The organism is Pedobacter sp. GSP4, assembly GCF_051857575.1.
Taxonomy (GTDB): Bacteria; Bacteroidota; Bacteroidia; order Sphingobacteriales; family Sphingobacteriaceae; genus Pedobacter.
The window spans coordinates 173,014-277,686 of sequence record NZ_JBPZIR010000008.1 but is presented as its reverse complement, the minus strand read 5'-3'; the positions used below and the strand labels follow the sequence as shown (position 1 = coordinate 277,686).

114 protein-coding genes, 1 tRNA gene and 1 pseudogene are annotated in these 104,673 nt (G+C 38.8%); 56 read left to right on the top strand and 60 right to left on the bottom strand.

Annotated elements, in window-relative coordinates; genetic code table 11:
• Positions 1-292: 292 nt before the first annotated feature.
• Both ACS5PU_RS19670 and ACS5PU_RS19665 read left to right on the top strand, forming a co-directional pair.
• Positions 293-1,180 (top strand): flavin reductase family protein, encoded by an 888-nt coding sequence (locus ACS5PU_RS19670; RefSeq protein ID WP_439460869.1) that lies wholly within the window; start codon positions 293-295, stop codon positions 1,178-1,180.
• Between the two features lie 24 nt (positions 1,181-1,204).
• Positions 1,205-1,810, top strand: a complete 606-nt coding sequence (locus ACS5PU_RS19665; RefSeq protein WP_439460868.1) for a YdeI/OmpD-associated family protein — start codon at positions 1,205-1,207, stop codon at positions 1,808-1,810.
• Here ACS5PU_RS19665 and ACS5PU_RS19660 read toward each other — a convergent pair whose 3' ends face one another.
• The 11 genes from ACS5PU_RS19660 to ACS5PU_RS19610 form a co-directional block, all read right to left on the bottom strand.
• Positions 1,811-2,356 carry a C40 family peptidase gene (locus ACS5PU_RS19660; RefSeq protein WP_439460867.1) on the bottom strand — a complete coding sequence of 182 codons (546 nt, stop codon included), beginning with the start codon at positions 2,354-2,356 and terminating at the stop codon, positions 1,811-1,813.
• A gap of 215 nt (positions 2,357-2,571) precedes the next feature.
• Entirely contained in the window at positions 2,572-2,946 is a 375-nt protein-coding gene (locus ACS5PU_RS19655) for a DUF4870 domain-containing protein (RefSeq protein WP_439460866.1), read from the bottom strand.
• A gap of 42 nt (positions 2,947-2,988) precedes the next feature.
• The gene (locus ACS5PU_RS19650) at positions 2,989-3,690 is read right to left on the bottom strand and encodes an SDR family oxidoreductase (protein ID WP_439460865.1); all 702 of its coding nucleotides are present in this window, start codon (positions 3,688-3,690) and stop codon (positions 2,989-2,991) included.
• A gap of 172 nt (positions 3,691-3,862) precedes the next feature.
• Positions 3,863-5,644, bottom strand: a complete 1,782-nt coding sequence (locus ACS5PU_RS19645; RefSeq protein ID WP_439460864.1) for an aromatic amino acid hydroxylase — start codon at positions 5,642-5,644, stop codon at positions 3,863-3,865.
• Between the two features lie 467 nt (positions 5,645-6,111).
• The gene (locus ACS5PU_RS19640) at positions 6,112-6,627 is read right to left on the bottom strand and encodes a GtrA family protein (RefSeq protein WP_439460863.1); all 516 of its coding nucleotides are present in this window, start codon (positions 6,625-6,627) and stop codon (positions 6,112-6,114) included.
• Between the two features lie 106 nt (positions 6,628-6,733).
• On the bottom strand, positions 6,734-7,450 hold the full coding sequence (locus ACS5PU_RS19635; protein WP_439460862.1) for a CAP domain-containing protein: 717 nt from the start codon (positions 7,448-7,450) through the stop codon (positions 6,734-6,736).
• 127 nt (positions 7,451-7,577) lie between these two features.
• Positions 7,578-8,342, bottom strand: a complete 765-nt coding sequence (locus ACS5PU_RS19630) for an SDR family NAD(P)-dependent oxidoreductase (RefSeq protein ID WP_439460861.1) — start codon at positions 8,340-8,342, stop codon at positions 7,578-7,580.
• An 86-nt stretch (positions 8,343-8,428) separates the two neighbouring features.
• On the bottom strand, positions 8,429-8,833 hold the full coding sequence (locus ACS5PU_RS19625; protein WP_439460860.1) for a helix-turn-helix domain-containing protein: 405 nt from the start codon (positions 8,831-8,833) through the stop codon (positions 8,429-8,431).
• Between the two features lie 87 nt (positions 8,834-8,920).
• A complete protein-coding gene (locus tag ACS5PU_RS19620; RefSeq protein WP_439460859.1) occupies positions 8,921-9,766 on the bottom strand; it encodes a ThuA domain-containing protein in 846 nt (281 codons plus the stop codon).
• Between the two features lie 116 nt (positions 9,767-9,882).
• Complete coding sequence (locus tag ACS5PU_RS19615; protein WP_439460858.1) at positions 9,883-10,560, bottom strand: 2'-5' RNA ligase family protein; 678 nt, start codon at positions 10,558-10,560, stop codon at positions 9,883-9,885.
• Positions 10,561-10,631: 71 nt separating this feature from the next.
• On the bottom strand, positions 10,632-12,269 hold the full coding sequence (locus ACS5PU_RS19610; protein ID WP_439460857.1) for a glycine--tRNA ligase: 1,638 nt from the start codon (positions 12,267-12,269) through the stop codon (positions 10,632-10,634).
• Positions 12,270-12,427: 158 nt separating this feature from the next.
• Here ACS5PU_RS19610 and ACS5PU_RS19605 point away from each other — a divergent pair, with 158 nt between their 5' ends.
• The 12 genes from ACS5PU_RS19605 to ACS5PU_RS19550 all read left to right on the top strand — a co-directional run bounded on the left by ACS5PU_RS19605 (position 12,428) and on the right by ACS5PU_RS19550 (position 23,005).
• Positions 12,428-13,348 carry a glycerophosphodiester phosphodiesterase family protein gene (locus ACS5PU_RS19605; RefSeq protein ID WP_439460856.1) on the top strand — a complete coding sequence of 307 codons (921 nt, stop codon included), beginning with the start codon at positions 12,428-12,430 and terminating at the stop codon, positions 13,346-13,348.
• Positions 13,349-13,411: 63 nt separating this feature from the next.
• Entirely contained in the window at positions 13,412-14,119 is a 708-nt protein-coding gene (locus ACS5PU_RS19600) for an ATP-binding cassette domain-containing protein (protein ID WP_439460855.1), read from the top strand.
• A gap of 4 nt (positions 14,120-14,123) precedes the next feature.
• Positions 14,124-14,672, top strand: a complete 549-nt coding sequence (locus tag ACS5PU_RS19595) for a hypothetical protein (RefSeq protein ID WP_439460854.1) — start codon at positions 14,124-14,126, stop codon at positions 14,670-14,672.
• 234 nt (positions 14,673-14,906) lie between these two features.
• Positions 14,907-15,437: a DUF3575 domain-containing protein gene (locus ACS5PU_RS19590; protein ID WP_439460853.1), complete on the top strand. Its 531-nt coding sequence runs from the start codon at positions 14,907-14,909 to the stop codon at positions 15,435-15,437.
• A gap of 159 nt (positions 15,438-15,596) precedes the next feature.
• Positions 15,597-16,139, top strand: coding sequence for a hypothetical protein (locus tag ACS5PU_RS19585; RefSeq protein ID WP_439460852.1), 543 nt, complete (start codon positions 15,597-15,599; stop codon positions 16,137-16,139).
• Between the two features lie 195 nt (positions 16,140-16,334).
• Entirely contained in the window at positions 16,335-16,988 is a 654-nt protein-coding gene (locus tag ACS5PU_RS19580; RefSeq protein ID WP_439460851.1) for a porin family protein, read from the top strand.
• Positions 16,989-17,157: 169 nt separating this feature from the next.
• Entirely contained in the window at positions 17,158-17,883 is a 726-nt protein-coding gene (gene gldF / locus ACS5PU_RS19575; protein WP_439460850.1) for a gliding motility-associated ABC transporter permease subunit GldF, read from the top strand.
• On the top strand, positions 17,883-19,568 hold the full coding sequence (gene gldG, locus ACS5PU_RS19570; protein WP_439460849.1) for a gliding motility-associated ABC transporter substrate-binding protein GldG: 1,686 nt from the start codon (positions 17,883-17,885) through the stop codon (positions 19,566-19,568). The genes gldF and gldG overlap by 1 nt, the downstream gene beginning before the upstream one ends.
• 33 nt (positions 19,569-19,601) lie before the next feature.
• Positions 19,602-20,726: a DNA polymerase III subunit beta gene (gene dnaN / locus ACS5PU_RS19565; RefSeq protein ID WP_090988080.1), complete on the top strand. Its 1,125-nt coding sequence runs from the start codon at positions 19,602-19,604 to the stop codon at positions 20,724-20,726.
• Between the two features lie 84 nt (positions 20,727-20,810).
• Complete coding sequence (locus ACS5PU_RS19560; protein WP_439460848.1) at positions 20,811-21,488, top strand: DUF4397 domain-containing protein; 678 nt, start codon at positions 20,811-20,813, stop codon at positions 21,486-21,488.
• 78 nt (positions 21,489-21,566) lie between these two features.
• A complete protein-coding gene (locus ACS5PU_RS19555; RefSeq protein ID WP_439460847.1) occupies positions 21,567-22,262 on the top strand; it encodes a DUF4397 domain-containing protein in 696 nt (231 codons plus the stop codon).
• A gap of 65 nt (positions 22,263-22,327) precedes the next feature.
• Positions 22,328-23,005: a DedA family protein gene (locus ACS5PU_RS19550; protein WP_439460846.1), complete on the top strand. Its 678-nt coding sequence runs from the start codon at positions 22,328-22,330 to the stop codon at positions 23,003-23,005.
• Here the strand turns inward: ACS5PU_RS19550 and ACS5PU_RS19545 are convergent, their stop codons facing one another.
• The 5 genes from ACS5PU_RS19545 to ACS5PU_RS19525 form a co-directional block, all read right to left on the bottom strand.
• Positions 23,006-23,962, bottom strand: a complete 957-nt coding sequence (locus tag ACS5PU_RS19545) for a zinc dependent phospholipase C family protein (RefSeq protein ID WP_439460845.1) — start codon at positions 23,960-23,962, stop codon at positions 23,006-23,008.
• Positions 23,963-24,028: 66 nt separating this feature from the next.
• Positions 24,029-24,454, bottom strand: coding sequence for a VOC family protein (locus tag ACS5PU_RS19540; RefSeq protein ID WP_439460844.1), 426 nt, complete (start codon positions 24,452-24,454; stop codon positions 24,029-24,031).
• A 133-nt stretch (positions 24,455-24,587) separates the two neighbouring features.
• Positions 24,588-25,040 carry a DUF1569 domain-containing protein gene (locus ACS5PU_RS19535; RefSeq protein ID WP_439460843.1) on the bottom strand — a complete coding sequence of 151 codons (453 nt, stop codon included), beginning with the start codon at positions 25,038-25,040 and terminating at the stop codon, positions 24,588-24,590.
• A 115-nt stretch (positions 25,041-25,155) separates the two neighbouring features.
• Positions 25,156-25,731: a YdcF family protein gene (locus tag ACS5PU_RS19530; protein WP_439460842.1), complete on the bottom strand. Its 576-nt coding sequence runs from the start codon at positions 25,729-25,731 to the stop codon at positions 25,156-25,158.
• 9 nt (positions 25,732-25,740) lie between these two features.
• Positions 25,741-26,499: a M28 family peptidase gene (locus tag ACS5PU_RS19525; protein ID WP_439460841.1), complete on the bottom strand. Its 759-nt coding sequence runs from the start codon at positions 26,497-26,499 to the stop codon at positions 25,741-25,743.
• 159 nt (positions 26,500-26,658) lie between these two features.
• On the opposite strand from ACS5PU_RS19525, the gene ACS5PU_RS19520 reads away from it, so the two are divergent.
• Positions 26,659-27,096: a DUF4395 domain-containing protein gene (locus tag ACS5PU_RS19520; protein ID WP_439460840.1), complete on the top strand. Its 438-nt coding sequence runs from the start codon at positions 26,659-26,661 to the stop codon at positions 27,094-27,096.
• Positions 27,097-27,138: 42 nt separating this feature from the next.
• Here the strand turns inward: ACS5PU_RS19520 and ACS5PU_RS19515 are convergent, their stop codons facing one another.
• From ACS5PU_RS19515 to ACS5PU_RS19500, 4 genes are all read right to left on the bottom strand, one after another.
• The gene (locus ACS5PU_RS19515; RefSeq protein ID WP_439460839.1) at positions 27,139-27,420 is read right to left on the bottom strand and encodes a hypothetical protein; all 282 of its coding nucleotides are present in this window, start codon (positions 27,418-27,420) and stop codon (positions 27,139-27,141) included.
• A 184-nt stretch (positions 27,421-27,604) separates the two neighbouring features.
• A complete protein-coding gene (locus tag ACS5PU_RS19510; protein WP_439460838.1) occupies positions 27,605-28,120 on the bottom strand; it encodes a 2'-5' RNA ligase family protein in 516 nt (171 codons plus the stop codon).
• A 205-nt stretch (positions 28,121-28,325) separates the two neighbouring features.
• Positions 28,326-30,182: a Fe-S protein assembly chaperone HscA gene (gene hscA, locus ACS5PU_RS19505; protein ID WP_439460837.1), complete on the bottom strand. Its 1,857-nt coding sequence runs from the start codon at positions 30,180-30,182 to the stop codon at positions 28,326-28,328.
• Between the two features lie 212 nt (positions 30,183-30,394).
• Positions 30,395-31,621 carry a glycosyltransferase gene (locus ACS5PU_RS19500; protein ID WP_439460836.1) on the bottom strand — a complete coding sequence of 409 codons (1,227 nt, stop codon included), beginning with the start codon at positions 31,619-31,621 and terminating at the stop codon, positions 30,395-30,397.
• 95 nt (positions 31,622-31,716) lie between these two features.
• Here ACS5PU_RS19500 and ACS5PU_RS19495 point away from each other — a divergent pair, with 95 nt between their 5' ends.
• Positions 31,717-32,298: a tRNA-(ms[2]io[6]A)-hydroxylase gene (locus tag ACS5PU_RS19495; protein WP_439460835.1), complete on the top strand. Its 582-nt coding sequence runs from the start codon at positions 31,717-31,719 to the stop codon at positions 32,296-32,298.
• 55 nt (positions 32,299-32,353) lie between these two features.
• Here ACS5PU_RS19495 and ACS5PU_RS19490 read toward each other — a convergent pair whose 3' ends face one another.
• Genes ACS5PU_RS19490 through ACS5PU_RS19470 form a run of 5 tightly spaced genes read right to left on the bottom strand, consistent with a single transcriptional unit; the run spans position 32,354 to position 35,812 of the window.
• Positions 32,354-33,430, bottom strand: a complete 1,077-nt coding sequence (locus ACS5PU_RS19490; RefSeq protein WP_439460834.1) for a DUF3810 domain-containing protein — start codon at positions 33,428-33,430, stop codon at positions 32,354-32,356.
• Positions 33,431-33,435: 5 nt separating this feature from the next.
• On the bottom strand, positions 33,436-33,813 hold the full coding sequence (locus tag ACS5PU_RS19485) for a hypothetical protein (RefSeq protein WP_439460833.1): 378 nt from the start codon (positions 33,811-33,813) through the stop codon (positions 33,436-33,438).
• Positions 33,813-34,184 carry a type II toxin-antitoxin system VapC family toxin gene (locus tag ACS5PU_RS19480; protein ID WP_439460832.1) on the bottom strand — a complete coding sequence of 124 codons (372 nt, stop codon included), beginning with the start codon at positions 34,182-34,184 and terminating at the stop codon, positions 33,813-33,815. Before ACS5PU_RS19480 ends, ACS5PU_RS19485 begins: the two co-directional genes overlap by 1 nt.
• Before the next feature lie 2 nt (positions 34,185-34,186).
• Positions 34,187-34,444: a hypothetical protein gene (locus ACS5PU_RS19475; protein WP_439460831.1), complete on the bottom strand. Its 258-nt coding sequence runs from the start codon at positions 34,442-34,444 to the stop codon at positions 34,187-34,189.
• A 33-nt stretch (positions 34,445-34,477) separates the two neighbouring features.
• Positions 34,478-35,812 (bottom strand): dihydroorotase, encoded by a 1,335-nt coding sequence (locus ACS5PU_RS19470; protein ID WP_439460830.1) that lies wholly within the window; start codon positions 35,810-35,812, stop codon positions 34,478-34,480.
• A gap of 208 nt (positions 35,813-36,020) precedes the next feature.
• On the opposite strand from ACS5PU_RS19470, the gene ACS5PU_RS19465 reads away from it, so the two are divergent.
• From ACS5PU_RS19465 to ACS5PU_RS19450, 4 genes are all read left to right on the top strand, one after another.
• Positions 36,021-37,367 (top strand): DEAD/DEAH box helicase, encoded by a 1,347-nt coding sequence (locus tag ACS5PU_RS19465; protein WP_439460829.1) that lies wholly within the window; start codon positions 36,021-36,023, stop codon positions 37,365-37,367.
• A complete protein-coding gene (locus ACS5PU_RS19460) occupies positions 37,367-37,639 on the top strand; it encodes a hypothetical protein (protein ID WP_439460828.1) in 273 nt (90 codons plus the stop codon). Before ACS5PU_RS19465 ends, ACS5PU_RS19460 begins: the two co-directional genes overlap by 1 nt.
• Before the next feature lie 96 nt (positions 37,640-37,735).
• Positions 37,736-38,071, top strand: a complete 336-nt coding sequence (gene gldC / locus ACS5PU_RS19455) for a gliding motility protein GldC (RefSeq protein WP_439460827.1) — start codon at positions 37,736-37,738, stop codon at positions 38,069-38,071.
• A gap of 130 nt (positions 38,072-38,201) precedes the next feature.
• Complete coding sequence (locus tag ACS5PU_RS19450; RefSeq protein ID WP_439460826.1) at positions 38,202-38,600, top strand: hypothetical protein; 399 nt, start codon at positions 38,202-38,204, stop codon at positions 38,598-38,600.
• Here ACS5PU_RS19450 and ACS5PU_RS19445 read toward each other — a convergent pair.
• The 10 genes from ACS5PU_RS19445 to ACS5PU_RS19400 all read right to left on the bottom strand — a co-directional run bounded on the left by ACS5PU_RS19445 (position 38,597) and on the right by ACS5PU_RS19400 (position 46,389).
• On the bottom strand, positions 38,597-39,058 hold the full coding sequence (locus ACS5PU_RS19445; RefSeq protein ID WP_439460825.1) for a lipocalin family protein: 462 nt from the start codon (positions 39,056-39,058) through the stop codon (positions 38,597-38,599). The genes ACS5PU_RS19450 and ACS5PU_RS19445 overlap by 4 nt on opposite strands.
• Before the next feature lie 97 nt (positions 39,059-39,155).
• Positions 39,156-40,220 carry a hypothetical protein gene (locus tag ACS5PU_RS19440; RefSeq protein WP_439460824.1) on the bottom strand — a complete coding sequence of 355 codons (1,065 nt, stop codon included), beginning with the start codon at positions 40,218-40,220 and terminating at the stop codon, positions 39,156-39,158.
• Positions 40,207-41,862: an NAD(P)-binding protein gene (locus ACS5PU_RS19435; protein WP_439460823.1), complete on the bottom strand. Its 1,656-nt coding sequence runs from the start codon at positions 41,860-41,862 to the stop codon at positions 40,207-40,209. Before ACS5PU_RS19435 ends, ACS5PU_RS19440 begins: the two co-directional genes overlap by 14 nt.
• The gene (locus ACS5PU_RS19430; RefSeq protein ID WP_439460822.1) at positions 41,840-43,351 is read right to left on the bottom strand and encodes a polyamine aminopropyltransferase; all 1,512 of its coding nucleotides are present in this window, start codon (positions 43,349-43,351) and stop codon (positions 41,840-41,842) included. Before ACS5PU_RS19430 ends, ACS5PU_RS19435 begins: the two co-directional genes overlap by 23 nt.
• Position 43,352: 1 nt before the next feature.
• Entirely contained in the window at positions 43,353-43,577 is a 225-nt protein-coding gene (locus ACS5PU_RS19425) for a DUF350 domain-containing protein (RefSeq protein ID WP_439460821.1), read from the bottom strand.
• A gap of 8 nt (positions 43,578-43,585) precedes the next feature.
• Positions 43,586-43,759 carry a hypothetical protein gene (locus ACS5PU_RS19420; RefSeq protein WP_439460820.1) on the bottom strand — a complete coding sequence of 58 codons (174 nt, stop codon included), beginning with the start codon at positions 43,757-43,759 and terminating at the stop codon, positions 43,586-43,588.
• Positions 43,760-45,064: a DUF4178 domain-containing protein gene (locus tag ACS5PU_RS19415; RefSeq protein WP_439460819.1), complete on the bottom strand. Its 1,305-nt coding sequence runs from the start codon at positions 45,062-45,064 to the stop codon at positions 43,760-43,762.
• A complete protein-coding gene (locus ACS5PU_RS19410) occupies positions 45,064-45,417 on the bottom strand; it encodes an S-adenosylmethionine decarboxylase family protein (RefSeq protein ID WP_439460818.1) in 354 nt (117 codons plus the stop codon). Before ACS5PU_RS19410 ends, ACS5PU_RS19415 begins: the two co-directional genes overlap by 1 nt.
• Before the next feature lie 67 nt (positions 45,418-45,484).
• Positions 45,485-45,889, bottom strand: a complete 405-nt coding sequence (locus ACS5PU_RS19405) for a hypothetical protein (RefSeq protein WP_439460817.1) — start codon at positions 45,887-45,889, stop codon at positions 45,485-45,487.
• Positions 45,890-45,909: 20 nt separating this feature from the next.
• The gene (locus tag ACS5PU_RS19400; RefSeq protein ID WP_439460816.1) at positions 45,910-46,389 is read right to left on the bottom strand and encodes a methylated-DNA--[protein]-cysteine S-methyltransferase; all 480 of its coding nucleotides are present in this window, start codon (positions 46,387-46,389) and stop codon (positions 45,910-45,912) included.
• A gap of 389 nt (positions 46,390-46,778) precedes the next feature.
• On the opposite strand from ACS5PU_RS19400, the gene ACS5PU_RS19395 reads away from it, so the two are divergent.
• The 4 genes from ACS5PU_RS19395 to ACS5PU_RS19380 all read left to right on the top strand — a co-directional run bounded on the left by ACS5PU_RS19395 (position 46,779) and on the right by ACS5PU_RS19380 (position 50,586).
• Complete coding sequence (locus tag ACS5PU_RS19395; RefSeq protein ID WP_439460815.1) at positions 46,779-47,444, top strand: heme exporter protein CcmB; 666 nt, start codon at positions 46,779-46,781, stop codon at positions 47,442-47,444.
• Positions 47,445-47,629: 185 nt separating this feature from the next.
• Positions 47,630-48,292: a cytochrome c biogenesis protein CcsA gene (gene ccsA / locus ACS5PU_RS19390; protein WP_439460814.1), complete on the top strand. Its 663-nt coding sequence runs from the start codon at positions 47,630-47,632 to the stop codon at positions 48,290-48,292.
• Between the two features lies 1 nt (position 48,293).
• A complete protein-coding gene (locus ACS5PU_RS19385) occupies positions 48,294-48,512 on the top strand; it encodes a CcmD family protein (RefSeq protein ID WP_439460813.1) in 219 nt (72 codons plus the stop codon).
• Positions 48,513-49,164: 652 nt separating this feature from the next.
• Complete coding sequence (locus ACS5PU_RS19380) at positions 49,165-50,586, top strand: Glu/Leu/Phe/Val family dehydrogenase (RefSeq protein WP_439460812.1); 1,422 nt, start codon at positions 49,165-49,167, stop codon at positions 50,584-50,586.
• Between the two features lie 72 nt (positions 50,587-50,658).
• Here the strand turns inward: ACS5PU_RS19380 and ACS5PU_RS19375 are convergent, their stop codons facing one another.
• From ACS5PU_RS19375 to ACS5PU_RS19365, 3 genes are all read right to left on the bottom strand, one after another.
• Complete coding sequence (locus ACS5PU_RS19375) at positions 50,659-52,065, bottom strand: hypothetical protein (protein ID WP_439460811.1); 1,407 nt, start codon at positions 52,063-52,065, stop codon at positions 50,659-50,661.
• Between the two features lie 121 nt (positions 52,066-52,186).
• Entirely contained in the window at positions 52,187-54,208 is a 2,022-nt protein-coding gene (locus ACS5PU_RS19370) for a hypothetical protein (RefSeq protein WP_439460810.1), read from the bottom strand.
• Between the two features lie 85 nt (positions 54,209-54,293).
• Positions 54,294-54,974, bottom strand: a complete 681-nt coding sequence (locus tag ACS5PU_RS19365) for a hypothetical protein (protein ID WP_439460809.1) — start codon at positions 54,972-54,974, stop codon at positions 54,294-54,296.
• Between the two features lie 255 nt (positions 54,975-55,229).
• On the opposite strand from ACS5PU_RS19365, the gene ACS5PU_RS19360 reads away from it, so the two are divergent.
• The 10 genes from ACS5PU_RS19360 to ACS5PU_RS19315 all read left to right on the top strand — a co-directional run bounded on the left by ACS5PU_RS19360 (position 55,230) and on the right by ACS5PU_RS19315 (position 63,181).
• Positions 55,230-55,664: a cytochrome c maturation protein CcmE domain-containing protein gene (locus ACS5PU_RS19360; RefSeq protein WP_439460808.1), complete on the top strand. Its 435-nt coding sequence runs from the start codon at positions 55,230-55,232 to the stop codon at positions 55,662-55,664.
• A 5-nt stretch (positions 55,665-55,669) separates the two neighbouring features.
• A complete protein-coding gene (locus ACS5PU_RS19355; RefSeq protein WP_439460807.1) occupies positions 55,670-58,138 on the top strand; it encodes a heme lyase CcmF/NrfE family subunit in 2,469 nt (822 codons plus the stop codon).
• 3 nt (positions 58,139-58,141) lie between these two features.
• Positions 58,142-58,906: a Rossmann-like and DUF2520 domain-containing protein gene (locus ACS5PU_RS19350; RefSeq protein WP_439460806.1), complete on the top strand. Its 765-nt coding sequence runs from the start codon at positions 58,142-58,144 to the stop codon at positions 58,904-58,906.
• A 40-nt stretch (positions 58,907-58,946) separates the two neighbouring features.
• Positions 58,947-59,279: a 2Fe-2S iron-sulfur cluster-binding protein gene (locus ACS5PU_RS19345; RefSeq protein WP_439460805.1), complete on the top strand. Its 333-nt coding sequence runs from the start codon at positions 58,947-58,949 to the stop codon at positions 59,277-59,279.
• Between the two features lie 110 nt (positions 59,280-59,389).
• Complete coding sequence (gene iscX, locus ACS5PU_RS19340) at positions 59,390-59,632, top strand: Fe-S cluster assembly protein IscX (RefSeq protein WP_316803797.1); 243 nt, start codon at positions 59,390-59,392, stop codon at positions 59,630-59,632.
• 75 nt (positions 59,633-59,707) lie between these two features.
• Entirely contained in the window at positions 59,708-60,235 is a 528-nt protein-coding gene (locus ACS5PU_RS19335; RefSeq protein WP_439460804.1) for a KdsC family phosphatase, read from the top strand.
• A gap of 242 nt (positions 60,236-60,477) precedes the next feature.
• Positions 60,478-61,308, top strand: a complete 831-nt coding sequence (locus ACS5PU_RS19330; RefSeq protein WP_439460803.1) for a universal stress protein — start codon at positions 60,478-60,480, stop codon at positions 61,306-61,308.
• A gap of 101 nt (positions 61,309-61,409) precedes the next feature.
• Positions 61,410-61,805, top strand: coding sequence for a Spy/CpxP family protein refolding chaperone (locus ACS5PU_RS19325; RefSeq protein ID WP_439460802.1), 396 nt, complete (start codon positions 61,410-61,412; stop codon positions 61,803-61,805).
• A 70-nt stretch (positions 61,806-61,875) separates the two neighbouring features.
• The gene (locus tag ACS5PU_RS19320; protein WP_439460801.1) at positions 61,876-62,442 is read left to right on the top strand and encodes a Maf family protein; all 567 of its coding nucleotides are present in this window, start codon (positions 61,876-61,878) and stop codon (positions 62,440-62,442) included.
• Positions 62,443-62,494: 52 nt separating this feature from the next.
• Positions 62,495-63,181 (top strand): carboxypeptidase-like regulatory domain-containing protein, encoded by a 687-nt coding sequence (locus ACS5PU_RS19315; RefSeq protein WP_439460800.1) that lies wholly within the window; start codon positions 62,495-62,497, stop codon positions 63,179-63,181.
• A gap of 54 nt (positions 63,182-63,235) precedes the next feature.
• Here ACS5PU_RS19315 and ACS5PU_RS19310 read toward each other — a convergent pair whose 3' ends face one another.
• From ACS5PU_RS19310 to ACS5PU_RS19275, 8 genes are all read right to left on the bottom strand, one after another.
• Positions 63,236-64,144 carry a Ppx/GppA phosphatase family protein gene (locus ACS5PU_RS19310; RefSeq protein ID WP_439460799.1) on the bottom strand — a complete coding sequence of 303 codons (909 nt, stop codon included), beginning with the start codon at positions 64,142-64,144 and terminating at the stop codon, positions 63,236-63,238.
• A gap of 447 nt (positions 64,145-64,591) precedes the next feature.
• Positions 64,592-65,320: a DUF72 domain-containing protein gene (locus tag ACS5PU_RS19305; RefSeq protein WP_439460798.1), complete on the bottom strand. Its 729-nt coding sequence runs from the start codon at positions 65,318-65,320 to the stop codon at positions 64,592-64,594.
• 472 nt (positions 65,321-65,792) lie between these two features.
• On the bottom strand, positions 65,793-66,953 hold the full coding sequence (gene dnaJ, locus ACS5PU_RS19300; protein ID WP_439460797.1) for a molecular chaperone DnaJ: 1,161 nt from the start codon (positions 66,951-66,953) through the stop codon (positions 65,793-65,795).
• Between the two features lie 89 nt (positions 66,954-67,042).
• A complete protein-coding gene (locus tag ACS5PU_RS19295) occupies positions 67,043-67,624 on the bottom strand; it encodes a nucleotide exchange factor GrpE (protein WP_439460796.1) in 582 nt (193 codons plus the stop codon).
• A 128-nt stretch (positions 67,625-67,752) separates the two neighbouring features.
• On the bottom strand, positions 67,753-68,436 hold the full coding sequence (locus ACS5PU_RS19290; protein WP_439460795.1) for a cell division ATP-binding protein FtsE: 684 nt from the start codon (positions 68,434-68,436) through the stop codon (positions 67,753-67,755).
• 1 nt (position 68,437) lies between these two features.
• Positions 68,438-68,641, bottom strand: coding sequence for a hypothetical protein (locus ACS5PU_RS19285; RefSeq protein ID WP_057932355.1), 204 nt, complete (start codon positions 68,639-68,641; stop codon positions 68,438-68,440).
• A 51-nt stretch (positions 68,642-68,692) separates the two neighbouring features.
• Entirely contained in the window at positions 68,693-70,537 is a 1,845-nt protein-coding gene (locus ACS5PU_RS19280) for a gliding motility-associated C-terminal domain-containing protein (RefSeq protein ID WP_439460794.1), read from the bottom strand.
• A 107-nt stretch (positions 70,538-70,644) separates the two neighbouring features.
• On the bottom strand, positions 70,645-71,661 hold the full coding sequence (locus ACS5PU_RS19275) for an acyl-CoA reductase (protein ID WP_439460793.1): 1,017 nt from the start codon (positions 71,659-71,661) through the stop codon (positions 70,645-70,647).
• A 78-nt stretch (positions 71,662-71,739) separates the two neighbouring features.
• On the opposite strand from ACS5PU_RS19275, the gene ACS5PU_RS19270 reads away from it, so the two are divergent.
• Positions 71,740-72,090 carry a 4Fe-4S dicluster domain-containing protein gene (locus ACS5PU_RS19270; RefSeq protein WP_090882873.1) on the top strand — a complete coding sequence of 117 codons (351 nt, stop codon included), beginning with the start codon at positions 71,740-71,742 and terminating at the stop codon, positions 72,088-72,090.
• A gap of 486 nt (positions 72,091-72,576) precedes the next feature.
• Here ACS5PU_RS19270 and ACS5PU_RS19265 read toward each other — a convergent pair whose 3' ends face one another.
• Positions 72,577-73,029: a universal stress protein gene (locus ACS5PU_RS19265; RefSeq protein WP_439460792.1), complete on the bottom strand. Its 453-nt coding sequence runs from the start codon at positions 73,027-73,029 to the stop codon at positions 72,577-72,579.
• Between the two features lie 110 nt (positions 73,030-73,139).
• Between ACS5PU_RS19265 and ACS5PU_RS19260 the strand changes: the two genes are divergently transcribed.
• The 3 genes from ACS5PU_RS19260 to ACS5PU_RS19250 all read left to right on the top strand — a co-directional run bounded on the left by ACS5PU_RS19260 (position 73,140) and on the right by ACS5PU_RS19250 (position 75,458).
• A complete protein-coding gene (locus ACS5PU_RS19260; RefSeq protein WP_439460791.1) occupies positions 73,140-73,925 on the top strand; it encodes a C40 family peptidase in 786 nt (261 codons plus the stop codon).
• A gap of 192 nt (positions 73,926-74,117) precedes the next feature.
• A complete protein-coding gene (locus ACS5PU_RS19255) occupies positions 74,118-74,717 on the top strand; it encodes a hypothetical protein (protein WP_439460790.1) in 600 nt (199 codons plus the stop codon).
• Between the two features lie 18 nt (positions 74,718-74,735).
• On the top strand, positions 74,736-75,458 hold the full coding sequence (locus tag ACS5PU_RS19250) for a carboxypeptidase-like regulatory domain-containing protein (RefSeq protein WP_439460789.1): 723 nt from the start codon (positions 74,736-74,738) through the stop codon (positions 75,456-75,458).
• 7 nt (positions 75,459-75,465) lie between these two features.
• On the opposite strand, the gene ACS5PU_RS19245 is transcribed toward ACS5PU_RS19250, so the two are convergent.
• The 13 genes and pseudogenes from ACS5PU_RS19245 to hisG form a co-directional block, all read right to left on the bottom strand.
• The gene (locus ACS5PU_RS19245; RefSeq protein WP_439460788.1) at positions 75,466-76,362 is read right to left on the bottom strand and encodes a WD40 repeat domain-containing protein; all 897 of its coding nucleotides are present in this window, start codon (positions 76,360-76,362) and stop codon (positions 75,466-75,468) included.
• 73 nt (positions 76,363-76,435) lie between these two features.
• The gene (locus ACS5PU_RS19240; RefSeq protein WP_439460787.1) at positions 76,436-76,960 is read right to left on the bottom strand and encodes a hypothetical protein; all 525 of its coding nucleotides are present in this window, start codon (positions 76,958-76,960) and stop codon (positions 76,436-76,438) included.
• An 88-nt stretch (positions 76,961-77,048) separates the two neighbouring features.
• Positions 77,049-77,651 (bottom strand): bifunctional phosphoribosyl-AMP cyclohydrolase/phosphoribosyl-ATP diphosphatase HisIE, encoded by a 603-nt coding sequence (gene hisIE / locus ACS5PU_RS19235; RefSeq protein WP_439460786.1) that lies wholly within the window; start codon positions 77,649-77,651, stop codon positions 77,049-77,051.
• 16 nt (positions 77,652-77,667) lie between these two features.
• Positions 77,668-78,231, bottom strand: a complete 564-nt coding sequence (locus ACS5PU_RS19230) for a metallophosphoesterase family protein (RefSeq protein ID WP_439460785.1) — start codon at positions 78,229-78,231, stop codon at positions 77,668-77,670.
• Positions 78,232-78,292: 61 nt separating this feature from the next.
• Positions 78,293-79,090, bottom strand: a complete 798-nt coding sequence (gene hisF / locus ACS5PU_RS19225; protein ID WP_439460870.1) for an imidazole glycerol phosphate synthase subunit HisF — start codon at positions 79,088-79,090, stop codon at positions 78,293-78,295.
• A gap of 9 nt (positions 79,091-79,099) precedes the next feature.
• Positions 79,100-79,432 (bottom strand): annotated as a pseudogene (locus tag ACS5PU_RS19220) (endonuclease domain-containing protein); the annotation flags it as partial.
• Between the two features lie 112 nt (positions 79,433-79,544).
• The gene (hisA, locus tag ACS5PU_RS19215) at positions 79,545-80,294 is read right to left on the bottom strand and encodes a 1-(5-phosphoribosyl)-5-[(5-phosphoribosylamino)methylideneamino]imidazole-4-carboxamide isomerase (protein WP_439460784.1); all 750 of its coding nucleotides are present in this window, start codon (positions 80,292-80,294) and stop codon (positions 79,545-79,547) included.
• Between the two features lies 1 nt (position 80,295).
• On the bottom strand, positions 80,296-80,928 hold the full coding sequence (gene hisH / locus ACS5PU_RS19210; protein WP_439460783.1) for an imidazole glycerol phosphate synthase subunit HisH: 633 nt from the start codon (positions 80,926-80,928) through the stop codon (positions 80,296-80,298).
• Between the two features lie 35 nt (positions 80,929-80,963).
• Positions 80,964-81,503, bottom strand: a complete 540-nt coding sequence (locus ACS5PU_RS19205) for a hypothetical protein (protein ID WP_439460782.1) — start codon at positions 81,501-81,503, stop codon at positions 80,964-80,966.
• A gap of 196 nt (positions 81,504-81,699) precedes the next feature.
• Entirely contained in the window at positions 81,700-82,833 is a 1,134-nt protein-coding gene (hisB, locus tag ACS5PU_RS19200; RefSeq protein WP_439460781.1) for a bifunctional histidinol-phosphatase/imidazoleglycerol-phosphate dehydratase HisB, read from the bottom strand.
• Between the two features lies 1 nt (position 82,834).
• A complete protein-coding gene (hisC, locus tag ACS5PU_RS19195; protein WP_439460780.1) occupies positions 82,835-83,875 on the bottom strand; it encodes a histidinol-phosphate transaminase in 1,041 nt (346 codons plus the stop codon).
• A 120-nt stretch (positions 83,876-83,995) separates the two neighbouring features.
• Positions 83,996-85,279, bottom strand: a complete 1,284-nt coding sequence (gene hisD / locus ACS5PU_RS19190; protein ID WP_439460779.1) for a histidinol dehydrogenase — start codon at positions 85,277-85,279, stop codon at positions 83,996-83,998.
• Positions 85,280-85,328: 49 nt separating this feature from the next.
• Positions 85,329-86,180, bottom strand: coding sequence for an ATP phosphoribosyltransferase (gene hisG / locus ACS5PU_RS19185; RefSeq protein WP_439460778.1), 852 nt, complete (start codon positions 86,178-86,180; stop codon positions 85,329-85,331).
• 276 nt (positions 86,181-86,456) lie between these two features.
• Here hisG and ACS5PU_RS19180 point away from each other — a divergent pair, with 276 nt between their 5' ends.
• From ACS5PU_RS19180 to ACS5PU_RS19095, 18 genes are all read left to right on the top strand, one after another.
• Complete coding sequence (locus ACS5PU_RS19180; protein ID WP_439460777.1) at positions 86,457-88,019, top strand: L,D-transpeptidase family protein; 1,563 nt, start codon at positions 86,457-86,459, stop codon at positions 88,017-88,019.
• A gap of 20 nt (positions 88,020-88,039) precedes the next feature.
• Positions 88,040-88,444, top strand: coding sequence for a hypothetical protein (locus tag ACS5PU_RS19175; protein WP_439460776.1), 405 nt, complete (start codon positions 88,040-88,042; stop codon positions 88,442-88,444).
• Between the two features lie 370 nt (positions 88,445-88,814).
• Positions 88,815-89,069 (top strand): type II toxin-antitoxin system prevent-host-death family antitoxin, encoded by a 255-nt coding sequence (locus tag ACS5PU_RS19170; protein WP_439460775.1) that lies wholly within the window; start codon positions 88,815-88,817, stop codon positions 89,067-89,069.
• Positions 89,069-89,341: a Txe/YoeB family addiction module toxin gene (locus tag ACS5PU_RS19165; protein ID WP_439460774.1), complete on the top strand. Its 273-nt coding sequence runs from the start codon at positions 89,069-89,071 to the stop codon at positions 89,339-89,341. The genes ACS5PU_RS19170 and ACS5PU_RS19165 overlap by 1 nt, the downstream gene beginning before the upstream one ends.
• 163 nt (positions 89,342-89,504) lie before the next feature.
• Positions 89,505-91,544 carry a BatA domain-containing protein gene (locus ACS5PU_RS19160; protein WP_439460773.1) on the top strand — a complete coding sequence of 680 codons (2,040 nt, stop codon included), beginning with the start codon at positions 89,505-89,507 and terminating at the stop codon, positions 91,542-91,544.
• On the top strand, positions 91,541-92,797 hold the full coding sequence (locus ACS5PU_RS19155; RefSeq protein WP_439460772.1) for a dihydroorotase: 1,257 nt from the start codon (positions 91,541-91,543) through the stop codon (positions 92,795-92,797). The genes ACS5PU_RS19160 and ACS5PU_RS19155 overlap by 4 nt, the downstream gene beginning before the upstream one ends.
• Positions 92,798-92,995: 198 nt before the next feature.
• Positions 92,996-93,664 (top strand): hypothetical protein, encoded by a 669-nt coding sequence (locus ACS5PU_RS19150; RefSeq protein WP_439460771.1) that lies wholly within the window; start codon positions 92,996-92,998, stop codon positions 93,662-93,664.
• A 17-nt stretch (positions 93,665-93,681) separates the two neighbouring features.
• Complete coding sequence (locus ACS5PU_RS19145) at positions 93,682-94,251, top strand: DUF4199 domain-containing protein (protein ID WP_439460770.1); 570 nt, start codon at positions 93,682-93,684, stop codon at positions 94,249-94,251.
• Between the two features lie 119 nt (positions 94,252-94,370).
• Positions 94,371-95,321: a glycosyltransferase family 2 protein gene (locus ACS5PU_RS19140; protein ID WP_439460769.1), complete on the top strand. Its 951-nt coding sequence runs from the start codon at positions 94,371-94,373 to the stop codon at positions 95,319-95,321.
• A 74-nt stretch (positions 95,322-95,395) separates the two neighbouring features.
• The gene (locus ACS5PU_RS19135; protein WP_439460768.1) at positions 95,396-96,364 is read left to right on the top strand and encodes a glycosyltransferase; all 969 of its coding nucleotides are present in this window, start codon (positions 95,396-95,398) and stop codon (positions 96,362-96,364) included.
• Positions 96,361-97,149, top strand: coding sequence for a hypothetical protein (locus ACS5PU_RS19130; protein WP_439460767.1), 789 nt, complete (start codon positions 96,361-96,363; stop codon positions 97,147-97,149). The genes ACS5PU_RS19135 and ACS5PU_RS19130 overlap by 4 nt, the downstream gene beginning before the upstream one ends.
• Positions 97,150-97,191: 42 nt before the next feature.
• Entirely contained in the window at positions 97,192-98,739 is a 1,548-nt protein-coding gene (locus ACS5PU_RS19125) for a GH3 auxin-responsive promoter family protein (RefSeq protein ID WP_439460766.1), read from the top strand.
• A gap of 286 nt (positions 98,740-99,025) precedes the next feature.
• Positions 99,026-100,186 (top strand): 1-deoxy-D-xylulose-5-phosphate reductoisomerase, encoded by a 1,161-nt coding sequence (locus ACS5PU_RS19120; RefSeq protein ID WP_439460765.1) that lies wholly within the window; start codon positions 99,026-99,028, stop codon positions 100,184-100,186.
• Positions 100,187-100,214: 28 nt separating this feature from the next.
• The gene (rseP, locus tag ACS5PU_RS19115; protein WP_439460764.1) at positions 100,215-101,603 is read left to right on the top strand and encodes an RIP metalloprotease RseP; all 1,389 of its coding nucleotides are present in this window, start codon (positions 100,215-100,217) and stop codon (positions 101,601-101,603) included.
• Between the two features lie 76 nt (positions 101,604-101,679).
• Positions 101,680-102,213 carry a Fe-S protein assembly co-chaperone HscB gene (hscB, locus tag ACS5PU_RS19110; RefSeq protein WP_439460763.1) on the top strand — a complete coding sequence of 178 codons (534 nt, stop codon included), beginning with the start codon at positions 101,680-101,682 and terminating at the stop codon, positions 102,211-102,213.
• A gap of 234 nt (positions 102,214-102,447) precedes the next feature.
• Positions 102,448-102,744, top strand: coding sequence for a DUF3817 domain-containing protein (locus tag ACS5PU_RS19105; RefSeq protein ID WP_439460762.1), 297 nt, complete (start codon positions 102,448-102,450; stop codon positions 102,742-102,744).
• Between the two features lie 47 nt (positions 102,745-102,791).
• On the top strand, positions 102,792-103,961 hold the full coding sequence (locus ACS5PU_RS19100) for an aminotransferase class V-fold PLP-dependent enzyme (RefSeq protein WP_439460761.1): 1,170 nt from the start codon (positions 102,792-102,794) through the stop codon (positions 103,959-103,961).
• Between the two features lie 99 nt (positions 103,962-104,060).
• Positions 104,061-104,140, top strand: a tRNA-Leu gene (locus ACS5PU_RS19095).
• Positions 104,141-104,673 lie beyond the last annotated feature (533 nt).

Here is a 104,673-nt window from a genome sequence, read left to right as displayed (position 1 = left end):
ATTAACGCGGTCAGAAACAAAATAGCGCTCAGAGTTGCAGCAGTTATAAAAAACCAGGAGAGCTATAAAAACAATTATAATATAGCTGCTTAAAATTTGTTTTTATCATAACAATCATCTCGATCCGATAGCAATCGGATGAAGCGCAGCGGAACGGAGAGATCTACCTCGAGATAGATTTAGCTTCGCTGAGCCTTCGGGTTCTCGACTTCGTTGCACTTCGCTCGAAATGACGGTAACTCTTTATTGTAATCTCGGTTTTTAACCTTTTGTCAAAACTTAACGAATACCCGTGCTAACTTTAAAAACCTCCGATCTAAGCCCGGTAGAACTTCAAAATTACCTGCAATACGCCATTGCACCGCGGCCAATCTGCTTTGCCTCTACCATTGATGCCGAAGGGAATATTAATTTAAGCCCTTTCAGTTTCTTTAATATGTTTAGTACCAATCCTCCGATCTGTGTTTTCTCTCCGGCCAGAAGAGTACGCGATAATACCACTAAACATACGCTAGAAAACGTTCTGGAAGTTAAAGAATGCGTAATCAACATTGTGAATTACGATATGGTGCAGCAGATGAGTTTGGCCAGCACCGAATACGCAAAGGGTATAAATGAATTTGATAAAGCTGGGTTTACCATGCTAAAATCGGATCTGGTTAGCCCGCCGAGGGTTGCCGAAGCTCCGGTTCAGTTCGAATGTGTGGTTAACGAGGTTATTCATCTTGGCGATCAGCATGGTGCAGGCAACTTAATCCTAGCTGAAATAAAACTGATCCACATCAACGAAAATATTTTAGATGCGGAGGGTAAAATAGACCAGCATAAAATAGATTTGGTTGCACGTTTGGGCGGCGATTGGTACTGCAGGGTAACCAACGAGAACCTGTTTAAAGTAACCAAACCTTTAGCCCGCTTGGGTATCGGGGTAGACCGTTTGCCACAGGCGGTACGCTTTTCAAAAGTTTTAACCGGGAACGATCTGGGCATGCTGGGCAATGTAGAGCATTTGCCAAGCGATGAGGAAATAGATCTGATCAGCACGCATCCACAGGTTAAGGAAGTGCTGGATGCAACCATTGGCGATAGTACTAACCGTGAGCGCGAATTGCACGAACTGGCCAAAAATATACTTAAGCAAGGCGATGTTGCCCTTGCATTAAAGATTGTTTTGCTTTAAATTTAATAAAGAAATTTTTTAGCCATGCATACGCTTGTTCAGGTAGATCAGTACATTATCAATTCGGCAGAATTTGCCATTCCTATTTTAGACCATTTAAGAAACCTGGTGCACAAGGCTGATGCCCGCATTGAAGAAAAAATTAAATGGGGAATGCCTTTTTTCGATTATAAAGGTACGGTATGCCACATGGCATCGTTTAAGAACCATTGCGCTTTTGGTTTTTGGAAGGCATCATTAATGAATGATGAGTACCATATTTTTAAAGACCGTACCGAGGCGATGGGCTGGTTGGGCAAAATTAAATCTTTTGAAGATTTGCCGGCAGATGAAATCCTGATTGCTTACATACAACAGGCCATTCAGTTAAATGAAGATAATATCAAACTACCTTCAAAACTTAAAGCAGTAGAGAAAAAAGAACTGGTTGTACCTGAGTATTTTATCGAAGCCTTAAGCAAAGACCCAAAAGCGCTGGCTGTTTTTCAGAATTTTAGCACATCCAACAAAAAGGAATATGTACTTTGGCTCGAAGAGGCTAAAACTGAAGCTACCAAAATAAAACGCTTAGAAACCGCTGTTGAATGGATAGGCGAGGGCAAACCCAGAATGTGGAAATATAAAAAGTAGCTAGAGGATACTGACCACCTTTAAGAAACGGTTTTTATAATGGCCATTAAAATCGGTAATGGTTACACCATGCGCTTTACCAGATGAAGCATGGATAAACTTGATCCCACTTTCATCAATAGAATAAATAATGCCTACATGGCCAATTCTGCGCACTTTAGAGTTACTTCCGGTAAATATCATTACGTCGCCAACCTTTGCATTTTCTAAGGTTGTTTCTGTACCGGTATAGCTAAATTCCCGTGATGAGCGTGGAACTTTAAAGCCAAAATTGCTAAATACATAACTTACAAAGCCTGAGCAATCGAAACCTACCTTAGGGTTGCTTGTGGCATAACGGTATGGTATGCCGAGCATGCTTTTGGCAAAATCAATCAAACTTTCTGATTGGTTAGCCGACGAATTATTTAAGGGCTTACTTTCTTTGGGTAGGCTGGCAACCAGCTTTTTAACCAGCTCCTGATATTGGGCCGGTATGATTGTTTGGGCTTTTCCTGCGGTAGCAGACAAAATGAAAAACAAAATCGGGACTATTATTTTCTTCATATGTTGGAGCCAAAGATATAAAAAATATCCAAAGGCCATTAAAATGTTGAAAATGAGTGGAAACAGAAAAAGCCTGGAGCTAAAATTGTCACCTTTGAGCCTGCCGAATGATCAGTATGCAGGTTTACAAAGCGTTTCGACGGGCTCAAGGTGACAAATCTGAATCGGCTTTACAACTTATCATGCAGCCACTCTGATTAATATATTTGGTTTGATTATATACTTGGAAACATGGTTTGGGCCCTTTCGCCGATTAATGGAATTGGCTTTTTTTCTCCCTGGGCAGCACCGATCAATCCAATAATCCACAATACAAAAAGAGCAATCTGAATAATACGGACACCATAATAACCAAGTTCAAAACCTGTTGTAAAAAGCACCGGGATTAAAAATAAACTTAAGCCCCAACTTAGCACAGTAGATACCAGATGGAACAGCAATGTTTGTTTTAAATGGTAACGGCTAAGTTCGGTCTGGTTATCTTTGTACATGGCAAAGTAGGCAATAAGCCATCCAATAAACCAAAAGTAGCTTACAATTGCCGCACTTTTTCCGTTGTCGGTGGTATTAAAAGGTGATTTTGTTTCCATAGATTTTTTTTAGTTTCAGGTAAATTACTAAAAAATAATAACTTATGGTGTAGTTACTGCAACAGGCAGGATCTTTCCATTAAAAAATTTATGCCCTGTTTTGGCAAAATCGGCTACATATTTGCCCATTTCAAAAGCCATTACCGGACTTTGATAGCCTGGAAAGGCAGCTTCGAGCATTTCTGTCTGTGCCGAACCCAATGCCAAACAGTTAACTTTAATACCTGTATCGGCCAGTTCGAAAGCCAGGCACTCTGTTAGGGTATGAAGTGCCGCTTTACTTGCTGAATAAGCCGCCAAACCCGGAAATTTAATACTTCCCTGAAAGCCTCCCATGCTGCCAATATTTACAATATGACTTCCGCTTTGCATTAACGGCAATACGTTCTGTATTATCCTGAAATGGGCAATCACATTGCTCTGCAGCATTTCGCCCAAATCAACCTCAGTCGTCTCTAAAAACGGTTTATTAATTAAGGCTCCGGCATTGTTCACTAAAATATTGATAGTACCCAAGCGCTCTTTTAAAAATGGAATTAGCGCAGCGTAATCATCGTTTACAATGTCAAATTCAACAGGTAGGAGTGTACAGTCAGGATTAATTCCCCTGGCAATCTCTAAAAGCTTGCGCAGTTTATCTGCCGAACGGGCAATAGCTACAATCTTATTTTCTTTATGCAAACTAAATTCTAAAGCAGCTTCGAAACCTATTCCGCTGCTTGCACCTGTAATTATGATGTTCATTAAAAAAAGTTAAATTTCGGTAAAGTTAAAAGTTTGAAAGATAAATAGTCCCCGTTTGTAACGGGGATTGCTGAGAACAGCGATTTTATCGCTGATTATATCTACTAGACAATAATATACCACCTTAAAAATGTAATGCGCTATCATCCCCGCTACAAACGGACACGATCTGTTATTCTTCAATAATTAACTGACTTACCGGGTTTTTAATCACATGCAAACCATCATTGATTAGTTTGGTATGATCTAATTCTTTTCCGGCTTTAATTTCGAGGTATACCTGAATCTCTTTTTCTAACTGGTGATATATTTTTTTATGATAAATAATTTCCAACACCTCCAGTGCACAAAGCCAATCCTGTCTGTGGTTTCTTTTTAACTCATCAAAAACTTCGGCCAGTTGGGATAAATTTTCTCCACTTTCGCGTATTCCGCGGACAGTTTTGTAGAGCGCGTGGAGTTTTAACGTTTTATCATCATAACTAACCTGATGTGTTTTTTCTATGCTGATCAAAGTTATTTCTTCGTAAGCATCTTTATCAGCCGCTCCGTTAAAAACCGAAATAATTTTGGCGCCAACAGCCATGTCGTATGTTCCCCATTCGGGTTTAAACAGTACGTTGCCATTGCTTTCGGTAACAGTACAATTGGCAAAAGCAATTAAAATGAGCTTAGCATCTTCTTTAACTATACTTTTAACCTCACCAATTACCGTAATTCCGCTTTCGAACAACAGTGTTGCCGTATGGCCAACTGTAATATCCAATGCAGTCAGTTCTTCGTCGCTGAAATCTTCCAAAAATTTATCGGAATTTTTCAGTTTGCCAACCGGCGAAGAAAAACCATCTGCATGATACTCTTTTCCGTGGCCTGGCAGCTGTTTATGGTTAAAAGCCAGCGCAGATGCTCCTGTGGTTTTAATAAAAGTAACCTCATCGGTAGAACTTATGCCCATATCGGTAAAAATGCCACTAACCTGTAAGCCCGAGCTATAAACCCCTGTTGCCACATTTTTACAGGCAATGGCTTTCATAATGCTTTCTGCACCACCACGACGAAAGGCCATGGTATCTGCAAATTGTTCTAAAACATCAATCAGGTTTTGAAAGGTTTCGGTTACAAAAAGCTGTGGCTGTGGTTTGGTAATATCGTATTGATAATTGATGGTATCGATGTTGTACCAAAGTTTCTTTACATCGCTTTGCATACAGCTTGCGCTCTCACCAATGGAAGATAGTAAGCCGGCACCATAAATTTTTGGATTTTCCAAAGTACCGATCAGGCCATATTCTACTGTCCACCAGTGTAACCTGCCCAACAGGGCCATTTCTGAGGGTTCTCCCATGTTTTCACTAATGTAGCGGAGTTCTTTTTCTGCCTTTGCTAGCTGAAATTCATCGGCATCTGCAGCTTCCTTTAAAATAGACAGCTTTCTAATGGCTTCGTAAAGTTCAAAATCTTTTGCCGAAAACATGGCTTTAGCACCGATGGAACCAAAATAGCTTAGGTAATTGTTATAATCGGTATCGGCAATAATGGGTGCATGACCTGCACTTTCATGTATAATATCAGGCGCGGGGGTATATTCGATATGGTTTATCTGGCGGATATCAGCAGCGATTACCAGTACCCGATAAGCTTGATATTCCATAAAGGCAGCGGGTGGTATAAAACCATCAACAGTTACTGCGCCCCAGCCAATCTTACCCAAATTATCATTCATGGTCTGCAGGTCGGGAATGTATTCTATACTAAGGCCGGCACGCTGTAAACCTTTAATGTAAGGGTAATAAGCAACATTTTTGAGGTAGCTGTAATTTTGGCGCATTACGTACCTCCAAACAGCCTGATCTATCGGTGTGTATTTTTCGTAATTCTGGGCAACAATAAACTGCTTTAAATGATTGGGCAATTTAGCTACCTGCGCATTATTAAAATCGTTAAAATGGCTCATTGGTGTCATGAAAATAAGTTGGTCGGCAGCTAAGTTAGGATGTTGTTTTTATCTTAACAAGAAAGCAGCTGCATAAATTAACAGGTTTGCGTAATAATGGTTTTGGGCGGTTATAATGATGGATTAATAATTGGGAAAGGTACTGTAGCATTTCATCGGGAAGCTCCGGCCGGGCTGTTTGCTATATCCCCGATGAAGAATCGGGGGATGCCGCTTCCATCCCGTTTAGGTACAAAGGTTTGTGCTAATAGGTCGGGTTTTCTTTGGATTTGCATGAAAACAAAAATAGAAATACTGTTTTGGCCATCTAAACCCGACTGGAGCATAAAGCCCGGAACGAGGTACGAGTGAGGACTTGAAGCGGAGGCGGGACTGTCGAAAGCTATTAACACCGTAATTGCTTTTCCAAAATATGATTTATATTATGATTAATTTATTGGCGTTAAACAGGGCTTCAGTGGCAACAATTACTGCAGATGATTATTTTTTTTATTATCCCCTATTTTCTTCACGCTGAAAGTGAAATAATGCTGGTACAGGTAACTGAAAAGTGCCATTAAAACCGAAACGGCTATTCTTGAAAGCATGGCTAGGGTAGGATAATCTCTCAAAAGCTCTAACAAAAACTTTAACAAAACATAGTTGGCCAATATGTTAATAAGCTGGAGATTTAAGAACCGGAATAACTGAACCCTTCCTTTTAACTCGCTATGGGTAAATATGACGTACTTGTTGAGCAAGAAACTGGTTGGTATAGCTATACCATAATCCACCAATAATGATGCTGTTTCCCTTTGAAGTACAATCATCCCAAAATTTACTTCCTCTGTTTTAAAGATAAAGAAGTAGGCAAAATAATAGCTCAAAATCCCCAACAATAAAGTTCCTCCTCCAGTAACCAAGTACCTGAAATTATGCAGGGAAATATACTTTTTAAAAGGTGGGTAGAAAAAATCGATGAGGGCTAGAATAATTTTGCGCATTGTTGTTTTGTAATTGTCGCTGCAAAGGTAAATTAATTTTTAAACTGTAGATTTTGAGCTTTACAAAAAGTTTTAGCTTTCTAAAGTCTAAAAGTTTTTTGATAAGTTATTGATTGTTGCTATAAAATGTTGGTTGTGCAACAAAATCTATTACAGTGCAGAAATTGTAAGAGGGATGGGGCTGTATGCTTACTCCAACGGTGTTGAGTTTATATTTTTGATCTAAAATATTAAACCTATGCCCCAATGATGGCACGCCACAATCTAAAAGTAAATGACAAACAATATCCAGGCTTTTGCTGTATCCAAAATCAATGTTCTCACTCATGGCCTTGTTCGGGAAATATCTGGAAAGGCGTTTAGAAAATTTTTCGCCGTTGCTGCTCTCATGGGTATCCAGATCGTGCCGGTTTAAATCGACAGCATGACCGCGGCTTAGGGCCGTTAAGCGCTCATCAGGATAAAACATTGGTAAGTTTTTTATTGGCTGCAAATGCTTGTAAAGGGAAGTATAGTATGAATTGTTGCGCGTAATTTTCAGTTCGTTATAATTTCTGTACTGCCTTACGCTGGCGTTATATTTGTTGATGTAATCTTCTAAAAATGTGTTGTAAAACCGCGTGCCATCCAAGCGGATAAGGTTCATCAATAAAACCACATTCTTTTCTTCTGTGGTTAAATAATTGGCATTTACAGCTGTATTGGCCTTTCTTATTTCAGCATCCGACCACTCTTGGGCTACAGCTTCATGAACAAAAATGGTAAACAATAACACGGGTAAAAGGAAGCGGCGCATCTGGGTGGTTTTTATGGATAACGCCATTTGATGCAGTTTATTTTCTGTCGGGGGATTTTAGCTGTTCGAAACAAAAAATAACCACAAAGGCACTAAGACACGGAGGGTTTTTATCCGTGCCTTGGTGCCTTTGTGGTTAAAAATAGCAGGTAGTTTATAAAAACATACCACCCGAAGCCTCAATGCGCTGTGCATTAATCCATCTGGCATCCTCAGTACATAAAAAAGCTACCACACCACCAATATCATCTGGCAAACCAACACGGCCAAGCGCGGTATTTGAGGCAATACCGGCATTCATCTGCTCGTTATCGCGCACTACACCACCACCAAAATCGGTTTCAATTGCTCCTGGGGCTACAATGTTCGATCTGATTCCCCGTGATCCTAACTCTTTGGCCTGGTATTTAGTCAAGGTTTCCATAGCGCCTTTCATTGAAGCATAAGCTGCAAAACCTGGCAATGCAAAACGTGCCAAACCTGTAGAAATATTGATAATTGCACCACCATCGTTTAAATATGGCAATGCTTTTTGGGTTAAAAAGAAAGGTCCTTTAAATTGGATGTTTACCAAAGTATCGAACTGATCCTCTGTGGTTTCGGCAGACGAAGCATGAATGCCAATGCCTGCATTGTTAACCAAAAAATCGAATTTTTCTGCATTGAATGTGCTACTTAAAGCTTCTTTAACCGATGAAAGAAAGGTGTCGAACGATTTGGCATCGGCCACATCTAATTGTACTGCAGCTGCCTTAACACCCAGTTTTTTAATCTCTTCTACAGTGTTTTGGGCTTCGTCTTTTTTCGATTGGTAAGTTACTATGACATCAATTCCTTTGGCTGCAATTTTTAGCGCCGCATTTTTTCCCAATCCCCGGCTTCCGCCAGTTACCAGGGCAATTTTATTTTGTGTTTCCATTTTTCTTTAATTTGTTAAACAAAGTTAGATGGAAAACGGCTGTAAAAATGGTGATAGCTTAAGTTAAAATGGTGACAGTTTAAGTATTATATGGTGAGCTTTTCCGTATTTGATAAAGATCTGAAGTAATCTTCTCTATATTGCTTGGGTGTTTTACCTGCAAAGTGTTTAAAAAACTTAGTGAAATTAGACGGATCGTAAGTTAGTATCCGCGCTATTTCTGCAATGGGCATACTAATGTTCTGCAGCATCGATTTCGAAATATCCATCAGCCTTTCTTCAAAGAAATAACATGGCGAATAACCTGTTGCCGATTTAATGGTATTGCTTAAATGGGTTGGATGAACGTGTATAAGCTCGGCAAAATCCCTAACCTCGAACATTTCGGTCGCGCGGCCCGATACAATATCGTCAAGATGTTTATCCAGTTCCCTTAAAAAATCTGCTGCTATTTCGTGTTGGCGTGCAAAAAACTTCTGTGGGATTTTCATAGCTATTAATTGAGGTTAAACAAATATAGTGTTGCAACCAACAAATTTAAAATTTGCTTTACCCATAAGGCTTTTATGACCGAATAATTATTTTACTTTTTTGCCTTTGCCCAACCACATCAAGCTGTTCAAAATCATTTTGTTCTGCACTTCATTGCCGAAGGTAAACGACAGTGTTTTGTTGGTTTTATCGTACTTATGTTCGTAATCCATATCGTTATGGCCCATATTTACGTAAACCATTTTGTAGTTTTTATTGCTCCATACCACGGGGTAATAACCGCTATGCCATATTTCGTGTGCTTTTGGGCCGGTACCCAAAGGAAAACTGGTAGAATCGATAGCCAGCAATATATGGATGTCGGGATTTTTACGGAGATCGTTCTGCCACCTGTACCATTCGTTGGGCTGAGCTTTAAAAGTTTGAGGTAGGTTTTTGGTAACCGGATGCTTGCTGTTTTCTACCCTGAGTATGGCCGAAGTTGGCCGCCAGGTATTGCTAGCGTAACCACCCGAACCTAAAAAAATATTGTGGTACCAGTCCCAGTTGGTGTCGTAAGCCGATTTCGACAAAGCAAAAGCAGAAAAGTGAAAGCCCATCCAACCACCTCCGTTTGCCATGTATTTTTGAAAAGCTTCGCGCTGTTCGGACTTTTCTGGGCGGGTATCGAGAAATAAAACCACCTGATATTTAGCCAGAAATGCAGCATTTAAATTATCCCAATTGGAGGTAGAATCATAACTGAAATGGTATTTGTAGGCCAGCTGAGGGAACCACTTATTGGCTTCGTGCACGAAACTAATGTGTGCCTGATCGCTTTTTGCGGTATAAAAAGCAATTACTTTGAATTTGGGTTTTTGTTGCGCGTTTAAATGCAAACTACTGATTGCGGCAATGAATAGCCCGATTAAAAACTTTTTTAAGAAATGCATTTGGTTTAGGGTTGATTAACCTAAATTACATAATGCCTGCAAAAGTTATAAGATGAAATAGGCTAAAATGGCTTAAAACCTAGCGCATGTTTAATTCAATCGTTTGATAAATTTGATTAGAAGGTAAATGTATGCAGCTTCTTAACAAAGCGCTCGCGCTGGTACCAATCGTTGTACACCAGTTCTATCTGTTTTACGTCAAAAGTGCCAAAGTCAAAATCGCGGTATTTTTCCACTAGGTTAACCAGGGCAGTTTTGTTCTGTAGGGGTTTTCTAAACCGTACAATGGTAGAATGTGCAGTTTGGATAGCATATCTTTTATCAATGCTCTGCTGCAAGTCTGAATTTTTGAAAGCCAACCTCAAATCATCACGGATTTCATTAAGCGTTTCGGTTAAAAAACCCTGAACCAAAATACAGGATGGAGAGGCCGTAAGCCCTCTAAAGTTGATTTTAAAACTGGAATATTTAGCCAATACCTTTTCTATCAGCTGAACGTAATCCTGAATGTGGATATCTTCAAGCTTAAACCCGTTATAGCAAGAAATGATCGACATGAGGGTAATGTGGATATCCGGATTTTGGTAATAATATTGATCTGGCTCAATAGCTTTTACAGCCGCCAAAAAATGTTGAATATTAGCATTGGTTTCAGTATCTGCTCTGATTACCAGTGTAATGCCAAATCGGTTATCTGTTTCATCATCAATTAATGGATCTGTTTCGTAATACCCCCTGGCTATTTTATCGATAGATTCGGTGTAAAGTTTGTTATAGTGTTCTGCTAAATTCATGATGTCATCACATAAAAAAGTCGCAGGTTTTACCCTGCGACTAAATATTATAAATACGCTAATGCTGTTAACTAAGCCAATAAATTTTTCCAGCTTGTAGCCTTTCCAATAATATCTGCTAAATCGGCAATGGCGATACGTTCCTGTTCCATACTGTCGCGGTGACGGATGGTTACCGTATTGTCTTCCAAACTCTGGTGATCAACAGTGATACAAAAAGGTGTACCTACTGCATCCTGACGGCGGTAACGTTTACCAATGGCATCTTTTTCTTCGTAAATACAGTTGAAATCGAATTTCAATGCATCCATAATCTCACGCGCTTTCTCTGGCAAACCATCTTTTTTGGTTAAAGGGAAAACAGCCACTTTATAAGGGGCCAAAGCAGGGTGAAGGCGCAATAAAGTACGGCTATCCTGTTTATCTTCGGTACTTAAATCCTGTTCTTCAAAAGCATTGATCATGGTTAGCAGGAACATACGGTCTAAACCGATCGAAGTTTCGATAACGTAAGGAACATAATTGCCATAAGGTTTACCTTCTTCGTTTAAATCGTTATCAAAATACTGCATTTTTTTGCCCGAATATTCCTGGTGCTGCGTTAAATCGAAATCGGTACGGCTGTGGATTCCTTCTACTTCTTTAAATCCGAATGGGAATTCAAATTCAATATCGGTAGCTGCATTAGCATAGTGCGCCAATTTAACATGATCGTGGTAACGGTACTTCTCAGGAGCTGTTCCCAAGGCCCTGTGCCATTTTAGTCGGGCTTCTTTCCAGTACTCGAACCATTTTTTATCCTCGCCCGGGCGAACAAAGAATTGCATTTCCATTTGTTCAAACTCGCGCATACGCATAATGAACTGACGGGCAATTACTTCATTTCTGAAAGCTTTACCAATCTGCGCAATACCAAAAGGAATTTTCATCCTTCCTGATTTCTGTACGTTTAAAAAGTTTACAAAAATACCCTGGGCAGTTTCCGGGCGGAGATAAACTTCGTCGCTTCCCTCGGCCATTGCACCAAACTGCGTGCTGAACATGAGGTTAAACTGGCGTACATCCGTCCAGTTAGAAGTTTTAGAAATTGGGCAGATTACCTTATAATCAACAATTAAGTCTTTCAGCTGTGCCAGGTTTTCCGATTTGAGCGCAAGGTTCATTTCAACCTCAAGCGCTAGGCCCTTTTTAACAAATTTCCAGCTTGCCTCATCAACAAACGGGTATTTGGTATTATCTAAAGCTTCGTCTTTAAAACCAGGTATCCAGCTCGCTTGGGCTTCATCGCTCAAACCCAGTATTTCTTGTTGGTAGGTTTCAAAATTAGCTTTGTTTTCGGCACTGAAATTGGCCAGTTCCGAATATAGTTCATCAATTTTATTCTCTAATAATTGGTCGGCGCGGTAACGTTTTTTCGAATCTTTGTTATCGATCATCGGGTCGTTAAAACCATCAACGTGTCCACTCGCTTTCCATACCTTAGGGTGCATAAAAATTGCAGAATCGATACCTACAATGTTTTCATGCATCTGTACCATGGCTTTCCACCAGTAGGTTTTGATGTTGTTTTTTAACTCAGCACCCAATTGGCCGTAATCGTAAACGGCACTTAAGCCATCATATATTTCGCTGCTCTGGAATACAAAACCGTATTCTTTGGCATGTGATATTACATTTTTAAATTGTTCGTCGTTATTCTTTTGAGCCATAATGGAGGCAAAGATAATAAAAAGGTGGAGGGTTTAAAGGTATAAGATTGAAGGTTTTTGAGCGGGTTAAAAGGAACCACAAAAGGCATGTGCTAAACAATTAGGCTTTTTAGCAATTAACCGTTTAACCAGTTAACCAATTTGTTTACTTTTGAACCATGAAATTTCATCATTTACTTTTCTTCGCGTGGATTGTAGTTTTTGCATCATGTAAGCAGGAAGAAAAAGTTCATCATTATATTAAATTTAACCAAACGGCAGAGCTGTATCAATTTTTAGAATGGTCGCCCGATAACCGTTTTCCATTAATCAGCGCACACAGGGGAGGCCCGATGCCCGGCTATCCAGAAAACTGTATCGAAACTTTTGATCATGCCACCACATTTGGGCCGATGGTTATCGAATTTGATATTGCTTACAGTAAAGATTCGGTTTTGGTAATTATGCACGATGATAAGCTGGACAGAACTTCGACGGGTAAGGGAGCCATAGGTAACTATACTTACGAAGAGCTGAAGGCATTTAACCTCAAAGATGATGAAGGAAGAGAAACCAAATTTAAAATCCCAACGCTTGATAGCGTATTAAGCTGGAGCAAAGGAAAAGTTTTGTTAACCATCGATTTAAAGAAGGGTGTTTCTTACGCTAAAGTGATTGAAAAGGTAAGACAGTACAAGGTAGAAAGCAATTCGATTGTAATTACTTATACTGCCGATCAAGCTAAGGAAGTGCACCAATTGGCACCAGAGTTAATGATTTCGGCTTCTGTACAAAAGAAAGCGGAACTGAAAAGGTTAAATAATATGGGTATTCCGAACAACCGGATTGTGGCGTTTGTTGGCGTTGCTGCGCCTGATAAAGAATTATATCGATATCTGCACGATAAGGGAATTACAACCATTTTAGGCACAATGGGCAATATTGATAAAAGTTCGCTGGCAAACCCGGCCAAAATGGTTTATTATCATCTGGCCAATAATGGCGCCGATATTTTATCTTCGGATAATATTGAGCAGGCAGCAGAGCAGTTGGATAAGTTCCGCTACAATAAAAAGTTAAGTTCCACGCATATTAATTAACCATTGGGTTGAAAGATGCAACGATAAATCACCATCTGTAAAACGCTGGGTAAAAACAATACTATGAGCATTTTAGTTAAAAACCTTTCTAAACATTACGATAAGCAGAAAGCTGTAGATTCAATTAGTTTTGAAGCCAAACCTGGTCGTATTTTGGGGTTTTTAGGCCCTAACGGTGCGGGTAAATCTACAACCATGCGCATGCTTACGGGTTACCTTGCACCAACATCAGGCGAAGCTGTAATTGCTGGCAAACCCATTCTCTCAGCAGCCATAGTTGCCAAAAAACACATCGGATATCTGCCAGAAAATACGCCGCTATACACCGATATGTATGTAAAGGAATATTTAAGCTTTGTTGGCCAGGCCTATCAACTGGACAATTTGCCTGCAAGGATAGCTGAGGTGATAAAAATGGTTGGCCTTACACCAGAGCAGCATAAAAAAATTGGTATGCTATCTAAAGGTTACAGGCAACGGGTAGGCTTGGCGCAGGCCATTATACACAACCCCGAAGTATTAATTTTAGATGAGCCGACTTCTGGCTTAGACCCCAATCAACTGGTTGATATCAGGTTGCTGATTAAAACATTGGGTAAAGATAAAACGGTTGTAATTTCGACACACATTATGCAGGAGGTTGAAGCAATATGCGACGATATCATCATCATCAGCAAAGGTAAAATCGTAGCGAACGATTCGTTGGCAGGCCTAAAAAAAACGCATCAACAACATTCATTAGAAGATATTTTCAGAAAACTCACGGCTTAAATACATGCTTACATCAAAAATCAAACTTGTTTTAATTACCCTGATCTTTTTAGCTCCATTTATGGCAAAGGCACAAAGTATGGCCAATATTGGTGTCGGGGCCGAAATTGGCCTGCCTTCGGGAAATTTCGCAGGCATATCTGGCATCGGTGTTGGTGCATCAATTAAGGCCGACCTTCCTGTTTCGGAAAATCTAGCCTTAACCTTAAATGCAGGTTATATGAATTTTTTCGGAAAACGGAATCAGGTTTTCAATGTTCAGGATTTGACCTATGCGCCAGTTAAAGCTGGTTTAAAATATATCCTGAGTGATAGCTTTTATGCCGAAGGCCAATTGGGTGCTGCATTACCTTTAAATAACGGCCAAAAGGTTTTGTTCGTTTGGTCGCCGGGCATTGGTAACCAGTTTAAGTTGGCGGGAGAGAACAGGCTCGATTTAGGGATCAGATACGAAGGCTGGACAGGTAAAAACGAAAGTAATCTTATTGGCCTGAACAGCAGCAATACCAAAGGTTTTGTAGGTTTAAGATTTGCCTACGTTTTTGGGCTGTAATTTCAATAACTGTAGAATTCAATTTTTAATGGGGATTATCTTTCCCGCTTTTGGGGAAATGATTTCCCACTTTTTTTCTGAAGTTTTTTCGCAAAAATTTAGCACATTTTTTTTCACTTAAATTTTATCGGTTTTCGCTATTACTGAATCGATTTATCATTTAATATGCTATTGATTGTTTTTTGTTGGCATTTAGCTTGCCATGCGGTAACCAACAAATTAATCAATAAAAAAATGAAAAAAACTTTATTATCTTTATTAACAGCTGCGTTATTAGGGTTCGCAGCTCAAGCTCAAACAATTGCAATCAAAGCTAACCCTCTTGCGCTTTTAGGTGGAACAGATTTAGTGAGTGGCGAATTTAAAATTGGTGATAATAGTTCTGTAAGTGCCGGATTAGGTGCCGCAGGCTATAAAATTTCTGGCTCTAAATACTCAAGCTTTGGTGGCGAAGCCCAATACCGTTATTATTTCCGCGAAAGTTTACATGGCTGGTACGTAGGTGCAAAAGCAGGCTACTTGGCAGGTAAGGTAAAAGTTCAGGGCTTTTTTGATGAGAAAGAATATGAAACAAAATATGGCTCATTAAATGCCGGTGTAAAAGGAGGTTATCAATGGGCGTTTGATAGTGGTTTTGTAATCGACCTGAATTTAGGTGCCGCCTATTCTTCATTTAAATATGATGATAATGATGGCGCTTTTTCTTCATTAAAAGGTAGCGGTATTTTACCAAATCTGGGTTTCGGTTTAGGTTTTGCTTTTTAACCCATCAATAAATAGTAAAGCGTCCTGATTAACTTCAGGGCGTTTTTTTATTTTATAAATTTTATTTTTTCGGATTTCTTAGCTGAAGATTGTAACCTTTTTAATTTCTGTGTGTCTATTGAAACAACTAAATTATAAGTTTTAACAATTAGAAATCAAATGAAAAAAGTATTACTTTCTTTATTAATGCTTGCAGGCTTAGGCTTTGCAGCTTCAGCTCAAACAGAAGGAGCAGTAAACAAAATTAGTGTTGGTCCAGACTTCGCTTTACCGATTGGCAAATTAGCAGATGCTAACAACTTAGGTTTTGGAGGTTCAGTTCAAGGAGAACTAAATGTTGCCAAATCGCTTAATTTAACAGGTTCTGCCGGATATTTATCATTCTCTTATAAAAAAGAGATCAAAGATGCCTATAAATCTATATTCGGTGTAGAACTTAAAAATGATGGTATTATCCCTTTAAAAGTTGGAGCCAAATATTATTTTGGTGGTAATTTTTATGGTGCGGGTGAAGTAGGAGCCGCAATTGCTACAGGTGAAGGATCGGGTACGGCTTTTGCTTATTCTCCAACATTAGGTGCATCATTTTCAGTTGCCGATAAATCTAGTATCGATTTAGGAATACGTTATGAAGGATGGGCAAGAAATAGTTCGTCCGTATCTTTCATCGGTATCCGTGCAGCTTTTGCATTCGGTTTATAATCAGAAACATACCTTTATTTAGCAGCCTCCAAGCAATTGGAGGCTTTGCTGTTTACAAAATGTTTTGTCAGTCAATTTATACATAAGCTTTTGTATATTATTTTTAACTATTGAATTAGTTTGTTTATCATTGCAACGTTTTTGCTCAAAAGGCAGATACACGGAAAACTAAAAAACAATTCTCAAAAAAATCAGATGAAAAAACTTGTATTATCTTTATTAACAGTTGCTGCATTAAGTACTGCAGCTTTAGCTCAAAGTACACCGGTTAAATTTGGCATTAAGGCAGGCGTGGCTTTCCCAAATATGACTTTTTCTGCAAACGGGGCATCATTTAGCTATGATACGAAAACCTCTTATTATGTTGGTGGAACCGTAGAGTTCGGATTATCTGATCTGATTTCCATCCAGCCAGGACTAACCTTTATTGATAAAGGAACAAAAATTAACAGCAGTAGCTTTGGTTTTGATAACGACGACTTTCTAACCGATGATGACGCGACTTTAAACTTCAAATATCTGGAACTACCAGTAAATGCCATTGTAAATTTCAAAGCAGGCAATGCAGGTAAAATATTTGTTGGTGCAGGCCCTTACTTTGCTTATGCTTTAAGTGCAAACGCAAAAATGGGATCAGAAAAAGAGAAAATCGAATTCGAAGATGCTGGCTTTAAACGCACCGATTTCGGATTAAATTTCTTAGCGGGTTTTCAGTTAAATAATGGATTAAACATTCATGCCGGTTACGGTTTGGGTTTAGGCAACATGGCTGATGATGAAGAAGCAAAAGCTTATGATGCTTCAATCAAACATAAAGTATTTACAGTAGGATTAGGTTTTTCTTTCTAACCTGCTGTAAAAATAACATTAAGCCTCCGATGGAAATCGGGGGCTTTTTTTGTGCAGTTTATCTAAGGTTTAAACTATTAACGATCACTCGTCGTTTATAAACCATCAACTATGCGCTATTGGTCATCAACGAAAAAATATTTCTTAACTTCGGCATTTAAATTTAGCTATGTACGCAGTTTTTAAACGCGAGTTATTCAGTTTCTTAAGTTCTATGGTGGCTTACATTACCATTGGCATTTTTTTATTGGTATCGGGCCTGTTACTTTGGTTTTTTCCTGATACTTCAATTCTCGACTATGGCTATGCAGAACTGGGCGGCTTTTTTAGTTTAGTACCGTACCTGTTTATGTTCCTGATCCCAGCGGTTACCATGAGGTCTTTCGCCGAAGAAAGGAGAGAAGGTACCTACGAGCTGCTGGTTACCCGGCCAATTCAGATCTGGCAGATTGTAACCGCAAAATATTTGGCCAGTTTGGTTTTGGTGCTATTTGCCTTAATTCCAACGTTGATTTATTACTACAGCATATCAAAACTCGGTTTACCAGAGGGCAACATCGATTCGGGCTCGGTTATCGGCTCTTATATCGGTTTGTTTTTACTTGGTGCGGCATTTACCGCCTTGGGCATATTCTCATCGGCCTTAACCAAAAACCAGGTTATTGCCTTTGTAATATCAGCGGCTCTGTGTGCATTTGCCTTTTTAGGTTTCGATTATACCAGTCAGATTTCTGCCTTCAAAGGTGCTGAAACAGCTATTACTGCTTTCGGCATCAACGAACACTATATTGCCATTAGCCGTGGAGTTTTAGATACCAGGGATTTAATCTACTTTATTACATTTTCAGTGCTGTTCCTGTTTTTAACCAATTTAATCATGGGAGGGAAGCGATAATGAAACTGACGAATAAATGGGTTACAGCGCTTATTGTTTTATCGGCATTGGCAGTTTTAAATATTGCTGGCCGGTATATTTTTGAGCGGTTTGATTTTACGGCCGATAAACGCTATACCTTAAGCGAAAAAACAAAATCCTTATTGGCCAAAAATGAAAAGCCGATCATGATTACGGTATTTTTAAAAGGCGAACTGCCCCCGGCTTTTAAACGATTGGAAGCTGCGGTAAACGATATTTTATCCGATTATAAAGCTTATGCCAAAGCAGACGTAAAGATTGTTTTCGTCGATCCAATTGCCGGGTTAAGTCAGGCCGATCAGGATACGGTGATCAATAATTTGTACGAAAGGGGCATTGAGGCCACCAATCTGAGCGTTAAAACCGATGCAGGACTAACGCAGAAACTGGTATTCCCAATGGCGATGATGGAGAGCGATGGAAAGGAGTTTCCGGTTAAGCTGTTTCAGAATCTGGATACACGTGGCAGCTATGAAGATAATATTAACCGCTCCATAGAAAACCTGGAGTACATTTTTACAGCGAGCCTTAAAAAAGTACTAACCGGCAGCAACCCGCGCATCGGCTTCTCCGAATCGAATGGCGAACTATCTGATATGCAGCTGGCTGATGCCATACATACCCTTTCAAGCAGTTACCAGGTTGGGCGTGTAGATTTGAACAGCATCGATAAGGAAGGTTTGGATAAACTTAAAATGCTGGTTATTGCCAAACCAAGCAAACCTTTTACCGAAGCCGAAAAATATAAAATCAATTATTTTGTAATGAACGGTGGAAGGGTACTGTGGAGCATTGATCAGGTACGTGCAGAGCTGGATAGTTTAAGGGGACGGAGCGGACAGATGGCTGTTAACAATAATCTTAACCTGGATGATATGCTATTTATGTATGGCGCCAGGATTAACTACAACATTATTGCCGATCCGGCAAACAGTGCCGAAATACCTGTTTCTACGGGTGTTGTTGGCGGACAGAACCAGATGCAGCTTGTACCATGGATGTATTATCCGATTTTACTGCCCGATACGGTAGAAAGCGTGGTAAAAAAATTGGATGGCATTAAATCAGAATTTCCAAGCACGGTCGATACGATCGGGGCAAAAGGAGTTAAAAAGGCTTACATTTTAACCACTTCATCTTTTAACAAGGTGTTCGATGCGCCAAAGTTATTCAGTTTGCAAATGGTTGGAGAACAGTTGGATCCGAGAGCTTTTCAGGGCAGGCCACAGAATGTTGGGGTGCTGTTGGAAGGTAATTTTCCATCTGTTTTTGCAGGGAGGCCTTTACCGACTACGATATTGCAGCCTTATACCGCCCAAAATGTGGGTAAACCTGCCAAAATGATTGTGGTTGGTGATGGCGATATCTTTAAAAATCAGGTGTCAGAACAAAATGGCACTCCCTTTCCTTTAGGTTTTGACCGTTACTCGCAGCGTACTTTCGGAAATAAAGCCTTATTGTTAAATATTGTTGATTATTTTACAGATGATGATAACCTGATTACCCTCCGGAACAAGGAAGTGAAGATCAGATTGCTCGATAAAGCCAAAATTAAGCTCGAAAAAACCAAGTGGCAGTTAATAAATGTTGTGGCCCCATTGCTATTGTTAATATTCTTTGCAATTTTTCAACATTATTACCGCAAATACAAGTACGCTAAATAATTTTTATATTTTTGAAGAAGACTAAATGATATCATGAGATTTATTGTATCCACATCAACGCTGTTAAAACACTTGCAAACTGTAAATGGTGCATCAAGCAGCAGTACAGTTTTACCCATATTAGAAAATTTTCTTTTCGAAATTAAAGACGGAAACTTAACGATCTCTGCAACTGATTTACAAACCAGCATGACAACTGCTTTGGCTGTCGAATCAAAAGAAGAAGGTAAAGTAGCCGTTCCATCTAAAATTTTATTAGATACGCTTAAAACCCTGCCAGATCAACCTATTGCATTTAATATTGATGATAGCACTTTTGCCATCGAGATCAGTGCGGGTGATGGTAAATATAAACTGAGCGGTGAAAACGGCGACGATTTTCCGAAAATCCCGGTTGTAGAAAATGCTTCGTCTGTTAATTTACCGGCATCGGTTTTAACTGAAGCCATTACCAAAACTATTTTTGCGGTAAGTAACGATGAACTTCGTCCGGCAATGACTGGGGTATTCTGTCAGTTATCACCACAGCACATTACATTTGTAGCTACAGATGCACATAAGCTTGTACGCTACCGCCGTATGGATAGCAAAGCCGATAAAGCCACTTCATTTATTCTTCCTAAAAAAGCTTTAACACTTTTGAAAGCAGCTTTACCATCTACAGATATCAATGTATCAGTAGATTACAATGCAACCAGTGCTTTCTTTAAGTTCGAAAATATCAATTTGGTGTGTCGTTTAATAGACGAACGCTATCCAGATTATGAGGCAGTAATTCCAACCAACAATCCAAACAAATTAGTTATTGATAGAGGTCTGTTTTTAAATACACTTCGCAGGGTTGTAATTTTTGCCAATAAAACTACACACCAGGTAAGGTTAAAAATTAGTGGTAGCGAACTGAATATTTCTTCAGAAGATTTAGATTTTGCTAACGAAGCCCACGAGCGTTTAAGCTGCCAATATGATGGCGAAGACCTCGAAATAGGCTTTAATGCCCGTTTCTTGATCGAAATGCTTAGCAATTTGAGTGGCGATGAAGTTACTTTGGAACTTTCTACACCAAACAGGGCAGGGCTTTTAATCCCTCAAACCAATGATGAAAATGAAGATGTTTTAATGTTGGTGATGCCGGTTATGCTAAATAACAGTTATTAGTCTTACTAATTATTTAGTTAAATAAAGAAAATGGCTTGGTTTTTGACCGAGCCATTTTTGTTTATAACCAACTAACCAAACCTTATGAAAATCTTTACTAATCTCTCCAAAACAATTTTCGTCTGTTCTATCCTGATCCTAACCAACCTTTCAGCCTGCAAAAAACATAACCCGGAAGAAATTGTTAAAGGGGAAGCAAAAATTAAAGTTGTTAATGCATCGCATTTAGAAGTGCACCAGGATGTTTATTTAGACAACGAAAAGTTAACCGCTAATGCACTGGCTTTCGGCGAAACCAGTAATTATGTTAAAATACCTTCTGGTAACCGCAATGTAGCGTATATGGGCACCGACAATGCCAGTACCGATACATCACTAAACTTTACACCTTCCATTACATACACTACCTTTTTGGTGACCAATAAAAAAGGTGAAGGGGAAATTGTGACTTACGAGGATAACCTGAGCAATACTGAAATGGGTAAAGCCAAAATTAAACTGATAAACCTGAGCCCGAATTATACTACAGGTATTAATGTTAGTGTACAGGCCGGTATACAGTTTGTAAACGGTTTAGCTTTTAAAGAAGCCTCTAATTATTTTACTGTGGATGCAGGAACGAATTTAAGGTATACGGTTGTAGGCTCGGGCAATGTTAAAACCATAGCCGGAACAAGCCTTGAAGGTGGCAAGATATATACCATTTGGTTTAGCGGTACTACGGCTGCAACATTAGAAGCCCATATCATCACCGATAATTAATTTCAGCAAATTCATATGGTTTCTATTATCTTTACGTTTTATTAGCGCCGGTAATGGCCATTGAAACAATTTACACAAATGAAAAATACTAATTTTTTATTCCCCAAAATACTTTTGTTATTCGTGCCGGTATTGATGATCTGCTCGTGTATAAAAAATAATAATTTTATACTGGGTGATGCTAAAATTCGGTTCTTTCAGACAGCTGTAAGTGATACATCACAAAATTTCTATTTAAACGGTATCCAGATTGGTAATACTGTAGCCTATGGTACAAATACCAGCTATGTGGTAATTCCCGGCGATTCTACTTTTAAAATTACTACCAGAAATATCAATACCGCTGTAGATGCAAGCAGCCTTGTGGGTCAACAGTTTAAAATTGGGATGAACTATTCGGTTTATTATAACAAAAAAACAAGTACTGCTCCTGCCATCTTAACGGTTTATGCTGATGATGTAAAACCGGATTTGGACTCTGCCAAGCTTACTTTTATTAATCTAGGCTATACCCTAGCTTCTAGTGTATTGGTTATAGATAGTGCAAAACTGACCAATTTTACAATGGGTCTGGGTGAAGTAAAATCTTTTAAGGTGAAGGTGAGTAAGGATACCCGGATTGCATTCAAATTGGTAACCCCTACAGCAACCAACCCGCCGCCGGCTGTAACCCGCTTAGATACTTTAAGTATTTCTAACGGTAAAGTGTATACCATCTTGTTTGATGGCTCTAAAACCGGTGAGCTTCAAAAGCGCTTAATTTCTGCTAACTAACATTTATTGCATTTTACTAGCATTTAATCCCTTTGATATTCATACTTTTGCCCAAAATTAGATAAATGGAATTACTACAGCAGCTTATAGACTTTATCCTTCATATTGATGTCCATTTAGCCGAAATTGTTAACGAATACCGTACCTGGACTTACCTTATTTTATTCCTGATTATTTTTGCCGAAACTGGTTTTGTGATTACGCCCTTTCTTCCGGGCGATTCATTGCTTTTTGCCATGGGCGCGCTAATTGCCGGCGAGCATGAAACCGGTTTAAATATCTGGTTAATGCTGATCATTTTAATTGTGGCGGCCATTTTAGGGAACACCGTGAACTATAAGCTCGGTAGTGTTTTAGGGGCAGGTGTATTTAAAGAAAAGAATAAAATTTTAAAGTTGAAATATTATCACCAATCGCATGAGTTTTTTGAAAAACATGGTGGTAAAGCAATTATGTTGAGCAGATTCCTGCCAATTTTCAGAACCATTGCACCTTTTGTTGCTGGAATTGCTAAAATGCCATTCGGCCGTTTTACCTATTACAATATTATTGGCGGTGTAGCGTGGATTGTTGCCTTACTTTTAGGTGGCTATTTATTGGGGCAGATTCCGGTAATCAAAAACAATTTCGAACTGGTTATTATATTTATTGCTGTGGTTACCTTTGTGCCTGCTGTATGGGCCGCAATTAGAAGCCGTTTGCAACCTAAAAAGATTGAAAAAATTATTGAGGGCAAAGAATAATTAAAGTTCCCGGCCAATTAGTAAACCATTTTGGTATTTCTTTTCAATTTCTTGGGTTTCTTTATCCTCATCAGGCTGTAATGTTGTTTTAACGAGATTTTTGAGTTCCGGCTGACCGGCATCTATCCATGCCGAAAACCAGAAAGAGCCTATTTCGAGTATTGATGCACGCATCTGCTTTTCAACCATGCCGTTTAAGTTTTCGTGATAGGCCTTTGAATAAGCCGTAGCATACTGTTTTAAGATGGTATTGTTCCTTTCCGAAAAACTGTACTTTTGATCAGAGGGGAAAGAGCGGTTTAATTGAGCTTCGAAGCTTAAAACCGTATCAACCAGGCTGTGGGTTTGCTTAACAATCTTCCAAGCCTCTTTTAAAGGATTTTCGACGTAATTGGCCTTTCCTACAATGAAGCTGTAACGGGTAGAAAAAAGCTCGGGTAAACGGCTTTCCCAAAAAGCATGGATGCCCACCTGATTACTCAGTTGACCGTTGTGGTTTGCGGTGGTATGCAGGGGCACATGTGCATCGCCGATATAGTGGCCTAAATCTGCAGAATATTTTAAGATTTTAACCGAATCCTTGGTTTTAAAAGCCTTAACCAAGCTATAGTAGGTCCGCTGAATTTGCCAGGGTAAAATTCCATCAGTATTTAAACGTTTCTGGCCATATTTGGCCAATGCATCTTTCCATTTTTCTGGAATACTATCTACCTGTTCCGCATAATTTTCTACATCCAGATAATGTCTTGGCGCTTCTAAAGTATCGGCATACCGGCGCTTATCAGGATCGACAGCATGCTCGGTAATATACTTGATATTCTTTTTGTAAAAGCCGATCATGGCAGGGGGCAGGGTGAAAACAGCCAGGTTATTGATTCTTTGATGTGCAAAGAAGCCCCAAGAGGTACAAAGAAACAGTGGGATGATTAACGCGGTTAAAATCGTCAATCTTTTCATACTTGAAGATATGAAAATTCTTGATATCTCTTGGGGGATAATGGAATTTAAAAGCGTACCTGATTATCAGGCATTTTCCATGGTTTTCATGTCTAGCTTTTTCATCTTCATCACTACATCCATTACTCTTTTGGCTCTTTCGGGCTCGGCCATTAATGCTCCAATATTGGAAGGAACAATTTGCCATGAAAGGCCAAATTTGTCTTTTAACCAGCCGCACATACTTTCCTGTCCACCATCTTTGGTCAGCGTATCCCAGTAATAATCTATCTCTTCCTGACTATCGCAATTCACCATCAACGAAACTGCTTCATCAAACTTAAATTGCGGTCCGCCGTTTAGTCCCATAAATTTACTTCCGTTTAATTCAAATGTGACAACCATTGGGGTAACCTGGGTAATTTTCGAATCTTTAAAAACTGTACAGTAATATTTTGCTGCTGCTTCGGCCTGTCCATCAAACCAAAGGCATGTTACAAGTGGTTTTGCCATGTTTTGTTATTGAGTTTTGTTAGTACAAGTTAAGCAAGATCTGAATTGCAGATAGGGCGTAAAAGAGACTTTTTAAGGGGGTAATATGACAAATAAAATGCTGTGAAGCCGAAAGACTAAAGTAATTAGTAGGCTAAGCCCCAAATTGTGAAAGATGATGGTTTAAATGTTTGTAGAACATATTGTTCCATTCGGTTTTTGTTAAGCGGCCAAATGAATGCGATTCTTTACCGTCAAAATGTGCTTCACCCAGCGCTTGTGTTTTGTTAAGGTAATCAATTAACCGGGCTTTCTCTTTTTCAAATTGCTTTTCGTCTTTGATGATAAACTGAGGTGCTGTATGGTTGTTTTTGGGATACGGCTTTTCGCTCACTACCAAACCTTTAACCAAAAGCTTTAGTATAAATTTCATAAATGGGCCTGGTTTTGGATGGATATCATCATAAACCATTTCATAGGTTACATTACAGTGTGCCAGCATCTGCGCAACATTCATTTTACCCCAAAGCTGTGGTGTAGTAGGGGTAAGGTGATTAATTCTTTCGATAATTTCGCTGGTTACAGCGGGCTGGAAGATGTTTTTCATGTGTTTCAATATAGATTTATTGTATGAACCTGAGTTCGATTGTTAATCCCATCAATATCTTATTTGCGTAACTCAATTAATAAATATAGGCACGAAATTTAATAAGTGTGCGCAATTAATTTCGGAATGATAAAAATTCAGTATAAAAAGCTACAAACTCTCTAACTATCGAATAGGCATCTCGCCATTCAAAGTACCGCGGGCTAGCACCAAACACTTTGTCGAAACCATTTTTTCTGAAAAGCATTTTCGTTCGAGTAATGTGATAGTACTGGGAAACCACAACGATACTTTCGATGTGGTAGTCTCGTTTTAACCCAACCGTGTTTTCAACGGTTTTTAAGGTGTTATTTCCCCTGTTATCGGTAATGATGGCTTCGGGTGGAACACCTTTTTGAATCAGGTAATCCCGCATTTTATCGCCTTCGTTAAATCCTTCTTTACCTAAGCCTCCGCTTACCATAAGCATTTTTACATCGCCTTGTTTATATAAATTTAAGCCACATTCGAGCCTTTTGGTAAGCCTTTCGGATAGTGTTCCATCGGTATTTACCTTGTTGCCAAGGATAACACCTAAATCTGCTTTGTGGTGGCTATCAAAGAGCCCATCGGTTACAATGTAAATGGTATGAACAAAGAAAATGGAAATGAGACCTAATAGGGCGATGATGGAGTAGCGTTTGATTTTCATTGGAGCTTATCATTTAGTTATCGAATAAAATACACCATCAATTACTTTGGCCATCCTGTTTAAATCCAAGGTTTCCATGGTATCGGTAACCTGGTGATAATTTTTGTTTCTGAAAAATGAAGTGTCGGTTATCATCAATGCGCTGTAACCAAATTTCCAATAATTTAAATGATCAGAAAAGTCAATGCCGGGCAGCGAAGGCGGACCTACAAAGGTTTTGGTGCGAATGGCCTGCGATTGTTTAAAAGATTTTGTAAAGTGCTTTGCAAAGTTGCCTGAACCAAATTTTTTTACGAGGGTAATATAGTTCCCTTTATTGCCATAAAACCACGATAGGATGCCTAAAGGATAAGACTGAGATTTTTTCTCATCTTTAAAATAACCGATCATTTCTAACGAGATCATACCGTAAACATCTATTTTGGCTGTTTCCAATGATTTAGCATGGATATAACTGCCCATATTTTCGGTGCGGAAATAGGGTGGTTCTTCTAGCGTATAAGCCACCAGATCTACTCTGTGCTTTAATATCTGCCCTTTAAATAATCTGGCCAGTTCTAAAAGTCCGCTTACGCCGCTGGCATTATCGTCGGCCCCTTCTTGGTTGCCACAGGTATCGTAATGGGCACCAATAATAATGCGCTTGCTGTTGGCGGTACCAAAAGAACAGATTACGTTTTTAAATGTGGTATCGGTTAAGGGCACAGCCTTGCAAAACGTAACTGATAGCAAGAACAGTAGGAGGATGGTAATTTTGTAGCGCGTCATGTTTTTCGGTTAGGATTACGAATATAATCATTCGCCAATATATTTGCTTTGAGGTAAAAATCAATTGCCACAATAGCTGTCAAATAATTTTGTTGATAATGACGCTGTTTAAACCAATTCGGGATATAAATTTGATAAATTTACCCGTAAAATTTAAGTATGGAAGTATCTTGCCCGGTTTCAGCTGAGCGTGTTAATGAAAATGTGGTGCGCATCATCGCTTTTATGGTGGCCATAATTGCGGTTTGCTGTATCATATCGGCTAATTATTGGGCTATTGTATTTTTGATAGTTGATTTTGCTGCAAGGGCATTTACAACGGGTAAATTGAGCCTGTTAAAATACCTGGCCTTAAAAATTACTAAAGTACTGGCTATCCCGCAGCGAATGACTGATCTGGCGCCCAAAAAGTTCGCCGCAACCATGGGCTTTGTATTTTGCCTCTTGATTACGGCGATGGTTTTAATGAATTTCGCTACACTTGCTTTAATATTGACGCTGACGATGACATTTTTTGCCTTATTGGAAAGCATATTTGCCATTTGCGTGGGCTGCCATGTTTATTCCTTTTTGCAATTTCTGAGAAAGGCTAATTAATAGCTTAGGGCTGCAGCGCTTTTCACACCGATTTTACAGGCCTTAATCAAGCTTGCCCAGCGAATTTAAGATGGAAGCTAGTTCTTCTAGCTGATAATCGAAATGGCTAACATCGATATCGAATTTCTTTCCGTTTTTTAAGTGAACCGAGATAAAATAATGTGGATAGCGGCGTATAAAGATTGAGTTTTCATCAATTGTTTTAAGGCAACTTATTTCTTCCCATCTAAAAGTGCCACGGTCTAGAAACGTTATTTCCTGTTCGTTTGCTACTATGGCGTAAACCTCTTCATTTTTCTGTAATACCCTTAAGATGAAAATCATATAAATGGTGTAAAGACAGAACATGATAGCGAAAGTGACTAAATAACTTAGGTTAAAGACTCCTGCTATTGCTAAAAAAACGAGCGGGAAGAGACAAAATGGAATGATAATAAAACCAATATTACTATTGTCTTTTACTTTAATAGACGTAACCATTTTTAGAGCGATTGAGCGCTTAATTTAGCTATTCTTTTTTAGAAATTACAAAATCAAATTCCCTGGTAATTTCCCATTTACCTCCATTGATTTGTGTAATCAAGCTGATCTTGTAAAAACTTAGTACTGTTGGGAGCGGATAAGATTTTATCTGTTCAAAAATTTCACTGGTACAGGTAGAATTTCTGGGATGCACGAGTGTGATGTGCGGTAGGAGGGCCCGTGGTGAGTCGTTTATTCCTTTCGAAATTAATTTCCTTAACTGTTGAAAGGATTCGTTACCTGCTTTTACAGGAATATACACCCCCTTCCCGTTTTCAAATTGTTCAACGGCTCCAAACGTCATTTGAATCGGACTGTCTAATTTAATGTTCTTGATGTTTGCAAGTACTTGATCCAGTTGTTCAATTTCGTCTTCCCTGCAAAGTGTAACATGTGCTGCGATTAAACTGTGTTGAATGGGGTTAAATTGTGTCCTGATTTGTTCAATGGTCTCGTTTTGCCCGGTAATGAACAGGGTAAGCTGCTGTCGGATTTTTTGCATAGCTAAAGATAAGCTATATTTTTTTAGCTTGTCATCCTGAGCCTTCCGAAGGAATTTGGCAAACATATTTTTCCCATTACGCAAATAAAAATCTGCAATAAGTTGATGCAAATTCTGTGAGACCCTGAAACAAGTTCAGGGTGACGACCGGCTCAACTGAAAATTGCCAGCTGAGAACTGCTAACTGAAAACTGTCAACTGAAAACTATTCTATTTTCTTGCCTTTCATGGCTATAGAAATTGCTGCATCCATTACGCGCTCGGCAAATGGACGGGTAAATTCATTCAGCTCATCGGCTTTTTTCAAAATGGTATCTTTTTCTTGAGTAGATAGTGCTGTTTTCAGTGCTTCAATATGTGCCACAGTTTCTGCAATTTCATTTTCAGATAAATGTTCTGCATGTTTTTTGATAAAACCTTCAGCTGTGTAAACCAACTGTTCACCTTCGCTTCTGGCTTCAATGAGCATGCGCTGCTGTACATCGCTCTGTGCGTGTTCAATACTGTCTAAAAGCATTTTTTCAACGGTATCGTCACTTAAACCATAACTTGGGGTAATTTCAATCTCCTGTTTAACACCCGAGCGCAATTCAATGGCCTGAACGGTTAAAATTCCATCTGCGTTGAGCAGGAAATTGATATCTACTTTTGGCAGGCCCGCAGGCATTGCCGGAATTCCTTTTAGGTCGAATTCAGCCAACTTCCGGTTTTCTTTAATTAAATCGCGTTCGCCCTGATAAACAGATATTTTCATGTTTACCTGTCCATCAATAGAGGTGGTGTATTGTCTGCCAGCTTTGGTTGGTACCTTGCTGTTGCGGGCAATGATTACATCCATTAAACCGCCCATGGTTTCGATACCCAAAGAGAGTGGGGTAACGTCCAATAATAAAATATCAGAACGGTTTCCGGCCAAAACATCGGCCTGAATAGCTGCTCCAAGGGCTACAACTTCATCTGGATTGATATTATCCTGCGGTTTTTTTCCGAAGAATTTTTCTACTTCCTGTTTTACATAAGGGGTACGCGTAGAGCCGCCAACCAAAATCACTTCGTCAATGTCTTCAGCTGATAAACCGGCATCATTTAAGGCATTTTTACAGGCTGTTATGGTTTCTTCAACCTTTGCACTGATCAATTGTTCGAAAGTTTGTTTATCTAGTGTGCACCAGATTTCGCCAACCTTTTCGTTATATAAATTTTGGCTCGATAGGGCTTTCTTGGCAGCTTCGGCCTGTAACCTCAAGGTTTGCATCAAAATATTATCCTGTGCAAGGGCAGTGCTATCCAAGTTGTTTTTTTCAATCCAATGGTTTAAAATGGCCCTGTCGAAATCATCACCACCTAAATAAGTGTTCCCGTTTGTGGCCAAAACCTCAAAAATTCCATTTTGTATCTGCAAGATGGATACATCAAAAGTACCTCCGCCCAAATCGTATACGGCAATTGTTTTTTGTTGCGATGGATCCAAACCAATGCCGTAGGCCAAACTTGCCGCGGTAGGTTCGTTTACAATCCGCATTACATCCAGTCCTGCAAGTTTACCTGCATCGCGCGTGGCCTGGCGTTGGCTATCGTTAAAATAAGCTGGTACAGTAATTACAGCCCTGTTAACAGGTGTTTTTAAAGCATGCTCTGCTCTGGCTTTAAGTTCTTTCAAAATCTCGGCCGATAGTTCGATTGGCGTATAAAAACGGTCGCCTGCATGGATTTTCACTAAGGCATCGCTGTCATCATCAATAATTTTGTAAGAAAATATGTCGGCATGTTCGGCAACATCTTTATAAGAACGGCCTAACAAGCGTTTCACTGAAAATATAGTATTGGATGGATCGGTGGTTAAAAATTCTTTGGCCTCATTACCTACAATAGCCTCGTTCTGACTATTAAAATAAACTACCGAGGGTACCAATAAGCCTTTGCCAGCATCGTTAATTACCTGTGGATCTTTATCTGGATTGATGAAAGCCACTAAACTGTTGGTGGTACCTAAATCTATTCCTACAATAATTTCTTCCTTCTGAAATGAACCTGTAGCAAGGTTAATCGATATTTTTGCCATAGCCGCAAATTTACAATAATGTTGTAAGGTTTTAGGAACCGAATGTTTTTTAAAAGTCAATTCATAGAAAGTCTTAAGTCCGGAGTCAATCATGAGCCCAGCTTTGGAACATTAGGTGTGTTATTAGTTGAAAGTCATGATTTCAAGTCTCAGATATTGCCTTGATGTTTTAAGCCATTGTATCTTCGGACTTCCAACTTTCGGACCGCTGACTATTTATTCTTCTCCTCAATCCAAAGCGACATATATTTTGTACTCTGGGCAATATGGTGGTTTAAAATCTGGCCGAAAAAATTATTTTGTCTATGCGCAGCCAAGTTTGAAATCAGTTGATCAACCCGATCTATAAATGGATTGGTAAAACGCTTTGCTGTATAACGTTCGTTAATAATTGTTATGCCGTTTTGCTGGGCAGAGTGCCAAGCTTCTTTATCCTGATATAATTTTACAGCTTCGTTGGTAAATATTTCCAGGTCATCTGCAATACTGCCGTTCCAGTTTAAATCGCCTTTCATGGCCTCTGCACCAACAGTAGTGGTAACTGCCGGTGTACCTACCTGCATAGCATCGATAAATTTGCCTTTTACACCAGCACCAAATTGAATAGGGGCGAGCAAAATCCGATGTTTGGAAATGGTATCGTGTGCATCTTTGGCTCTTCCGCGAATAAAAAACTTTTCGTTTTTATTTTCCAGCTGCAACACTTTTTGTGAGGCATACGAGCCATAAATATTTAAGTCGGCATCTGGCAGTTTTTTTCTGAGCAAAGGCCAAACTTTGGTTTTTAAGGTCTGCACGGTGTTCCAGTTTGGTTCGTGCAGGAAATTGCCGATAAAAACAAAATCTGCCCGCTGTTCAAACGGAATCCATTTTTGGATGGCGGAATCTGTGATTTCCTCTTCTAAGAAAGGAAGGTAATATAATAAAGAAGCATCGATTTTAAATTGCGTAGCAAGAATTTCCATTTCAGTTTCTGAGATAATCAAAGATAAATCGCAGCGCAGGATGGAGGCAATCTCTCGTTTTGCCATATCCGAAAATAAATCGGCTGTTTCATTTTTTTTAGCACCCTGTTGGCGGGCATTGCGTAAAAAATGTAAATCTTCGGTATCTAATATCCTCAATGCATCGGGGCATTCCTGCTGTACACGCCAGCCATACTGTTCTTCTACCATAAAACGGTCGAACAGCACAATAGCTGGGGTTAGTTCTTTTAAAAAGACATTGAAACTTCCGTTATTCAGTTCAATTTCCTGTTCATTAACATCTTTCCCGGTAAAATCGTAACTGAAATTGCTTTTTGACGCGGCTGAGGCAAAAGTGATTTTATAGCCACGGTTAAGAAACAGATCAACCAGCTGAATCATTCTGGTTCCGGCTGCCGATGAAGTGGGCTCGGGCCAAACCAACCCAATAATCAATAGTTGCTTAACACTCATGTTTTAAAATTTATGCAAAATAAGCTGTTTTTAGCTCACAATTTTAAAAGCGGGCCGATTATTTCTAATTTTGCTGTTCGAAGAGATAAAACCACATGTTAGGATTAAAATTATTGACAGACCCACGCTGGGCAAATATTGCTGAATCGAATTTAGAAGAAATTTTATCCGACCATGCCTGGTGCGAGCAAAAAGCAGCCAGCAATGCCATTACCTTAATTACCCAAAATTCTGAACATCAGGATCTGGTTGATGAGCTCACCGCAATTGCCATTGAGGAAATGCAGCATTTTCAAATGGTAATCAATATCATTAAGGAGCGGGGCTATACATTGAGCCGCGAACGTAAAGATGATTACGTTGGCCGTTTGGTTAAATTCAGTAAAAAAGATGGTAGCCGTAACCAGGCTTTTATTGATAGACTTTTGTTTGCGGCAATGATTGAGGCCAGAAGCTGTGAACGTTTCCGAGTACTTTCTTTAAATATCAAAGATCCGGAACTGGCTAAGTTTTATCACGAGCTGATGGTTTCGGAAGCTGGGCATTACACCACGTTTTTAAACTTCGCCCGTAAATACAGTACTGATGTTGATGTGGAAAAGAGATGGAAAGAGTGGTTGGAATTTGAAGGCGAACTGATCCAGAGTTTCGGTAAAAAAGAGGCTATTCATGGCTAGTTCAGTTTGCAATTTTCAGTTCACAGTTTTTATTGTTGCTATTGATTGAAAACTGCTAATTAATAACTGTCAACTGCTTTTTATGAATATTCCACAGCCAGATTACGATATCCTGATAGCTATCGATACCCTTTTTCTGGTTGTTGAGTTTTAAAAAGCGATCAAAAGCGGCATCCATGTAGCCAAACATCTGACCGTTGTACTTACGCCAAAATTCTTTTTCAGTTTTGAAATCTGCCAATACCTTTGGCAGCAGTTTATCGTGTAAAATCTTGTAGTCATCGGGCGATTTCATTCTGATTTCGAATAAGATGTACCTTAGCATTTCATAATTGGCCGAGTATTGGTAATCTACATCAGTGCTGTTACTTGCCGTTAGGTAGCCTAAAAGGTTGGCTTCATCTTCGTAGGCAATGCCCAACTGGTGGGCAATTTCGTGGCAGGATACATAGGGTTTAACAAAATCAGGAAGGTTCATGTTCATGTTCGCTTCGCCTGATAGGGGGGTGTAATAGCCTTCAATTCCTGCTTTGCTCACCATCCAGGGGATAAGTACTGATTTTAAACATGGATTGGGATAACTGAACAACGGGTTTTTCTTACGCATTAAGTTATAGGCATCTGCCGATCTTGTTTCGAGGTGTTTAACGGTGTATGCCGGTGTTTTGCCTTGTTTTAATTTTAAATCGTTGGTTTTTTTTACAAAGTAATTGCCCAGTATAACAAGCTCTTTAACACTGTACTTATCGGTGCCAATACCCAATTCTTCGCTCACGCTGGGCCTACTGTAATTTAAGCCCCAAACTATTTTGAAAATGATGTAAAGGATTAATAAGAAGTTTAAAACCTGAAGGGGAATAACAATCCTATCCAGTTTTTTTAACTGTTTTCTTTTTTTGAAAAACCTAATGATTTTGTAGAGCGCATAGCCGATTAAGATGGCATAAATAATATCGCCAATGGCAAAAGGAAATATGGATGATACGAACCTTAGTGCTGATGAAATATAGGGGTAAAAACCGCTTGAATAGTATTTTTGAACAAGGGCAGGGAAGAAGCCAAAGAGGTAAATGAGGAAGGCAATTGCTAAAATTACCAAGGATTTTGAATAGATTGATTTGTTTTTTTGCATTTATATTACCAGCTTAAAATAACAACTATCATAATAATCACAAATATGAATATTGGCCTTAAAAATCGTTGTTGATCTGCTTTTCTATCAAATCCATCTTTTCTCAATTCCCATGAAACTATAATTTCTAAGAGTGTTGTTAATGGATGGGATATGAAATCTAAAATAGAATAAGACGCTTTAGCACGTTTGAGAATATTGAGTTCTGTTGCTTTTCGAGCATAATATTTATTTTGATTAATTTCTTTTTCTTGAATATTCCTCACTTTTAGTTCAGCTTCTGCCTGAAGTAAAGCCGTTTTATTCCAATCTTCGGGAGAACTAACGATTATTAAAAGCTGTTCTGTTGTTCTATCTTTAATGGGAGGGCTTAACTTGGTCATCACTTAAGTAGCTTCAGATTTTCAATATTTTCGAAATGCTTTTGATTAAGTGTATCGAAATATAAGTCGTGGGCGATAGCTGTTGCTGCAATGAATAAATCAGCCTTATCAATGCTTTTTCGGATTTTTTTAAGATTGTTCTGGATATCTACTGCCGCTAAAGCCGCATCACTATCGAATGGAAATACAATAAAATTTGATAGGATGCTTTTCCAAAAATCAGCCTGCTCGCCTTTTGCTCCAGTGTAAATTTCAAATTCAGTTATGCTGCATATGCATAAGTTTTCTGATTTCTGAGATATTTCAAATAATCTTGTTTTTGATTTATCTTTCTTCCGAAAATAATCAATCAAAATAGAGGTATCAACCATTATTACTTGGTCCGCCATTTATTTATTGATTTCCTTGTTTCTTCTATATTTTTAATTTGCGTTTCAGAAAATACAGGTCCTTTTAATAGAAGATCAGAAAGCTTAGTGCCATATTTTACGGTAGGCTCTTCAACTTGAAGGTCAGAAATTAACGTTTTATTTTTGGCTTTCTCTTTCAAATGGGCAACAAAGGTCGAAACCTCCTGTTTAAGGTTTGAGGGGAGTGAAGAAATTTCCGAAAATAATTGTAAATCTGTCATCGTTAACTTATTAACTAAACAAATATAACAAATCTATCTTGTAAAAGTTAGCCGCTTTCCAATCTGATCGGTTGTGAATTTTCCTTTTTGATAGGCCAGATTGCCTGATACAAAGGTGTGTGTGATACTGGCTTTGAAGGTATCACCATCAAAAGGGCTCCAACCGCATTTATAGAAATTGTTCAGTTTCGTTACCTTCCACGGATCATTTAAATCAACTAGTACCAGATCGGCCCAATATCCTTCGCGGATGAAACCACGTTTTTCAATATCAAAGCAGATAGCTAGGTTATGTGCCGTTTTTTCAGCAATCTTTTCTAACGAGATTTTTCCCTGCAGGTGCATTTCGAACAGCGCAGGCAATGCATGTTGAACCAATGGCCCGCCAGATGGCGCCTGGGCATAAGGCTGTTGTTTTTCTTCGAGGGTATGTGGGGCGTGATCGGTTGCAATTACATCGATATAATTTTCAAGTACACCCGCCAACACGCCTTTTTGATCGGCTTCTGTTTTTACCGCCGGATTCCATTTAATGAAGTTCCCTTTCTCGGCATAATCCTGATCATTAAACCAAAGATGGTGGATACAGGCCTCGGCAGTGATTTTTTTATCTTTTAATGGCGTAATGTTATCAAACAATGAAATCTCTTTCGCTGTCGAAATATGTAAGATGTGTAAACGGGTTTGATAGGCTTTGGCCAGTTCGACAGCCAATGATGACGATTTATAGCAAGCCTCTGCACTGCGGATAAGCGGATGCATCTCGATGGTTAAATCTTCGCCGTATTTAGCTTTAAAAGCAGCAAGGTTATGGCGTATGGTTGCCTCATCTTCACAATGTGTAGCCACTAATATAGGTGCCTTACTGAAAATGTTTTCCAGGGTTTTTTCATTATCAACTAGCATATTCCCGGTTGATGAGCCCATGAAAACCTTAATGCCACAAACATTTTTAGGATCGGTTTTTAAAACTTCTTCAATGTTATCATTGCTGGCACCCATGTAAAATGAATAATTAGCTAATGATGTTTCTGCCGCAATGGCGTATTTATCTGCCAGCAATTGTTGCGTAAGTGTATTCGGAACGGTATTGGGCATTTCCATAAAAGAAGTAATACCACCCGCAACTGCAGCCATACTCTCGGTAAAAATATCGGCTTTATGCGTTAAACCCGGCTCACGGAAATGTACCTGGTCATCAATCATTCCTGGTAAAAGGTATTGTCCTTCTGCATTGATTTCTTGTGCTCCGGGTGCCGATAGGTTTTGGCCGATCTTGGCTATTAACCCGTCTTTTATCAATACATCAGCAAGGATTTTTTGCCCTTCATTTACAATTGTTGCAGCTTTTATCAGGTAAGTATTCATAGTTTCAAAGGTAGTAATTTGGTATTTATTTTGCGAGTATCAGGACACAAGTATCAAGATTTTGAGCTTAAGAACAATTACTGCTAGGATTTTTAAAGGTAGAGATTGGTTTATATAACCAGTTTTTAAGCTTTAGATTAGTTACTGGGTTTAAACCTTCTGCCTTACACCTTCAAACCCTCAACCTTAATCACTATCTTTGTACGCTATGGCAAAATCGTTCGAAGAATTTAAATTAAACAGGCAAATTTTAAATGCAGTTGCCGATGCAGGTTACACCGTTGCCACGCCCATACAGGAAAAAGCAATTGCACCCGTTTTATCTGGTCAGGATATTTTCGGAATTGCCGAAACAGGAACCGGAAAAACCGCAGCTTTTGTTTTGCCTATTTTAATGCAGCTAAAGTATGCCCAGGGCGAAAGTCCTAGAGCCTTGATTTTATCGCCTACCCGCGAACTGGCCATGCAGATAGAAGAACAGGTTAAACTGTTTTCTACTTATACCGATCTGCGTTCGCTCGTAATTTTTGGTGGTATTGGCCCTAAAGCACAAAAAGAACAATTATCAAAAGGTGTCGATATCTTAATTGCAACACCTGGAAGGTTTTTGGATTTATATTTATCAGGCGATATCAATACACAGAGCATTAAGTTTTTGGTGTTGGATGAAGCCGATAAAATGATGGATATGGGCTTTATCGGTTCTATTCACCGTATTTTGGAGATTGTTCCGCGCAAGCGTCAAAATTTATTGTTTTCGGCTACCATGAGCGATCTGGTTCAGAAGATTGCTGGCGATTTTTTGAAAAACCCAACCATCATTGAAACATCGCAACAGGCTACACCGGCCGCCAATGTAAGCCAATCGCTTTATTACGTTCCAAACTTTAAAACCAAGATAAACCTGCTTCAGCATCTGTTAAAAAATGATGAATCGTTTAACCGGCTGATTATTTTTTGCAAAACCAAAACAGTTGCCGATAATATTTTCAGCTTTATTGAGCGTAGGTATGGTGCAGACAATGTGCGGGTAATCCATGCCAATAAAGGGCAGAATACGCGCATCAATTCTATTAATAATTTTAAGGAAGGCAATATCAGGGTTTTGGTAGCCACAGATGTAGCCAGCCGGGGGATAGATGTAAGTGATGTAAGCCACGTAATTAATTTTGATGTGCCCATCATTATTGAAGATTATGTACACCGGATTGGGCGTACAGGTAGGGCTTTTGCCAAAGGCGATGCCATTACTTTTGCTACCGATGCGGAGAAATACTATATCCGTAAAATTGAAAAGCTGATCCGCCAGTTTATTCCCGTAGCCGAAATACCTGAAGGTGTTTTTATTGATGAAACGCCTTACGAAGAACGCCAGCACATTGCCCGCGAAATTGATATGCAGAAGCGTAAGGATGATCCTGAATTTAAAGGGGCTTTCCACGAAAAGAAAAATGCCAAGGTGATCGAAAAAAAGGCTAGGGATAAAGCAAAGGCAAAAGCCGGTAAAGAAGTTAAGAGTTTTAAAAAAGGCAAACGTTTCGATAAGAAGAAATAATGAAACTCCGTATTACCCCGTTAAATATTGTTGGTGCATTAGGTTTAAGCTTAATTGTGGTGAGCCTGCTTTCCGAAAAGCAAACAGCACCACGTTATATTGATCTGAGTGGCTTTTATCTGTTGATTTTGAGCTGTCTTGTACTCGTTACCTTTATCACCGATCTGATTTTTAGGTTTACTTTAAAAGATATCAAGCGGATCTGGATAATCGAATCCATTTTTATTGTGGTTACCGTAATCTTGATGCTAATATTACAAAAAGTAGTATAATACAGGGGCGAAATATTTGGTAAAATTATCATCTTTGCCCCAATTAAAATGCTGATAAATCTGCGTAATGCATTTATCGCTGAAATGAATATAAATATGAAAAAAGCAGAAATAAAATTAACCGTTGAGTTAGACGAGGCTAATAATCCAGATAATATTCTTTGGGAAAGTACTGATGCTGGAAATGCTGATAAAGTTCCTGCAAAAGCAATGTTCTTATCGGTTTGGGACCATAACTATAAAAATACCTTAAAAATTGATCTGTGGACAAAGGATATGCCTGTTGATGAAATGAAACGTTTCTTCTACGAAACTTTGCAAACAATGGGCGATAGCTTCTTAAAAGCCACAAACGAAACTTTAATTGTTGAAGATTTACGCGATTACTGCGCCCACTTTGCAGATAAAATGGGGATTATTGAAGGGCAGTAGATGGCCCCTTGGCTACTGGTCAATAGTCAATAGTCAATAGTCAATAGTCAATAGTCAATAGTCAATAAAAAATGCCGTGCAAGTTCGCTATTATTCCACGAAATCATTAAAATCAGTGTAATCATATTATATGTTAGTACTCAATAAATTTAGGGCCTGGTTAGGTATTTTATTATGCGTTATTGCAGGCTTTTGCCCAATTTTAAAAGTGCCCATTAAAGGCAACTGGAACCTGTACCAATCGGATGCACGTTTGTTTTTTATCACTTATGCAATTATCGCAATTTCAGTATTGGTGCTGTTTATCAGAAAAGTAGGTGCTTTTAGGTTTATGAGTTTTGTAATGGCCATTTGGTATGTACTGGCTATTGTTGCAGTTTACTTTACCGCCCACAATTACACAAAATATGGTTTTGCCAATAAACTTATAGGCAAAGTAGTCCATTTTCAGTGGGGCTGGATTGTGCTGTTAGTGGGTGTTGTATTTATGCTTTTTAGCGTTAAACGCGGCGAGAAAATTACAGCCTAAGCCTTTTCGTGCAATTGCGAGGTAAGTTTGGCCACCTCGTATCCTTTGGCTTTACATCTGGCAACAATTTCATCATGGGTTTTTTTCGGCATTGTCTGGTTACGGCTCATGATGAATAAAAATTTGTGATCTGGATGGCCAACCACCACATAAGAATAATCATCAGCCAGCTCAATAATCCAATAATCAACCTTTATTGGCCATATAAACTGCGCCTGCAGCTCGCCTTTTTCTCCATCTTCTGAAGGGAACATTTTCGAATTTCTTGAATATACTTTCTCGTCGCCAGGCTTTTTATAAGTAGTTAGTACATTGTAGTACCCATCTTTGTTTAAGGTGTATTTGGTGGTCGTTTCGCGACTGCCTTTATCAAAAATAGTTGGGATCGAGTACAGTGAATACCAGGTACCCGAATATTTTTTCAGATCTAATTTAGCCACAGGAGTGTTTTTATCCATCGGCAAATAAGTTAAAAGAACAAATAGGATTGAGCAGATCGTTTTCATCATATCGAGGTTTTAGTATGATGTACGAAGCCTTTAAGTGAATAGATTTTTAAAATTTGTTTTTTGTCTTCCAGATAAAGCCATCAAGAACATAGTGCGTAGCCTGTGGTAGGGCCAACAGCGGAACCAATAGGGCGAGCAATTCGCTACTGGTAATTTGTGGTAAGGCCGAAAAAGGTTTAAAAACCGATTGGTGTTCTTTCCATACCAGGCCATCCCAGAGCCCTTCTTCCAGGTAAGCAAACAGTATTAAGATTAAAAGGAAGTAAAATATGCCAAATTTGCCGAAACACAGCTTGCTAATCTTGCTCTTGAAGCTCGCTTTGTCCAGTTTTTTCTTTTCGAAGAACCAGATTAAGGCCATATATGGAATACCGTGCGAAATTACATTTAAGGTAGTAAAAACCATGTCGCCATTAAAATAAACAATACCAAAATACCAGGATAGGAATGTTCCCAGTACGATTAAATTGCGTGGGAGATTTACCCGCCTACTCCTGATAACAATGATGGTTTCTTTTACAAAATATACAACAAGGATGAGGAGGTAAACAATACCAGAATAGCTTAATAAAGCATTGTTTTTAAAAGTAAAGAAATCGCCTTCTACAAACCAGTTAAAATGGCGTACCGTGCTTAAATGCCAAAAAATTAAGGGATAAACAGTTGCCGCATAAATGGCAATCTTATCTATTAACTTCACCAATGGTGTTGATTGTTCGTTACGGGAGTAGAGGCGCATAAAGCCATACTGCTGTCTAATAAAGTGGTAAACCGCCAGGTATGCCAGTATTCTCCAAAACCATAGGCCATCAATGTGGTAAATCATTACACCAATAATATAGCAGCCCAAGGGGATTGCAATTAGTAAGCCATACTGTTTTTTTAAATTGCCGGGATTAAAATATGTGCGGTATAAAGTGCTGTAAACATGGGCAACATCTATAAAAACGATTAAAAATACCCAGTATGCCAATGGGATGCCCGCTGAATTTTGAAATTGTGCAGGAAAAAGAAAAACCAGCAGTGTAGAGAAAAATGGCGGCGATAAGATAAAAATTCCATCGCTTAAAGCCGAATTTAGCCAGGGTTGATTTTGTTTATGCTGTAACATTCAAAACCTGTTTTGCTGCGTTAATACCTTGATGAAAGGCTTCTTCAAAAATAGAGATGCCGCTTAAATCGCTGTGCGCGAAGAAAATTTTATTGTTGATAGGGGTTTTTGCTTTTTCTAGGTTTTTGCTCCATACAAAATCTTTTGTCGGCGCTATCATGCCGTGCCCCCAAACCCAGAAATCTATATTTTCAATGGCTGCGGTAATTCCAGGGTGTATAATTTCCAGTTCGGGCATTACAATGTCCAGCCACTGCTCATAATTTCTGGAGTATGCAGCCAAACGTGCAACTGCCGGTTCAAAATCGCAGAGAGGCAAATAATAGGTAAGGACCTTTTTATCTTCTGAAAGTTTTAAGTGCTGCTGTGCCGAATTTACATAACCAACAGAAGGGGTGTTGTAAGCAACATTATCCCAGCAAAGGTTTATGCCCTTCGATTCTGGCAGACTGTTGATGGTAATATTGGCAATGAGCCAAGGAGAATAGTTGAAAGCCTTATAGTCAATATCACGGTTAAAATTTGCTAACAGGCGGTTATTTACAAACTGTGGGGCACATAAAATTATTTTTTCGGCTGCTATGTCTTCAGTCTCATTGGTTTTTGCATTCCATACCGAAGCTATTGTATTACCATTGGCCATTGGTTTTAAGCCGTAGCACATGGCCGAGGTTTTAATATGATCCTGAAGTTGTTTGGCCAGTTGCTTCATTACCCAGCCATTGCCTTCTGGCCAGGTTAAAATTGCGTTTTGTTCCGCGTTGGCCGCTTTGCCCCTGCGCGAGGCGAAATAATGAAGGCCTGCCCAGGCTGATATTTTATCTATCTTTTGTCCATAATCATCTTTGCAGGCATAATTTAAATACCATAGCAGGTATTTAGACTGATATCCATTTTCTTCTAGGTACGATTTAAAGGTTATCTTATCCAGTTTTCTATAGTTTTCATCGCTTGATGATGCGCTTAACGGAATATTGAACAAAAATTTGCCATCGTTTCCTTTGGTGTTTTTCAACCGGTCTACTTCAGCTAAAAACTGCCTGATCTGTTTTTTATCAGCAGCAGGTACCCCAAAATCTGGGATTAAACCTTCCTGCCACTCTCCGTTGATCAGCAATCTTTCTTCCGGATCGAAAGTAAGGTAGTAATCGTTGTAGTAAGGAAGCTGGTTTTCAAAATGGGTAATTACATTAATTTCCTTCAAAAAACCAATGAGCAGATCATCATCATTATTGGCAATGGTAATGTAATGGGCACCCAATGGATACGATGAGATTTTATTGGTGCCAAAATGTGAGTTTCCGCCGGTATGGTTTTCGAGCTCGAGGATTTCGAAATCCGTTTCGCCATTATTTTTTAGCCATCTACCTGCCGATAAGCCCGAAATTCCCCCTCCGATAATGAGTGTTTTTACTTTTCTTGTTTTTTGGGGAGCTGGCAATTTTGTTTTATCACGCAAAATATGGCCAGCCTTTGCATCTGGCCCCTGTAGTTTTCCTTTGATGTTGTATTTGTTGGGCCTTATTTTTTTATAGCAGCCGCTTAAGAAAATACCACCGGTAATTAATCCAATCCTTAACAAAAAAGACCGCCGTTTTAAGTATGCCGATAAATCATCTTTATAAAACGTTTGCCCATTCATCTTCAAAGTATTTGACCAAAATCTGGTTGTTAAGTTTATTCACGTCGGTTTTTACCTTGCTCATATCTTTCGGAAAAAACAGCATTAAATCTAAGCTTTCTTTCGATACAAACCTTAAACCGGGTAAATATTGCTGCGGCTTTTTATACACATTATCCGGCTCGGTAGCCATAATATAGCCCCACTCGCCGAATGATGGAACATAATTGTGATAGGGAATGGTTTTTAGCCCAACGCTTTCCAATGTTTTGTTAACTGTCCAAAAAGATTTAGGTGCCACGTATGGCGAAGTAGATTGAACAACCATTAAGCCTTTCGGTGCAAGAATACCTTTAACCAGTTTGTAAAAGGCATTGGTGTAAAGCTTGCCAACGGCATAATTGGAGGGATCGGGGAAATCTATTACTATAAAATCGAATTTTTTATGCTGCGCTTTGATCCAGCTGAAGGCATCGGCATTAATTACCTTTACTTTTGGCGATAGCAGCGCATTTTTGTTCAGTCCCAGCAAAATTTTGTTCGATTGGAAAAGACTGGTCATTCCCTTGTCCAGATCTACCAGGGTAACCGATTCAACATTTGGATATTTTAAGATCTCCCTAACGGCAAGCCCATCGCCGCCGCCCATTACCAGAACGTGTTTGGCAAAAGGCAGTGCCTGCAGGCCCGGGTGCACCAGTGCCTCGTGGTAGCGGTACTCATCATCAGAGCTGAACTGAAGGTTTCCGTTTAAAAAAAGCCTTAAAACTTTGTTTTTTTTGGTGAGGATAATCCTTTGGTAGGGCGTACTTTTCGAGTAGATGATGGTATCGCTGTAAGTCTGGCTTTCAGAAAAGCTGGTTATGATATCAGCATATACAAATCCGGCCAAAAGCGCTATAATCGAGATAATAGATGCACTTTGCAGGTATTTTGAAGCCCTGATTTCTTTCTTAAAGCTCAAACAGACAATTAAGGCCACGGCAACATTCAACATCCCGAACAGATAAGCTGTTTTTACCAGTCCTAAATGCGGAATTAATAAAAGTGGGAAAATTAAAGAGGCGAGGAGTGCACCAATGTAATCGAAGGTAAAAACTTTCGAAACCAGATCTTTAAACTCATAACGGTCTTTGAGGATGCGCATGAGCAGCGGAATTTCTAAACCTACCAGAATACCGGTTAAACTCACAAAGCCATAAAGCACAATCCTGAACGAGGCAATGCTTTCGAAAACCAGAAACAATACGGTTGAACTGAACCCGCCAACCAGTCCCACCAAAATTTCGATCTGTATAAACCAGGAAAGGATGTTCTTTTCAAAATATTTGGAAACCCAAGAGCCAATGCCCATAGAAAAGAGGTAAACTCCAATTATGGTAGAAAATTGGGTAACCGAATCGCCGAGCAGGTAACTGGCCAATGTACCGGCAATTAACTCGTAAATTAAGCCACAGGTTGCAACAACAAAAACAGAAATTAATAAAAGCGCAGGTAACTTTTTGTTCATGCTAACTGTGTATTGCTGAGCTGATAATGATTGCGATGGCAATAATAAAGGCAGCAAAAACAATGGCTAAAGCTAAATTCTGCTTTTCTAATATTTCTTTCCAAAGGTTTTCCGGCGTAATTTTTTCGATAACCCAAAAGGCGATAAAAAGAACCGCAATACCCAATATGGAATAAACCAATGAGGCAATAATGTACTTGATGTTAATTAATTCGTTTAAACTCATCGTCTTTTTTATTTATGGTAAAATCTGTTTACATGGCCGGCATGGCCTCTATTGCCTGTAAATTCGGTGTTTTTTTCTACTTTATCTTTGTAATAAGCCAATCCGGTTAAACCACTGTAACCGTAAAAACCTATAATAATAAGCAATATAATCAGGTAATATTTTATCGGTTTTAAATTCATTTAGTCTCCGCTTACAAAAGGTGAAAAATCGCTGTTATCCCATCTGGTTTTTTCATAATTGCGCATCAAGTACCAGCATATTGCCGGAAAAATGCATAGCAATACTATCGTGATCAATGTATTGCGCCACATGCTTACATTGGTTGTGGCCCTGATGTAAAGGTTGTTCCTGTTAATGTCTCCCGATGATGGATATACATTTAAGTGGTATCTGCCCTTGGGTATTTCTGATAAAAGGACCGATTCTTTTGTAGCACCTTCCGACCAGCTTTCGCCATCTTCTGTGCCATGGTAATATTCAATACCTTTGCTTACCTCCCAGGTACGGTTATCCGCCTCATTTACCAATACAATGGTGGTTTCTAACCAGTTGTTGTCAACTGCCGAAGCAATTTCGAATTCGATGTTTGATGATTCATCCTCAACAGTAAATGATGGTGTAATAAACGATTTAAAGGCATCGGCACCCGCTTTTGCATCATAAGTGATTAGAAAATCATCGTTGATTAATTCTTTTTCGGGCTTTACCGTGTTAAAAAGCAGGTGCAAAAGCAAAACCAGGATAATGGCAATGCCGGTTACTGTTAAAGCTGATGTCCACCTATCGTAAGCTTTTGATGGTTGGTTGGCGCCAATTCCTGTTTGCTTGGGTAAGTCGTTTTTATCCATACCGAAAGCGTTTGCAATAATTTCGGAATCAAGATACTCGCCTATATAATAACTGGTTTGGTGGTTAACCTCTTTTACCACCATAAAGGGCGGTGCAATGTACTCGGTAGCTTTAATTTTTTCATTAACCACATCCCAATCCACTTCGCCAAGCATAGCCGTAACTACAGGTTTATAGCGGTTAAAAAGCTTATACTCCACATTCTTATAGCTAACACTTACCCCGTAAGATATCGGCTGTTTATAATCGGGCAGGAAATCTTCTCCGGCAATAAAATTCCAGTGCCCATCAAATTCGGATAAGTTAACATAACCTTTATCGTGACTGGTGAGGATGTATTCGCGCCAGGCATAACTGGTGTTGGCTTCTTTTTTTTCGAGATAGGCAATTACCTTGAAATCGGTGCCGTGGATATTTGCCGTAGCACCCAGTTTTAATACCGGTGCCTTATCTGGCTGATGTAGGTTTTTGTTAAATCTAAACTCTTTAGGGTTAATGATGTGTAGATAAGCATAACATGAAGGGCAAACTACATACTCGCTTTTTGGTAAATCATAGCACACCAAATTTTGCTTGCATTTGGGGCAAACAACGGTTTCGGATAACTTGAAAAATGATTTAATTGAATTTTCCATCAACGAACAATTTCATTTTTCTGCAATTCCTTACCCTCAAAAAAGTGGAGCACCGATTGGTAAATAGCTTTCACCTTTTGCGTGTTGTCTTTTTGATAATTGGACAGGAATATATCGAAGGTTGCCAATTTAAATTCTGGCCAGGTGTGGATAGATAGGTGGGATTCGGTTAGGCAGATTACCGCAGTAAAACCGCCATTCGGGAAATCGTGATAAACTTCGCCAACTTTTTCTAAGTTATTGGTGCTGATAAGCTGGTTAAAAAGCATTTTGCAGCCATGAAAGGAGGAGAGATCTTCAGCTTTTTCAGAAGAAAATTCTGACAAAATATGTAAGCCTGGGTGATAGGTCATTGAGCGTTGGTATATCCCAAAATTAGGAATTATTTTAAATGTAAAAAGATTTAGGCACGCTATTTATTTATACCGGAGTATCGGCGATAAAATGATCGTCTGTATCATCTGCCAATGGGATGTAAATCCGCTCCCATTCGTTGCCACCTACAATTTCCCAGGTGTGGCCATCGCCAGCAGTATCATTTGCAATTAAAACAACGCCAGGTTCAATAATAAAGGTTTCGCCATTGCTTACTGTAAAAAGGAGTTTTCCTTTAAGCGTAATTACATATTGCCGCCTCGGTGCCGGATGCGGTATTTTCTCGAGTGTAGCAACATCAGTCTGTGCAAAAAAATACTGGGCATTAATGTGCTGGCGAATCGGTATTTTACCAATTTCGAATGCGCACTTATCTGCCTCAATGTTGATTAACCGGATGGCTTTCAGGTAATTTTTTGGCGTTTGGGTTTCGGCTAGTTCTGTTTTCATCAGCTCAAAATATATGGATTTTAAAATTTTAATTCAGTTTGTCCTTTATGGGTAATTTCCCGTTCGTGCTGCAGCAGCCATTGCTTGCGCCACAGGCCGCCTGCGTAGCCCACCAGTTTGCCATTACTGCCAATTACCCTGTGGCAAGGAACTACAATGGCTATGTTGTTTTTTCCGTTTGCAGCAGCAATTGCCCTAATGGCTAAAGGGTTATGTGCCGAAAATTTGGCGTACGAGGTTGTTTCGCCAAAAGGTATAGCCAATAAATTCTGCCAAACCTCTTGTTGAAATTCAGTTCCTTTCTGTTTTATCGGGAAATCAAAATGCTGTAGTTCGCCATTAAAGTAATCTTTTAACTGTTCAGCAACTTTTAGGGTAAGCGGGTTTTCGGTTAAGTGGGTAATGTCTTTCTCCGCAAAAGTTACAGCATATACAAAATCATCATCAGCAAGGATGGTTATTTGGCCAACAGGCGATGCTATAACGGATGCGTAGTTCATATCTTTTACTCCAGATTCTAGTTTTTGCCACAGATTTCACGGATCAACACTGATTTTTATTTATTTCTCTATGCCTCTGTAGCTATTTTTTTTGCCACTGATTTCACGGATTAACACGGATTTTTGCCTGGTCTATTTCTCCGTGTTTCTGTGTTTTTTTCCACAGATTACACAGATTTTGCTTGGTCTATTTCTCCGTGTTTTCTGCGTCTCCGTGGCTATTTGTTTTTTTTGCCCCTGATTTCACCTATTTTTATCTGTGGTTCTAATTCTTCTGTGTTTTCTGTGCCTCCGTGGCTAGATTACCAGTAGCCAACAGCTCAAACAAAATTACAACAATACAACAATTTAAGCATGCAATATTTATCAATAAAAGTATCTTTGCGGTTATGCAATTGGCCAAAGAGGTTAAATATTTAATTCACAAGGAAGTATTGTTAGAGTGGCGCTCCAAATATACCATCAACGGTGTATTGCTATATGTGGTCTCGACTATTTTTACCTGTTACTTATCTTTTGTAAGCCTGGGCGATAAATTAACCTGGAATGCGCTTTTTTGGATTATTATGCTGTTTGCCTCCATCAATGGTGTATCCAAAAGTTTTTTGCAGGAAACAAAAGGTCAGCAGTTGTATAACTATATTTTGGCCAGTCCGGCTGCGGTATTAATTTCAAAAACAGTTTACAATACTTTGCTCATGCTGGTGTTAACCACCATTGCTCTGGGCTTTTATACCCTTGTTTTTGATTCTTTTACACCACCCGATCTGATAATGTATTATGTAGCCGTAGTGTTGGGCAGTATCAGTTTTTCTACCGTTTTTACCATGGTTTCGGCTATTGCAAGTAAAGCGGGCAATGGTGGCATGCTAATGGCTATTTTAAGCTTTCCGGTTATCATTCCAGTACTGATCCTGTTGATCAAACTGGCAAAAAATGCAGTGGATGGTTTGCCATGGGAGAATAGTTATGACGAAATAGCCATGCTTTTGGTGGTTAATGTATTGATGGTGGCTACCTCTTTATTGTTATTTCCTTACCTTTGGCGCGATTAAAAAAGGATTGAATTATAGAATGAGAGATTGATTGAATTAATGGACAATTAATAAAAAAATGAATTAATGAGGTTTTAAGGCAATAGTAAGCAAGTATTCTCTCATTAACATTCACTTACTCAAATTTAAATATGTGCAGGGATTCACTCAATCAATCCTTTACTCACTCAAAATTAATAAGATGTATGAATAAAACTTGGTGGAAAATTTTAGGTTCAGTTTTGGTAATTTATACCGCTGTTGCCGGCTTATTGCTTGGTGTGCCGCGTTTACCGATACTGAATGAAACCATTAGAAATCTCTATTTTCACGTACCCATGTGGTTTGCCATGATTGTACTTTTCTCGATTTCTGTTTTTTACAGCATTAAATCGTTGAGTACCAAAAGTGAAATAGATGATATTAAAGCAGTAGAAAGTGTAAATGCCGGGATTGTATTTGGTGTTTTAGGGTTAGTAACCGGTGCTATTTGGGCAAAATACACCTGGGGGCAGTTTTGGAGCTTCGATCCTAAGCAGAATTTTGCTGCGATTTCGATCTTACTGTATTTTGCCTACCTCATTCTTCGCAATGCCATTGATGAAGAGCAGAAAAGGGCCAAAATTTCGGCTATCTATAACATCTTCGCTTTTCCGATGATGGTGGTTTTACTCTTCGTTTTACCACGTTTAAAAGATTCATTACATCCAGGTAACGGTGGCAACCCTGGTTTTAACAGCTACGATCTGGATAGCCGTATGCGGATGGTTTTTTATCCTGCATGTTTAGGCTGGATATTAATTGGTTATTGGGTATATACCATCCGCTTCAGAATACGTAAAATAGAAAACAAACAAGAACACAACTAAAATGAAAAAGATATTTTTCTCCCTAATGTTATTGATAACTACCCTACAGTTATTTGCACAAGATAATAATGTTGAAATGGCTGATAGCCTGCGTAATAACGGAAAAATTTACGTTGTTGTAATATGCATTGTAATTATTCTTTTAGGCTTGCTAGCTTACCTTTTCGCCATTGATAAAAGATTGAAGAAAATCGAAAAAGAAAGCCATAACGGTAAATAAATGCCTAAATAAGCCAAACACTTTGGCTTGGCTAAGCTTAAAAAAATTGAAATCTGACGGTTTTAAGCGGTTTTAAAATGCCGCTTTTTGCCTAATTTATGATTTATCTTGTTGTAATACAGCTTTTTGGTTCTCCATAAATCGCTAACTAAGTATACAGCGCGGTAAATATGTAAAATACCTACATGATAGTATTGTTTTTTGATAAATTAATAGCCAAGTTTGAGTAGTTATAAATTAAATCAACGGGACGATTTAGATTAACTTTAAGGAGTGATCAATATTTATTGGTCACTTTTTTTATACCCTTATTTTTCAAACAGGATGTAAAACCCATTACAGTATTAACGCTCGTCTGCAATTTCTGGTATATTGAACCTTGTTCAAATATTTTTTTAACTTTTTTTCGCTTCAGGGTACTACCTAAAATAATGGGTAGTTAGCATCCGATATTTGGGGTTTGGGAAAAGTATATCTGCCTCAGAACCTATTTAAATATTGTTTTTGAACAGTTTCGTATAAACGGTCTAAAATGCCTTGAAGTGCTAAAAAAGAATGGTGTTTGCTTTACACTAAGTGTTTTTCCATTTGGATATGTGCAGTATTTTTAGGCAATTTTGCACCGAAAACTTATTCATAAAAAAAATAAATAATGGCTAATCTAGCAGACGAGAACAAGTTCTTTGCAGATGTTTGTAAAAACTTTGACAGTGCGGCTCAATTTACCAACCATCCCGAAGGTTTATTGAACCAGATTAAAACATGTAATAGTGTGTACCGTTTCCAATTCCCAATCCGCCGTGGAAATGGCTTTGAAGTAATTGATGCTTGGCGCGTAGAACACTCGCACCACATGAGCCCTACCAAAGGTGGTATCCGTTACAGCGAAATGGTTAATGAAGATGAGGTTATGGCACTTGCAGCGCTAATGACTTATAAATGTGCCATTGTTAATGTTCCCTTCGGTGGTGCAAAAGGTGGAATTAAAATTAATACCAAACAATATAGTGTAGCCGAACTAGAAACCATTACCCGCCGCTACACTACCGAGCTGATTAAGAAAAACTTTATAGGCCCAGGTATAGATGTTCCTGCTCCTGATTATGGATCGGGCGAACGCGAAATGAGCTGGATTGCCGATACCTATATGACCATGAATCCTGGTCAGTTGGATGCTTTAGGCTGTGTAACCGGTAAACCAATTGCTTTACACGGTATTCGCGGACGTAAAGAGGCTACAGGCCGTGGTGTTGCTTATGCTGTACGCGAATGTGTAGAAGTAGCAGAAGATATGGCTAAATTGGGTTTTAAACCAGGCTTAGGCGATAAACGCGTAATTGTGCAGGGTTTGGGTAACGTAGGTTACCATTCGGCTAAATTTTTGGCAGAATTCGGCGCAACCATTGTTGGTTTGTGTGAGTTTGAAGGTGCTATTTACAACCCTAACGGATTAAACGTTGATGAGGTTTTTGCACACCGTAAAAACACCGGTTCGATTTTAGGTTTCCCTGGCGCTACCAGCTTTAAAAATTCAATGGAAGGTTTAGAGCAGGATTGTGATATTATCGTACCTGCGGCTTTAGAAAACCAGTTTACCGAGCTGAATATCCGCAACATTAAAGCAAAGATCATTGCTGAAGGTGCAAATGGTCCAACTACACCAGAAGCCGAGGCGATATTTACTGAAATGGGTGGTATCATCATTCCAGATATGTACTGTAATGCCGGTGGTGTTACCGTTTCTTATTTCGAATGGTTAAAAAACCTTTCGCACGTGGCTTTTGGCCGTATGGAAAACCGTTATGCAGCTAACTCAAATGCCAACCTGATCAATACCTTAGAAAATTTAACAGGAAAAACAATCCTTCCGGAGCACCGTTTAATGATTGTTAAAGGTGCATCAGAGATGGAATTGGTAAACTCAGGTTTAGAAGATACCATGATCCATTCTTATCACGAAATCCGCGAAACTTTGATGAATAAACCGGGTACACAGACTTTAAGGACTGCTGCTTTTGTTAATTCAATCGATAAAATTGCAGTTTCTTACATGAACTTAGGTGTTTGGCCATAAGAAGCCGAAGATGAAAGCATAAAGCGAAAAATCCTTGCAGATATAAAATTTGCAAGGATTTTTTTTAGCCTGTTATCTTTTTACTGAAATATCAATACTGGAATTAAAACAAAAGTTTAACGGATTTTTTGTGCCGTTTTTGAATGTTTTTAAGAGCTGTACCAGCGAATTGGCATCCTGATTTAAAAATAACAGCTCCGATTCCAATTTGATTTTATCTTTTTCTAAACTCTTCGCTTTCATTTCCAGTTGGCTAAAAACATTCAGGTTGGCAGAAATTATGCTTAGCGGTGTTTGCTTAATCAGCTTTTTGAAATCCACTTTAAAATAGAAGAAATCGTTTGACGCTATTTTCTTAGCTTCAAGGTTGGTGCTTTTTAAAGTGCTGAGCTGAATGCTGCCCTTACTGCCTTTAAAATAAACTTGGTACAGCGGAATCAATGAGCTGCTGATCTTTCCTGTAGATGGATCCAACAAACCTGCTGATTTGAGGTAATTGCTTGCCGCAGTATCGTTAGCACTCAGGATCATGGAAATTTCTGGAATTTTTCGCCTCTGCAGTATTTTTTTCTCAACCCTTTCAAAATCCTCATTGTAATCGTAGCCAACAACAGTATCTACCTGTTCAATGGTATTGATCCATTCAAAATCCATATAACCATTATAAAACTTCAAAAAGTTTTCTTTCGAAAAAGGAGAGAGGCTTTTGGCTCCGCTTTTTTGGGGCAGCTTGGTTTTAAATTTCCCATTTAGCCACAAACTTACCGTACTTGCTGGATTTAGTACCCGATGCTGTGGTTTTGAAGCTGGTTCAATCAGCTTACTTATAAACTCATTGCTGAGATCGATCTTTCCATCGGTAAAATTAATTTTGCAAAAATTTTCGCTGTTCTGAAATGATACATGATCAGACAGATTTAAAAGATCCTTAAAACTGCTTTCGCCAATCTTAACCATGTTTTTGCGGCTCAGTATTTCTGCCAAAACGGCTTTTACCTGTTCTTTTTGAGGGGTATAAGCTAAAGCTACAGTGGTTTTGTTAAATAAAATAGATAAAGTCGAATCGGCAGATTGATAGAAACGGGCATCCTTTTTAATTAAGGGTAAAAAAGATTTCTTTTGAATGAAACGGTTAAAAGCTAAGCTATCTGCTATTTCAAAGCTCGAAAAAAAGCTAGTTTTTGCCTTTCCTTTTAGGCCATATACATAAATGTTTGCGGGAATTTTGATGCCAATGTTTAAATCATCTATTTTTTCTTTGAATCCTTTTTTATCTGCACCCGAATATTGGTTAGGGTGTTTTACATAACTGATTGCAATGGTTTTGTACAGCTCATCTACATTTATTTTAAGTAGGGCGTTGGTTGATGCAGGTATGAATACATTATTGGCCTGCATTTGCCTGTATTTGAAAAAGCAGAAGTAACCTATCAGCAGCAATATTACTATCGCTGCTGTTATTTTTAAGAATCTTACCATAATTGGGTTAATCGGTTAATTGTTTAAATCGGTTAACTGTTAGTCTTGCTAAAGTTGTCAACTTTTTGGCAAAAGCGCTATTGAAGTTGACAAATTGGTCTGTTAACGCGCTTAACAAAAATTACTTAGCCGCATTTTCAATTAACGAAAACAGGTATTTCAGTGCATTTTCATGTCCGTTCGGAATTTCTGCACTAATATCTGCCGATACAAGCCTGCCTTTAATCGGGTTCGATTTCATGTAAACATCGCCCATTTGTGCCAAAGTGCTGTTGAATTTTTTGGCCGTTTCTACGCCGCCAATTTCCGAATCGGGCACTTTGCCCACCAGGTTTTTGGCATTAAACAAAAAGCTGAAGTTATTTTTGCTCAACAATGCTTTGTGTTTTTTACTAATGCTGCTGTTAAACTGGTTGTTGTTGATGTTCTGCATTTCTGTTAAAGAATTGCCAAAAAACACAATTCCATCTTTAATGAAGAAATAAACATCAATAGGGCTCTTTTTCTCCTGTATTTTATAAATGTTATTGTCTAAGGTAACCAGGTTTTTGTGCATGCCGTATTTAATCAGCTTGTTAAACAACCGGGTATCATCTGATGAGAACATGAAAAGAAAATCGGGTAAGGTTTCATTTTTGGTTTTGGTTACTTCTTTCTGCTTGTAATCATCGTCGTACTCGTAAGTGGTATAGGTAACTTCTTTTGTGTTTAAGCCATTTATAACAAATAGGGCATCACCTTTTATTACCTGGCTTACAGCTTCCTCATCCAATAATAGAGAAATCAGCTCCGAACCCAGGTCAATTTCTTCATCCATCTGACGGCCTAAAAACGAGCCGTAGGTTTGTTTCATCAATTTTGGCAATTCTTCCAAGTAAGCTTTGGTATCAATGGCATAGCTCATAAAACCAATCGCTTTTTCGCTGTTTACATATTTCAAGAATTTTTTGTTCAGCTTTCTGTTCATTATTTTTTTGTACGAATCAGCCTGTTCCTGAGCCAGTTCTAACCCTGTAGAAATGCGGAAACTCTTATCATCCATAAAAAGCTTGGCGTTTAAACTGCCATATCCTGTCATTAGCCCAGCTTTGCCATAAGTGCCAAATTCGGGGGCAACTGCATTGTAAACATCCTGTAGGCTAGATACCCAAAGCTCTGCAATGGCTTTGCTGTCTAAGCTGGTGGTATACGATTTATTGTTTTCTATCGATTCGTAACTGCCATTAAAAATCTGATCTGCCTGTGCGGTCATCCACTTAAAGGCCAATCTTTTTTTCTTAGCCTCCTGTTCTGCAATTTCCTGTTGGTAGGTATCATAATTTGCATTTACCTTTGCTGCATCGGGCGCTTCTGCAACGGCATCCATTACCGCCTCATCAACATTTTCAGCTTCAGTATCAGTGTTTGGCTGGCGTTTCGGCTTTATAACCGTTTTCTTTTTACTGCTTTTCTTTTTGCCAACAGTTTTTTGAGCTTTCTTTTTTGTAGTGCTTTTTTTCTGAACTTTTGCTTTTTCGATAACGGGTGCAGTAACTTCCTCTACCACAGGTTCTGTTGTAGTAACATAAGTGGTATCTGCCAACATCGTTGCGCTATCAACAGCCATTGCATCTTCGGCTTGAAACCTGATGTCTTTGATGCCGTAGCGTGCAGATTTGGCCGAATCGGCAAAGAAAGCGCCTTTAATGCTACCGGTTACGAAGTACATCATTTTATCGTTCCATTTAACAATGCTAGTACTATCGGGTAAAACTATGGTTCTGGTATTACCATCTGTTTTCAGCTTTTGCTCCTTATTATTGATTAAGCTTTCAAATTTTGAGGCATCTTTCAAAGGAATAAGGAAACAGTTATAGGTAATACTATCTGTAAGCTGATTGAAATAGTACATGTTTTGATCCAGGTTGATGCCAAAATCTTCAATACTGCTAAAGTTTTTATCAAGCGATTTCGAGGTTCCTTCCAGTAATTTTTTGCCCACAAAAGATTCGTTAAAATCTTTGACAAACATGAGCTTAAAAATATTGTCGCCTTTAATGGTAGCCACGGTAAAAGCATTTGCCGGTATTTTTTTGACTAAATCTTGCGCATTTGCAGCCTGTAATGACAGGAATAGGGAGATTGCAATTAGAATTTTTTTCATTAGATAGCTTTGTTTTTAGCGGTTGTGAAGCGCTCATGGGCATACTCGTTTCGGTTTTTTAACGCATGCTCATGATGGTTTCATTTTATTTAGATAGTTGTATTGCGTTGGATACGTTAATTTTTCCGTTAATTAAATCGGTGATATTGCTTTTTAACATTACCGCCTTTTTCGATTTAGATACATTTGATGCCGGGTTGGTGGTACTTGTTACAGCCGATTCGAACCGGTAAATGCTGGTGTAGGTTGCGCCGTTAAAAACAGCCTTATCTTTTGCCTTTAATTTATTGAATTCGGTTTTTGCTGTAGCCACCGACTGGTATTTTCTGCTAAAGGTTTTTGTGGCTTTGTTATAGCTATAAGAAGAAGTATTTGTAGCCTTTATTTTTTGCTGCGCCAAAATGTTTTTGGTAATGTTGTTGATGTTTGAAACATCTTTGAAAGAAAAACTGATGGTTGCGATATAATTATTGAAATCGCTGGTGCTTTTTACGTTCGATATCCCTTCCGATTTTCTTAAATAAGCAACAGCTTCGTTTAATTCTTGCTGTATTTTTTGCTTGCTTGGAACTTTATAGCCTTGAACACTATCTAAAAGCATTACCGAGGCAACTTTAGTTTTGCTCTGGCTTAAGTTAATGGTAAGTGTCACCTCCCCGGTGCCATCGTTTTTGATCGAAATTTCTTCTATGACCTCAAAACAGGAGCTTAAAATAGGGATCAGTACGATAAACAGCAGCAGATTATAAAATTGTTTCAGGTTCATGTTGATAGGGTTAATCGATTTACGATGGGATAAAAAAGGAATGATGATCTGATGCTCCAAACTTAATAATTTCGTGCCGTATTTTTAAGATCTTTAGCATATCTGATGGATATGGTGGGTAGATTTAGTTGTTCTGCAAAATATTGCCGTACTAAAATCAGCTAATTGTCAATATAAAGACAAGAAAAATGTAAAAGAATGCTGGCTAAGCCGATTTTTCTATCTTTGTTGCCAGCTTTTACAATACATATAAACATGAAGAAAAGTGCAATCATTGGACTGATCACCATCGCCATTTCCGTTGGGATTTTATTTAGCTTAAACGCAAATACCGATACCTATTCTAATTTCAAGCAGGCTTCGGGCTCTGGTAAGGAAGAACATGTAATGGGCTATTGGGTAAAATCAATGGGTACATATTATGACGCTGTAAAAGATGCCAATCACTTCTCGTTTCACATGAAAGATGAAAAAGGAGAGGTGAGAGAGATCATTTATGCAGGTACAAAGCCCCAGGATTTTGAAAAATCTGAAAAATTGGTACTTATCGGTAAAATGGATAAGGACAAATTCTATGCATCGAAAATTTTAATGAAATGCCCATCTAAATATAACGACAACCTTGTTGAGGTAAATAAAGATGGTAAGGTAGACACCGTAGGGAAATACGGCGAAAAAAAATATAACTAATTTTAATGGATATTCAATTTGTAGGCGAGAACCTGCTGCCGGGTAAAATCGGTCAGTTTTTTATTGTGCTGGCTTTTAGTGCATCATTACTTTCAACCATCTCATACTTTTATGCCAGTCGCGAGAAAAATTTAGAAGATAAATCCTGGCGCAACCTGGGCAGAATTGGATTCTTGGTTAACTGGGCCAGTATTATTGGTATCGGCGTAACGCTTTTTTATTTAATCCTCGGCCACTACAACGAATATAATTACGTTTATTTCCACTCTTCCAAACAACTTCCTATCTATTATATTGTATCGGCTTTTTGGGAAGGACAGGAAGGAAGTTTTTGGCTTTGGGCATTTTGGCAGTCGTTTTTAGGTGCGCTTTTAATCTGGAAAGCCAAAATCTGGGAACGCCCTGTAATGACGGTTGTGGCATTTTCGCAGGTATTTTTAACCTCGATGATGCTAGGCGTAGAGATTTTCGGGGAAAGGATCGGTAGTTCGCCATTTATTCTTTTAAGAGATGCCGTTGATTTAAAAGCAATGGCCCCTGTAGTTTTTGCAAACCCTGAAAACTTTAAAGATTACCTTAAATTTATTACCGATGGTAGAGGCTTAAACCCATTGTTGCAAAACTACTGGATGGTAATACACCCGCCAACCCTGTTTTTGGGTTTCGCCAGCATGGTGGTTCCTTTTGCTTATGGTATTGCAGGTTTATGGCAAAAAAGATATAAAGATTGGATTAAGCCAGCTATGCCATGGACGCTTTTTGCGGTAATGGTTTTAGGAACCGGTATTATAATGGGGTCTTTCTGGGCCTACGAAGCGTTAAACTTCGGTGGTTTCTGGGCTTGGGATCCGGTAGAAAATGCTTCGCTAATCCCTTGGTTAACGCTCATTGGTGCTGTACACGTAATGATTGCCTATAAAAATACAGGCCATGCTTACTTTACGGCAATTGCATTGGTATTTTTAAGTTTCCTATTGGTGCTTTATGCATCGTTCTTAACCCGTAGTGGTATTTTAGGCGATACATCAGTCCACTCATTTACCGATATGGGCATGTTTGGCCACCTTATTCTCTACAATGTGGTATTTGCTATTTTGGCCATTTCATTAATTGTTTGGAGATGGAAAGAGCTGCCAATTACGACTAAAGATGAAGAAACCTATTCGCGTGAATTTTGGATGTTTATTGGTGCCCTGGTAGTAACGATTGCCTGTATCCAGGTTATTTTTTCAACCTCTGTTCCGGTATTTAACAAAGCCTTTGGTACTAATTTTACCCCACCAATTGATGCTGTTAAATATTACAACCAATGGCAGGCGCCGTTTGCAGTGTTAATTACCTTAATTTCAGGTTTCTCTCAGTATTTAAAATACAAAAGAACCGATCCACGTAAATTTTACAGCAGTTTAGTTTCAGCAATTGTTTTTTCACTGGTTTTAACAGCCGGTTTGGTGTACGTTGCAGATATTTACACCAATACCATGTACATACTGATTACTTTCAGTTGTTTGTTTGCTGTGCTATCCAATGCCGCAATATTGTATCAGGCTTTTGGTGGCAAGGCAAAACTTGCTGGTTCGGCAATTGCGCATATCGGTTTTGCTTTCTTAATATTGGGCGCCTTAATTTCTGCAGCTACCAATAAACCTTTATCCATCAATGCCAATAATTTTATTCCGGTAAAGGATTTTGAGAAAACAGAGAAACCTGGCGAAAACATCATGTTATACAAAAATGAGCCTAAAAAAATGGGTAAATATACGGTAACATATGTGAGCGACACTACGCAGGCGCCAAATACCATTTACGAACTTAACTTCAAGGTTATCGACGAGAAAACCGGAAAGGTTAAAGAAGATTTCAACCTGCACCCACATGTACAGGATAACGAGAAAATGGGTTTAATTGCTTCTCCTGATACCAAGCACTACCTTACTTACGACGTTTATACCCACATTACCAGTGCGGCGATTAAAAAAGAAGCGCATGATGACCACGAAGGACATTCTGACGATGAGAATTACAAAGCACCACGCATTGTTAAAGTTTCGGTAGGAGACACCATCCATACTTCGAGCGGTATAGTTACGGTTAAAGATTTGAACAGGAAACCTGTTGCCAAAGATTTGGCATTGGCCCAGGGCGATTATGCCGTTGGCTTGCCACTCGAAATCAATGCTGCCGGCAAAACTTATAACACAGAGCCTATTTTCTTGATAAAAGGTAACAATACTTTCGATTTTGCACGTAAAGTAGAAGAACTGGATCTAAAATTCCGTTTTTCTAAAGTATTACCGGATGAAAAGAAAGTAGAGCTGCAGATTTTTGAGAAACCTCAGCAAGCGAAAGATTGGGTAGTGTTCAAAGCCATAGAATTTCCTTTCATTAATTTATATTGGGCAGGCACCATTGTAATGGTTATTGGTTTCTTACTTTCTATTTTCAGAAGAAGAAAAGAAGCCAAAATTGCATAAACCATGAAAATTGTTTTTTTAGGTTCGGGTAACGTAGCAACACATTTAGCAATAGCTTTAAAGGCTAAAGGCGAAGATGTAGTGCAGGTTTACAGCCCTAACCTAAATCATGCGTTAGCGCTGGCAAATGTAGTTGGCGCAGCAGCAATAAACAGGTTAAATGAAGTTGATCAAGATGCCGATTTATACCTCATTTCAGTAAAAGATGATGCCATTGCAACTGTAGCCGCGGCATTAACAAATGTAACGGGCTTGGTAGCGCACACTTCTGGTACTACCGATATAGGTATTTTATCTTCGCAGGTAAAAAAAGCAGGTGTTTTTTATCCCTTGCAAACTTTTTCGAAAGCGAAAGCAGTTTCATTTGATCATATACCATTGTGCATTGAAGCAGTTGATGAGGTTCAGTTGGATATTTTAAACCATCTGGCCACTACAATAAGCAATCAGGTATATCACTTGGATGGTGAAAAAAGAAAAGTACTGCATCTTGCTGCTGTATTTGCCTGTAATTTCCCCAATCACTTATATGCTTTGGCCAATAAGATTTTAGATCAGAATGGCCTAAACTTTGAAATCATCCGGCCGTTAATAGCCGAAACTGCCGATAAGGTAATGAGCAATCTGCCTGAAAATGTGCAGACTGGTCCAGCGGTTAGGGCCGATGAAACAACAATACATAAGCATTTGAGCATGTTAAACAATATGCCCGAATTGCAGGATATTTATCAAACATTAAGCAACAGCATAAAATTAATGCCGAAATAGCATAATTACGGCTTTTGCTTATTACTTTTGCAAAATAATTATGAGCATTTTTAAACTAAAAATAAATTTTGAAGAAGCAGATCACGAAGCTGTAGAGTTACCTATTGCTGCCGGCGAGTCTGTTTTAGATGTTTGCCTGGATAACGGGATCGAATTACAGCACAACTGCGGTGGTGTTTGCGGTTGCAGTACCTGCCATGTGTATGTAACCAAGGGCATGGACAATATCGAAGAGATTTCTGATAAAGAAGAAGATTTCATTGATAGAGCTGTACGCCCTAAAATTACTTCACGTTTGGGTTGCCAGTGCGTAGTAATCAACGGCGATATTGAGGTAACTATTCCAGATCAATCTGGTTTCATGGGACACTAATTTAGTCCTGGGTCTAGAGTCCTTAGTCCAAAGTCGATCGGCCGATTTTAACAATTAACCGATTTAAACAGTTAACCGCTTCAACATTTCAACTTTACAACAAACAGAACATGAACAACGATAAATTTGCCTTACCTTTTTACTGGAACGATTATGAAGATATTGCGATGTCTTTATATGAAAAGTTTGGTGATGATTTTTCAGAAACCAAAATTTACCGTATCCGCTTTACCGAACTTTTAGAATGGGTTTTAGAGTTGCCAAACTTTAAAGGTACCCGCGAAGAAAGCAGTGAAGGCCATTTAGAGCAAATTCAATCTGCTTGGGTATACGAGTGGAGAGATAATCAGTAATTAGCCTTGAGTCCGGAGTCCTCAGTCTTGAGTCGGCTCCAGCGCTCATCGCCAAACACTAAACGCCAGACTAAAATGTTTCTTCAAAAACTAAAAGATATCACCACTTTCATTTTTGATGTTGATGGTGTGCTTACCGATGGTTCAGTTCAGGTTACTGATAATGGCCAGTCGCTGCGTACTTTCAATATCAAAGATGGTTATGCCATGCAGTTGGCCGTTAAACGAGGGTATAATATCTGTATCATTTCTGGCGGCGATGGTATTGCGATGGGCAAACGCTTTTTTAACCTTGGCGTAACCGATGTGTTTTTGGGCACAGGCGACAAAGTAGCAATATTAAATCAGTATCTTCAGGATAAAAAGATTACAGCTGCAGAAGTGCTTTACATGGGTGATGATATCCCCGATTTAAAAGTAATGAAATTGGTTGGGCTCCCAACCTGTCCGGCTGATGCAGTAGAAGAAATAAAGGCCATTTCTACCTTCATATCCCCTTATAATGGAGGCAAAACAGCTGTGCGCGATATTATCGAAAAGGTAATGAAAGTGCAGGGAAAATGGCACGATGAAAACCCAAACGCTGCCGATTCTGGTAAGTAAATTTGTTTATTGGTCATTCGTTCATTGGTTATTCGTTCATTGGTCATTGGTTCGTTGACACGATTGTCATCCTGAGCGGAGTCGAAGGATCTCTTCTTATTACTACTGTCAGAATGACCCTGATATTATAAATCTCTTATTTTAAAATTTGTAATCAATAAGATTATATCCGAAATTTGAGTTGATATATTAATCAATCGATTGATTAATTTAATAATTTAAATAACATTAATTTTAATGATATGAGCACTTACCTTGTACCTGTAGATTTTTCGAAAACAGCAGATCATGCTGCAAAATATGCTGCCAGATTGAGTTTTGCGATGACGAATGCCAAAATAATCTTGCTTAATGCCTACTATGTTTCAGAATATGAAATGCTTCTGCCCACGCCCGACCTGATGGTTACAACCGACGACCGGATTGCAGAAGAAGTGGCGAACAGGCTGGCCGCATTGGAAAAACTTAAGCACAAGCTGCTCGAAATTAATCCCGAGGTTGAAATTGAAGTTTATTTAACCAGAGAAACCATTTTAAGATCCATCATTGATAGGGTGAACAGAGAAGAAATCGCATTGATTATTATCGGTAGCAATGGTAAAAAAGCTAAAGATGAAAGTGATATAGGCTCGAACGCAATCAAGATTTCTAAATCGAGCCCTGTTCCGGTACTGGTTGTGCCACCAAAGGCCGAGTATCAATCCATCAGAAAAGCTATCCTGGCCTGCGATTTTAAAAAGGTAAAAGAGGTAATCCCGATGAATGCGCTAAAGAATATTCTAAGCAAGCATGCACTCGAACTTCTGGTACTCAATATCAACTCTGGTCATACCATCGATTCGCAGGAAGAACATTTTTTGCATAAAATGCTGATCGATTTTTCGCCCGCTTACCATTACTCCGATCATCCCGATACCATAAAAGGAATTGTGAAGTTTGCCAAAACGGAAGCTGCACAGCTCATCATTGCACTGCCCAAGAAATACAGTTTCTTTGAAAGCCTTTTACACGAAAGTGTATCGCATAAACTGACGATTAAATCGCATGTACCGGTATTGCTGCTGAAAGATTAATGTTCTTTGTTTGTAATAGCTAAGTTACAGTTCGCCGTTAAACTTTTAATTTTTTTTGTACTCCAACCATTCAAATTTCAACCAAAAACAACAAGAACAACATGAAAAAATTAATGATGATCTGCGGATTAATGCTAGGTATAGCAGGTTTCGCCAACGCGCAACAAGGTGGTGGACAAGGTAGAATGATGATGAAACCTGAAGAAAGGGTAAAACAGTTAGACGAAAAATTAAAGCTTTCTGATGATCAAAAAACTAAATTGACTGCTGTATTTACTGAGCAGGCCGAAACAATGAAAAAAATGCGCGAAGAAATGCAAGGTGGTGATAGAGATGCTATGAGAGAGAAAATGCAAAAAATGCGTGCAGATAACGATGCCAAAGTTAATGCAGTATTAACAGATGAGCAGAAAAAAACTTACGAAGCTTGGCAGAAAGAACAACGTGCCGAAATGGAAAAACGTAGACAAGGCGGCCAAGGTGGTGGAAATAACTAATCCTAGTTAAAATATCGAATAATAAAAGCGGCTTTATGTCGCTTTTATTATTTTAGCAGAAAAATTAAATATGCCAGTCCAATTTCCCCCGATTATATTAGCCTCTAAATCTCCACGCCGCCAAGAGCTTTTAACGCTTATGGGCCTAAACTTTAAAGTAGAACTGAAAGATGTTGATGAAAGCTATCCAGATGGTTTGAGTCCGGCAGAAATTGCTGTTTATATTTCGGAGCAAAAGGCCAAAGCATTTACAGGAGATGGCGAAATTGTAATTACGGCTGATACCATTGTGGCTTTGAACGGAGAAATTTTGGGCAAACCTGTAGACCGTGCACATGCACAGGAAATGCTGAAGAAACTTTCGGGCAGTAAACACGAGGTTTTTACGGGTGTAACCCTGGTTAAGGGAGATAAGAGCTATTCTTTTTACGATAGGACCGAAGTATACTGTAAATCTGTTACAGCTGATGAAATAGATTTTTACATCGATAATTATAAGCCTTTTGATAAAGCAGGAAGCTACGGTGTGCAGGATTGGTGGGGAATTGTTGTGGTAGAGCGCATAGAAGGTTCTTACACCAATGTAATGGGGCTGCCCACCGAGAAACTTTATAACGAACTCTTAAAATTTATTTAAATCTCCTGTGTGGAATTCTCGTAAAAGTTTCATCATCTAAGAAATGAGCACCATGAAAACGAGAATTAACGAAGTTACCATAGCCGAACCCTGCCAGCAGAACTGGGATGAAATGGAAAAAGGAGCAGGGTTTGGTTTCTGTAAAGCCTGCAGTAAAAATGTAATCGATTTTTCTGGCTATACCACTGCTGAAATTATTAGTGTACTGGCCAGTGCCAGTTCATCGGTGTGTGGGCGTTTGAGCCAAGCACAGCTCAACCAGCTCAATTATCATTTATCAATTGTACCAACGGGCAATCGCAACTGGATGAAGTATTTGGGCGTACTGGCCATTGGTGTGAGCATTTTCATGATGGATGCCAAGGCTCAGATTGCTAATGCACCGATCGAAACTGTTAAAACACCGAATAAAAAAACAGATGATGCTAAGCCACTTCGTTCCCAAAAAATATATGGTTATGTTTTAAATCATGATAATAAACCCCTCGCAGGCATTAAACTATCAATATTTAATACCAAGCATGGCGCGCTGACCGATGAAAATGGCCGTTATCAGTTCGTTTTAGACGATAAATTCGATATCAGGAACAATCACCTTACCGCCGAAAGTTTACAATACAATGGGGCCATCTTTATCGATTTTTCGAAGGAAGAACAAAAGAACCTCAAGCTCAAAAGAGAAGACAATATGATTATGGGAATAATATTGCCTCCACCGCCCAAATCCAAAAAGAGTTAAACTAAATTAATATACGCTCTACGCTCAATGATCCATTAACCGATGGATCATTTTTTATGTCAGGCTAGCCAAAACACCCATTTTTAAATCGTATGTAGAAAGCATTAAGCGGTTTATCTTCGTCCTGCCTAAAATGTAATTGGTTATTAGGGCAGCAATAACAATCATATCTACCCTCAACGGTATAATACCAGGCATTTCAGTGCGCTGTTTGTGCGTAGAGTTGATCAGTACAACTGAGGTGGCAATGTAATCGTCAAAATTAAACTCGAAATGCTTAATGTTTTCAATATCAACCTGTGTATCTCTGGTAACCAGCGCCAAAAAGGTTTCAAAAGCACCCGCCGAACCAATTAAAACCTGGGGATTATATTTTTCGCAAATCTCGAAAAGATCTGCTAGTTGATGCTGGATGTGATACAGGATTGCATTTTTATCCTCATCTGCCAAAGGGTCGGATTTAAAAAACTGTTGCAACAAACGTGCAGCCCCGATGTTATAACTCTTTTTCCAGATCAGTTTTTCGGTATCACAAAGAATAAACTCAACGCTGCCCCCGCCAATATCCATAATCAACGAAAGGTCTTTTATGGCTCCGCTCAGTTTAACCCCCTCGTAAATTAGTGCAGCTTCTTCATCACCGCTAATGGCTTCGATTGTAATTGCTGTTTGTTCCTTTACCGCTTGCACGAAATCCTTGCCATTTTCAGCGCTTCTAACAGCCGACGTAGCCGTAGCCCTTACTTGGTTAACCTTATATTTGGAAATGGTTTTAGCGAATGCTTTAAGGCAGTTTATGCCCCTTTCAAATGCCGCTGGAACAATGATATTCTCGTTAATTCTGCCTTCGCCCAATTTTACGGGCACATTGGTTTTATATAGAATTTCCAATTGCTTTCCAGCTGTTTCTGCAATCAGCAGGTGAAAAGTATTGGTGCCAAGGTCGATAACGGCAATGCGCATAGCTAATATTTTATTTTTTTGAGAAAGCAAATGCCTGGTTTTCCTGAACTGCAGTTCTGCTATCTTTTAAACTTTGTTAATGTAAAGCTAAATTAAGGTATTAGACCGAAATGCCATTGCTAGTTTTCCATAAATAGTAGCATAAAACCAGTTAGTAAACGGGATAGTAGCGACAGCTCCCGATTTTTCATCAGGACTACAGCGTATAGCCCGATTAACATTAAAATAAGTGCTGTAATTGCTTTTCTAAACGTTAAAATGATTTGTTATTTTTCTGTGGTGCCAGAATGTGGGGGCTGTCTCATAAATGGACACCTGTCATCCTGAGCCTGTCGAAGGAATGTTTAAAAGTCTTGCGTGGTGTTTCGACTACTTGTCCCGAAAATCGGGAAGCTCAACGTGACAATTTTAGATGAAATTTCACCTTATGATACACTTTCACCTAAGCTACCTCGACCTTTGTTTTACCAATTCCTGCAATTGTTTGGCGTTATGTAACGCTGCTACTCCCCATGTGTTATTAAAATACACGAAAACCGCTTTCGCCTGATCTCCAACATTATGCTTAAAATCTTTAATCAATTCAATATCATATTCAGATTTGTACAATATCGGTTTTCCATGAAAACGGTAATAAATAATGTCTGTATTTTGAATAACATGGTCGGGTAGGGCAGATGGATAACTTTGCCCACTGAAAATGATATTTTTTTCTGCGAGTTTTTGATATACTGTTTCATCAAACCAACTGAGGTGACGGAACTCTAGCACATTTTTATAATCTGGATTTAAACTTTCCATTAGCAGATCCAAGCGCTCCATACTATAATCAAACTTCGGTGGGAACTGAAACAATACACAGCCCAGTTTCTCTTTGAGACCCGATTGGATTGCACTGTAGAAATCGGATAGCAATTGGTCACAATCGTTAAATTGTTTATAATGGGTAATTAAACGTGGTGCCTTAATGGTAAACCGAAAATCGTCAGGGCTTTCATGGTACCATTTATCGAATGATTTTTGGGTGGGCATTTTATAAAATGTAGAATTGATTTCTATCGTGTTAAAATGCGTACAATAATACTTGAACCAATCTTTCTGCGCCAATCCTTTCGGATAGAAAACCTCTTTCCACTCGCGGTAATAAAAGCCTGAACAGCCAATTCTCCATTTCATCTACAGAAAACAGGTTAAAAAGAGAAAGGTTTATTATCCATTATAAATAGCTATAAATATAATGAGCGAAAAACCTATGTAACCTGATAGTTTTAAATAAATATTGCTTTTCTTAGCTAAGAAAGCCATTGTTAGCATGAAGAGCAGATAACAAATTGAAAGGGTTAAAAACCCGGTAAATGGCGAATGTTGCCCTTTATGGGGATACTGGTTTTTTGCTGGCGATGTAAAAAATATGGAGATCAGAATGGGAGCAAGCCATCCAATAATGTATACTGCAAATATTGTCCACGCAATGGGATTTTTTTTGAAGGTATCGGAGCGTTCTTCCATGTTTTTTTAAGTTAATCGCTAATTATTGATATTGTAACCCAAAAAAATGAAGAAGTTTGAAAGGGAGTCATTTAGGCCCCGATGGCAAACAAAAAAACCGGTACTTTTGGGCACCGGTTTTCAATTTATATTTAATTAATTACTCGAAATATTCTTTCATTCTTTCAAAAAAGCTCTTGTCATTTTTGCCAGGCTGAGGCTTAAAATTCGGAGATTCACGTAATTTCTCTAAGGCATTGCGTTCATCGCTGCTTAGAGCTTTTGGTGTCCAGATATTAATGTGGATAATTTCATCACCCCTGTGGTAAGAATTTACTTCTGGTAAACCTTTACCTTTTAGGCGTAATAATTTTCCGCTCTGTGTACCTGGTTCGATTTTAATTTTAGCCTTACCATCAATGGTTGGTACTTCTATGCTCATGCCCAATGCTGCATCAACGAAGCTTAAATGCAAATCGTAAACAATATTGTTGCCTTCGCGTTTTAAGGTTTCGTGTGGCGTTTCTTCAATCAATATAATTAAATCGCCCGGAATACCGCCGTTAGGTGCTGCGTTTCCTTTTCCGCTCATGCTCAATTGCATGCCTTCGCTTACGCCTGCAGGAATGTTAATGGTAATGGTTTCTTCGCCACGTACTACACCATCTCCATGGCATACATTACATTTCGAAGTAATTTGCTGTCCGCTACCGTTACAGGTAGGGCAGGTAGATGCTGTTTGCATCTGGCCCAAAATAGTATTGGTTACCCTACGCACCTGGCCACTGCCACCGCAGGTACCACAGGTACTTACCGATGATTTATCTTTGGCACCAGAACCATCGCAGGTTTTACAAACAATCAGTTTATTAACCTTAATTTTCTTTTCTGCACCGTGGGCAATTTCTTCGAGTGTTAATTTAACTTTAATACGAAGATTAGAGCCTTTGGCTACACGCCTACCACCACGTTGCTGGCCACCGCCACCGCCAAAAAAGCTTTCGAACGGGTTATGTCCACCAAAAATATCCCCAAAATTGCTGAAGATATCGTCCATGTTCATATTACCGCCACCATAGCCACCAGATGCACTGCTACCCACACCTGCATGACCGAACTGATCATAGCGTTGCTTTTTTTCGGGACTGCTTAAAACCTCATAGGCTTCTGCAGCTTCTTTAAACTTATCCTCCGCAGCTTTATCTCCTGGGTTTTTATCTGGGTGATATTTAATAGCCATCTTACGATAAGCTTTCTTTATCTCATCGGCAGCTGCGCTTTTGGTTACGCCTAATACGTCGTAATAATCTCTTTTACTCATCTCTTATTTAATGATTGAATTTTGAAGGATTGAATTAGAAAATGTATACCATTCACTCACCCGATCATTCTAACATTCAAAATTATTTCCTACGCTCCAACTACAACTTTAGCAAAGCGGATTACATTATCATTTAAGGTGTAGCCTTTTTCAACCTCATCAATTACTTTTCCTTTAAGATCCTCGGTAGGCGCAGGGATATTGGTAATCGCTTCGTGGAAATCGGTATCGAAAGGCTGATTGATGCTTTCTACATCTTTCAATCCTTTTTGTGCCAAAGTATTTTTCAGCTTGGTACTTACCAACAAAATGCCTTCTTTAACAGGTGCAACATCGGCAGCAGTTTCCATTGCTTTTAAAGCACGGTCAAAATCATCCAAAACAGGTAAAAGAGAAACAATTACATCTTTACCTGCCGTTTGCAACAACTCTACACGTTCTTTTTGGGTACGGCGTTTATAATTATCGAATTCTGCATATAAACGCAGATATTTATCGTTAAGCTGTTGAACTTCTGCCTGTAATTTCTCTTCGGCAGTTAATTCTAATGCTTGCTCAGTTTCGTTTGCAGTGGCATCAGTATTTTCTACATTCTCAGCAGTATTTTCTGATGTATTTTCAGTATTCATTATATTTTCTTCTTTATCGTTATTTTTCTTCTTATTAAACATAATACCGGGCTGAATTTTTTTGTGTTAATCTCAACTATTTTGCCATAAACGTAAATCAGCCAAGCTGTCAGACTTATTTGTATTTATCTGAACAGTTTGGCTGATTAGCTGACGGATGTCAGAATTTTTTATGCTATTTGTGCATCTTCATGAACTACTCCATTTTCGCATTTAATGATGCGCGATGGGAAAGTGCGGATGATATGATAATCGTGCGTGGCCATTAAAACTGCTGTGCCAGCCTGACTGATCTGCTTTAAAAGTGTTACAATTTCTTCTGATGTTTCGGGGTCCAGATTGCCCGTTGGCTCATCGGCCAGTATAATTTCAGGATCGTTTAACAGGGCCCTTGCAATTACAATACGCTGCTGTTCACCACCAGAAATTTCGTGCGGCATTTTTTTGATCTTCGAGCGTAGCCCAACTTTATCCAGCACATCTTTAATGCGCTCGTTAATCAGCTTTTCATCTTTCCAACCAGTTGCTTTGAGTACAAACTCTAGGTTTTTTTCAATTGTTCGGTCGGTTAATAACTGGAAATCCTGAAATACTACGCCCAATTTACGGCGCAAAAATGGTACTTGGCTTTCTTTGAGGTTTTTAAGGTCGAAACCGGCAATATTGCCTTCGCCGCTGCCAATGTGCAAATCGCCATATAATATTTTAAGCAAACTACTCTTGCCCGAACCTGTTTGACCGATCAGGAATATAAATTCATCTTTTTCGATGTGTAAATTTACGTTTGAGAGTACCAAATGTTTCTGTTGAAAAACATCAACATTGCTTAAATGAATTACTGCGTTGCCTGTCATATTATATTTCTAATTTTGCAATCTGCCCAAAAGGCAAGTCTTTAACCATTTCCATAATGTATTCCTGCTTATCGCCAAGGCCGAGTTTTTCTAGCGATTTATCCGGCCTATCTACCCTAAAATAAGCTAAAAGTGTAAACTTATCGTCTCTCAACTGTACGTAATCCGGAATTTTGGCTATGCCTTTAACTTTAACGATATACATTGTGCTCAAAAATAGCATTTCCAAATGATAAGCGAAAGCACGAAGCCTTTTTTATCTGATGAGCATGACCCAACCAGTATAGGTTTTAAAATCTTCGTTAAAATAAATACTGTAATAATAAACCGCCGGAGGGAGGTCTTTTCCATTTGTTTTTCCATCCCAGGGCTTAAATGGACCTGTGCTCTGGTATACAAGCTGGCCATAACGGTTGGTAACTTTCACAACCGGATTGGTAAAAGCTGCGGCAACCGGGATATTCCAGGTATCGTTAACATTATCGCCATTTGGACTAAAAGTATTTGGAATAACAATTTGAGGATACACTTTGATAAAAACATCATCACTGCTGCTGCTGCAACTTAAATTGGAGTTAACATGTAAAGTATAAGTAATGTCCTTTTTTGGCGAGGCGATAGGGTTTAGTTTTGTTGGATCGTCGAGGTAATCAGCAGGTGTCCAAAAATAAGTAACATCATCGCCTCCTGCTTTACCATTTAAAGTCACTGTTTGCCCGGTGATGATCTTTTGGTCTGCTCCAGCATCAGCTGAGGCATTTTTATTTACGTGGATGGTAATTTCTGCTGTCTCGAAACAGCCGTTGTTGGAAACTTTAACCGTGTAGGTGGTTGTTTTGGTAGGAGCGGCGATGGGATTAGCAATTTTAGGGTCTGACAGGCCTGTTGAGGGTTGCCAAAGATAAGAAGTGCCGCCCGATGCGGTTAACTGGATGGATTGCCCCTCGCAAATGGTTCCGGTTTGGATATTGGTAACTATCGTTATCGGATCAGAAACCTCAACGGTGGTGTTTGTCGTGCTAGAACAACCATTGGCCATAACCTGAACGGTATAAGTCCCTTGCATTGCCTTTGTAGCATTAACAATCATTGGATTTTGTGCTGTTGAGGTAAACCCATTTGGTCCGGTCCAGAGGTAACTTGTACCGCCCGATGCATTTAACTGGATGGTATTGCCGATACAAAACGGTCCGAAATTTTGAGCGGTTGCAATGGGCAAAGCGTTTACGGTAACTGTTAATGGTGATCCCGCAATCCTGCAGTTTGGCGAATTGATGTTGTTGCCATCACCAACCAGTAACCGGTATTGATAAACACCTTTAACAGCGTTTAAGAATGGAACGGTAATTTCTGTTGTTTGCTCATTGGGAACATTGATGAAACCATTGCCCCTATTTACCTGCCATTGGTACCTTGGGTTTTGGTAAACGCCTGGCGTAATATCAGTTTTAAAATGGAATGTTGCATTGGTTCCTTCGCACATTTGAGATGATGTAGAAACATTTCCCACTATAGATGGTATAAGGGTGGGGCCGCAGGCACTGAAAGTAATATCATCCAATGCCAGGTCGTTTCCGTTTCCACCAGGATTTTGATTGGTCATTTTTAAAGTGATTACACCTAAATTGGCTGGTGTAACAAATGTCCGGGCATATTTAATCCAGCCGGTATTCTCCTGAATGTCGTTAGTAGAAAACTGAAGTATTTCGACGCCATCATTTTCTATAACAAACCTAACATTGGGTTTAATTCCTGCATTTCTCAATACATTGATAATCCAGGCAGAAAATTCGTAAGTTGTATTTGGACATAGGTCGGTAACGGTAGTTTGGTAAAATATGCCAGGGCTATTAGAGGCATTTACCACCATCATATAGCCATTCGGATCGTTGGGTGTATGGTTTACAATATTCTGAATCCAGCCCGGATTTAGTCCGGCAATAGTTTTGGTTATGGTATACTCCCCGTCGTTTGTAGAACGATTTACATAAACATAATCTGTAACACTGGTGGATAGGGCTGCTCCAAAGTTATTCGTTCCTGATCCAAAGGTTTCATTTTTGATCGGATCGCCCAATGTACCGTTGCATTGAGCCTGCACACGCCCATAAAGTATAACTATAGAAAGAATTAACAAATAGAGATAGCGCATTGCTTAAGGGCCTTTAGCGAATATCTAAATAAAAAACTGCAATTCAATCTGTTGGATTAATTCAGGCTATTTAAAAACGCAATAGTATCTACATTGTCTGCATAATCCCAAAGTTTTGGATGCTGACTTTGGCCAAAATCAAAACTGTTAAAGCCAAGCTCGGGTTTGGCAACAATACATTGAATAAATGCCGATTTGTCCTGTAATTTATTTTCTACCTCCAGCAGGCTTTCATATTCCTCATAATAAAGTACCGCAAGTGGAGAAGCCATATTTTCATCTTCTTTTAGCAATAAAAAGCCGTTATCAAAATGTTTTGCAGCATTAACCAGGTAAATAGATTTATTGTAATCGTAATTGTTCTGATATTTGAAATGATTGATAATCTGGTTATAACTTTCAATGCCCTCGTATAGGTTTGCAATATCGTAACCTTTCGGGAAATAAATTTTAGATACATTTCTGCATCCCAGACCAAAATAATCAAAAATATCGGCCCCTAGAAGTTCAATTTCCTCTTTGCTCTCGGTGCCATTTAAAACGGCAACACTGTTCCTGTTTTTTCTGATGATGTTGGGTACTTTGCTGAAATAGTAATCAAAATACCGGGACGAATTGTTGCTTCCCGTTGCAATAACGGCATCAAAATCCTTTAAACGCTCTACGTATACAATTTTATCCTCAAAAGCAGGTTCAATATTAATCAGTTCGGCAATTACAGTTTTGATCAGTTTATCATCCGATGAGGAAAGTTTGATTAAAGCAATATTGCCCGTGGCCAAAACACTCAAAACATCGTGCAGGCCTACCATCGGAATATTGCCGGCCAGGATTAAACCAACCTTTTTAGGCAATGCACTAAAGCTGACCGATTTAAACCAAATGGCCAAATCTGCTTCATTTAACATTTCGGCAAACGATAAAATTGATTTTTTTATATTTTCTGCAGTAAACCAGGCATTGGCACTTTCGGCACTATAAATTGCATTTCCTAGTATGTCAGTAGGGTTTGTAAGCAATTTACCTAGTTTGCCAAAGGCGATTATTGCTTTTTCTTGAGTTAATGCTGACATATTTAGAATTATTATTAAGTGATTATGTATTATATTTGTAGCGCAAAGGTAAACTAAGCAAAAGAATTAGACGAAAACATGGCGATTAAAATAACAGATGAGTGTATAAATTGTGGGGCTTGCGAACCGGAATGCCCTAACAACGCAATTTACGATGCCGGTACTGCATGGCGTTTTTCTGATGGTACCAATTTAGAAGGTATCATTGATTTTGGTAATCAACAAATCGAAGCTGATGCAAGTCAAGAAGCAGTTTCAGATGAAGTTTATTATATTGTATCTGATAAATGTACAGAGTGTAAGGGCTTCCACGATGAGCCTCAATGTGCTGCGGTTTGTCCGGTAGATTGTTGCGTGGATGATGAAGATATCCGTGAAACTGAAGAAGAATTATTGGCTAAGAAAGCTTGGTTGCACCAAGAAGGTTAAGCTTTTATCAAATATTTACAACGAAAGTCTCGCATAACGCGAGACTTTTTTGGTTTAATGGGTTTTTAATTACCTATTACACGGATGCACGATTAACACGGAGGTTTTTTCCGCGTTGGGCTAGAATGGTTTTCTTATAATCGCCAAGGCCTTAATGTCCTTAATCCCTTAGTGAACAGTAAATGGAATGATCGCTACTTGGAAAAGATCCTTCGACTACGCTCAGGATGACAGCTGCGGGAGGAGGCTATCAAAAAAAAACAAAGACAATCGAAAAGGCTTAATGTCCTTAATTCCTTAATGGTCAATAAATGGAATGATTGCTATTTGGAAAAGAGATCCTTCGACTACGCTCAGGATGACAGCTGCGGGAGGGACAGACGATGTGCATCAGTTAACCAATAAACAGTTTCCATTTGGCAATTTGCAGTTACCAATGAACCAATGAACCAATAGACTAATGACCAATGAACCAATGGCTAAAAACTAATCTACATCACATTTATTCGGGATAATCAAAACCGGACAAGCAGATTTACGTGCCACATGTTCGGCCACACTTCCCATTAAAAAGTGGTACAATCCGGTACGGCCATAAGTGCCAATTACAATCAAATCAGATCCCCACTCATCCGATTGCTGAATAATGCCGTGCGCTGCGGTATCAACGATGCTTAAATAAGTTGTTTTCGTACCCTTACTGTATTTTGTTTCCATCTCTTTCAACAAAATATGACTGTTTTCCTCGCTGTTATCGTAGGTTTCTAAAAAAACGGGTGCCAAGGTCAAATCAGGATTTACATTGGCCGGTATAGGCTCAATAATATTAACCAACGCTACTTCTGCTCCAAACTTTTCAGCCATGTCGTAACCGGCTTTTGCCGCTTTTTCTGAGCAGGTACTGTTATCAACGGCAATTAATATTTTTTTAAAATTCATGGCGTGCTTATTTAAAAGGTAATCATCATAAAAATAACAAATTTGCAGGCAAAATGTTAGGCAATGGATGTATTTTATTAGTTTTACAATTGTTTCACGAGCACATTTAAATGGAAAATCAATACGGTATTTGTAGGGTTGCTGTAGCGCCTTTAAGAGCAGATGCATCAGATAAATCAGAAATTGTTTCGCAACTTTTATTCGGCGATCATGTAGAAATCATTCAAAAAGAAGAACGCTGGTGGCTGATCCAAAATGGTTACGATGGTTATGAAGGCTGGATGGATTTTAGACAATTGGCTCCGATTAGTCAGAACCAGTTTATCGAAATGCACGATTGCAAAACACTGGCTCCATTAAGTTTCAATAATGTGTTAACAGCTGCCGATGGGAGTTCGTATCATTTAAGTCCAGCGAGTAACCTTCCTTTTTTAAAAGATGGCTTCTGTTATGCTGGCGAGGAAAAATTTAAACTGAATTTCGAAGCGTATAATAACAGTACGGTAGATTTTGCCGGTAGTGTTACCGAAACAGCAAAGTTCTTTCAAAATATACCATACCTATGGGGCGGAAGGCATTTGTTTGGCCTTGATTGCTCGGGCTTTACACAAACCGTATTTAAAATGTTGGGCATAAAACTAAACCGCGATGCTTCGCAACAGGCTGAGCAGGGCGAACTGGTGGGCTTTTTAGCCGAATGCAGAGCAGGAGATGTTGCCTTTTTTGATAACGATGAAGGCAGGATTACCCATGTTGGTATTATGCTAAGCCCTAGCGAAATTATACATGCATCGGCAAAAGTGAAAATAGATCCGATTGACGATCAGGGGATTTTTAATAAAGAATTGGGTAAATATTCGCACAAGCTCAGAATTATCAAACGTTTTGTGGAATAACGATAAAAAATGTATCCTATATAAAAGATACATTTTTTTGTGGCAGCTAAATTTAAAATCAAAATCTCAAATCCCTGCAATCAACAGTGGGATGGCATGCAGGTTGTTCCTAATGGCAGGTTTTGCGGTTCCTGTCAAAAAAACGTTGTAGATTTTACCCATTTCACAGATCAGCAGCTGCAAGCTTGGTTCTTGGAAAACGGGGGCGATAGCTGTGGAAAATTTAATCCAGAACAGCTAGATCGTTATATCGGTAAAGAACCATATTCATATTTTGGCTTTTTTAAACCTAGCTTAGTCGCTGCTGCTTTATTTGCTTTCCTGAACTTTCCTCAACCTGTACTTTCGCAAGAAGTAGCAATCGCTAAAACGCAATTCCAATCTTCAAATAAAGAGGATGGTACAAATGGTGCATATACTTTTATAAACGGAAAAGTTTTCGATCAGGAAGGAACTGGATTGAGCAATATCGAAATTGAACTGAAGCAACAAAATATAAAAGTAAAGTCAGCCACGGATGGCTCTTTCTTTATTAAGGTTATTAAACCAAGAAGTAAAACCATTGCTGAGCTGATTTTTACTTCAGCAGCTTTTGAAATAAAAAAATACCATATCATTGTGGGTGAAGAAAAAGAAATTGCCGTTGTTTTGCAGCATTTGACACAGGTAGATCTTAACGAAAAACCAATTTCAGATATATCCATGATGTTAACAGGAAAAATCGGTGGGATTTACATAAGGCCAACAATTACCACTAGGGTTTTAAATGCCTTTAAAGGAATTTTTAGATAACTTGTCAAATCGGATATTATGCATAAAAGTTTTAAATTACAGATACCTAAGCCTTGTCAAGAACAATGGTACAATATGCAGGAAGATTTACAGGGTAGATTTTGCAACTCCTGTCAGAAATCGCTAATCGATTTTACTGGTTTCTCTGATGCCGAACTAAAAGACTGGTTTATGAAAAATCAGGGCAAAAGCTGTGGCAGGTTTAAACCGGAACAGCTCGACCGATTAATTCACATTAAGCCGCGTTATTCGATCACCGATAAGTTTAGGCCAAGCCTGATCATGGCATCCTTGTTAACTTTTTTAAGTTTCCCGAAGTTGAGCAGTGCAAATATTCCTCATTTGTACCCAATGGTTCAGCTGGATGAAGGAAAATTTTTTAAAAATGATGTTTTGGATACCCTTGATGAAGGTTTTGTAATCTTAAAGGGAAAGGTAACTGATAGAGGTGATAAATTACCGATTATTGGAGCGAGTATAATGGTGAAAGGCTCAAAAATTACAACATTTACAGATAGGAACGGCTATTTTGAGTTGAAATTGAACAAGAAGGAATTTAATCATAAAGTTTTTCTGGATTTAAAATATATTGGATATAAAACTAAATCGGTAAAAGTCAACCTTAAAAAAGCTAATGCTGTTTTGATAGAAATGAAGATGGACAGTTTTATTTTAGGCGAATTGGCCATTATCAAGCAGCCAACATTTTTTGATTGGATTGCCCAACTGTTTAATGGCTGATTTAATTTTACTCCATCTCCCAAACCATTACCTGTCTGTCATCGCCCGTAGAAATGAGGTGCTTTCCATCATTGCTCCAGATAATTTTATTGATGGAATGGGTATGTCCTATCCCAGCTTTCTCCAAGCTTAATATTTTATACAGTTTAAAGTTTTCTGCATCCCAAAGTTTAATGCTCTTATCCTGGCTGCTCGTTGCAAAATAGGGCAGTGTAGGGTGGAAGGCAATATCGTACACGGTGAACATGTGTGCCGCCACAATTTCCATAAGTTCGTAATTGGGCAGGCTCCATATTTTTAATTGTGCATCCCGGCTTCCTGAAAGGAGATACTTCCCCGTTGGATGATAAGCTAGTGCAGTTACCGGCAATGAATGCCCTTCGAGGGATTGTTTCAAGCTATAATCGGCAAGGTTATAAATCCTGATCAGGTGATCTTTGCAGCCAAAAGCGATTTCACTTTCATTGGGCGCAATAGCAATGGCCCTAACGGTATCGTAAGCTACCTGAAAACGGTAGATTTCTGTAAAATCATCTAACGACCAAACGGCTACGGTACCATCTTCACCGGTTGTTAAAAGCTCATTTTTACCTTTTACAGTCTGAATGTTGAAAATGGGCTTGGTATGCGCATTTATTCTGGCAATTACCTTCTGTGCCGCAAAATCGTAAATGCTAAAAGCACCACTGCGCTCACCGATAAATAGCCGACCATTATAGTTGTGCAGGCAATAAACCGAACTCTGTACCGGCATTTTAACCTTTACAAAAGCCATGGTATTTAACGACCATTCGACAACTCCTTTATCATTCCCTGCGCTAAAAAACACGCCGTCTTCATCAGCATTGGCCAATGCGTAAACAGGATTTTGATGTCCGGGGAGGGTTTTTAGGTGTTTGAGCATTTTTTGAGGTATAGGGCTTAAGGTTTAAGGTGTAGGGTTCTGCATTTGGCGCCTTAAAAAATTTGATTAAGTTTTAATTTGCAAAAATCTTGGGGAAATTTATTTCTTCACTAAATTCATCAATTTTAATTTCGTTTAAGCGGTTAAAAATTTTTTGCGAATCTAAAATGGAAATTTCAATGGTATTGCTAAATACTTCGATTGGTAATTTCTGTTCATTGTAATCTTGAAAAAATAATGTTATGCCATCTTTTTCTTTACCTTGAACTTGACTAATCGAATAATATTTAAAAGTTTTAAATTTAGTTTTCCAAAAACCATAATTATGTTGGTAGGAAATATGGGTAGTACTTATTACGTAAAACTCTTCACCAAATGTATTCCACAATAAGTACTTACCTAATGCAAAGAAATAGGCAATAGGTAATAAAAACGGAAAGATATTGGGCTTTTCATCCTGTAAGCTAAAGGCAAACCAAAATCCTCCAATAATTGCACTAATGTTGAAAAAGAATAAAAATATCTTCAAATAACGGTTTGTGGGGATTATTGTCCTTACGTAAATATTTAAATCATCGAAATTTATATCTGTTTTCAATTCTTGTTTGGTTAGGCTTCGCGTTTAGGGTGTAGGGCGTAGGGTTCTGCATTTGGATCCTTAAACCCTACGCCTTTCACCTTCTACCTTATTGATGTCTTTTCTCTAAATTCTTGGCGATATCCTGAATAGAAAGTCCTTTTTCTTTCAATAAAAACAATAGGTGAAACACAAGATCTGAGGCTTCTCCAATTAATTCTTCTTCCGTTTCAGCTAATGCGGCAATAACTGTTTCTACACCTTCTTCGCCAACTTTCTGCGCAATTTTGTTCAAACCTTTGCTGCGCATTTTGTTAATATACGAACCTTCTACAGGGTTTTCATATCTATCGTTGATGATATTTTCCAGCTCAAAAATGAAATTCTGATTGAAATCTGTTTTAAAGCAACTGCGGCTACCGGTATGGCAGGTAGGGCCTACTGCATCTGCCTTAATCAAGATGGTATCATTATCGCAATCAACAAAAAGCTCTTTTACGTACAAAAAGTTATTGCTGGTTTCCCCTTTTGTCCAGAGGCGGTTTTTTGAGCGCGAAAAGAAGGTTACTTTGCCTTCGGCCTGGGTTTTTTCCAAAGCCTCTGCGTTCATATAGCCCAGCATTAAAACCTCTAAGGTTTTGTAATCCTGAATGATTACAGGCAATAAACCTGCAGTTTTTTCCCAATCAAGGGATGATATATTATTGATCATTTTATTATTAAGCTAATTATAAGTCAACGGTGCTGCTATCAAATTTCCATGTTTTTTTTGCCATTTTTTCTTTTACCTCGCTATATGAAATTGGATAATAATTATGGCAATCAACCCCTACATCAAAGGATAATTCGTGTGGGTCATCAATGATGTTCCCGTGCGAATGACCATATAAGTGAAAACTTCCAGCCCGTTTGTAATTCCATTGTTTTATAGCATAATGAAAAAGAACAAGCCTTTGCTTTTTTTCATCATTATCAGAATCGATTATTTTTAATTCATAATAATCTTTGATCCATTCGAAACGGTTTTTACAGGATAGTGCGGATTTATCATGATTTCCTTTTATTAAATAAATATTTCCGTTTAATTGCTTGAGTATTTCCCTGAGGCGATCAGGTTTACATAACCCAAAATCGCCCAAATAATAAATACTATCTGATGAAGATATCTTTTCGTTCCATTTTTGGATCATGATCTCATCCATCTCTTCAACAGAAGAGAATGGCCTATCCGAAAAACTGATAATGTTCTGATGTCCGAAATGATGATCTGAACTGAAAAAAATATTACTCATTTTATTCTTTTATTTCGGAAAAACAGACTCATCACTTTGGACTGCTGACTCCGGACTAATTTTATATTCTTACCGGAATCTGATTTCTTCTTAATTCCTGTTTTAAATCGGGGATCAAAATTTCTCCATAGTGAAATACCGAAGCAGCAAGTGCGGCATCAACGTTAGCTTTTTGAAAAACGTCGGTAAAATGATCCATATTTCCTGCGCCACCCGATGCAATAATCGGAATGTTGATCATTTGGTTTACTTTGGCAAGCAATCCGCAATCAAAACCAGCTTTGGTACCATCGTGATCCATAGAGGTTAGCAAAATTTCGCCTGCACCCAAATCTTCTGCCTGTTTAATCCAGTTTTCTGTCTCCAGTTCAGTAATTAACCTGCCGCCATTTAAATGGACCATGTTTCTGCCCTCAACATGTTTAGTGTCGACTGCTAAAACCACAAACTGTACGCCGAAAGTTTTGGCCAGGTCTTCAATCAGTTTAGGGTTGCGAACGGCTGCTGAATTGATGCTGATTTTATCGGCCCCTGCATTTAAAAGTGCCTCTGCATCAGCAATCTCGGTAATTCCACCACCAATGGTAAAGGGGATATTTAATTGTCTGGCAACCGATTTAACCATTTCGATCATCGTTTTACGGCGCTCGTGCGTGGCTGTAATATCCAGAAAAACCAGTTCGTCTGCCCCTTGTTGTGCGTATTGCGCAGCCAGCTCCACAGGATCGCCTGCATCGCGTAAATCAACAAAGTTTACGCCTTTAACCGTGCGGCCATCTTTAACGTCTAAACAAGGAATTATTCTCTTGCTTAACCCCCCGCCCCCTAAAGGGGGAGATGCAAACTGTTTAGCCTGTATGGCTTCTTTAATCTTATCCAAAACTGTGTTTAAATTATTATAAAGCTCTGTGTTTTTAAATCTAATTACCCTTATCCCAAATTGCTCCAATGCTTTTTGTCTTTCAATATCATTATTGAGGACTTCTGGCAAATCATGAATGCTGCCATCCAGTTCAATAATTAATTTCACCTCATGACAATAAAAATCCGCTATAAAGTATGAAATAGGATGTTGTCTTCTAAATTTAACACCCAGCTGCTTATTGCTAATTACTTGCCAGAGTAAACGCTCTGCTTCGGTTACGTTATTTCTTAATTGTTTAGCATTTTCAAAAATTATATTTGAAGCACCATAAAACATACTTGGCTTGTTAACTTTAAAAGAATCGAAATCGTCATCGTTTATTTTAGAGTTCATCATCAACTAGGTTATTATGGATGTTACTTGGCCACCCCTTTAGGGGGTTGGGGGGTTATATGCTTGACAGCGCTTTCAAATTCCACTCTTTTATCTCTTCGATGGTAATGCGGTCTTCGTAAATTGCTTTTCCCACTACAACACTTCTAATCGGGTATTTTGCCAATTCGTAAATATCTTCCATCGAGCTCACGCCGCCCGAAGCAATCAGTTTAATCATAGGTGAGTGTTCTAACAGTTTTTCATACAAATCGATAGCTGCGCCACCTAATTTCCCATCTTTGCTGATATCAGTGCACAAGAAACGGAAGAACCCTAAAGAAAGGCATTTATCAACGTAATCCATCAATTTAATTGGTGAACTCTCCATCCAGCCCGAATATTTGATTACTTCGTCCAAAACGTCGATTGCAATAACGATGCGGTTTGCATAATCGTCTTTTTTGGCAAAGGCCTGGCTTAACTGGGGCAGGAAATCCGGATTGGTGATGGCTTGCGTACCCACAATCACACGGTGGATACCGGCATCAAGCAGATTGGTAACCTGCTCAATGGTTCTAATCCCGCCGCCGTACTGCACTTTCATTTCGGTTTTTTTGATGATCTCGAAAAGTGATTTTTGGTTGCTGAAATCGCCTTTGGCGCCATTTAAATCAATAATATGAATAAAATCTGTACCATTTGAACGGTATTTTTCTATCATTTCGGCGATAGAAACATTGTATTCTGTTTTTTGGTTGTAATCGCCTTCGCGGAGACGGACAACTTTTCCATCCAAAATATCAATAGCAGGTATGATGTACATTTTATAAGCTTAAGTTTGAAAAATTTTTTAATATTAATTCGCCGGCTTTTCCAGATTTCTCTGGGTGGAACTGAACGCCGTAAAAATTGTCTTTTTGTACCGCTGCCGAAAACTTTAAACCATAATCGGCAGATGCGATATCAAAAGTAGGGTTATATTCAATAAAGTACGAATGCACAAAGTAAAATTGTGTATTATCTTCAACACCTTCAAATAGCGAATTGTTTTTCGGGTAAACCGCATTCCATCCCATGTGTGGTATTTTGATATTCAGTGACTTATCGAATTTTTTGGTCTTCACCGGTACAATGTTCAATAGTGCTGCGTCGCCCTCTTCTGAGTGTTCGGTAATGAGCTGCATGCCCACACAGATGCCCAGTACAGGTTTGGTGAGTTTTTTTATGGCTTCAACCAAGCCTGTTTTCTTTAATTTTTCCATCGCAGCACCTGCGTGGCCTACCCCCGGAATAATGATGTGGCTATATTTTTCGAGGTCGTTTTCCGTGTTTACCATGCCGTAGCTCACCTTTAGGCGATCTAAAGCTGCGGTAAGCGAGAAAATGTTGCCTGCCCCGTAATTCACTATTCCTACCCCTAAATCCCCTGAAGGGGACTTTGAATTCCCATCGTTCATATCATTCGTTTTTATGTTATTGAAAGAAATTATAATTAATTTGGGTTTTTTGATTCTATGTTTACTTTTCTAAAACCGACTATCAATTTTGTTCTGATAAGGTAATCGACCATCAATTTGTCCCCTTTCCACCAATTATAAAATTCTGATTTATCCAAAATAATATCTCCATTTAGTTTAACAGATGCTTTTTTACATTTAATCACAAACTTTGCATTATTTGTTCTTATTTTTTGAAGTACCTCTAACTCAATTGTTTTTTTACGGTTAGAATTAAGATCCATTGTTAACAATATGATAGGTCGTACAATAAAAAAACATACATATACAAAAGCAACAACTACGAAGCCTATAAATGACTCCCAATAATGCGCGGTTGAATTTGGTGATGGTTCGCCATTTTTACCGCCGGAAAATGGAAAGATAAAGACAGCAATAGTAAAAACAAGGATGATTCGATAAAGATTTTTCTTAGCTAATGGTAGTAATTCATAAGTAATAAGATCTACATCTTCGTTACTTAATTCTTCACTTGTTTCTGTACTCATTGATTTTTTTAAATCTATTCCCATCATCCATTTTACTTTTAATACTTTCTCTTTAAAATTTGAAAATGAATGTCAGTTTTTTATGGGTGCTGTAGTCCCGCTATCGCTTATAGTCCTCTCCCAATGAAGAATCGGGATGCGGGCTATTCCACTCTATCGGGTTTATTTTACAGCGGATAGGCTTCGAAATCCTCCGCCTTCACCTTTTAACCTTCCACCTTTCTTACAATAAACCCTTAGTGCTCGGCAATACCATTTTCTCTGCATCACGTTTAATCGCCATTTTAATGGCTTTCGCAAATGCTTTAAAAATAGCTTCAATTTTGTGGTGCTCGTTATCGCCTTCAGCTTTAATGTTCAGGTTGCATTTTGCGGCATCGCTAAACGATTTAAAGAAATGGTAAAACATCTCTGTAGGCATATCGCCAACTTTTTCGCGTTTAAATTCAGCATCCCAAACAATCCAGTTCCTTCCACCAAAATCTATAGCTACCTGAGCCAGGCAATCATCCATAGGTAAACAGAAACCATAACGTTCAATCCCTAATTTATTGCCTAGGCCTTTGGCAAAAGCCTCTCCTAAGGCAATTCCGGTGTCTTCTATGGTGTGGTGCTCATCAATATGTAAATCGCCTTTGGCCATTACTTCCAAATCTACACTTCCATGTCTGGCAATCTGATCTAGCATGTGATCGAAAAAGTTTAAGCCTGTTTCAATCTTGGCTTTTCCGGTCCCGTCCAGATCCAGATTAATGGTAATGTCGGTTTCGTTGGTTTTGCGTTCGTGGTAAATTTTTCTGCTCCCGCCTTTAAGCAGATTGTAGATATCTTCCCATTTTTGGGTTTCCAGAATAATAATGTCCAATAATGATTCGCGCTTGTCCAAAGCTTCAGTCGAGCCTAAGGCGTCGTTCTGACGGAGGAAAATTGCTTTTGCCCCTAAGTTTTTGGCCAGTACCACATCATTTAAACGATCTCCTATAACGTAAGAGTTTTTCAAATCGTAATCACCACTGAAATATTTGGTCAATAAAGCTGTGCCGGGCTTACGGGTAGGGGCATTGTCTTTTGCAAAAGTTCTATCGATCACAATTTCGCTAAAGTTTACACCTTCGCCAGCAAAAGTATCAAGCATGAAGTTGTGGATCGGCCAAAAATTTTCTTCAGGATTTGAAAGTGTTCCCAGTCCATCCTGATTGGTTACCATTACCAGTTCGTAATCCAGCTCGGCTGCAATTTTCGATAAATAGTATAAAGAACGCGGATAGAATTTCAGCTTTGCAAAACTGTCTACCTGTTCATCATCAGGCTCGATATTTAAAGTTCCATCGCGGTCGATAAATAATACTTTCTTCATTTTAAAATTTTTCTAAAACAGTTAATAGTTTGTCGTTTTCTTCTTTTGTGCCAACGGTAATCCTTAAACAGCCCTCGCACAAAGTTACCTTAGAACGGTCGCGCACAATAATGCCCTGATCTACCAAAGTATCGTAAATTTTTAAGGCATCGGTAACTTCTACCAATATAAAATTAGCATCAGATGGATAAACTTTTGTTACTGCTTTTAGCTCATTTAAGGCGATAGATAAACGCTGTCTTTCCGCTACCGATTCTTTAATCCAATCGTTAACCTGGGCAATGTTTTTTAGCGCTTCGAAAGCTAAATCCTGAGTGGCCTGATTGATGTTATATGGCGGCTTAATTTTGTTTAAAACATCAATCACTTTTGTTGATGAAAAAGCCATGCCCAAACGTAAAGCTGCAAGGCCCCAAGCTTTCGAAAAAGTTTGCAGAACTACCAGATTTCCGTACTCGGTTAACTCCTGTATAAAGGTTTTCTGACGGGCGTAATTTATATACGCTTCATCCACTACAACGATGCCATTAAAGTTGGCTAAAATGGTTTCAATATCTTCGCGGTTTATCGAATTTCCTGTCGGATTATTTGGCGAACAGATGAAGATTAATTTGGTGTTTTTGTCAATCGTTTCTGCAATCTTTTCCATGTCCAATTGGAAGTTTGGAAGCAGGCTCACTTTGCGTATTTCTACATCGTTTATGTTGGCCGAAACTTCGTACATTCCGTATGTTGGGGGGAGCACAATTACGTTATCTTTTCCAGGGTTACAGAAAGCGCGGAACAACAGATCGATGGCTTCGTCGCTGCCGTTTCCTAAAAAAGTATTTTCGATGGGCACACCTTTTATTTTGCTGATTGCATCTTTCAAATCAAGCTGTAAAGGATCGGGGTAACGGTTATAATTTGCCGGTAGTGGCGAGCCATAACTGTTCTCGTTTGCATCTAAAAAAACAGATGCCTGACCTTTAAATTCGTCCCTTGCGGTAGAGTAGGGGCGAAGGTTTTTTATATTTTCTCGTACTAAATCGTTAATGTCCATTTTTATCGTTGTTCGTCACCCTGAATTTATTTCAGGGTCTTTAGTTATTAGATAGATGCTGAAATAAATCCGATAGCTATCGCATCAGCATGACGTGAGTTGTAAAAAATATTTTTCTAGTTAAATTCCTTTAAGCCTAATGCTAACCGCATTCTTATGCGCCTCCAATCCTTCGGCGGCGGCAAGTATTTCAACTGTTGGGCCAATGTTGTTCAAACCGGCGGCCGATAGCTGCTGAAAAGTTATTTTCTTCAAAAAAGCATCCGTAGAAACCCCTGAATAAGCCTTGGCAAAGCCGCTGGTTGGTAAAGTATGGTTTGTTCCTGATGCATAATCGCCAACGCTTTCGGGCGTAAAGTTCCCTAAAAATACGGATCCTGCATTGGCAATCAGTGGAATAAGCTTTTGGTGGCTTTCTGTAGCCAATATTAAATGTTCAGGCGCGTATTCATTCGAAAATTGCATTGCCTGTTCTAAATTTTGCGCTAAAACAGCATAAGAATTGGCTATTGCTTTGGCTGCAATGTCTTTTCTAGGGAGCATAGCCAGCTGATTTTCAATTTCTTTTAAGGTGTCAGCGATAATCTGCTGAGAAGTAGCCACTAAAATTGCCTGACTATCAGTTCCATGTTCGGCCTGTGCAAGTAGATCGGCAGCAATAAATGACGGATTGGCAGTCTCATCAGCAATTACCAACACCTCTGATGGTCCTGCAGGCATATCGATAGCTACCTTATTCTGGACCATAGTTTTTGCTGTAGTTACATAACGGTTACCTGGACCGAAGATTTTGTAAACCTGTGGTACGGTTTCCGTTCCGAAAGCCATGGCGGCAACAGCTTGCGCCCCGCCAATAAGGTACACTTTTTCAATACCCAACAGTACGGCACAGTAGGCCAAGTAACAGTTGGTTTTGCCATCGCTTTGTGGTGGAGAACATACTACGATTTCTTTACAGCCGGCAATAATTGCAGGCGTAGCAAGCATTAAAAAAGTGCTTGGTAAAACCGCCGTTCCACCTGGAATGTATAGTCCAACTTTTTCAATTGCCCTCGCTTCTCGCCAGCATAAAACACCTGGCATGGTTTCGATTTTTTCTTCGCTTTTTAACTGCGACTGGTGAAAAGTTTTGATATTCTGATAAGCCGTATCAATTGCATTTTTTGCTTCGGTAGGAATCGTAGCTGCAATGGTTTTTAATGCTTCGGCATCTAAAAAAAGTTTTTCCAGTTCAACTTTATCAAATGCTTTTGCGAAGTTTAAAAGCGCTTGGTCGCCATCTTTTTTTACTGTGCTTATGATGTCGGTTACCCGTTCCTCAACCAGTTTATCGTCTTCAATCTGCCTCGAACAAAGTTCTTCAATTTTTGATTTAGATAAATCTGTATAATTATAGATTTTCAATGTGTTATAATTTTAAATTAACTAATAGTTAATATGAATTTAAACAATTTTACTTAATTATTTTCTCAATAGGCATTACCAAAATACCTTCGGCTCCTGCTGCTTTTAAGCTATTGATTTTATCCCAGAAATCGGCTTCGGCAATTACCGAATGAACGGCTACCCAGTTTGGTTCGAAGAGTGGAACTACCGTTGGACTTTTAACACCTGGAAGTAAATCGACTACTTTTTGAAGGTTATCTTTTGAAACATTCAACACCACATATTTATTCGATTTTGCGCTCAATACCGAGCGGATGCGCTGCAACAGTTCGGCCACTTCCGGATTGTCGGCAATTGATTTGTTCCCGATCAAAACAGCTTCTGATTGCATTACATCGGCGAAAGGTTTTAGCCCATTGCTCTTTAATGTTCCGCCAGTAGAAACGATATCAAAAATGGCATCGCTTAAGCCTAAGCCTGGACCAATTTCTACCGATCCGGAAATGGTTCTGATATCAGATGTTATGCCTTTTTCCTGTAAAAATTTCTCAAGGATCACAGGGTATGAAGTAGCAATGGCTTTGCCGTTTAGTTCTTCTAAATTTTGAACATTACTGGTAGCCTGAACCGCAATTTTTAGGGTGCATTTTCCGAATCCTAATTTTTGCAGATAGTCTACTTCGGCTTTTGTTTCTACAATTACATTTTCACCAACTATACCCAAATCGGCAATACCATCCTGTACATATTCTGGAATATCATCATCACGTAGAAAAAGGATTTCTAAAGGAAAATTGGTAACGGTTGAGATAAGGGAGCTTTTGTAGTTTTCGAAAGATAAACCACAGTTTTTAAGTATTTCTACAGATTTTTCGTTTAACCTACCCGACTTTTGGATAGCGATTTTAAGTGTTTTCAAAGTATTGAATATAGAGTGAACAAGAAAGTATTTTACGGAAAAAAAGTTTTGAAGTACAAAACAAACATATCATATCGCCTATCGGCGATGGTGCAAATGTAAGTGATGGTTCAAAGTTAAATTCATAAATTATTTCTGCCAGTATCAATACGTTAGCTGATAAGCGCTGGCAAATATAGTGTTTGAAATGGTAAAACAAAAAATAATGGCACTTAATTTGCCATTATGCTGTTTTTATTGCCAATAACCCTTATTTTGTATTAAAATTTTACGCATTTGAAAAAGTTTCGCTTTCTAATTCTGCCTCTTATTTTATTTGTTTCTGCCTGTGGATGGTTTAAAAGTCCTCCGGAGATCGGAAAAGTGTTATCAGAACATTTTAAAAATAAGATCTACAAAGATTTCGATACTGTAGCTTATGATAGCATTTTTGTAAAAACTATGGACAGTCTTTCGGGCAAATTTGTTAATCCGAAGACCATTCAAGCTTTTTATCAACATAATTATGCCCAGCCAAAATTGGTTACACAGTTTTACATTAATGGCGAACTGGATTCGTTAGTGAGTTATCTCGATCAAAGTAATGTGCATGGTTTTAACCCGAAAATTTTTAAGGGTGATGAAATTAAAGCTCTTTTAGAACAGTTAAGCGCCAATAAATTTAAAAAGGTAGAAGAAAGTTATCCGGTAATTGCCAAGCTTGAGCTGTTATCGGCAAATGCTTTTTTAAACTATAACAATTACCTGAAATACGGCGTGGTAAATCCGCGCACTATTTTCTCCCGATATTACATCAAAGTTAAGCGTCCGGATAGTGCAGGCATGGTTAATCTTTTGGATGGAAAAAGCCTGTTGGATACGCTAAAATCTGTTCAGCCAAAATCGGATCAATACAAAGCTTTGCAAGCGGCATATCTCAACGCTAATACCGAGAATGAGAAAAGAATTTTGTTGTTAAATATGGAGCGTTTCCGCTGGAAAATGCCAGAGACCGGAAGCAATTATGTTCAGGTAAATATTCCCGATTTTAGGTTAACCTGGCTGGATAAAAAAGATACCGTAATTACGATGAAAGTTTGTGTTGGCGGTAAGCGCGAAAACGGTTATGAAGACAAACTAAAAGCCTTTGCAAAATCGGGCAATTTGGATGATAAGCCGAAGAACCATGAGACGCCATTATTGTTCAGTAAAATCAATTCGATTCAGGCCAATCCCATATGGAATATTCCGGTAAGTATTGCGCAAAGTGAGATCTATTGGATGGCGCGGAAAGATCCATTTTATTTGTCGAACAGCAACATCAAAGTATACTACAAAGATAAGCTGATCGGTGAACCCGATACCATTAATTGGAACAGGTATTCGAGGGATAAATTACCCTTCAAATTTAAGCAGGGTTCGGGTGGTGGAAATGCCCTGGGCAAGTTCAAATTTATCTTCGATAACAGCTCGAGTATTTACCTGCACGATACCAACCACAAGAACGGGTTTAACTTAGGTAACCGGGCCATTAGTCATGGTTGTGTGCGTATAGAAAAACCTTTGGAGTTTGCCGAGCTACTGGTTCAAGATTCGTATACCTATGATAAGCTGAGGGCAGAAGTAGATTTGCCTCCCATTGATAGTACACACGTAAAGTGGTATAAAAAAAGATTGGCCCAAAAGGCCGATACGCTTAAAACATTCCAGTTGAAACCCGCTTGGTTTGCACCTAAAAAATCGGTGCCTTTAATTATTACCTATATCACCGCATGGTCTCAAAACGATAGAATAGAATACCGGCCAGATGTTTACGGCATGGACGAAAAACTTTGGACAGCGATGAAGAAGTTTAGGTAACTAAATGTTACTTTTGCAAAATGCAGGAAACACCTTCTTTTAACCATCAGGCTGATATCGTAAATAGTTCCATTAGATTTATAAACGCTTGGTTTAAGCAATCTAAAACGATTACAGGTGAGCTGAATGATTTTTTTATTCTTCCTGGCAATAAAGTTATCGGCAAGGATGTAGTCATCGGTAGGTTAAAGGGCATTTTCGGTCAATCTGATGAATACGTTGGTGGCCGTTACGATATTATTGATGTTAATTTCGACCTGCTGAGCGAGGGTAAGGGAATGGGCTTTGTTGAAGGTGTTGCTGGCTACAGGGATGTTGTTCAAAAACAATCCAAAATTGTTAGTGGTCCTTTCAAATTGTATTTCGCACTGCAAAACGGCCAATGGAAAATTGTGAATATCGAATTTCCAGGGTTTAGTTATTAGGTTATGAAAAAAGTCGTCATTGCGAGAAGGCTTTTTCAGCCGACGAAGCAATCTTACAACGATCGCTACCTGCATGTGAATTAAGATTGCTTCATTTTTTGCAGTGAAAATCTTTTACCTGTCATTATCATCATCTCGAGCGGAGAGTAACGTAGCCGAGAGATCTATCGAAGCAGATTTCTCCCCACCTTATAGGCAGGCTTTTACTATGCTTCAGTCAATTTAATTTTTGTTCGAAACTATCATAGGTCTTAACTTTTATGTAATTTACTGTGAGAAGATAATCTGTTGGTAATCAAATTAATTAAAGTTGACAAACTAAAATACAATCACTATATTTGTACCAATATGGTACACTAAATGCGTAATTATGTTAGTAGTAAGTAGTAGAGAATTTAGGGAAAAACAGGCTGAATATATGGATATGGCCGATAGTGGTGAACAGATTATTGTTCAAAGAGGGAAGAATAAAGCATATTCTATCACGCCAATTACCAACGACGATATCTATTTTTCAAAAGAAATGGTCGAAAAGATTGAGAAATCAATTTTGCAGGCAAAAAATGGCGAAGTTACTAAAGTTACAGGAAAAGATGCTTTGGTAGAATTTCTTAAAGATTTATAATGTATAGCCTAGAGTTTACTTCTCAGGCAATTGAAGATCTTAAATGGCTGAAGAAAACAGATCAAATTGCTTATAAAAAGGTTCAAAAATTATTGGTAGAGCTTATTGAACATCCAACCACGGGTACCGGCAAGCCCGAACTAAAGAAATACAATCTGTCCGGTTTGTACTCCAGAAGGATAACACAAAAACATAGGTTGGTTTATCAAATAAATGGTGAAACAATAAGTGTATTGGTTTTATCAGCTGCGGGGCATTATGGTGATAAGTAATAGGTGATAACTTATCTTTAAACGCCACACAGAACATTGTCTGTGAATTAAACTGAATTATCTTCCTATCGCTTAGCCCCATCATCACAACTTAAGTAACATTGATAATAATAAATACGGAAAGTTATACCCGATTCCATAATTTTTCTATCTTTGGTTTTTAATGAATTTCCTTTATCCGGGCTTTCTTTTCGCACTAATATCGGTTGCCATCCCGGTTATCATCCATTTATTCAATTTCAGGAAATTTAAAAAGGTTTATTTCTCTAACGTTCAGCTTTTAAAAGAAGTAGAACAGCAAAACTCATCAAAAGAAAAGCTTAAAAACCTGCTTATACTTTTAGCAAGGATAATGGCACTCATCTTTTTGGTACTGGCATTTGCACAGCCCTACATACCTGATCACCATCAAAAAACTACCGCCGTAAATAATGTGGTAAGTATTTACATTGATAACTCTTACAGCATGGAAGCCATTAACAAAGATGGTAACCTGCTCGACGAAGCCAAAAGAAGGGCCAAAGAACTGGTTAAAGGTTTCGGCATAAATGACCGTTTCCAATTGCTAACCAATGATTTTGAGGGCAAACACCAACGCTTATTAAATGAAGAAGAATTTATAAAAGCTTTGGATGATGTAAAAATCTCTGCTGCAAACCGTAACCTTCAACAGATTTTAAACAGGCAGGGCAATATTTTAACCGGTTCGGCAAACAAATACAGCTTTCTGATATCCGATTTTCAGAATAATAGCTCAACTACCAATAAGCTCGATACCAAAGCCGATATTCAATACTCGTTTTTAAAGCTTAATGCCAATACTTTGCCCAATGTTGCGGTAGATAGTGTTTGGGCACTTTCTCCAAATCATCAGCCTGGTGCAAATGAGCGATTGGTTGTGCAGCTGAAAAACTATTCGGACGAAGAGGCGAAAAATATCCCCTTAAAGCTAACTATCAACAATCAACAAAAGGGATTGGGTGCTGTAACCATTCCAGCTGGCAAAACAGTCAAGGATACTTTAAGTTTCTCTGGTTTAAGCGCCGGATGGCAAAAAGGAGTGATCAGTATTAAAGACTTTCCTGTAACCTTTGATGATACCCTTTCTTTTAGTTTTAAGGTAGATGAAAGTTTTCCTGTACTGAGTATTAATGGAGCCAATGCAGGCAACTATGTGAAAGCATTATTTGCTGCCGATACGTATTACAAGCTTACAGAAAATGCCGAAAGCAATATCAATTACAGCAATTTTGCCAATTATGGTTTAATTGTACTTAATGGACTGAAAAATCCTTCGACGGGTTTGGTTCAACAACTTAAAACTTATCTGAGTGCCGGTGGTACAGTGGTTATTTTCCCCGATTTAGACGCCGATATCCAAACCTATAATGCGTTTTTGAGTGGTTTATCGCTTCCTGTTGTGCAAACACTTAATATCACGCCAACAAAAGTAGATCAGATCGATTTTCAAAACCCGATTTTTAAGACTGTTTTTGAAGAGATTCCTAAAAATCTCGATCTTCCGGCGGTTACACGCTATTATACCTTCGTAGAAAAGAATACGGCTAGTAAAGAAGATATTATGTTTTTACCGGGTAGGAAATCTTTTTTCTCTAAATATGATGTCGGTAACGGTCAGGTATATTTATCAGCTTCTGGATTAAATACAACCGACGGGAATTTGGCCCGTCACCCTGTTTTTGTTCCGCTTATGTACCGGCTAGCCTTGAGTGGTGGGTTAGAGGCCCCTTTGTACTACAACCTTGGGAACGATAATGCATTGGCCAGCAAAAAGATTGCAATGGGTAAAAACCAAAGCTTGGGTATTAGCGCCAATAATTTCGAAGCCATTCCCGAAATCCGCCAGGTAGAAGGTAAAACGTTGATTTACATCGCCGATCAGATTAAAACCGCGGGCTTTTATAACCTAAAGCTTGCCGATTCTTTATTGGCTGTTTATAGTTTCAATAATGGCAGGACCGAATCTGATATGCATTACCTGGGTAAGGCAGCGCTTGAACAGCTGGCAGGCAAAAGCAACCTGAAAATATTCGATACCGATAAAGATGCGGTTAAATTAGTTGCTGGGGCGAATAAAATCGGGCAGACTTTATGGAAACTTTGTCTAATTTTGTCGCTGGTTTTTATTGCAGCAGAAATTTTGCTCATCCGATTTTTTAACAACACAAAAAAAACAATATGAATCTCCTAGTTAAAAATGTAACCATTGCCGATCCGCAAAGTAAATTTAACAACCAACAATGCGATGTTAGGGTAGATAGTGGTAAAATTAAAAACATAGGTAAATTAACTGCTGATAAGAACGAAACTGTTTTTGATGCGCAGGGTGCTTTTTTAACGCCCGGTTTTTTTGATCTGAACTGTGCAGCCGGCGATCCGGGTTTCGAAACCAAAGAAGACATTCAGACCTTAACTGAAGCCGCAAAAGCTGGCGGTTTTACAGGTTTGGCCCTGTTGCCGCAAACCAGTCCGGTGGTACAATCAAAATCTCAGGTAGAATACATCATTAATAAAGCCAAAAATAACCTGGTTGATGTGCTTCCGGTGGGCGCGATTAGCCAAAACCGCGAAGCAAAAGAGCTCGCCGAGCTGTTCGATATGCAGCAGGCCGGTGCGGTAGCATTCTCTGATGGTGATAAAGCCCTGCAGGATGATGGCTTTATGAGCCGCGCCTTGCAATATGCCAAAGGTTTCGATGCCTTATTAATGGTTTATCCCGAAAATAAATCGATAGCCGGTAAATCGCAGATCAATGAAAGCAAAAATTCAGTACTCCTAGGCATGAAAGGCTTACCTGCACTGGCAGAAGAAATGCACATTGCACGCGACATTTTCCTGGCTTCTTATAACGATACGAAAATCCATATCAGCAATATTTCTACTGCAGGCGCCGTGGCTTTGATCCGTAAAGCGAAAAAAGACGGTGTTCAGGTTTCTTGCGATGTAACGGCCCACCACCTTGTGTTTACAGAAGAGCTTTTAAGCGATTTTGACAGCAATTATAAAGTGAAGCCACCATTGCGGGGCAAAGCAGATGTTAAAGCTTTAATTGCAGGTTTAAAAGACGGAACAATTGATGCGATTACCTCACAGCACCGCCCAGAGGAAATTGAATTTAAAAATGTGGAGTTCGAAATTGCACATTACGGAATTATCGCCTTGCAAACTGTTTTGCCTTTGTTGCTTAAAGCAGGTTTGGATGCAGGTTTAATTGCAGAGAAATTGGCCATTAATCCACGTAAATTGTTAAATTTAGCTCTTCCAGTAATAGAAGAAGGCGCCGAGGCCAACTTTACGGTTTTTAACCCAACACAAAAATGGTTGTATAATGCGGCAAGTAATTTTTCAAAATCGGTCAATAGCCCATTATTGGGTACAGAACTTACCGGGAAAGTAACTTTGGTCTATAACAATAACCAATACGCTGAAAGGTAGAAGGCTTTTGAGATAGAAAGGTGAAAGGTAGAGGGTGCAAGGTTTAGGGTTTCCCTGCCAAAGCATAAAAAATAGAATTCGAAAATAGTATTTACATAATAAACAGAATAATAGTGATACCGCTAAGCAAAAAGTAAAAAACTAGATGTTTAAAGCAAAATAATCCTATAATCCTGCAATCTTAAAAATCTTAATCCTATGGATAATAGAGTAAAAAAGGCACTTGGTGCTGCCATTAACAAATATGCTGAAGTATCGGCTACCAATGTAGCAGGTTTTGAAACTGAATTGCTGGCAGCTTTTGAACTCGATGTTAATTTCTTAGATAAAGCAACTGCTTTTGATGCTGTTTTCGATTCGCATCCAAAATTTGAGGAATTACGCGAGGTTTTTTTCGATCTGTTGATGGTAAATTTCTTCAGTAGCGATGTGCAGAAACTGGAAGATGATTATCTGGAAGGTGATGAATGGGCAAATATCGAAGAAGAAACTATCGATAGGGGAACCGAGCTGCTCAATTTATTGCTGTATATTAAGGAGTGTAAAGATGAAGATCTGGATCCTGAACTGGGCGATTTCTTAAAAGAATTTTTGTTGGTGGAAGATGATGAATTTCAGGATGAATTTGAAATTTATGAAGAACTGATCAGCAACCAGCAGTTGGCAGAAAGCAGTGTAGAAGAAATCTGCAAAGCAGCAGCAAAGCTCAATATCAGCGAAGAAATGCAGGAACTGTTCGTTCCGTTTATGGTTTTCTTTTATGATGTAGAAGGTAGCGGCGAAACTGAAAAAGAATTAATTCAGTTTAGCAGTAACAAAGCTTTCGATGCAGCATCTTATACATTGATCACAACAATCAATAACTAAACTAAAATTTAAAAAAAATGGACAAGAGTGCTCTTATTTCCAAACTAGCCTTAAAAAATGGATTAATGTTGGCTGCGGTTTCTGTTATTTTATCCTTAACCCTGCATTTTATTGATCCGGTGCTTATTTACACCAGTTTTGCCGCTCAGATAGGCATATTTGTTTTATTCATAGCCTTATTGGTAGTAGTAGGAATTAACATCCGCAAAGAAATTGGTGGTTTTTGGACATTTGGTGAAGCTTTTAAAGCTTTTTTAATTGTTTCGTTGATTCTGGCCTTAACCGCAACACTATATAACGTAGTGCTGATGAAATTTATTGATCCGGAGCTTCCGGCGAAGGCTGCTGCAGCTATTGAAGATGCACAGCGTGCCATGATGGAGAAATTTGGAATGGCCAGCGAACAGATTGATGAGGCCATGGCTAAAGCAGGTAATATGCAAGAGAAACTTGAGCCTACTTTTAAAAATATTTTTACCAGTTTTGGTGTTTCATTAGCCTTGTATGGTGTTTTATCTCTCATCTTATCAGCCATACTAAAGAAAAAAGAACCAACCTCACTTAGTGCATTTCCAAAAGAAGGTTAATTTCTTTTTATAAAATTTTGAACGTGCATGTTTTATCATTTAATTTGATGAAATTTGCACGTTTTAATTTAAACAAACCTCGCAGGTTTCAAAATACCTGCGAGGTTTATGCTTAAAAAATGGATATATCAGTTGTAGTACCCTTATTTAATGAAGACGAATCGCTGCCCGAATTAACGGCGTGGATTGATAAAGTGATGGTTGAAAATGATTTCAGTTACGAAATTATTTTGGTTGATGACGGTAGTACCGATAGATCGTGGGAGGTGATAGAAGCACTAAGGCTTCAAAACCCCTGCATTAAGGGCATTAAATTTAGAAGGAACTATGGTAAATCGGCAGCTTTAAATGTCGGTTTCGAAGCTACTCAGGGCAATGTGGTAATCACCATGGATGCCGATCTGCAGGATAGTCCGGATGAAATTCCGGAACTTTACCGCCGCATCAGGGAAGAAAAACTTGATATTATTTCTGGCTGGAAAAAGAAACGTTACGATCCCATTACCAAAACAATACCAACCAAGCTCTTTAACGCGGCAACACGCAAAATGAGCGGTATAGAACTAAACGACTTTAACTGTGGACTAAAAGCCTACCGTAGCGATGTAATCAAAACTATCGAAGTTTACGGCGAAATGCACCGTTACATTCCTGTAATTGCCAAATGGGCAGGCTTTAGCAAAATTGCAGAGCAGGTTGTAGAGCACCGTGCCCGTAAGTATGGTACCACCAAATTTGGTTTTAGCAGGTTTATAAATGGCTTTTTAGATTTACTTTCCATTTTCTTTGTGGGTAAATTCGGAAAAAGGCCAATGCACTTTTTTGGTTCGTTAGGGGTGCTGAGCTTCTTTATCGGTATCATTCTGGCATTGTACATTTTATTCGAAAAGAAATATTTAATATGGCAGGGACTGGCTTACCGTGATGTAACCGACCAGCCTTTATTTTATTTATCATTGGTTGCTATTGTGGTGGGTTCTCAGATGTTTTTAGCCGGCTTTATCGCAGAGCTTTTATCACGCAATGCACCCGAAAGAAACCAGTATTTGATAGAAAAGGAATTAAGGTAGAAAGCGGGAAGGCGGAAGGCTCATCCGCCCCTGTACCCTCAACCTTTAAACCCTCAACCTTCAACCTTCAAAAAATGTTTTTCTCCATCATCATTCCGCTTTATAACCGTCCGCAAGAGATAGACGAACTTTTAAACACCTTAACCAAACAAACTTATTTACAGTTTGAGGTGCTGGTGATTGAAGATGGATCAAAAAATGATGCAAATGCTATTGTCGCTTCCTACGCTGATAAACTTGATGTTAAATATTACTTCAAGGAAAACGCCGGACAGGGTTTTGCCCGTAATTTCGGTTTTGAAAGGGCCAAGGGCGATTATTTTGTCATTTTTGATTCTGATATCCTCGTTCCAGCCGATTATTTGGAAACGGTTAAAAACTACCTGTACGAACATCATCTGGATGCGTATGGTGGTCCCGATGCTGCGCACGAGAGCTTTACACCGGTACAAAAGGCCATTAGTTATGCCATGACTTCGCCCTTTACCACTGGCGGAATCCGCGGCAATAAAAAACATGTAGGCCAATTTCACCCACGGAGCTTTAATATGGGGGTTTCGCGCCAGGCCTGGGAAAAAGTTGGCGGTTTTATTTTAACCCGTTTGGGAGAAGATATAGAATACAGTATACGCATTCAGGAAAACGGCTTCAAAATCGGTTTGATTCCAGATGCCAAGGTTTACCATAAACGCAGAACAAGTTTTAGCCAGTTTTACAAACAGTTGCACTTTTTTGGCAGGGCCAGGATTAATATTTATAAACATTTCCCGAAAGAATTAAAACCAGTACATTTTTTTCCGGCCTTATTCACACTGGGTTTTGGTTTCACCATTTTGTGTAACTTTATATATCCACCATTGGCCTATGTTTGTAACTTCTTCTTATTGATTTACTTTATGTTGATATTTTTTCATTCATGGTCTGTAAATAAATCTTTAAAAGTTGCATTTTTGAGCATTATATCTTCATTTATCCAGTTAACCGCATATGGTTTAGGATTTATACAGGATTTATTTAAACGTGTGGTATTCAAACAACAATGATAAATTACCTAAAAGAAAGTACATTCGCCGTTAATGATGTAATCCAAAAAGCATGGAGCATTACCAAGAAACACTATTTCTCGATTGCTACGCTATGTTTTCTGATGTTTATTACCGCCAGCGCATCCAGTTTAATGGCCTTTTTTATTAAAGATGTAAGCAAGGCACTGAGTGTTATCATGGTGATTATTTTTGTGCTGCTTTATTTTACCATCAATCTTTCGCTGTTCAAATATATTTTCCACTTAATGGATGATGAAGAGCATGATGTTAAAATTGTAGATACTTTACCAACCAGACAGCAGATTATCAGGTTTTTAATTGCCACACTTTATTTTGTGGGCTGTATTTTTGGCGTTTACCTGGTGGTAATCCTGGTTGCTTTTCCTTTTATTTATACCGGTATCAATGTGGCTATTGTTAAAAATGTAGCCATCTCGGTAGGTATTATTGCCATTTTTATTACCTGGCTAAGGATTTCGTTTTTTCCTTTTTTTATTATTGATAAAGGAGCTACACCTTTCGATTCTATTAAGTTAAGTCTAGCTACTACCAAAGGAAATTTTACCAAAATTTTGTTGCTTTTGGTCGTACTGGGTGGAGGATATCTGATTTATTTATTGTTAAACTATTTACAATGGCCATTGGTAGCCTTTATTGTGAATATTTTAAGTTCATTTATTATTGTCCCATTATCGAGTGTGGCCTTAACCGTTGCTTACCGAAAAATTTCGAGCGAATATAAAGGCGACGAACATCCGGATATTTTACATAATATCGTTTAACCCCCAGCCCCTAAAGGGGAGTTAAAAAGCAGATTAAAATTTATGGAAAAAGAAAAGAACTGTCGAAAGGAAAAGTCCCCTTCAGGGGGTTGGGGGCTTAAAGCAGCATTAAGTAAACCCTTTGCAGCATTTGCGGTTTGGCAGATCAACAAATGGAAGCATAATGCCGTAGCTGCTCAGCAAAAAATCCTTAAAAAGCTGGTTTCCGAAGCCAGTCACACTGCATTTGGAAAAGACCATCATTTTGCTGAGATCAATAACTACAGTGATTTTAAAAAGAACGTTCCGGTACAGGATTATGAAGGCTTAAAACCTTATGTAGACCGTGTGGTGGCAGGCGAAGCTGATGTGCTTTGGAAAGGCAAGCCACTTTATTTTGCAAAAACATCGGGAACAACATCCGGGGTAAAATACATTCCGCTTTCTAAAGAATCGATGCCTGAGCATATCAAAGCAGCACGTAATGCCATTTTAACCTATATTAATGAAACGGGCAAGGCCGATTTTGTAAACGGAAAGATGATTTTTTTACAAGGGAGCCCTATCCTAAGCATCAAACATGGTATCAATGTGGGCCGCTTATCGGGAATTGTAGCCCATCATGTGCCCACTTATCTGCAAAAGAACCGTTTACCATCTTACGAAACCAATATTATCGAGGATTGGGAACAGAAAGTTGATGCAATTGTGGATGAAACCATCAACGAAAACATGACCCTGATTTCAGGGATACCACCTTGGGTACAGATGTATTTCGATAAACTCTCGGAAAAAGCCGGCGGAAAGAAGATAGCCGAGATATTCAAAAACTTCAGCTTGTTTATTTACGGTGGAGTTAATTTTGAACCCTACCGCGCCAAGATTGAACAGCGTATCGGAAAAAAAATCGATGCCATTGAAACATACCCCGCTTCTGAGGGATTTATAGCTTATCAGGATTCGCAAAAAGATAAAGGTTTGCTCTTATTGGCTGATGCGGGAATTTTTTACGAATTTATTCCAGCTGATGAGTATTATAACGATAATCCAACCAGGTTATCGCTTGGCGAAGTTGAGCTTGACGTAAACTATGCACTTATTTTAAATACCAATGCCGGTTTGTGGGGCTATAGCATTGGCGATACCATCAAGTTTGTGGCTAAGAATCCATATAAAATTATGGTAACCGGCCGCATTAAACACTTTATTTCCGCTTTTGGCGAACATGTAATTGGTGAAGAAGTAGAGCAGGCCATTTTAAGTGTAGCCAATGCCGAGCAGGTAGAAATTACCGAATTTACGGTGGCACCGCAGGTTAACCCCCAAGCCGGTCAATTGCCTTATCACGAGTGGTTTGTAGAGTTTTCTGCTCCTCCGAAGGATATGGCTGCTTTTAGTAAAAAGGTAGATGAAGCCTTGCAAAAGAAAAATATTTATTACTTTGACCTGATTGAAGGGAACATCCTTCAGCCATTAATAATACGTACTTTGCAAAAAGATGCCTTTGTAAACTACATGAAAAGTGAGGGGAAATTAGGCGGACAGAATAAAGTACCCAGGTTGAGTAACGATAGGAAACTGGCAGAGGGCTTGGAGAAGTATATTGTTTAACGCACTCCATCATTGTAAAGATAAATTGACGGAGAAGTTAACGTAAATAACTTCCAAAAACTACGTCATTTCGCTACGCTCCAGTCGAGATGACGGACTTTTTTTGGATTTGTCATTCTGAGGAACGAAGAATCTGTTAGATAAAGATTGTAGTCCATAATTGCCCCACTAACCTTTAACGTTAGTGTATTGATAGTGTTAAAGATTCTTCACTGCGTTCAGAATGACAACGTAGAGTGAATGATAAATAAAGCTTAATTGATTTAAGCAAACGATATTAAACGATTTGAAAAGAATAACCATACTAGGTTCTACAGGAAGTGTAGGTACGCAAGCGCTTGAAGTTGTTAGGGATCACCCTGCAGTTTTTAAAGTCGCTGTATTATCAGCATTAAAGAATTCAGAACTATTGATCCAGCAGGCAAGGGAATTTAAGCCCGACGCTGTTGTAATCTGTGATGAAAGCAAATACAACGACGTTAAAAATGCCTTATCCGGTTTTGATATAAAAGTTTTGGCCGGCGAAGCAGCTTTATCAGAAGTAGCCGCATACAGCGACAGTGATGTGGTACTTACTGCACTGATGGGATCTGTAGGACTAAAACCAACTATTGCAGCGATAAAAGCAGGGAAAAACATTGCCCTGGCCAATAAAGAAACTTTGGTGGTAGCAGGCGAGCTGATTACGCAACTGGCAGCCGAACATCAGGTGAAGATCTTACCCGTTGATTCTGAGCATTCGGCCATATTTCAATGTTTGGTAGGTGAGGAGCAGAACGAAATCGAAAAAATCTACCTTACGGCATCCGGCGGACCGTTTTTGGGCAAAACGAAAGATTTTCTATCAACTGTAAAAAAAGAACAGGCCTTAAAGCACCCTAACTGGGTAATGGGGGCGAAAATTACGATTGATTCAGCATCCTTAATGAATAAAGGACTGGAAGTAATTGAAGCAAAATGGCTATTTAATCTTGATGTAGAGCAGATTGATGTAATTGTACATCCACAATCCATTATTCACTCCATTGTACAGTTTACAGATGGTTCGATGAAAGCACAAATGGGTGTTCCAGATATGAAATTGCCCATCCAGTATGCATTAAATTATCCCGACAGGCTAAAAAACGATTTTAAACGTTTTAACTTCTTGGAATATCCGAACTTCAGCTTTCAGCAGGCCGACATGAAAACCTTCCGCAATTTAGATCTGGCATTTGCCTCGCTCAGAAAAGGAGGCAATATGCCCTGTATTTTAAATGCCGCGAATGAGGTAGTTGTAGAGGCATTTTTGAAAGATAAAATCGGTTTCCTGCAAATGAGTGAGGTAATTGAACATTGTATGGGAACAATCAGTTTTATTGAAAACCCACAATTGAACGATTATTTAGAAACTGACAAACATAGCCGTATCTTAGCCGGCGAATTAGTAACAAAAAGTATAGTTTAACATCTAACATAAAATTTTATAAGAGAATATGAATGGATTGATTATGGCGGGGCAGCTGCTGCTCGGATTGTCTTTATTGGTAATATTACACGAATTAGGGCATTTCTTGGCAGCCAGGGCATTTGGTATTAAAGTAGAAAAGTTTTATCTGTTTTTTGATGCTTGGGGATTTAAGCTTTTTAGTTTCAAAAAAGGTGATGTTGAATATGGTGTGGGATGGTTGCCGCTGGGTGGTTATGTAAAAATTGCCGGAATGATTGATGAGAGTATGGATACCGAGCAGATGGCCCTACCGCCACAGCCTTGGGAATTCCGCTCTAAACCAGCTTGGCAAAGGTTAATCGTTATGCTGGGCGGTATTATTGTAAACGTAATTGTGGGCATTTTTATTTTTTGGATGCTCACCTTCAACGTAGGGCAGAACTATACCGTTAACAGCAAACTGAACGATGGTATATCAGTAGGTGCAATTGGCAAAGAAATCGGACTGAAAAATGGAGATAAGATTTTGGCCATCAATGGCAATAAACTGATCCGGTTTGAAGATGCCATATCGAGCAAAGTATTGTTTGATGGTGCACAGTTAACTGTTTTAAGGGATAATAAAACACTTTATATTGCTGTTCCGGATACGATTTTAAACAAGATATCTAAAAACGATAAAGAAAATTTTATTGCGCCGCGCTACCGCATGGCCAGTATTGCCACTGTTTTGGCACCAGATGAAAAAGCAGATAAGCCATCTTTTTTTGATAAGTTATTTGGAAAGAAGTTTGAAAAACCAACCTACCCGGCTTATACAGCAGGCCTTAAACCAGGCGATAGCATTTTATCGGTAAACGGAAAAGCAGTTATCTTTTTCGATCAGTTTAAAGATGAAGTTTCGGGCAATAAGAACAAACAAATTTCGATACAGGCTATGCGGAAGGGCAAAGCGATCGATTTTACGTTAAAAGTAGGTAAAGATGGTACCATTGGTGTTGCACCTAATTTTAAAATGCCCGAAACTGCACATGTAGACTTTGGCTTCATAGAATCGCTACCTGTTGGTGCTACAATGGCATGGAGCACATTTGTAGATAACGCTAAAGGTATTGGTAAAATGATTACTGGTAAATTAAGTGCCCGTAACATCAGTAGTCCGATTGGTATTGCCAAAGTGTATGGCAGCACTTTCGACTGGGTTAAATTCTGGACTTTAACAGGCTTGATCTCAATGGCGCTGGCATTTATGAATTTATTGCCTATTCCGGGCCTAGATGGAGGTCATGTGGTGTTTCTTTTGATCGAAATGGTACAACGTAAGCCTGTGAGCGAAAAGGTGCTGGAGAAAGCACAGATTGTGGGTTTCGTTATCCTGATCTGTTTAATGGTGTTTGCTTTCGGTAATGATATCTTAAAATCCTTCGGTAAGTAAAACGAAATTTATATAATTGCCGCAGATGTGCAGATTTGATCTGCCTATCTGCGGCTTTTTAATTTAATATCCCCCCATGAGCGAACAACAACAGCCAGATTATTTTGAGTTTTATGGCTTGCCTATACAGTTTAATCCTGATCAAAATGCAGTTAAGGCAAATTTTTATGCGTTTAGCAAGCAGTTTCATCCCGATTTTTATGCAAACGAGAGCGAAGAGAAGCAGCAAGAGGTACTCGAACTGTCTACGTTGAACAACAAGGCTTATCAAACACTCAGCAATGCCAAAAAACGCTTAAAGTATGTGCTCGAGTTAAAAGGAATTGTAGCAACGGATGAAGGTTATAAACTGCCGCAATCATTTTTAATGGAAATGATGGACGTGAATGAAGCCTTAATGGACTTAGGGTTCGAGCCAGATGCCGAAAAACTGGCGCAGGTTAAACAGGATGTGGATGTGATAGCGAACGATTTAAAGAACGAATTGGAGGGGCTTATCAGCCGGTTCGACCTTGAACCAACTGCATCTGATGCATTATTGCCTTTAATAAAAGATAATTTTTACCGCCAGAAATACATTGATAGGATTAGGGAACGACTGGTTAAATAAACGGAAGATGTGGGATGGAAAATGGATGATGGTGGGAATTCGGAAATTTATTAACCTTCATAACCAAATTAGTTAATCACTATTGGAAAGATTCTGAACCAAGTTCAGCATGATGGTTGCGCATACCTTAAACCTTCTGCCTTCTACCTCGTAAGACACCAGATTGTAAAATCATTTTTTAGTTTTTGATAGGCACCTGCTTTGTTTTACTTTCGGTGCAAACAATCAGATCAAATGAACAGTTCACTTTCTATTTTCCGTAAAGTAGCCGTAGCCGAAGGTATTTCGTACCTGCTTTTGTTATTCGTAGCCATGCCTTTAAAATACTTCGCAAATATGCCTTTGTATGTAAAATATACAGGCTGGGCACATGGTTTATTATTTGTACTTTATGCAGCTACATTGGTACTGGCCTGGCAGGAACAAAAATGGAAATTTGGTAAAGCTTTATTGATATTTGTAGCTTCCTTACTCCCTTTTGCTCCATTTGTAGTAGATAGAAAACTAAAAGATGAAAGAGTGTTAAACTAATTGCCCATGTGCAAATTACCAGCCTTAATGTTATACCAGTTTAACAAATGATTGCCAGGGGTAGGCTGGATATCCGCTTTACAGAACTTTTTAAGGCGGCGTTATTCTGCATTGGCAGTGCTTGCGGAATTAAAAAAGAACGCATTCAGTTCCCTAAAAATCAATTACCCTGCCTTTCGGTCCGAACAGGTTTTCATCTGCTAATAGACTCGCTAAATCTTAAACCTGGCGACGAAATACTGGTTTCGGATATCAATATCCCCGATATGTTTGCGATCATCACCGCACACCATTTAAAAATTGTACCCCTACCTATAAATCAAGATACACTGGGTTTAACAGTAGGGCAAGTGGAGGCAGCCATAACACCGAAAACAAAGCTATTGTTAATTACCCACCTGTTTGGTGCCACAATGGACACTGAGCCGTTGCTTAACATCGCTAAATTGCATAACCTGATTGTGATTGAAGATTGCGCCCAGGCATATAACGGAGTTTATGCAGGCAACCCGAAATCAGACGTGGTTTTGTTCAGTTTTGGTCTGATCAAAACAAATACTGCTTTAAGCGGGGCGGTACTTTTAATTAAAAATGAACAACTATTGGCGGCGGTAAGCAGATTAAACAATAAACTGCCGGTACAAAGAACTGCCCGCTATTTCAAAAAAATATTTAATGCAACGCTGATCAATCTGCTTACCACAAGGTTCTTGTTTGGCCTGGTTTATTGGCTATGCCAGCGATTTGGTAAAGACTTTGATGCGCTTATTAGTGGTTTTACACGAGGATTTCCGGGGGCAGATGTGATAAAGAAGATCGGGTACAGGCCATGTTATGCCAATTTATGTGTTTTGCAGGGTAAGTTGAGGGGTTTTAACCAATCCCGTATTGATCAAAGAATGAGCCTGGCAAACCGAATATTGCAGGGCTTGGATCAGCGGAATATTATTGGAGGTACCAACTTAAGGCACACGCACTGGGTAATTCCAATAATGGTAAATCATCCACCCTTGTTAATTGCTAAATTAAGGGAAAAAGGATTCGATGCCACTTCTAAAGCCTCCAGTTTAGTTAAGGTATATTCCAATAATCAGGTGTCAAAAACTTCAAATGAGCTAATGCTTCAAAATTTAGTTTATCTACCAATAGATATTAAAATGAATCAAAAAGAAGTTAAACAATTGAACCAGTTGTTATTAGATCATGCATCAAATTGATGCGATCTTTTTAAATCAGATTAAACATAAAAAGATGCAAATTAAATTTGTGAATTAACGGCTTAATTTATACATTTGCATCCCGCTGAATAAGCAAATGCCCAGCTGGCGGAATTGGTAGACGCGCTGGTCTCAAACACCTGTGGGAAACCGTGCCGGTTCGACTCCGGCGCTGGGTACTAACCGGGCTCAAGCCCAAAACCTTAAAGGGTTGCTCGTTAAAAAGCAACCCTTTTTTCTTGATTTTCAGTATGTTATCATTGAAGGTTGGGTCAATAAAAGCGGTTCTAAACATGTTGTCACCCCATGCCAGATTATCTTTGAACACCCCTCTCATTAGAGTATGCTTTTGCGTAATGTTTCCCTTTTCGTATATTTCATAAAGATTTCCCAAGCTTGGTAGAAGCCTTTCAACCAACTCATCCTCATTTCTAATTTTTGATGGTTCATTTTTATTTAAAGAATGTTCAAGTACTGCCTTTTCTTCCTTAAATTTTTGAAACCAGGTTTGATACGTTGAACTTTCAATTTCATTATTCATTAACCTCTCCTCCAACTTATAGATCTTTTCATTTAATTCGTGAAGCTTTTTTATTTTTTGAAGGTGTTGTTCTTTTTAAGTTTTATGGGCTCGATTAAAAGCGCTTTAGCAGTTTCTTTAGTGAACTTGATTTGATGAGGAGAAAAACTGAGTCTGCGTATTTCGGCAAAA

Coding starts and splice junctions, on each gene's coding strand:
- ACS5PU_RS19510 (WP_439460838.1), bottom strand. CDS start 28,120: ATGCAAAAAATCCGACAGCAGCTTACCCTGTTCATTACCGGGCAAAAC.
- ACS5PU_RS19500 (WP_439460836.1), bottom strand. CDS start 31,621: ATGAGTGTTAAGCAACTATTGATTATTGGGTTGGTTTGGCCCGAGCCC.
- ACS5PU_RS19105 (WP_439460762.1), top strand. CDS start 102,448: ATGAACAGTTCACTTTCTATTTTCCGTAAAGTAGCCGTAGCCGAAGGT.
- ACS5PU_RS19450 (WP_439460826.1), top strand. CDS start 38,202: ATGTTAGTACTCAATAAATTTAGGGCCTGGTTAGGTATTTTATTATGC.
- ACS5PU_RS19525 (WP_439460841.1), bottom strand. CDS start 26,499: ATGACGCGCTACAAAATTACCATCCTCCTACTGTTCTTGCTATCAGTT.
- ACS5PU_RS19585 (WP_439460852.1), top strand. CDS start 15,597: ATGAAAAAAGTATTACTTTCTTTATTAATGCTTGCAGGCTTAGGCTTT.
- ACS5PU_RS19475 (WP_439460831.1), bottom strand. CDS start 34,444: ATGACAGATTTACAATTATTTTCGGAAATTTCTTCACTCCCCTCAAAC.
- ACS5PU_RS19490 (WP_439460834.1), bottom strand. CDS start 33,430: ATGCAAAAAAACAAATCAATCTATTCAAAATCCTTGGTAATTTTAGCA.
- ACS5PU_RS19360 (WP_439460808.1), top strand. CDS start 55,230: ATGAAGAAAAGTGCAATCATTGGACTGATCACCATCGCCATTTCCGTT.
- ACS5PU_RS19325 (WP_439460802.1), top strand. CDS start 61,410: ATGAAAAAATTAATGATGATCTGCGGATTAATGCTAGGTATAGCAGGT.
- ACS5PU_RS19130 (WP_439460767.1), top strand. CDS start 96,361: ATGATAAATTACCTAAAAGAAAGTACATTCGCCGTTAATGATGTAATC.
- ACS5PU_RS19365 (WP_439460809.1), bottom strand. CDS start 54,974: ATGAACCTGAAACAATTTTATAATCTGCTGCTGTTTATCGTACTGATC.
- hisA (WP_439460784.1), bottom strand. CDS start 80,294: ATGTACATCATACCTGCTATTGATATTTTGGATGGAAAAGTTGTCCGT.
- ACS5PU_RS19540 (WP_439460844.1), bottom strand. CDS start 24,454: ATGGCAAAACCACTTGTAACATGCCTTTGGTTTGATGGACAGGCCGAA.
- ACS5PU_RS19650 (WP_439460865.1), bottom strand. CDS start 3,690: ATGAACATCATAATTACAGGTGCAAGCAGCGGAATAGGTTTCGAAGCT.
- ACS5PU_RS19375 (WP_439460811.1), bottom strand. CDS start 52,065: ATGGTAAGATTCTTAAAAATAACAGCAGCGATAGTAATATTGCTGCTG.
- dnaJ (WP_439460797.1), bottom strand. CDS start 66,953: ATGAGTAAAAGAGATTATTACGACGTATTAGGCGTAACCAAAAGCGCA.
- ACS5PU_RS19155 (WP_439460772.1), top strand. CDS start 91,541: ATGAATCTCCTAGTTAAAAATGTAACCATTGCCGATCCGCAAAGTAAA.
- ACS5PU_RS19395 (WP_439460815.1), top strand. CDS start 46,779: ATGCAATTGGCCAAAGAGGTTAAATATTTAATTCACAAGGAAGTATTG.
- ACS5PU_RS19640 (WP_439460863.1), bottom strand. CDS start 6,627: ATGCGCAAAATTATTCTAGCCCTCATCGATTTTTTCTACCCACCTTTT.
- gldC (WP_439460827.1), top strand. CDS start 37,736: ATGAAAAAAGCAGAAATAAAATTAACCGTTGAGTTAGACGAGGCTAAT.
- ACS5PU_RS19400 (WP_439460816.1), bottom strand. CDS start 46,389: ATGAACTACGCATCCGTTATAGCATCGCCTGTTGGCCAAATAACCATC.
- ACS5PU_RS19165 (WP_439460774.1), top strand. CDS start 89,069: ATGTATAGCCTAGAGTTTACTTCTCAGGCAATTGAAGATCTTAAATGG.
- ACS5PU_RS19345 (WP_439460805.1), top strand. CDS start 58,947: ATGAGCATTTTTAAACTAAAAATAAATTTTGAAGAAGCAGATCACGAA.
- ACS5PU_RS19405 (WP_439460817.1), bottom strand. CDS start 45,889: ATGAAAACAGAACTAGCCGAAACCCAAACGCCAAAAAATTACCTGAAA.
- ACS5PU_RS19485 (WP_439460833.1), bottom strand. CDS start 33,813: ATGACCAAGTTAAGCCCTCCCATTAAAGATAGAACAACAGAACAGCTT.
- ACS5PU_RS19660 (WP_439460867.1), bottom strand. CDS start 2,356: ATGAAGAAAATAATAGTCCCGATTTTGTTTTTCATTTTGTCTGCTACC.
- ACS5PU_RS19380 (WP_439460812.1), top strand. CDS start 49,165: ATGGCTAATCTAGCAGACGAGAACAAGTTCTTTGCAGATGTTTGTAAA.
- ACS5PU_RS19350 (WP_439460806.1), top strand. CDS start 58,142: ATGAAAATTGTTTTTTTAGGTTCGGGTAACGTAGCAACACATTTAGCA.
- ACS5PU_RS19655 (WP_439460866.1), bottom strand. CDS start 2,946: ATGGAAACAAAATCACCTTTTAATACCACCGACAACGGAAAAAGTGCG.
- ACS5PU_RS19435 (WP_439460823.1), bottom strand. CDS start 41,862: ATGAATGGGCAAACGTTTTATAAAGATGATTTATCGGCATACTTAAAA.
- ACS5PU_RS19125 (WP_439460766.1), top strand. CDS start 97,192: ATGGAAAAAGAAAAGAACTGTCGAAAGGAAAAGTCCCCTTCAGGGGGT.
- ACS5PU_RS19630 (WP_439460861.1), bottom strand. CDS start 8,342: ATGGAAACACAAAATAAAATTGCCCTGGTAACTGGCGGAAGCCGGGGA.
- ACS5PU_RS19555 (WP_439460847.1), top strand. CDS start 21,567: ATGAAAAATACTAATTTTTTATTCCCCAAAATACTTTTGTTATTCGTG.
- ACS5PU_RS19100 (WP_439460761.1), top strand. CDS start 102,792: ATGATTGCCAGGGGTAGGCTGGATATCCGCTTTACAGAACTTTTTAAG.
- ACS5PU_RS19480 (WP_439460832.1), bottom strand. CDS start 34,184: ATGGTTGATACCTCTATTTTGATTGATTATTTTCGGAAGAAAGATAAA.
- ACS5PU_RS19645 (WP_439460864.1), bottom strand. CDS start 5,644: ATGAGCCATTTTAACGATTTTAATAATGCGCAGGTAGCTAAATTGCCC.
- ACS5PU_RS19465 (WP_439460829.1), top strand. CDS start 36,021: ATGGCAAAATCGTTCGAAGAATTTAAATTAAACAGGCAAATTTTAAAT.
- ACS5PU_RS19205 (WP_439460782.1), bottom strand. CDS start 81,503: ATGATGGGAATAGATTTAAAAAAATCAATGAGTACAGAAACAAGTGAA.
- hscA (WP_439460837.1), bottom strand. CDS start 30,182: ATGGCAAAAATATCGATTAACCTTGCTACAGGTTCATTTCAGAAGGAA.
- ACS5PU_RS19370 (WP_439460810.1), bottom strand. CDS start 54,208: ATGAAAAAAATTCTAATTGCAATCTCCCTATTCCTGTCATTACAGGCT.
- gldG (WP_439460849.1), top strand. CDS start 17,883: ATGAAACTGACGAATAAATGGGTTACAGCGCTTATTGTTTTATCGGCA.
- ACS5PU_RS19135 (WP_439460768.1), top strand. CDS start 95,396: ATGTTTTTCTCCATCATCATTCCGCTTTATAACCGTCCGCAAGAGATA.
- ACS5PU_RS19290 (WP_439460795.1), bottom strand. CDS start 68,436: ATGACAGGCAACGCAGTAATTCATTTAAGCAATGTTGATGTTTTTCAA.
- ACS5PU_RS19245 (WP_439460788.1), bottom strand. CDS start 76,362: ATGCTCAAACACCTAAAAACCCTCCCCGGACATCAAAATCCTGTTTAC.
- ACS5PU_RS19275 (WP_439460793.1), bottom strand. CDS start 71,661: ATGTCAGCATTAACTCAAGAAAAAGCAATAATCGCCTTTGGCAAACTA.
- ACS5PU_RS19335 (WP_439460804.1), top strand. CDS start 59,708: ATGTTTCTTCAAAAACTAAAAGATATCACCACTTTCATTTTTGATGTT.
- ACS5PU_RS19150 (WP_439460771.1), top strand. CDS start 92,996: ATGGATAATAGAGTAAAAAAGGCACTTGGTGCTGCCATTAACAAATAT.
- ACS5PU_RS19440 (WP_439460824.1), bottom strand. CDS start 40,220: ATGTTACAGCATAAACAAAATCAACCCTGGCTAAATTCGGCTTTAAGC.
- ACS5PU_RS19175 (WP_439460776.1), top strand. CDS start 88,040: ATGCAGGAAACACCTTCTTTTAACCATCAGGCTGATATCGTAAATAGT.
- ACS5PU_RS19495 (WP_439460835.1), top strand. CDS start 31,717: ATGTTAGGATTAAAATTATTGACAGACCCACGCTGGGCAAATATTGCT.
- hscB (WP_439460763.1), top strand. CDS start 101,680: ATGAGCGAACAACAACAGCCAGATTATTTTGAGTTTTATGGCTTGCCT.
- rseP (WP_439460764.1), top strand. CDS start 100,215: ATGAATGGATTGATTATGGCGGGGCAGCTGCTGCTCGGATTGTCTTTA.
- ACS5PU_RS19425 (WP_439460821.1), bottom strand. CDS start 43,577: ATGAGTTTAAACGAATTAATTAACATCAAGTACATTATTGCCTCATTG.
- ACS5PU_RS19305 (WP_439460798.1), bottom strand. CDS start 65,320: ATGAAATGGAGAATTGGCTGTTCAGGCTTTTATTACCGCGAGTGGAAA.
- ACS5PU_RS19445 (WP_439460825.1), bottom strand. CDS start 39,058: ATGGATAAAAACACTCCTGTGGCTAAATTAGATCTGAAAAAATATTCG.
- ACS5PU_RS19230 (WP_439460785.1), bottom strand. CDS start 78,231: ATGAGTAATATTTTTTTCAGTTCAGATCATCATTTCGGACATCAGAAC.
- ACS5PU_RS19170 (WP_439460775.1), top strand. CDS start 88,815: ATGTTAGTAGTAAGTAGTAGAGAATTTAGGGAAAAACAGGCTGAATAT.
- ACS5PU_RS19145 (WP_439460770.1), top strand. CDS start 93,682: ATGGACAAGAGTGCTCTTATTTCCAAACTAGCCTTAAAAAATGGATTA.
- ACS5PU_RS19355 (WP_439460807.1), top strand. CDS start 55,670: ATGGATATTCAATTTGTAGGCGAGAACCTGCTGCCGGGTAAAATCGGT.
- ACS5PU_RS19285 (WP_057932355.1), bottom strand. CDS start 68,641: ATGTATATCGTTAAAGTTAAAGGCATAGCCAAAATTCCGGATTACGTA.
- ACS5PU_RS19385 (WP_439460813.1), top strand. CDS start 48,294: ATGAAAAAGATATTTTTCTCCCTAATGTTATTGATAACTACCCTACAG.
- ACS5PU_RS19545 (WP_439460845.1), bottom strand. CDS start 23,962: ATGAAAAGATTGACGATTTTAACCGCGTTAATCATCCCACTGTTTCTT.
- ACS5PU_RS19520 (WP_439460840.1), top strand. CDS start 26,659: ATGGAAGTATCTTGCCCGGTTTCAGCTGAGCGTGTTAATGAAAATGTG.
- ACS5PU_RS19605 (WP_439460856.1), top strand. CDS start 12,428: ATGAAATTTCATCATTTACTTTTCTTCGCGTGGATTGTAGTTTTTGCA.
- ACS5PU_RS19260 (WP_439460791.1), top strand. CDS start 73,140: ATGGAAAATCAATACGGTATTTGTAGGGTTGCTGTAGCGCCTTTAAGA.
- ACS5PU_RS19320 (WP_439460801.1), top strand. CDS start 61,876: ATGCCAGTCCAATTTCCCCCGATTATATTAGCCTCTAAATCTCCACGC.
- ACS5PU_RS19595 (WP_439460854.1), top strand. CDS start 14,124: ATGCTTACATCAAAAATCAAACTTGTTTTAATTACCCTGATCTTTTTA.
- ACS5PU_RS19160 (WP_439460773.1), top strand. CDS start 89,505: ATGAATTTCCTTTATCCGGGCTTTCTTTTCGCACTAATATCGGTTGCC.
- hisH (WP_439460783.1), bottom strand. CDS start 80,928: ATGAACGATGGGAATTCAAAGTCCCCTTCAGGGGATTTAGGGGTAGGA.
- dnaN (WP_090988080.1), top strand. CDS start 19,602: ATGAGATTTATTGTATCCACATCAACGCTGTTAAAACACTTGCAAACT.
- ACS5PU_RS19600 (WP_439460855.1), top strand. CDS start 13,412: ATGAGCATTTTAGTTAAAAACCTTTCTAAACATTACGATAAGCAGAAA.
- ACS5PU_RS19410 (WP_439460818.1), bottom strand. CDS start 45,417: ATGACCTATCACCCAGGCTTACATATTTTGTCAGAATTTTCTTCTGAA.
- ACS5PU_RS19560 (WP_439460848.1), top strand. CDS start 20,811: ATGAAAATCTTTACTAATCTCTCCAAAACAATTTTCGTCTGTTCTATC.
- ACS5PU_RS19535 (WP_439460843.1), bottom strand. CDS start 25,040: ATGAAAAACATCTTCCAGCCCGCTGTAACCAGCGAAATTATCGAAAGA.
- ACS5PU_RS19310 (WP_439460799.1), bottom strand. CDS start 64,144: ATGCGCATTGCCGTTATCGACCTTGGCACCAATACTTTTCACCTGCTG.
- ACS5PU_RS19295 (WP_439460796.1), bottom strand. CDS start 67,624: ATGTTTAATAAGAAGAAAAATAACGATAAAGAAGAAAATATAATGAAT.
- ACS5PU_RS19625 (WP_439460860.1), bottom strand. CDS start 8,833: ATGAAAATCCCACAGAAGTTTTTTGCACGCCAACACGAAATAGCAGCA.
- ACS5PU_RS19265 (WP_439460792.1), bottom strand. CDS start 73,029: ATGAATTTTAAAAAAATATTAATTGCCGTTGATAACAGTACCTGCTCA.
- ACS5PU_RS19140 (WP_439460769.1), top strand. CDS start 94,371: ATGGATATATCAGTTGTAGTACCCTTATTTAATGAAGACGAATCGCTG.
- ACS5PU_RS19250 (WP_439460789.1), top strand. CDS start 74,736: ATGCATAAAAGTTTTAAATTACAGATACCTAAGCCTTGTCAAGAACAA.
- ACS5PU_RS19330 (WP_439460803.1), top strand. CDS start 60,478: ATGAGCACTTACCTTGTACCTGTAGATTTTTCGAAAACAGCAGATCAT.
- ACS5PU_RS19470 (WP_439460830.1), bottom strand. CDS start 35,812: ATGAATACTTACCTGATAAAAGCTGCAACAATTGTAAATGAAGGGCAA.
- ACS5PU_RS19615 (WP_439460858.1), bottom strand. CDS start 10,560: ATGAATTTAGCAGAACACTATAACAAACTTTACACCGAATCTATCGAT.
- ACS5PU_RS19590 (WP_439460853.1), top strand. CDS start 14,907: ATGAAAAAAACTTTATTATCTTTATTAACAGCTGCGTTATTAGGGTTC.
- ACS5PU_RS19420 (WP_439460820.1), bottom strand. CDS start 43,759: ATGAATTTAAAACCGATAAAATATTACCTGATTATATTGCTTATTATT.
- hisIE (WP_439460786.1), bottom strand. CDS start 77,651: ATGATCAATAATATATCATCCCTTGATTGGGAAAAAACTGCAGGTTTA.
- ACS5PU_RS19635 (WP_439460862.1), bottom strand. CDS start 7,450: ATGGCGTTATCCATAAAAACCACCCAGATGCGCCGCTTCCTTTTACCC.
- ACS5PU_RS19460 (WP_439460828.1), top strand. CDS start 37,367: ATGAAACTCCGTATTACCCCGTTAAATATTGTTGGTGCATTAGGTTTA.
- ACS5PU_RS19530 (WP_439460842.1), bottom strand. CDS start 25,731: ATGAAAATCAAACGCTACTCCATCATCGCCCTATTAGGTCTCATTTCC.
- ACS5PU_RS19610 (WP_439460857.1), bottom strand. CDS start 12,269: ATGGCTCAAAAGAATAACGACGAACAATTTAAAAATGTAATATCACAT.
- ACS5PU_RS19665 (WP_439460868.1), top strand. CDS start 1,205: ATGCATACGCTTGTTCAGGTAGATCAGTACATTATCAATTCGGCAGAA.
- gldF (WP_439460850.1), top strand. CDS start 17,158: ATGTACGCAGTTTTTAAACGCGAGTTATTCAGTTTCTTAAGTTCTATG.
- ACS5PU_RS19430 (WP_439460822.1), bottom strand. CDS start 43,351: ATGAACAAAAAGTTACCTGCGCTTTTATTAATTTCTGTTTTTGTTGTT.
- hisC (WP_439460780.1), bottom strand. CDS start 83,875: ATGGACATTAACGATTTAGTACGAGAAAATATAAAAAACCTTCGCCCC.
- iscX (WP_316803797.1), top strand. CDS start 59,390: ATGAACAACGATAAATTTGCCTTACCTTTTTACTGGAACGATTATGAA.
- ccsA (WP_439460814.1), top strand. CDS start 47,630: ATGAATAAAACTTGGTGGAAAATTTTAGGTTCAGTTTTGGTAATTTAT.
- ACS5PU_RS19315 (WP_439460800.1), top strand. CDS start 62,495: ATGAAAACGAGAATTAACGAAGTTACCATAGCCGAACCCTGCCAGCAG.
- ACS5PU_RS19620 (WP_439460859.1), bottom strand. CDS start 9,766: ATGCATTTCTTAAAAAAGTTTTTAATCGGGCTATTCATTGCCGCAATC.
- ACS5PU_RS19270 (WP_090882873.1), top strand. CDS start 71,740: ATGGCGATTAAAATAACAGATGAGTGTATAAATTGTGGGGCTTGCGAA.
- ACS5PU_RS19415 (WP_439460819.1), bottom strand. CDS start 45,064: ATGGAAAATTCAATTAAATCATTTTTCAAGTTATCCGAAACCGTTGTT.
- ACS5PU_RS19580 (WP_439460851.1), top strand. CDS start 16,335: ATGAAAAAACTTGTATTATCTTTATTAACAGTTGCTGCATTAAGTACT.
- hisB (WP_439460781.1), bottom strand. CDS start 82,833: ATGAAGAAAGTATTATTTATCGACCGCGATGGAACTTTAAATATCGAG.
- ACS5PU_RS19515 (WP_439460839.1), bottom strand. CDS start 27,420: ATGATTTTCATCTTAAGGGTATTACAGAAAAATGAAGAGGTTTACGCC.
- ACS5PU_RS19550 (WP_439460846.1), top strand. CDS start 22,328: ATGGAATTACTACAGCAGCTTATAGACTTTATCCTTCATATTGATGTC.